This is a genomic window from Pandoraea apista, assembly GCF_001465595.2.
Lineage (GTDB): Bacteria > Pseudomonadota > Gammaproteobacteria > Burkholderiales > Burkholderiaceae > Pandoraea > Pandoraea apista.
In genome coordinates, this window is sequence record NZ_CP013481.2 from 3,270,270 (window position 1) to 3,385,612 (window position 115,343).

The window sequence follows — 115,343 nt, forward strand, 5'->3', positions numbered from 1 at the left end:
CCACGAAGAAAACGGTGTGTCGGCTTTCGAAACGATCACCGAAGCCTCGTTCCCGGGCAAGTGGAAGGTCATTTACTTCTACCCGAAGGATTTCACCTTCGTGTGCCCGACCGAAATCGTTGAGTTCGGCAAGCTGGCCAACGACTTCGCAGACCGTGACGCTGTTCTGCTTGGCGGTTCGGGCGACAACGAATTCGTGAAGCTCGCATGGCGCCGTGAGCACAAGGACCTGAACAAGCTGAACCACTACTCGTTCGGCGACACCACGGGTGCCCTGATCGACCAACTCGGCGTGCGCGACAAGGAAGCCGGCGTGGCCCTGCGTGCAACGTTCATCGTTGACCCGGACAACGTCATCCAGCACGTTTCGGTGAACAACCTGAACGTTGGCCGTAACCCGGAAGAAGTCCTGCGTATTCTGGACGGCCTGCAAACCGACGAACTCTGCCCGTGCAACCGCGCGGTCGGCGGTGCAACGCTGTAAGCGTCGTCTCGAAGCCCGCGCAAGCGGGCTTTTTCAGCCCAAAGCAATAGGAGGAATTTATGGAATTCATCACCGCGATTAAGGCGCAGATCCCTGATTACGCCAAGGACATTCGCCTGAACCTCGACGGCACGATCGCCCGCTCCTCGCTGGAAGGCAACGACGCCGTCGGTGTGGCCCTCGCAGCCGCGTTCGCGGCCAAGAGCCAGCCGCTCGTCAAGGCGATTCGCGAAGCCGGCGTGCTGTCTCCGGAAGAGCTTGAAGGCGCGTTGACCGCCGCCGCGCTCATGGGCATGAACAACACGTGGTATCCGTATCTCGAGATGGCCGATAACGCCGAGCTCAAGAACGAGAAGGCCCAACTTCGCATGAATGGTTACGCCACGCGTGGCGGCGTCGATCAGCGTCGCTTCGAGATGTATGCCCTGGCGGCATCCATCGTCGGCAAGTGCCACTTCTGCGTGAAGTCGCACTATCACCTGCTCGCTGCCGAGCACGGGATGAGCACCGCGCAACTGCGTGACGTTGGCCGTATCGCCGCTGTCATCAACGCCGCCGCGCAAGTGCTTGCCGCCGAGGCCGCGTAAGCCTTCGGACAGCGTCCAGACGCGATGTCCCAACGCCGCGCGAGCTGTCAAAAGCAAAACGGCGCTACCGGAATCGTCCGGTAGCGCCGTTGGCTTTTGGGGGCCGGCCTCCGGCCCCGGACTTTGAGCCTGCGCTGCGCTCAGCGACCGACCAGCAATGCTGCGGCCTGCGCTTCAATACCTTCCTGTCGGCCGAGATAGCCCAGTTTCTCGTTCGTCTTCGCCTTCACATTCACTTGCCCTGCCGTGATGCCCAGTGCGTCGGCAATCGATTGCGTCATTGCCGCAATATGCGGTGCGAGCTTCGGTGCCTGCGCAATCACCGTGCAGTCGACATTGACGATCTCATAGCCGTGCTCGCGCACGCGACGCATCGCCTCCTTGAGCAGCACGACACTGTTCGCGCCTTTGAAGGTGGGATCGGTGTCCGGGAAATGACGTCCGATGTCGCCCAATGCTGCCGCGCCGAGCACGGCATCGGTGATCGCGTGCAATAGCACGTCGGCGTCCGAATGGCCCAGCAGACCTCGGTCGAACGGAATCGTCACGCCCCCCATCACGAGCGGACGGCCGGGCACGAGTGCATGCACGTCGTAGCCCTGACCGATGCGTAGCTTGGGCAAGGTTGCGAGCGGAGAGTTGGAAACAGCTTGTTCAGTCATGGGGAGTCGCCAAATGCGAAAAAACAGTACGTCAGATGCGTACGACCGTACGACCAATGATCGCCCGGGGCTCAGGCCTGCCTGGCCGCACTGAGGAATGCTTCGGCGAGGGCAAAATCTTCGGGATACGTCACCTTGAAGTTGCGCAGGCTACCGCGAACGAGTTTCGGCGCGTGGCCGATGCGTTCGATAGCACTGGCCTCGTCGGTGACTTCGGCCCCCGAAGCGAGCGCGTCTTCCAGCGCCTGACGCAGCATGCCGAGCCGGAACATCTGGGGGGTCTGCGCCTGCCAGAGTCCGTCACGCGACTCGGTCGCCTGAACGACTGCCAGCCCGCCCTTGTCAGCCTGCTGAACCGGCGCCTGCTCACGCTTGAGCGTGTCGGCCACGGGCAACGCGAGAATGCCGCCCACCGGATCGTCACGCAACGCCTCGACGAGGGCTCGAATCAGCGCAGGCGTGATGCCGGGACGCGCGGCGTCATGCACGAGCACCCAGTCGCTGTCCTGCGCTCCGAACTCGGTGAGTGCCTGCAAACCGCCAAGCACCGACGCGTGGCGCGACGGGCCGCCGCAGCGACGCACCGCAAAACGCAACGTGCCGAAGCGTCGTCCGTCGAAGTGATCGTCGTCGGGCGCCAGCACCAGCACGGTCTGAGCGAACTCGGAACAGGCGTCGAACGCGGCGAGCGCATAGTGAAGCATGGCGCGTCCGCCAACGCTTCGGTATTGCTTGGGCACGTCGGCCCCGGCGCGTACGCCGGCCCCGGCACACGGGATGACGGCAAAAAGTCGGTCGCTCACGATAAAACGCAGGTAAGGGTAAAGCAGGGATTTTATAATAGACGCTGACTGTCACGGGGCCCCATGCGAATGGAGCCCCGTGCTTTGCCATTTCTGCAACGCTTTCTCTATGTCCTCCGCCAACGCTATATCCCGTAGTACCGTGCCTGTGCCGCTCGTGAAAGCGGGACAGCGTTACGCATTCGCCGGTTCGCACGCGTCCAGCGACGCCTTGCTCATTGCCCGCTATTTCGAAGAAAACCGCGAGCGCCTGCCACTGCTCGCCGTTGTGTGCGCGCAGGCCACCGATGCCCTGCGCCTTCAACAGGAGCTGAAGTGGTGCGCCCCCGAGGCGCGCGTGCGGCTGCTGCCCGACTGGGAGACGCTGCCCTACGACACGTTCTCGCCACATCAGGATCTCGTCTCCGAACGACTCGCCACCCTGCACGACCTCGGCGAGAAGCGCTGCGACATTGTGCTGGTGCCCGCGACCACGGCCCTCTACCGCATGGCGCCGGCCAACTTCATGGCGGCCTATACGTTCTTCTTCACTCAGGGAGAGCGCCTGGACGAAGCCCGACTGAAGTCGCAGCTCACGCTGGCGGGCTACGAGCATGTGAGTCAGGTCATGCGACCCGGCGAGTACTGCGTGCGCGGCGGATTGATCGATCTCTACCCGATGGGCTCGGCACTGCCCTATCGACTCGATCTGTTCGACGACACCGTCGACAGTATTCGTGCGTTTGATCCCGATACGCAGCGCAGTCTGTACCCGGTCAAGGAAGTCCGCCTGCTCCCGGGGCGCGAATTCCCGTTCGACGAACCCGCGCGCACGGCGTTTCGCGGCCGCTGGCGTGAAGTTTTCGAGGGCGACCCGAGCCGCAGCCCGGTCTACAAGGACATTGGCAGCGGTGTGCCGTCGGCCGGCATCGAGTATTACCTGCCGCTGTTCTTCGAAGAAACGGCCACCCTGTTCCACTATCTGCCCGCCGACGCCCAACTGGTGTTCGTGGGCGATCTCGACGCCGCGATTCACCGCTTCTGGAACGACACGCGCCAGCGCTACAACTTCCTGTCGCACGATCGCGAGCGTCCGGTGTTGCCGCCCGAGCAGCTGTTCCTGCTCGATCAGGACTTCTTCACGCTCGCCAAGCCGTTTGCAAGGCTAACGCTACCCACACCGGGTGACGGCAGTTGGGCTGTGCCGCTCCCCTCGTTGGCCGTCAACCGCCGAGCCGACGACCCGCTTGCCGCACTGCGCGCGTACCTGACCCGCACGCCGGCGCGTGTGCTGTTGTGCGCCGATTCCGCCGGCCGTCGCGAAACGCTGCTGCAACTGCTGCACGACAATGATCTGCGCCCGTCCACGGTCGAGTCGCTCGAAGATTTTCTGACATCCGATACGCGCTTCGCTATCGGTGTCGCCCCGCTGGCCGCCGGGTTCCTCTTGCCGACGGAAGACCTCGCGTTCGTCACCGAAAACGAGCTTTACGAAGGTCTCGCACGACGCGCAGGCAAGCGCCGTCAGGAGCAGGCAACGTCCGTCGACTCGATGGTGCGCGACCTTGCCGAACTCAAGGTCGGCGACCCGGTCGTTCACAGCCAGCATGGCATCGGCCGCTATCAGGGTCTCGTCAGCATGGACCTCGGGGAAGGCGAAACCGAGTTCCTGCATCTCGAATACTCGGGCGAGAGCAAACTGTACGTGCCGGTCTCGCAGTTGCACCTGATCTCGCGCTACAGCGGCGCCGACCCCGACACCGCGCCGCTGCACTCGCTCGGCTCGGGCCAATGGGAAAAGGCGAAACGCAAAGCGGCGCAACAGATTCGCGACACTGCGGCCGAACTGCTCAACCTCTATGCCCGTCGCGCCGCGCGCTCGGGCTATGCCTTCGAACTGTCGCCGCGCGACTACGAGAAGTTCGCCGACAGCTTCGGTTTCGAAGAAACGCCCGATCAGGCGGCCGCCATCGCTGCGGTCATGAGCGACATGACGAGCGGGCGTCCGATGGATCGTCTGGTGTGCGGCGACGTTGGCTTCGGCAAGACCGAAGTGGCCTTGCGTGCCGCGTTCATCGCTGTGCTCGACGGCAAGCAGGTCGCGCTGCTCGCGCCGACAACCCTGCTCGCCGAACAGCATGCGCAGACCTTCTCCGATCGCTTCGCCGACTGGCCGGTGCGCATTGCCGAACTGTCACGCTTCAAAACAACGAAGGAAGTGAACGCGAGCGTCAAGGCGATCAACGAAGGGCAGGTCGACATCGTGATCGGTACGCACAAGCTGCTCTCGAACGATATCCAGTTCCAACGCCTTGGCCTGGTCATCATCGACGAAGAACACCGCTTCGGCGTGCGTCAGAAGGAAGCCCTCAAGGCCCTGCGCGCCGAGGTGGACGTGCTCACGCTGACCGCTACCCCGATTCCGCGCACGCTGGGCATGGCCCTCGAAGGGTTGCGCGATTTCTCGGTCATCGCGACCGCACCGCAAAAACGTCTGGCGATCAAGACGTTCGTGCGCCGCGAGGAAGACGGCGTGATTCGCGAAGCGATGTTGCGCGAACTCAAGCGCGGCGGGCAGGTGTACTTCCTGCATAACGAAGTCGAGACCATCGAAAACCGTAAGGCGCAGTTGGAAGAACTCGTGCCCGAGGCCCGCATCGTTGTCGCCCACGGGCAAATGCACGAACGCGATCTCGAGCGCGTGATGCGCGACTTCGTCACGCAGCGTGCCAACGTGCTGCTATGTACGACCATCATCGAGACCGGCATCGACGTGCCGACCGCCAACACTATCCTGATGCATCGCGCCGATAAGTTCGGTCTCGCACAGTTGCACCAGTTGCGTGGCCGTGTGGGCCGCTCGCACCATCAGGCATACGCTTATCTGCTCGTGCACGATCCGAAGTCGCTCACCAAGCAGGCGCAACGCCGTCTCGAAGCGATTCAGCAGATGGAAGAACTCGGCGCCGGCTTCTACCTCGCGATGCACGATCTCGAGATTCGCGGCGCGGGTGAAGTGCTGGGCGACAAGCAATCGGGCGAAATCCACGAGATCGGCTTCCAGCTTTACACCGACATGCTGGCCGACGCCGTGAGCGCGCTGAAAGCCGGTCGCGAACCGGATCTCACCGCTCCGCTCGCGGCAACCACCGAAATCAATCTTCACGTTCCGGCCATTCTGCCGAGCGATTACTGCGGCGACGTTCAGGAGCGCCTGTCGCTCTACAAGCGGCTCGCCAACGGCACGAGCCCCGACGCCATCGACACGACACAGGAAGAGCTTGTCGATCGCTTCGGCAAACTGCCGCAACAGGCGCAGGCCCTTATCGAGACGCACCGTCTGCGTCTGTTGGCCAAGCCGCTGGGCATTGTGAAGATCGACGCGAGCGAGGACGCCATCGCCCTGCAATTCGAACCGACGCCCGCCGTCGACCCGATGCGCATCATCGAACTGGTGCAAAAGCATCGCCACATCAAGCTCGCAGGTCAGGACAAGCTGCGCATCGAAGTCAAACACGCGGAGCTGACCGACCGCGTGCGCGCGATCAAGGAGACGTTGCGTGCCCTCGGCTCACCGGGCGCGAAGGCGGCCTGACACCGAAGATCGCGCGACACGCTTCGCCCGATGAGCGACGAGGCATCGGGGCGTCTACAGTACAAGTGTGCAAATGACGCTCCGAAAACGGTGTGCACCGCAGCAATCGCGGCGGCGTGTTGCACCAGGACGTTCGGGCGCTCCCCTGCCCGGCCCCGAATTCCCGCGAGGCAGGAATGGTTGTTCATACAACCTTTTACCTCTAAATTATTTTTGAGTACCATTTCCCGGTACGTATGACTGGAAGATTCCCGGAGATTCGAATGACAAGCGCTTCCCCCCAGGCCATCGCGCCGCAAGCCGCCAACGAGGCCCAGCCGGCATCGCTCGACTGGATCACGAAGCTGGTCAGCATCGACACCACCAGCCGTGAATCGAACCTTGGCCTGATCGAAACGGTGCGCGACAGCCTCAAGCAATCGGGTGTCGAGCCGTGGCTGTCGTATGACGCCACCAAGCGCAAAGCCAATCTGTTCGTAACGCTGCCCGCCGCCGACGGCAACACTCAGGGCGGCATTGTGCTGTCGGGCCACACCGACGTGGTGCCGGTCGACGGCCAGCCGTGGGATACCGATCCGTTCAAGCCCGTGGTGCGCGACGGCAACCTCTATGGCCGCGGCACATGCGACATGAAGGGCTTCATCGGCTCGGTCATGACGATGCTGCCGGAAATGCGCGACGCCAAACTCAAGACGCCGTTCCACTTTGCGTTCTCATACGACGAAGAGATCGGCTGCGTGGGCGCCCCGGTAATGCTCGCCGAGCTGCGCGAGCGCGGCATTCGCCCGGACGGCTGCATCGTCGGCGAGCCGACGAGCATGCGTGTGATCGTCGCCCACAAGGGCATCAACGCCTATCAGTGCTGCGTACGCGGTCACGCCGCGCACTCCTCGCTCACGCCCAAGGGCTCGAACGCCATTGAATACGCGGCGCGACTCATTTGCTACATCCGCGATCTGGCCGATCACTTCAAGCAGAACGGCCCGTTCGACGAGCTGTTCGACGTGCCGTTCACCACGGCGCAGACCGGCACGATCTCGGGCGGTATCGCGCTGAACACGATTCCGGCACTGTGCGAGTTCGTCTTCGAATACCGCAATCTGCCGGGCGTGGACGCCGAGGGCATTTTCCAGCGCATTCAGCAGTACGCACTGGACGAACTGGTGCCGAAGATGCAGAAGGAGCATCCGAACGCCGGCATCGAATTCAAGAAGATCGCCGCAGCCCCGGCGCTGGACGCCTCGGAGCAAGACGCCATCACGCAACTCGTGCGCGCGCTGACCAAGGACACCGACAAGCGCAAGGTCGCCTATGGCACCGAAGCCGGTCAGTTCCAGTTGGCAGGTGTGCCGTCGATCGTGTGCGGCCCGGGCAATATCGAGCAGGCGCACAAGCCGAACGAGTTCGTGTCGCTCGAACAGATCGCGCAATGCGAGTCGTTCCTGCGCAAGCTGATTCGCAGCAACACCGTCGACGCCTGAGCTATCGCCTGAATCGCTTCGGGCAAAGGCATCGACCGTCGTGTTATCGGGCCGTATTCCGCTAGCGGGATGCGGCCCGTTGCCTTCGCAGCGCCGGTACGGTACCGCGAAGGGCTGTGATGCAACATGCAGTACGCAGTACGTCGTAAGCAGTGACAGACGCCTATCGCAAGGGCGCACAGGACATCCCTCCGCAAGATAACAAGCACATACGCCAGACAGGTATTGGAGAACTCGCCCATGAGCGCAAGCGCAGCCCCTAACGCGACGGCCCCGTCCGCCCGCACCACCCCGCACGCCTGGCGTGTGATCGTATCGGCATCGATCGGCAACGCCCTTGAGTGGTTCGACCTCGTGGTGTACGGCTTCTTCGCCGTGACCATTGCAAAACTGTTCTTCCCGACCGGCAACGACACGGTATCGCTGCTGCTCACGCTCGGCACGTTCGGCGTGTCGTTCTTCATGCGCCCGCTCGGCGCCATCGTGATCGGCGCTTACGCCGACCGCGCCGGGCGCAAAGCAGCGCTCACGCTATCGATTCTGATGATGATGGTCGGCACACTGCTGATCGCGCTCATGCCGACGTATGCCACCATCGGCGTGCTGGCGCCGGTGGGTATCGTTATCGCGCGTATGGTGCAGGGCTTCTCGGCGGGCGGCGAATTCGGCAGCGCTACGGCGTTTCTCGCCGAACATGCGCCGCAACGCCGTGGCTTTTTCTCGAGCTGGCAGGTTGCCTCACAAGGTCTCACCACGCTGCTCGCCGCAGGCTTCGGCGCCGTGCTCACGGGCAATCTGTCGCCTGAAGCCATGGCGTCGTGGGGCTGGCGAGTGCCGTTCTTCTTCGGGTTGTTGATTGGCCCGGTGGCGTACTACATTCGCCGCCGCCTGGACGAAACGCCCGAATTTCTCGACATCGAGCCCACGCAAAGCCCGCTGCGAGACACGTTCGCAAGCCAGAAGGAACGCCTGCTGCTCGCCATCGGCGTGGTCGTGATGGCCACTGTGGCAACGTATCTGGTGCTCTACATGCCGACGTACGCCGTCAAGCAACTGGGGCTGCCGTCCTCCGCCGCATTCTCGGCCGTGCTGCTCACGGGGGTGGTGCAACTGATCGTTGCGCCGATCGTCGGCCACTGGTCGGATACGCACGGCCGGATCAAGCCAATGCTCGCTGCCGCCGTGGCGTTGCTGGTGCTGGTCTACCCGATGTTCCGCTTCCTCGATGCGAACCCGACGTTCGGCTCGCTGATGGTGTTCCAGATCGTGCTGGGTTTGCTGATGACCACGTACTTTGGCGCCCTGCCCGCGCTGCTCACCGAACTGTTCCCGACGCAAGTGCGCACCACGGGCCTCTCGCTCGGCTATAACATCGCCGCAACCGTGTTCGGCGGCTTCGCACCGTTTATCATTACGTGGCTCATTGGCGCGACGGGCAACAAGCTCGCGCCGAGCTTCTATCTGATTTTCGCTGCCGTCATCAGCATTACCGCGCTGCTGCGCAGCCGCAAGCTCGGCCTTCGATAAACGTTCAAGCCCGGCGACCGCCCGGCCGCCACCGGCAGGGGCGCACACCCGTTCAACGGTGCGCGCCCCTGCCGGCAATTCACGACTAAGGAGACAACGCCCAAGTGACGCAACCGACCCCTGACCTGCACGCCGAGACTATCGACGGACAACCCGTTCCGACGAAAGCCACTATCGCCGGCTTGCACGAAAAGCTGCTGCCCTATGTGCGTGAGACGCCGGTATTCACGCGCAACGACTTTCCGACGCTCGGCGACACGCAGGTGACGTTCAAGTACGAACTGTTGCAGGCATCGGGCACGTTCAAGGCGCGCGGGGCGTTCTCGAACCTCCTCTCGCTCGACGAGACGCAGCGCAAGGCGGGGGTGACATGCGTGTCCGCGGGAAATCATGCCGTGGCAGTCGCGTATGCCGCACAGGCGATGGGCATTGGCGCAAAGACAGTCATGCTCAAGACCGCCAGCCCCGCGCGTTCCTCACTGTGCCGCGAATATGGCGCGGATCTGATACTCGCGGAGAACGTTCATGAGGCGTTCGACGTGGTCAAACGGGTCGAACAGGAAGAAGGCCGTTACTTCGTGCATCCGTTCAACGGCTATCGCACGGTGCTGGGCACTGCCACGCTGGGCTACGAGTGGGCGCGGCAGGCCCCTGACCTCGACGCCGTGATCGTGCCGATCGGCGGCGGCGGCCTGATCGCCGGTGTGGCCACCGCGTTCAAGCTGTTCGCGCCGCATGTGAAAGTGTACGGCGTGGAACCGGCCGGCGCCGATGCCATGGCGCAGAGCTTCGCCGCCGGCGGCACGGTGAAGATGGGCCCGATGACGGGCATTGCCGACAGTCTGATGGCGCCGCACACCGAGTTGTACAGTTACACGCTTTGCCGTCGCCACATTGACGAGTTGGTCACCGTGACCGACGACCAGATGCGCGCAGGCATGCTCACCCTGTTCCGTCAACTGAAGCTGGCAGTGGAACCGGCATGCGCGGCAGCGACCGCCGCGCTGATGGGACCGCTGCGAGACAAACTGATGGGCAAGCGCGTGGGCGTACTGTTGTGCGGCACCAATACCGACACGGCAACGTTCAACCGTCACATCGAAGCGGCGCTCGCCGCCGAGGCAAACGGCTGAGCGCCGGCGCGCATTACCGACGAAGCCTCCGGACGCGACCTGACGGTCGCGTCTTCGCTTGGCACTCCGGCACCTTGGCACCTCTGCATCTGCCTGTACGCTCACCAGGATCTCCCATGTCCGCCACTGCTTCTACGCCCCCGGTTCTGCTGCTCGACGCCGCGCAAGTCGCCGCCCTCATGCCCGTAGCTGATGCGATACCCGTCATGTCCGACATGTTCGGTGCGCTCGCGCGTGGGCAGATTCATCTGCCGCTGCGCCAGATTGTCCGTCCACCGGATGCACTCGGCGCCAAGGGCATGCTCGGCATGATGCCCGCGTTCCTCGGCAGCGCAGCGTCCGGCCTACCGGTCTACGGCGCGAAGGTCGGGACCTTCTTTCCCGGCAACAGCGCACAGGGCAAAGACCCGCATCAGGGCTGTGTACTGTTGATGAGCGGCGAGACGGGCGAACTCCTCGCCGTCATGAACGCGGCCGAGATCACCGGCATTCGCACAGCGGCCGTGACCGGACTGGCGACGCGGCTGCTCGCCCGGCACGATGCCACCCGTCTGGCGTTGATTGGAGCGGGTCATCAGGCGCACTGGCAGCTCGCCGCCCTGGCAGCAGCGCGACCCTTGCGTCATGTGCGCGTAGCCAGCCGCTCGCTCGCGACGGCACAGGCTTTCGTCGACAAGGAGCAGCCGAACTACGGCTTTCGCCTCGAAGCCGCCGGGAGTGTCGAAGCGGCCGTGCGCGACGCCGATATCGTGGTGACGGTGACCAACGCGACGGACCCCGTGCTGCAAGCCGGCTGGCTCGCACCGGGCACGCACGTCAATCTGGTGGGCAGCAGCACGCCGCGTCATCGCGAAGCCGACACGGCATTGATGGCTCGGGCACAACTGTTCGTCGACCGGCGGGAATCCACGATCAACGAGTCCGGCGACTATCTTGCTGCGGCCGCCGAGGGCCGTATCGGCCCGGAGGATCTGCTCGCCGAACTCGGGGAATTGGTGATTCGCACCCACGCCGGGCGCACCGACGCCGAAGCCGTCACAGTGTTCAAGTCGCTCGGCATGGGCGCGCAGGATGTTGCGCTCGCCGCCGCGCTGTACCAGCGGGCGCAAGCCGCCGGCGTGGGCACTCGCGCCACGATCTGAGCCCGGCACCTCCGCCGGCAAACGGGCATCCGGCGACGTTGAAGCCGCGTCAGCCAATGTCCGGATACGTCCGATTCCGGTCCGCGGGCGGTCTGTCGGGGCGACAGGCCACCTCGTAAGATGGCGTCATCGTCACCCCACCTCACGGAGTCGCACATGTCCCAGCACGCACCCTCACGCACCGCTCTGCTTGTCATCGACGCGCAGGAATCCTTCCGTCAGCGCCCGTACTGGCGCGAAGACGATCTCGCCGCCTACTTCGACCGCCAGCAAGCACTCGTCGACGGCGCGCTTGCGCGTGGCGTGCCTGTCGTGCAGGTGTTCCACATCGGCACCGGCGCATTTTCGCGGGACTCCGGCTTCGTGCGCACGCTCGAAGAATTGCGCATTACCCCGGCGTTCACGGTGGACAAGGTGAAGCACAGCGCACTGGCCGGCTCCACGCTCGGCGCATGGCTCGTCGAGCACGGTATTACGCGCCTGATCGTCTCCGGTATCCGCACCGAGCAATGCTGCGAGACGACAACCCGCGCGGCGTCGGATGCCGGTTACGAAGTGGATTTCGTCACGGAAGCCACGCTGACCTTCCCGATGCAACACCCGCGCACCGGGCGCGAGCTGTCGGTGGCGGAACTCAAGGAGCGCACGGAAACCGTACTCGTGGACCGTTTCGCCCGTGTCGTGACCGTTGAGGAAGCACTTGCGGCGGTGTAATGTCGCTAACGCCCCTACGCTGTCCGAATTTGTCCTCAACGCCTGCTGCGATGCCACGACTGCAACCCGTCTACCTGCTGGTCATGCCCAATACGCTGCTGCTCGACGTAGCCGCACCGGCCGAAGCCTTGCGTATCGCCAATCATCAGCAAGACGACGTGCGCTTCGTGTTGCGCTACGTCGGTACGCAGCAGGCCGTGGACACGTCGATCGGCTTGCGCCTCTCGCCTCTCGATGTGCTGCCCGACGATGTCCCCGACGACGCGTGGCTGGTTGTCACGGGAACTGTCGAGAAGCCGTTACCGGTGCAGGTGACGGCCGGCGGCAAGACGCCGGGTTTGAAGGAATCGCCTGCCGAAAACGCCGAAGCACGTGCCGTTGCGTGGCTCCGGCAAGTGGTCCGCCCCACGCATCAACTCGCGTGTATCTGCACGGGCGCGTTGCTGGCCGCTCGCGCGGGCCTGCTCGACACGCGCGCCTGCACCACGCACCACGGCAGTTGCGACGAATTGCGCGCACTCGCGCCGAGCGCGCGTGTGGCCGACAACCGGCTCTACGTGCACGACGGCAATGTGTGGACGAGCGCCGGCGTCACGACCGGGCTGGACCTGATGCTCACCCTCATTGCCGATGCGGCCGGGCCGCTGTGCGCGGCAGCGGTGGCGAGGCAGATGGTCGTCTATGCGCGGCGTGCCGGCGCCGACCCACAGTTATCCCCCTGGCTCGAAGGCCGCAATCACCTGCACCCGGCACTGCATCGGGTGCAGGACGCCATCGCCGCCGATCCCGCCCACGACTGGACACTCGCCACCATGGCGGAAATCGCCTGCGCCAGCGAGCGGCACGTCACGCGCCTCTTCCGCGAACACGCAGGCGTTGCACCCATCGATTATCTGCATCGGCTGCGTATTGCCCTGGCGCGCGAGATGCTTGGCAACAGCCGCCTCGATCTGGAGCGCATCGCCGAGCGCACCGGCTTCGGCTCAAGCCGTCATTTGCGCCGTGTCTGGCACAAATTCGAAGCGCTTCCGCCAAGCCGCGCACGTCGCGTCACTCACGACGGCTAAGACCGTGCCTCGCGCGGTGGGCTAACGCCCGCCATCTCGCACCTTTGCCGGGAAACCGGCTCGCCTGCGCCGCAACCCGGTAGAATGTCGGTCGCACGTAAACGCACGACTCTCGACTTCAAGATGGCCAACGACCTCGTCATTCTGGGCAGCGCTTCTTCCCTCGCCCCTGCTGCCGCCACGGCATTCCCGCCTCACCTGCAAGCGGCCACCGGCGCACTCGTGCCCGGTGCCGCCGTGACGTTCACACCGGGGGCTGCGCGCATTGCCAATGTCACCGACAGCCCGGCTTTGCGGGCCGCGATGGCTGCGTTTGCCCAGCAGCACGAAGTCGATGCCGTGCTCGTCGACAGTCAGCGCCGGCTCACGGATTTCAAACTCGTGGCCATGGACATGGACTCGACGCTCATCACCATCGAGTGCATCGACGAAATCGCGGATTATTGCGGATTGAAAGCAGAGGTTTCGGCAATCACCGAGGCCGCCATGCGCGGAGAGATCAAGGACTTCAACGAAAGCCTCACGCGCCGCGTGGCGCTGCTCAAGAGCCTCGATGCCGGCGCGCTGGAGAAGGTCTTCGACGAACGCCTGCAACTCTCGCCCGGCGCGCAAGACATGCTGCGTGGCGTGCAGTCGCTCGGCATTCGCACATTGCTGGTCTCCGGCGGCTTCACGTTCTTCACGGAGCGTCTGAAGGCCCGTCTGAATCTGGATGTCACGCGCGCGAACACGCTGGAGATCGTCGACGGCAAGCTGACCGGCCGCGTACTGGGCGAGATCGTCAACGCCGAAGTGAAGGCGCGCACCGTGGCGGAAGTGGCTGCGCAGTTTGGCGCGCGTCCCGATCAGGCCATCGTCATGGGCGATGGCTCGAACGATTTGCAGATGATGGCGATTGCCGGATTGTCCGTGGCCTTCCGTGCCAAACCCGTGGTGCGCGAGAAGGCGTCTGTCGCGTTCAACTACGCGGGGCTGGACGGGCTGCTCTCACTCTTCCGCAAGGACTGAACGCGGTTGCCGGGCGGGCGCGGCGGGTGTGGTCTGCGGCTCGCGTCCCGCCGCCCCGCCTCTCCATCCCCGTCCCGCATCCGCATCCGGATCCCACCGTCAGGCGCCGAGATGCGCCTTCAGGCTGGCTTCGATATCCGCCTGCAAATCGCGCACGTCCTCAAGCCCCACGTAGAAGCGCACGAGCGCGCCCTTGTGCGGCCAGGGTGTTGCCGTACGCATTGACGGCACACGATACGGCACAACCAGACTGTGCGCGCCGCCCCAACTGAAGCCAATCTTGAACAAGCGGAGTCCTTCGATGAACGCGTCGATCTGCGCCTGCGAGTAGCGCTCGTCGAACACCACCGAGAACAGCCCGCCCGCGCCCGTGAAGTCACGGCGGAAATGTTGATGGCCCGGGCAATCCTCGAACGCCGGATGCAATACCGCCGCAATTTCGTGACGCGTGCCCAGCCACGTAGCCAGCGTCATTGCCGCACGATCGTGGGCTTCGAAGCGCAACTGCATATTCGGCAGGCTGCGCAACACGAGGCTGCAATCGTCGACCGATACGCCTACGCCCATGCGCATGCGAGCCTGCTTCAGGCGATGATGCACATCGTCGTCGACGCTCACGACGGCGCCCATCAGCACGTCGCTGCCACCCGACTGGTATTTGGTCAGCGCCTGCACCGAGATGTCCACACCGTGATCGAACGGGCGGAACGCGAGGCCGGCCGAGTAGGTGTTGTCGATGGCGGTGAGCACACCATGCGCTCGCGCCACACGCGCAATCGCCGGCACGTCCGGCACTTCCATCGTCACCGAGCCCGGCGCTTCGAGCCAGATCACCTTCGTATTGGGTTGAATCAGCGCACCAATGCCGTCGCCGATCATCGGATCGTAATACCGCACCGTGATACCGAACGACTCGGCGAGCCAGTCGCCGTGGTCACGGTTCGGGCCGTAGGCATTGTCGGGAATGAGCACATCGTCGCCACTCTTGACGAGGCCGAAGTACACATTGGAAATGGCCGCGAGGCCCGAGGGGAATAGCAGGCAATGCTTGCCGCCTTCGAGCGCCGCCAGACGCCGCATCAACTCCATCGACGTCGGTGTCGCATGCAGACCGTAGCGCCACTGACTGTCGTTCTTCCAGTCGAGCGAACGCATGGCGGCCAGATCGGGGAAGATCACCGTTGACGCGCGCGCCACTGGCACCGGCATGGCGGCAAAACCTGCGGGCAAGCGTGTATCGGTGTGCAGAATATTGGTTTGCCAGTGCCAGCCGTTGGCTTCCGGCGAATCGAGGGGCTTACGGTTGTCTTGCGTCATCACGGCTCCGGAAATACTCGGGCCGGCAACACCGCCGACCCCCGGGGAGTAACTTACACGCGCTCGAACACGGCTGCAATGCCCTGCCCGCCGCCGATACACATGGTGACGAGCGCATAGCGGCCGCCAATGCGCTGCAACTCATGCAGCGCCTTGACCGTAATCAGCGCACCGGTTGCGCCAATCGGATGCCCCAGCGAAATGCCCGAACCGTTCGGATTGACCTTGGCCGGATCAAAACCGAGATCACGCGTGACGGCACATGCCTGAGCCGCAAAAGCCTCGTTGGCTTCGACCACATCAATGTCCCCGACCTTGAGGCCAGCACGCTCGAGCGCCTTGCGCGACGCCGGCACGGGACCAATCCCCATGTAATTCGGATCGACGCCGGCATGGGCATAGCTCACCAGTCGCGCCAGCGGCTTCGCGCCGCGCCGCTCGGCCTCTGCGCGCTCCATCAGAATGAGCGCCGCCGCGGCGTCGTTAAGACCGGAGGCGTTACCGGCGGTCACCGTGCCGTCTTTCTCGAACACCGGGCGCAGCTTCGCCATATCTTCCATGCTCAGGCCAGCGCGCACGTGCTCGTCGGTGACGAACGAAATGTCGCCCTTCTTCGACTTGATCGTGACGGGCACAATCTGGTCGGTGAAATAGCCCGACGCCATGGCGTGTGCGGCGCGTCGATGCGACTCGACCGCCAGAAGATCCTGATCTTCGCGCGTGATGCCCCACTTCTTCGCGATGTTCTCCGCCGTCACGCCCATGTGGATGTTGGCAAACGGGTCATGCAGTGCGCCGAGCATCATGTCGACAAGACGCGACTCGCCCATGCGTGTCCCCCAACGGGCGCCGGGCATAACATACGGTGCGCGGCTCATGCTCTCGGCGCCGCCCGCCATTGCGACATCCGTGTCACCCAGCAGGATCGACTGCGCGGCGGACACAACCGCCTGCAACCCCGAGCCACACAGGCGGTTCACGGTCATCGCGGGCGCGTGCTGGCTCACGCCAGCCTCAATGGACGCCACGCGTGCCAGATACATGTCCTTCGGTTCGGTGTGGATGACGTTGCCGAATACAACGTGTCCGATGTCTTCGCCGCCGACATTCGCGCGGGTCATGGCCTCGCGGGCGACTATGGCGCCAAGCTGCGTTGGCGCGAAATCCTTCAGGCTGCCCCCAAAATCGCCAATGGCGGTGCGCACACCGCTAACAATCACGACCTCTCGTTGCATGTCTCTTCTCCAGGTGGATATCAGTTTGCAACGAGTATAACGCTGTGGGGGTTACCGCGATGGCAGGCTCAGTGGAGGGAAACTTCGATGGGATAGCTTGCGCGGTGCGGGGGGGACTGTCGTGCCCCGTCGCTCCTGAAAACTGAGGGACTCAGGAGAGTCCGAGGGAGCTGAAGGGGCTGAAGGAGTTGTAGAGGACGCGGGGCGACGACGCGCCCCGTGAACTCATGCGATGCCGAGAATCGGAGGGTTCAGCCCGCCAGTTGCCGGAGCACCTGCTCCGCGCGTGGCACGGGCGCCACCGCACCGTAGCCGGTCGTCGACAATGCGGCGCACACGTTGGCGTAGTGTGCCGCCGTGAACGGATCGTCACCCAGCGCCAGACGCGCCACAAACGCCCCGCCGAAGCAGTCGCCCGCCCCGGTGGCGTCAACCGCCTGCACGGGGAACGGTGCGACGATGCGACGCGTTTCCGGCGTAGCGACATAGCACCCCTCGCGGCCCAGTTTGAGCGCCACGACCTTCACACCGTAGGAGAGCAACTCGTCGAGGATGGCGTCGCGATCTTCCAGCCCGGTAACGGCCGTGACATCGTCCCAGCTCGGCAGGCACACATCGGTTAGGCTGAACGCTTCGCGCATGGTGGCGCGGGCGCGAGCCAACGGCCAGAGCTTGAGTCGCAGATTGGTGTCGAACGACACTTTGCCGCCGGCGGCGCGGATCTTCGACATGGCGTCGAAAGCAGCGTCGCAGGCATTTACGCTGATCGCCAGGCTGATACCCGACAAATGCAGAAACGACGCGCCGGCCAGCGCTTCTTGCGGCAGATCCTGCGCACGGTAGCGGCTTGCAGCAGACCCCGCGCGCAGGTAATCGAAATGGTGCCCGCTCTCGTCGTGCGACACGAAATATACGCCGGTCGGCGCCTGCGCATCGACACGAACGTAACGCGTATCGACGTCCTCTTCACGCCACAGATCGAGCAACATCCGGCCGAAGAGGTCATCGCCGACGGCACTCACGAAACCCGTGCTCACCCCCTGACGACGCGCCGCGATGGCGAAGTTGGACGTGTCGCCGCCGAAGCCCTGCAAGTACTGACGGGCATCGCCGGGCGATTGGTTGAACTCGACCATGGCTTCGCCCATGGCGAGCACTTGCGCAACGGGCAAATTCGCTTGCGACATCAGACCACCTCACCCCACAGGTCGTGACCATCGGCACCGGTCACCGTCACGTTCACGAACTCGCCGACCTTCAGGCGCTTGGCGGCCTTCGGCGTGGGTTCGATGTACACGAGACCGTCGATTTCCGGCGCATCTGCGGCCGAACGGGCCACGCCACCGTCCTGATTGATCTCGTCGACAATCACCTGAATCGTGGTGCCGACCTTGCGCTGCTGGCGCTCGGCCGAAATCTCTTCGGCCACTTCCATGAAACGCGCGCGACGCGCTTCACGAACCTCGTCGGGCAACGCCCCCGGCAGTTCGTTGGCCTTCGCCCCCTCGACAGGCGAATAGGCGAAGCAACCCACGCGGTCGAGTTCGGCTTCGCGCAGGAAGTCCAGCAGGTACTCGAATTCGGCTTCCGTCTCGCCCGGGAAGCCCGCAATGAACGTGCTTCGAATCGTCAGATCCGGGCACAGCTTGCGCCACGTCTGAATGCGCTCAAGATTCTTCTCCCCCGAGGCCGGACGCTTCATGCGCTTGAGTACATCGGGATGCGCGTGTTGCAGCGGCACGTCGAGATACGGAAGGATATGACCTTCAGCCATCAGCGGAATGATTTCGTCGACGTGCGGATACGGATACACGTAGTGCAGACGCACCCACGCGCCATATTGCTTGGCCAGTTCGCCCAGCGCCGTGACCAGTTCGGTCATGCGGGTCTTGAGCGGGCGGCCGGCCCAGAAACCGGTGCGGTACTTCACGTCGACACCATACGCACTGGTGTCCTGCGAGATCACCAGCAACTCCTTCACGCCCGCCTTGAAGAGGTTCTCAGCCTCCAGCATCACTTCGGCAACGGGACGCGAATCGAGGTCGCCGCGCATCGACGGGATGATGCAGAACGTGCAGCGATGATTGCAGCCTTCGGAGATTTTCAGATACGCATAGTGGCGCGGCGTGAGCTTGATGCCGGCCGGCGGCACGAGATCGGAAAACGGATCGTGCGGCTTGGGCAGGTGCAGGTGCACCGCGCTCATTACCTCGCCCACGGCGTGGGGACCGGTGACAGCCAGCACCTTCGGGTGCACGGCGCTCACGATGTCCTGGCCGGCGGCGTCCTTCTTGGCGCCCAGACAACCGGTAACGATCACCTTGCCGTTTTCGGCCAGTGCTTCGCCAATGGCATCGAGGCTTTCCTGCACGGCGTCGTCGATGAAACCGCAGGTATTGACCACGACGAGGTCGGCACCGTCATAGGTACCGGAGATGGCGTAGCCTTCGGCGCGTAGCTGGGTCAGGATCTGCTCGGAGTCGACCAGAGCCTTGGGGCAGCCGAGCGAAACGAAACCGACTTTGGGGGTGCCGGCGGGCGATGGGCGGGACATGGGGCGAAATCCTGATCTAGTAAATACGGGTAACGATCGAGCGGCAAACACGGGAACAACCTCAGCCGTCCCGTGTGCGTCACCGGCTTGCCACTGCAATACCGGGAGACGAAAGACCGCTTGCCGCCGAAACCGCCGCAAGACCTGGCCTGCGGCGAAGAACCGCGTATTTTACCTTGTTCGCCAGCGGTGCGTTCCAACTATCGTTGCGATGTGCGCCCCGTGCCACATCGCAACGTCGGTAACGCGCTCAGGGCTTCTTGTTCGGGTCCTTGCCCGGCGCCCCGGGCGCCCCCGGCGTTCCGGGGAACGGGAACGTGCTGAACATGTTCTTCGCCTGGCTCTGCATCTGTTCCTGCATCTGCACGAACAGATTCTTCGACTGCTCGATGTAGTTGGTCATCATGCCCTGCATCATCGGCGCCTGCATGTTCATGAATTGCGCCCAGACGTCCGGGTTGAAGGCAGCGCCTTCATAGATGCCCTTCGACTGATCGGCCAGCTTGTTCTGAATTTCGATGAAAGTCTGGATATTCTTCTCGAGATACGTGCCCATCATTCCCTGCAGCGCATGGCCGTAGAAACGGATGATCTGGGACAGCATGGCGCTCGAGAACATCGGCACGCCGCCGGTCTCTTCTTCCAGAATGATCTGCAGCAGAATGCTGCGGGTCAGGTCCTCGCCCGTCTTGGCGTCGACAACCTTGAACTCCTCGGTTTCGAGCACCAATTGCTTCACATCGGCAAGGGTGATGTACGTACTGGTTTGGGTATCGTACAGACGCCGGTTCGGATACTTTTTGATCAGGCGTTCGTCAGTCTTCTTGCTCGCGGTCATGCGGTGGGTTTCCTGCTTTTATGAAGGACTTCCCCGACCGACGGTCGGGGTTAGTCACATATTATCGATTCTAGGACGTTTGCTGCTATGCGGCAAAGCCCTAACCCGCAACGGGGGCGCGGCGGCACATACCCAAGCCCGCACCGGCGCCTGCCCCGTTACCGCTCAGCCCATATGCAGGCCACCGTTCAGCGAGAAGTCCGCGCCCGTGGAGAAGCCCGAATCTTCCGATGCCAGCCATGCCACGATGGAGCCGATCTCGCCCGGCTCGCCGAGACGCTTGACGGGAATCGTCGCCACGATCTTGTCGAGCACGTCCTGACGGATCGAGCGCACCATGTCCGTGCCGATATAACCCGGCGACACAGTGTTGACCGTCACGCCCTTGGTCGCCACTTCCTGCGCCAGCGCCATGGTGAACCCGTGGATACCGGCCTTGGCCGTCGAGTAGTTCGTCTGACCGAACTGGCCTTTCTGCCCGTTGACCGACGAAATGTTGATGATGCGGCCCCAGCCGCGCTCGCACATTCCCTCGATCACCTGCTTGGTGACGTTGAACAGGCTGGTCAGGTTGGTGTCGATCACGGCGTCCCAATCCTCGCGAGTCATCTTGCGGAAGACGATATCGCGCGTAATGCCCGCGTTGTTCACCAACACGTCGACTTCGCCGACTTCGGCCTTCACTTTGTCAAACGCCGCCTTGGTGGAATCCCAATCGCCGACATTCCCTTCGGAGGCGATGAAATCGAAACCCAACGCCTTTTGATCTTCCAGCCACTTCACGCGGCGCGGCGAATTCGGGCCGCACCCTGCCACGACCCGGAAACCATCCTTGTACAGCCGCTGGCAAATGGACGTACCAATACCGCCCATCCCGCCTGTCACATATGCAATGCGTTGAGTCATGGAAAGCTTCCCCCTAAATAACGGCAAATCTGCCGCCTGTTGCGACTGCCAATTGACCGACGCGCAGGCCGCGCGTTCCCGCGCGCCCCTTTCGTCTCCTGACTACCCCGGCATGAACCCGTGCGCATTGCACGCACGGGCGACGCCGATTCGATTCTTTTCGACTGCGATTCGGTGACGGCGGCGCGTCAGACGCGCTCGACCGCCAGCGCCACGCCCATACCACCGCCAATACACAACGACGCCAGACCGCGACGGGCATCGCGACGCGCCATTTCATGCAGCAGCGTCACGAGAATACGGCAACCCGACGCGCCGATCGGGTGACCGATCGCAATCGCGCCACCGTTCACGTTGATCTTCGAGGTGTCCCAGCCCATCTGCTTGTTCACGGCCAGCGCCTGTGCGGCGAACGCTTCGTTGATTTCCATCAGGTCCAGATCGCTCGCCTTCCAGCCGGCACGGGCCAGACAACGTTGCGAGGCCGGCACCGGGCCAATACCCATCACCGACGGATCGACGCCCGCGTTCGCATACGCCACGATACGTGCGAGCGGCGTAAGACCCAGTTGCTCGGCACGCTTGGCGGACATGACCACCACGGCGGCCGCGCCATCATTGATGCCCGAAGCGTTGGCCGCCGTGACCGTGCCATCCTTCGCAAAGGCGGGCTTCAGACCGGCGAGCGACTCGGCCGTCACGCCGTGGCGCACGAATTCGTCGGTCTTGAAAACGACCGGGTCGCCCTTGCGCTGCGGAATCGTGACCGGCACGATTTCGGCATCGAAACGCCCGGCCTTCTGTGCGGCTTCCGCCTTGTTCTGCGATGCCGCTGCAAAGGCGTCCTGCATTTCGCGGGTAATGCCATATTCCTTGGCGACGTTCTCGGCGGTGATACCCATGTGGTACTGGTTGTACACGTCCCACAGGCCGTCCACGATCATCGTGTCGATCAGCTTGGCATCGCCCATGCGGAAACCGTCGCGCGACCCCGGCAGTACGTGCGGCGCTGCGCTCATGTTTTCCTGCCCGCCGGCCACGACGATGTCGGCATCGCCCGCAGTGATCGCGTTAGCGGCAAGCATCACGGCCTTCAGACCCGAGCCGCACACCTTGTTGATGGTCATGGCCGGCACCATGGCGGGCAACCCGGCCTTGATCGATGCCTGACGCGCCACGTTCTGCCCCGAACCGGCCGTCAGCACCTGGCCCATGATGACTTCGCTGATGTCCTCGCCCTTGAGCTTCGCGCGCTTGAGAACTTCGTCGATCACGATAGCGCCCAGATCCGGCGCTGCCACCTTGGCAATCGAGCCCCCAAATTTACCGACTGCGGTGCGCGCAGCCGACACAATCACGATATCCGTCATGTCTCTTTCCTCGTTTTCAAATGAGTCGAACCGGGGGGATGCCCCTGCGTTACCTCTCGCTCAGGCCTTGGCCTTCACATAGCGGCCGGGCGCCGGTTCGATAGGTGCATAAGCAACATTACCATACGCTTTTGGCGGTTTGACGCGTTTTCCTGCGTAGCCCGCCAGCCACTCGCTCCAGTCGCTCCACCAACTGCCGGGGTGTTCTGTCGCACCGGCGAGCCAGTCGCTCGCATCGACACCGATATCGTCGTTGCGCCAGTAGCTGCGTTTCTTCTTCACCGGCGGGTTGACCACGCCGGCAATGTGTCCGGACGCGCCGAGCACGAAGCGGCGCTCACCGCCCAACAACGGCAGCGAACGGAATGCGGACGTCCACGGCACGATGTGATCTTCGCGCGAACCGAACACGTAGGCCGGGGCATCGATTGCCCCCAGGTCCACAGGCACGCCGCACGTCTGCACCACACCGGGCTGCTTCAATTCGTTCTGCAAATAAAGGTGGCGCAGATACCAGCAGAACATCGGCCCCGGCAGGTTCGTGCCGTCGCCATTCCAGTACAGCAGGTCGAACGGCTGGGGCGCATTGCCCTTCAGATAGCTGTCGACCACGTAATTCCAGACCAGATCGTTCGGACGCAGGAACGAGAACGTATTCGCCAACTCCACGCCGCGCATCAGGCCCGGCGGCTGGCCGAGTCCCCCCCCGATCGTCTGCTCGCGGAACTGCACATGCGGCTCGTCGACAAAGACGTCGAGCACGCCGGTATCGGAAAAATCGAGCAACGTCGTGAGCAAGGTCACACTCGAGACCGGTGACTTGCGCCCCTTTTGCCCCTTCGCAGCCAACACGGCGAGCGCGGCAGCGAGCAACGTTCCGCCGACACAGAATCCGAGCGCGTTGATCTGCGGCTGCCCGCTGATCTCACGAACCACATCGATCGCTGTGATCGGTCCTTCGCCCACGTAGTCGTCCCACGTTTTGTGCGCGAGCGACACATCAGGGTTGCGCCAAGACACGACGAACACCGTGTGCCCCTGCTCCACCGCATAACGGATCAGCGAGTTCTCGGGTTGCAGATCGAGGATGTAGTACTTGTTGATGCAGGGCGGCACGATGAGCAGCGGGCGCTGGTGCACCGTCGGCGTGAGCGGCTTGTACTGAATGAGCTGGATCAGGTCGTTCTCGAAGACCACAGCGCCTTCGGTCGTGGCCACGTTGCGGCCAACTTCGAATGCCGCCTCATCGGTCTGCGACACCTTGCCCTTGCCCATGTCGACGAGCAGGTGCTGAATACCGGCGAGCAAACTGTCGCCATGCGTTTGCACGAGACGCTGCTGCGCGTCCGGATTGGTCGCAATGAAGTTGGCCGGCGAACTGGCCGCCACCCATTGTTCGACCGCAAAGCGAATTCGCTCGCGCGTCTTGGCATCGGCATCGACCAGATCGGCCATGCGCATCAAGAAGCGCCCATTGAGCAGATAGAGCGCTGCGGGCAACGCATAAAACGGGTTACGCCAACCGTCCCCGGCGAAACGCCGGTCGCCCAGCGCGGGGGCCGCGTCCAGACCCGGTTGATTGAAGCTGGCGACAAGTTCGGAAAATTCGCGTGCGTATTCCGTCTGAAGCGCATTCAGACGCGTCGGGTCGACGTTCAAGGGTGTGGGTTGCGGCAAGCTGCCCGCCTTGCCGAAAAGCTCGAAAAGTCCCGCGAACGGATTCGCGGCACTTCCGACGCCATTGGCAGTGGCAGCGGAGAACGGCGAGCCGGCAGCGCCCGGCAAAGCCCCGAACATTTGTTGGGCGGCCTTGAACCACTGCGACATGTCCTGAGCGGAGAGCGAAGCGGAGGGGAACTGCTGGGCAAACGAGGCGGCAAACGAGGCCGGATCGAAGTTGGCACTGGCGCGATTCATGATAGCCTGAGTGTCACGTCCGTTGCGTTCACGGGCCGGCGCCCGAAACGCGGCGGCGTGCTTCGCCTGATGAGCGATGCGCCCCGCCTGTGAAGCATTCTTGCGTGCGCGCGCAGGTGTGTCAATGCTTGCGGCGAACGTACTGAGCGCATTGTCCCTTCGGCCCACCCTTTTTTGAATGCGCGTTTGCCCCGATGTTTATCGTCATTCTCGGCTGGCTCTACGTCATCGCCATGGTCGCTATCACGGCACCGTCCGTCTGGCTGGGGCTCGTTATCTTTCTTGCGGGCGGGCTGGGTCCTGCGTTGCTATGGCTGTACATCGCAGGAAGCCGCATTAGACGTGTTCGCACGATGCGACCCGATGACGCAGCGGCAAGCCCCGCATTACCATCGGATTGCGGCGCCCCATCCCCCTCGCCAACCTCCGCCCCTCATCGCTCCCCCAGTCGCACAGAATGAGTCGCGCTCACGGCAGCATGAGCCGTGTCGCGTGTCAGGCAGCGAGCCAGACCAGCGCCGCCATGCGTCCGGTCGTTCGGTCGCGCCGGTAAGAATAGAAACGCGCCGGATCGCCGACCGTACACCACTGCCCGCCCGACACGCTCGTCACCCCCTCGCGGGCCAGCCGCAACCGAGCGAGCGCGCACAAATCGGCCAGGGACTTTCCAACGTCGGCATCCCCATGAGGAACGAATGCCGCATTCGTCGCGTCTCGTTCTTCCGGCGTTGCCGCAGCGAGAAACGCCTCTCGCACCTCTGGGCCGACCTCGAACGCCTGCGGACCAATGCACGGGCCGAGCCATGCAATGACCTCGGCACTCACGCCGTCGTGCGGCAAACGTGCCCGCAACGCTTGCACGGTCTGCTCGATCACGCCGGCACAAAGGCCCCGCCAGCCGGCATGCGCAGCGCCCACTGCGCGCCCCTGCGCATCGCACAGCAACACAGGCAGGCAGTCCGCAACCATGACGGTGCTCGCCAACGCTACCACGCTCGTAACGCTGGCATCGGCTTGCAGGGGATCGCCGGCCTCCACCGCGTGGAGCGCGGCTTGTGCGTCGACCACGCGCGGACCATGAACCTGCGCCACCCATGCCGACGGCACGCCCGTGCGCGCTGCGAGCAACGCACGGTTGGTACGCACTGCGACGGGATCGTCGTCTGCCTTGTAACCGAGATTGAACGTGGCTTGCGGCCCCTGACTCACGCCACCGGCACGCGTTGTGAACACGGCGCGAACGTTCTCCGGGGCCGGCCAGTCGGGAACGATCCAGTCTGCGGGTATCGGGTCTTGCTCAGGCAGGGAAGAAGTCATCTAGCGAGTCGGGGAGCGTAGAGAAATCGAATTCGAGTCCAATGGCGGCCATGAGGTCATGCATGTCACCGGGCAGCGGAGCCTGCCAGTGCATGGCGCGGCCGTCTTCGGGATGGATTAGCCCCAGCCGCCACGCGTGGAGCGCCTGGCGTGCGAAATCGCCCGGCAGCGCCGGACGTTTGTGACGAGGCTTATAGAGCGGATCACCCAGCAACGAGTGACCGAGATGCGACAGATGAACGCGAATCTGGTGGGTACGCCCGGTATCTAGCGAGCAAAGCGCCAAAGACACCGGGGAACCGTCCCATTCTGCACTGGCGACGGTCACCACCCGTGTACGTGCTGGCTTGCCCCCCTGCCCGGGCACGACCGCCATGCGAGTGCGCTCGCGCGGATCACGGCCGATGGGGGCATCCACAACGGTGCGCTGCGGCGGGCGCCCCCACACGAGCGCGGCATAGTGCCGCTTGACGGTACGCGCCTGCAACTGGCGCACCAGATCGGTCTGCGCGATCAGCGTCCGCGCCACGACCATCAGGCCCGATGTCTCCTTGTCCAGCCGATGAACGATGCCCGCGCGAGGCAAATCGGCGGCCGCTTGTCCATAGCGATGCAGCAGGCCGTTGAGCAATGTCCCCGACCAATTCCCCGCGGCCGGGTGCACGACCAGACCCGCCGGTTTATTGAAGACGGCGAGCGTAGCGTCTTCATAAATGGCGTCGAGCGGCACCGGCTCGGGCGCGAACGCCAGTTGCTCGGGCAGCGCGGCCGGGGTGATCAGGACAGCCTCCCCCCCTGCCACCTTCTGACGGACTTTGGCCGTTTCGCCATCGAGCGTGACGCGGCCGTCTTCGACCCAGGCTTGCAATCGGCTGCGGGAATATTCGGGAAAGCATTGCGCAAGCGCCTTATCGAGGCGCTCTCCGGCGAGTGCATCGGGAAGCGTGGCACTGAGCGGTGCGTTAACACCCCCAGCCCCGTCCGACAAGGCGGAGCCGCTTAAAGAAGTCCCCGAAAGCGGGGCATGTGAGGTATTCGGGAAAGCCTCCGGAAGCGATTCGAGGTCGTCATCAGACGAATCCTCCGCATTTTCCGTGGCAAATGAGGCGGTTACGCTATAATCCGGCAGAATTGAACGGGTCATCGAGAAGTGAAGCTAACGAGCATGCAAGCCCTGAAACTTGTCAAACATCTGACGCTGGCCGCCTTCGTGGTCGGCAGCGTGGCCGCCTGCGGCATTCTGCCGGAGAAAGTCGACGAAACGGCCAGCTGGTCGACGAACAAATTATACTCGGAAGCCAAGGACAGCTTCGACAGCGGCGACTACACCAAGGCCGCCAAGTATTACGAATTGCTCGAAGGGCGCGACCCGTTCGGCCCGCACGCGCAGCAAGCGCAGATCAATACCGCTTACGCCTATTACAAGGACAATGAGCCGGCACAGGCGCTCACCGCCGTCGACCGCTTCATCCGTCTGCATCCGGACAGCCCGTCGATCGATTATGCCTATTACCTCAAGGGCCTGATCAACTTCAACGACGATCTGGGTCTGTTCGGCCGCTTCTCGGGCCAGGATCTGAGCGAACGCGATCCGAAAGCACTGCGCGCCGCGTATGACAGCTTCAAGTATCTGGTCGAGCATTACCCGAGCAGCAAGTACGCGAACGACGCCGCCCTGCGCATGCGCTACGCCGTCAACGCCATGGCCGCTCACGAAGTCCATGCCGCCGAGTATTACTATCGCCGTGGCGCGTACCTCGCCGCCGTGAACCGTGCGCAAAGCGCGTTGCAAGACTACGATCAGGCACCGGCGCTGGAAGACGCACTCGGCATCATGATCAAGTCCTACGACAAACTCGGCATGACCGAACTGCGCGACGACGCTCGCCGTGTCATGGAAAAGACCTACCCGAAGAGCGGCTACCTGACGGTTGGCCGTCGCATCGATGGCGACGGCAGCGACAAGAAGTCCTGGTGGCAGATCTGGCGTTAATCCGCCGCCGCGCTGTTCGATTGCTTCACCAGAAAGCCCTCGCCTCTGCGAGGGTTTTTTGTTTCCGCCGTCATCGCAAGCGCATGAGGGTGTCTTATCTGGAGATGGTTTCGTGATGGCTTCCTCGACCTCCCGCAAAACGTTGCTTGCCCTGCGTCACGTGCATTTCGAAGATCTCGGCACGCTCGCGCCGTCCTTTGCCGCACGAGGCTTTGTCATCGAATACGTGGACGCACCGCTTGCCGATCTGCGTTCGATCGACGCCCTCGCCCCCGACCTGCTTGTCGTGTTGGGCGGCCCGATCGGGGCCTTCGACGACGCGATGTATCCGTTTGTCGCGGATGAATTGGCATTGGTGAAAGCACGTCTGGATGCGCGCGCGCCGATCCTCGGCATTTGCCTCGGCGCGCAACTCATGGCCCGCGCACTCGGTGCGAAGGTGTACCCGTTAGGCGTAAAGGAAATCGGTTATGCCCCACTGACGCTCACCGATGCCGGGCAAACCTCCCCGTTGGCTGCGCTGGGCAACGCCAGCGTCCTTCATTGGCATGGTGATCAATTCGATATTCCGGCGGGTGCCGGGCATCTGGCGCGCACTGCAACGGGAGAGAATCAGGCGTTCGCATTGGGCACGTATGCCCTGGGCCTGCAATTCCACCTGGAGGCCGATGCGGCACGCATCGAGTCCTGGTTGGTGGGACACGCTTGCGAATTGAGTGCCGCAAAGATCGATCCGGTAGCATTGCGTACCCAGGCGAGCGAACATCACGCTCGCCTGTCCAGCGTCGCCCCGGCAGTCGTTGGCCGCTGGCTCGACGCGATGCCTACCTGATACGGCAAGTGGCGAGGTCAGACATGCCGTCTGGCCGATCGCCCCGAACGTCAGCCCGTCATCCGCCTGCGTCAGCAGCAATCTCGTCAAAGAAGCCACGCACAATGGGCAGTTCCCGGGTGCGCTTGAATGGCGGCAGACTCTGCCAGATTCGTCGCCCGTAGGGCTTGTCGACCAGACGCGGGTCGCAGATCATCAGCACACCACGATCGCCTTCCGAGCGAATCAACCGACCCGCGCCCTGTTTGAGCGTAATGACCGCTTGAGGCAACTGGTGCACGGCAAACGGGCTCAGCCCCTTCTTCGTGAGCGCATCGAGCCGCGCGGCCAATACGGGATCGTCCGGCGGCGCGAACGGCAGTTTGTCGATGATGACGAGCGACAATGCCTCACCACGCACGTCGACCCCTTCCCAGAAACTCTGACTGCCGATGAGCACCGCATTGCCCAGCGCGCGGAAGCGATCGAGCAACTCGGTGCGGCTCGCCTCCCCCTGCACAAGCAGCGGATAGGGCCAGCCACGGCGCTCGAATTCCTCACGCAAACGCTCAGCCGCCCGGTTCACCGCGCGCAGCGTCGTGCACAGCACAAAGGCTCGCCCACCGCTCACTTCCAGCACAGGCAACGCGGCGTCGAGCACAGCGTCGGTGAATCCCGGCGACGACGGCTGCGGCAACCCGCGCGGAACGTACAGCAAACTCTGATTCGGGTAATCGAACGGACTGGCGAGCGTGAGCGACTTGCCTGCATCGAGGCCCAATTGCGCCGCGTAATGCATGAAATTGCCCTTCACCGACAACGTCGCCGACGTGAAGATCCACGCTCTCGGCGCTCCCGCGCGCTGCTTCGAGAAAATCGGCGCGATCGAGAGCGGGGTCTGATGCAACTGCACCGCCTGCGAAAACACTTCGATCCAGCGCACGGTCTCGGGCGGCGTGTAGGCCTTCTCGCCGTCACCCTCGCCCTTCGATGCCTCTTGCGCCGCCTTCGCCTCGGCGGCGAGTCGCGCCTCCGCCTCGCGCGCCTTGGCAGCCTTTTCACGTTTGCCGTCGGTGACACGCGGCGCATCGGGATCGAGCAGCGGCAATGGCTGCTCGCCCGGGGTGGGCGGGGCGGCCCCGGTTTGCCAACGCTCCAGTTGCTGATGCAACTCCAGCGCACGACGCAGGCAAGCGCCGAGCGCCTCAGCCCGTTCGGACTGGTGCTGAAGCGTCTCGATCATGTCCAGTAGCGCGGCGTCCACGCCGTCGAGCGCGCCAAATAACTCATGGTCGTCCGCCAATTGCGCCACGGACATCCGCGTGTTGTCCTGCCCGAACGTCAAACGCACATCGCGCGCCGCTCGCTCGAGATTCGCACCGAGCTTGACCCAATCGGCCGCATCCCGCGCGTGTATCAGCCCTTCCGCAACACAATCGCGTGCCAGTTCGAGCATTTGTCCGGTCGATACGGTTTCGCCGAAAAAGAGCGTAGCGGTTTCGGGCAACTGGTGCGCTTCATCGAAGATCACCGTATTTGCGCTCGGCAGCAACTCGGCCATACCGGTGTCGCGCAGCATCACGTCGGCAAAGAACAAGTGGTGGTTGACCACAACCAGATCCGCCTGCTGCGCCTCCTTGCGTGCCTGCATCACAAAGCAATCCTTGTAACGCGGACACTCCTGGCCAAGGCAGTTATCCCGTGTAGACGTCACTTGCGCCCAGATCGGGGCGTTCTCGGGCACAGACGCCAATTCCGCCTTGTCGCCGCTGTGGGTGACTTGGGCAAACGTCACGATCTCGCGCAATTGCGCCGCCTCGTGGCGCGAAGCGAAGCGCCCCTCCTGCTGGGCTCGCTCCAGATAGTAATGACAGAGGTAGTTCGCACGGCCTTTAAGCATGGCCACCGTCACCGGCACGGCGAGCGCCTTTCGCACCGTGGGAATGTCGCGCGCGAAAATCTGATCCTGCAAATGCTTGGTGCCGGTCGAGATGATCGTCTTGCCGCCCCACAGCATTGCGGGCACCAGATAGGCATAGGTCTTGCCGGTCCCCGTGCCCGCTTCGGCGATCAGCGTGTCGTGCGTATCCATGGCTGCGGCCACGGCGCGCGCCATCTCCGTTTGCGGCTCACGCGAGCGATAGCCATCGATGGCGCGCGCGAGCATCCCGCCGTCGCCGAAGATTTCCTGCAACTCGCGCTCGCGTTTTGCGGCAAGCGGCTTGAGTCCGTGGAAAGTGGGCGCGTCGGGGCTTTGGGAGATATCGGGGGAATCGCTGGATGCGGCGGCGGAATCGGTCAAAACGGCGGAAAACTCAAAGGCGTCGCGAATCTCACCAACAGGATTCGCGACGCCGTCAATGGAAAGAAACTACGCGATCGCTCGGTCGAATACCGTGAACGTCGCGCGGGACGCCCGCTCAGGCGGGCTGGTCCGGCATTTGCTGCACTTGCAGCAGGGTAATCGTGTCCTTGATTTTCAGACGGCGCTTCTTGAGCCGGGTTACCTGAAGTTCGTCGTACGTGGGCTCCGTCAGCAATTTGTCGATCAGGAAGTCCAGATCCCGGTGTTCGATCTGCAACTCGATGATGCGGCGTCCAATGGAGTGAAGATCGTGCTGCATCTTGGCAACTCTCCTGCGACTCTCAAATGATTCCGGTTCCTGCGCATGGGGCAATGGCGACAAACGGCAAAATTCCGGGCCACCCAGCGCATTGCGCGCCACCGGCCCGGCGACCGCTCATTGTCCCTGCAACGCCTTTTGTGCCGGCGAGCCGCCCGAATCCGAATCCTTCCGACGCTCGTCGGACTTCTTCTGGCGCTCGATAGCGTCCTGCTGCTTCTGGTTGTACTTGCGCACGTTTTCTTCACGCTCGGCCGCTTTCTGCGCCGCCGTTGCCTTCGCGTCGTCGAGCTTTTGCTGCTGCCCGGCTTGCTTGGCATTGTACTGTTCCGCGTTAGCCGCACGCTGCGGGGCCTGCCCCGTGCGCTCGGTCACACGCTGTTGATATTCGGCCTGCTTGGCCTCGTAATCGGACACATTTTGCGCGCGTTCCGCCGCACGCTGCGGCGCTTCAGCCGCCGTTTGTGCACGCTTCTCGGCCAGACGTTCGTCGCGATCCTGCGCGCGCGCCTTACGCTCCTGATCTTCGAGCACCAGCCGCTGACTGCGAACGGCCCTCAGTTCTTCGCGCTGCTCGTCGCGCGCTTTATCGATGCAGTAGTTCACGAAGAACTTCGACGCGCACTCGTACTTCGCTTCCTCGAAACGATAGTCGATCCAGGCGCGCTGGCGGTCGAGCACGGCACGACGGCCAGCGAAGTCGTCATCGGCAGGGTGCAGGTCGAGTTGATCGTCGTAGGGAACGGGCTTATCGTCCTCGGCAGCCGCAGCAGCGCTAGCCTTGCTGGCCGGCGACGGCGTGCGATCGGCCGTGGCGTCGAACGGGACATGCGGCACGCGAAGCTGGTCGGTCGTGCGGCCTGCGGCTTCGACGGCCGAGAGCCCCTGCGCAAACGATGCACCGGGCAGTACGGCAGCTGCCGCCATGACGCCAAACGCACCCACCGCGCTCAGCGACATGCGCATGGGATGACGCAAAGACAGGCGCGAAAACAATTTTTCGAAGGAAATCATGAGGTTGAGCAGAGTGATGCCAAATTTTAGCATTGCCTGCCCGGACGCGCCCGCGGTTTATGGCAAAATGCCCCGCTCCTGGCACTTGGGTAACTCGCAACACTCATGACGCAAAACGTAGCCCTTCAGATCGTTCAACGCATCGCCGACGAACTCAGCGTGCAGCCGCGTCAGGTCGCCGCCGCCGTGCAACTGCTGGACGAAGGCGCCACCGTGCCCTTCATCGCTCGCTACCGCAAGGAAGTGACCGATAACCTCGATGACACGCAACTGCGCACGCTCGAAGAGCGCCTGCTTTATCTTCGCGAGCTGGAAGAGCGCCGTGCGGCGATCCTGGCAAGCATCGAAGAGCAAGGCAAGCTGACCGACGAACTGCGCACTGCCATCGTGGCGGCCGACACGAAGCAGACACTCGAAGATCTTTATCTCCCCTATAAGCCGAAGCGCCGCACGCGTGCGCAGATCGCTCGCGAAGCCGGTCTCGACCCGCTCGCGCAGTCGCTGCTCGCCGACCCGACGCTCGACCCGCAAACCGAAGCCGCCAAGTTTGTCGACGCCGAGAAGGGCGTGGCCGACATCAAGGCGGCACTCGATGGCGCTCGCGACATCCTGTCGGAACAATTCGGCGAAACCGCCGAGTTGCTCGGCAAGCTGCGCGATTACCTGTGGAATCAGGGCGTCGTGTCGTCGAAGGTCGTCGAAGGCAAGCAAAACGAAGAAGGCGAGAAATTCCGCGATTACTACGACTACGACGAGCCGATCGCCGCCGTGCCGTCGCATCGTGCGCTTGCCCTCTTCCGTGGCCGCAACCTTGGCATTCTGATGGTCAAGCTGGGCCTGGGCGAAGAACTCGACGCCCAGATTCCGCACCCGTGCGAAGGTGTGATCGCCGGTCACTTCGGCATTCGCCAACAGAACCGCGCGGCCGACAAGTGGCTGGCGGACGTGTGCCGCTGGTGCTGGCGCGTGAAGGTCCAACCGCACCTGGAATCGGAACTGCTCACGCAGATGCGCGAGAGCGCCGAGAACGAGGCCATTCGCGTATTCGCACGCAATCTCAAGGCACTGCTGCTCGCGGCACCTGCCGGCCCGAAGGGTGTGATCGGTCTGGACCCGGGCCTGCGTACCGGCGTGAAGGTGGCTGTGGTCGACCCTACCGGCAAGCTGCTGGGCACCGACACCATTTACCCGCACGAGCCGCGCCGCGATTGGGACGGCGCGCTCTCGCGACTCTCGAAGATCGCCGCCGCGACCGGTGCGGAACTCGTGAGTATCGGCAACGGCACGGCTTCGCGCGAAACCGACAAACTCGCACTCGAGTTGATCAAGCGCCACCCCGAGCTCAAGCTTCAGAAGATCGTGGTGTCAGAAGCGGGCGCGTCGGTGTATTCGGCGTCCGAATTCGCTGCGAAGGAATTCCCCGAACTCGACGTGTCGCTGCGTGGCGCCGTCTCTATCGCTCGCCGCCTGCAAGACCCGCTGGCCGAACTCGTCAAGATCGAGCCGAAGGCTATCGGCGTGGGTCAGTATCAGCATGACGTGAATCAACGCGAACTGGCACGCATGCTCGATGCCGTGGTCGAGGATTGCGTGAACGCCGTGGGCGTCGACGTCAACACGGCGTCAGCCCCGCTGCTCGCCCGCGTTTCGGGGTTGAACAGCACGCTCGCGAAGAACATTGTCGACTTCCGCGACAGCAACGGCCCGTTCCCCAACCGCGAAGCCCTCAAGAAGGTGCCGCGCCTCGGCGACAAGACCTTCGAGCAGGCCGCGGGCTTCCTGCGCGTGAACGGCGGTGATAACCCGCTCGATCGCTCGTCGGTCCACCCCGAGGCGTATCCGGTGGTGGAACGCATTCTGGCGAAGATCAAGAAGACGATCGGCGATGTCATGGGCAACGGCTCGGTCGTGCGAAGCCTCTCGCCAACCGAATTCGTCGACGAACGTTTCGGCTTGCCGACCGTCAAGGACATCCTGACCGAACTCGAGAAGCCGGGACGCGATCCGCGACCGGAGTTCAAGACGGCGACGTTCCAGGAAGGCGTCGAGAAGCTGAGCGATCTGAAGCCGGGCATGCAGCTCGAAGGCGTGGTGACGAACGTGGCGGCCTTCGGCGCGTTCATCGACATCGGCGTGCATCAGGACGGCCTGGTGCATGTCTCGGCCATGTCGACCAAGTTCATCAAGGACCCGCACGAAGTCGTGAAAGCCGGCGACATCGTGAAGGTCAAGGTGCTCGAAGTCGATCCGCGCCGGCAGCGCATCTCCCTCACCATGCGATTGAACGACGACTTGCCGGTGGCCGGTGCGTCCGACCGTCCGGGCAGCGGCGCAGGCAGCGGCTCGCGCAGCGGTAACGGCGGCGGCCATCGCGGCGGCGGCGGTAACGGCGGTCGCCAGCGTGAACCGGAAACGGTAAGCGCCATGGCCGCAGCGTTCGCCAAGCTCAAGCGATAAGCGACACATCGCCAGCGCGGCGCGGTAGTTTCGCGCCGCGACGAAAAGCCCGCCGTCTTCGGATCGCGGGCTTTTTTGTACGGGAGACAAAAAAGCCGGTGGAGATTTCGCTCCACCGGCTTTGTCTTACCTCTCGCGCTGCGCCGCATCGGGATGCCGCGGCGCCAGCACTATCAGATCTCGATCTTCGTCCCCAGCTCAACCACGCGGTTCGCGGGAATACTGAAGAAGTCGGTCGGTTTGGCCGCATTCTGATGCATCCAGGCGAACAGGCGTTCGCGCCAGATCGACATACCCGGCAGCTTGGTCGGCACCACGGTCTCGCGCGCGAGGAAGAACGACGTATCCATCAGCTCGAAGTGCATGTCCGTCTTCTCTTCGAGCAGATGAAGCACTTCCTTCACGTCGGGCGTTTCGTTGAAACCGAAGGTGGCAACCACGCTGTACAGGCCACCCGTGTGATCCTTGACCTCGATACGATTGGCGTCTTCGACATACGGCACGTCGACCGTGCGGAAGGTCAGGAAGATAGTGCGCTCATGCAGAATGCGGTTGTGCTTGAGGTTGTGCAGCAGGCTCACCGGCACCAATGTGTTGCCCCCCGTCAGATAAATCGCAGTGCCGGCCACGCGATGCGGTGGATGGGCAAGCAGGCCCTGCAGGAACGGCCCGAGCGGAATACCGTCGGCGGCCGTACGCTCCCGCAGCAACTGACGCCCCTTGTGCCAGGTCATCAGCATGAAGAACAGGAACGCACCCAGCGCCAGCGGCAACCATCCGCCCTCTTCGACCTTGATCAGGTTCGCGCCAAAGAACGCGAAGTCGACCACGAGGAAGCCGGCAATGATCAGCGCCACCAGGAACTTGTTCCAGTTCCAGACCTTGACCATGACCACGCAGGCGAGAATCGTCGTGATGACCATCGTGGTCGTCACCGCGATACCGTACGCCGCCGCCAGATTGCTCGACGACTTGAACGCCAGCACGATCCAGATGATGACCAGCAGCAGCGCCCAGTTGATCACCGGCATGTAGATTTGTCCGATCTCGCGATCCGACGTATGCAGGATCTTCATGCGCGGCACGTAGCCCAGTTGAATGGCCTGGCTAGTCAGCGAGAATGCCCCCGAGATCACGGCCTGCGAGGCAATCACGGTGGCTGCCGTTGCCACGATCACGAGCGGCAACAGCGCCCAGTCCGGCGCCAACAGGAAGAACGGGTTCTCGATGGCCTTCGGATTCGTGAGCAGCAGTGCGCCCTGACCGAAGTAATTCAACGTCAGCGCCGGGAACACCAATGCCGTCCATGCGAATCGGATCGGACGAATCCCGAAGTGCCCCATGTCGGCATACAGCGCCTCGGCACCGGTCAGCACCAGGAACACCGAGCCCAGCACGATATAGGCTTGCAGGGCGTGCGTGCGAATGAAATGGATGCCGTAGTACGGGTTGATCGCCTTGATGATCTCAGGCGCCGCGACGATGTTGTACACACCGAGCACACCGAGAATCACGAACCACGTCACCATCACCGGCCCAAACAGGCGACCGACCTTGGCCGTACCCGACTTCTGCATCGAGAACAGGATGATGAGAATGACGATCGTGATCGGCAAGACGAAGCGCGTGAGCGAAGGCGCCGCAATCTCCAGGCCCTCGACCGCCGACATCACGGAGATGGCCGGCGTGATCACCGCATCGCCGTAGAACATGCAGGCGCCGAACATACCGAGCATCATCAGCACCGATGCCCACCTGCTGCCCGCCCGCACACTGCGCAGGCTCAGCGCCATCAGCGCGAGCACACCGCCTTCGCCACGGTTGTCCGCACGCATCACGAACAGCACGTATTTGAGAGAGACCACGATCACCAGCGCCCAGAACAGCAACGAGATGATGCCGAACACGGCCTGCGGGTTAAACGGAATGCCGTGCTGTGGATCGAAACATTCCTTGAGCGCATAGAGCGGGCTGGTGCCGATATCGCCGAAGACCACGCCGATGGCCGCCACCATGAGCGCGGGCATGGCCTGAGGGCGCTGCCCGTGTCGTATGTTTTGCGTCATAAGGTTTGGGTAATCGCTTTATTGCGCTGCACAAAATGGGCGCTATTCTAACTGGGCGCCGGTTCCCTCGCCAGTCCGGACAGGTGCTAGGTGCCAGACGTTCTACATGACATGCCCTGCTAGGATAATTCGAGCCGCGCCCCGTGACCAGCACGGCAACACAAGGGTTTAGCCTCCCTATGAGGGTGCGCCGTCGCGCACGCGGCACCGCATTTCGAGTTGCAAATGCGAGACATATGCCAGGCATGGGTCATTCGTATATCGACAGCCTTGCCAATTGCGTGTAGGTCCCCGTACACCAACCCGCTGCGCCCCGTCGGACGGGCATCTGCGGCCGTAACAGGACGCATCCGCCCATGAAAAAAGCCGCCCGAAGGCGGCTTTCTCACATCCTGAGACGTCGAGCCTCGACCAACGACCGCCGACGCACCAGGTGTTTAATGACGACGCGTCGTCTTGCGGTTGCCGGTGCCCTTGACCGAGCGCACGAGATCCGAATCGGCGCTGTTCTGCTCGGCCTCCAGCGAACGGATCTGACCTTGCAGGTCCGTCAGGCGAATACGCGCAGCGCTGCGCTCCGTTTCCAGTGCCGCGGCCTGCTCGCGCACAGCCTGCTGATTCTGGGCCAGCGCTTGCTCCTGCTGACGCTGAATCGCGAGATCGTTCTGCACGGCGTTCAGGCGCGCCTCGCTTTCAGCAAGTTGGCGTTCCATCATCGCCTTTTGGGCTTCGAGCTTGATGCGACGGATTTCAACGTCGGCGAGCACTTGCGTCTGACGGACGAAATCGCCGTATAGCGCTTCGGCCTTCTTCTCGTTGCCCACCTTCACCACGCGCCAGAACTGGCCTTCATGGAACAGGGCAACGTAGTAACCCATCGTCTGCGGATAGAACAACAGGCTTGCGCCGTAGCGACCGTTGTACGTAGTGCGAAGTTCGGTAACGTCCTTGTTCTGGATACGATCGCGCAGTTCCTGAATCGCCCCCGAGGCAGCCGCCGGAGCGGTAGCCGATTGCGCAGGCACTGCCGGAGCCGCGAGTTGAGCGGGCGTCGCGCCGGTCACATCCCTGACCGCGTCGGCAGCCCCCGCCGACGTTCCCCAGGCTGCCAGGCATGCCACCCCCACGCCCAACCATAACCGCCCCCGGCAATCACTGATTTTCATCTGATCTGTTTTCCTGTTATCGACCGGATCGTTTCACGACCCTTATTCGTCGCATTCAATCGCCACCCCGGACTCCGTCCCGAGGATCTGAGACCTGCGTATTTGTGGAATGATAACCGCATGCCCGCAACAGCCGACAATTCTATCCATTGCGACGCGCTCTTCCAAGCAGGGAATGCGTTATTGTGCCCGACCGATTTCATCTGTTGATACCGCGCAACTACGGGGTCTGCGCGAGTTCCTCTGAGCGGAACGTTCTTGTCAGACAAATCCCGTCATGCGAACGAAAATTCAGCCGTTGCCTACACGAAAAACCGTTGGGCACTCACGCTTCGTACTCGTTCGCCAGTTCCGAGTCGTTGCCGAGGATCTGATACTTGCGCATTTTTTCCCAGAGCACCTTGCGGCTGATGCCCAGTGCGTTGGCCGTATCCTGACGCCGCCAGCCATTGGCATCGAGTGCCGTGACGATACGTGCGCGCTCGGCTGCGTCCCAGCGCGCACGGTCGGTGAGCGGGCCACCGCGCGACGGATCGTCACCACGCACGACCGAGCCAATGGATAGCGCGTCGAAGATCGGGCGAATGCGCCGTTCGTCCCACCCGCCCAATTGCCGGTAGATGATACCGACGCGCTCGGCGATGTTACGCATCTCGCGCACATTACCGGGAAACACCCCGCCCTCCACCAGTTCGCGCAGCCACGGCGGCACCTGCTCGCCCACTTCGCTATTGCCCACGACCTTGCCGAGGTAGGTCGTGAAAACGGCCAGCTTATCGACCGGCCCGCGCTCTTCGAGGCTGGGGATATGCAGCTCGATGACGGCAAGCCGGTAGAACAGGTCGGCGCGAAACAACTCATCGCGCACCATCGTCTTGAGGTTCTTGTTGGTGGCCGCCACGAGCCGGAAGTCGAGCTTCACCGGCTGCGCCGAACCCAGCCGCGTTACCGCACTATCTTCCAGCACTCGCAGCAGCTTGACCTGTTGATACAACGGCAGATCGCCGATTTCGTCGAGAAAGAGCGTGCCGTCGTTGGCTTGTTCGAAATAGCCCTTGTGCGAATAAAGCGCCCCCGTGAACGCGCCTTTGGCGTGACCGAAGAAATGCGACTCGAACAGCCCGTCCGGAATCGCACCGCAGTTCACGGCAACGAAAGGTCCTTGTCCATAGTGACTATGCTTGTCGTGCAGCAGGCGGGCGATGCGCTCCTTGCCTACGCCGGTCTCGCCGTGAATAAGCACGTTCGAATCGCAATCGGCAAAGGCGTCCACCTCGGCGAGCAGCCCGAGCATGGCACTCGACTGGGCAACGAGCGGATCGGCCGGCGCCGGCGCACGGTCGGCTTCGGCAATAGCGCCCGAGAGCTTGAAGATAAGCGTGCGCAGTTCCGCGCCCGAGAAGTCGAGCGTGAGGATGTTGCTGTACTCGGGCGGATAGACACGCGGATCGTTCTCTCGCGGCGTGGTCGCCACCCAGATGACGGGCATGCCGTGGCCCAGTTGCCACTCCTGCGCGTTGGTCGACGCACCTTCGATCACCGACACGCTGACCACTGCGATGGACGGGCGCGCCTTGGTGCGCTCGCGCGACAGATCCATGCCGTCGGCGCGAATGACCTCCATATCGAAGCTCGCGAGGCAATGCGCTACCCGGTCGGCAATATCCGACTTGCCTTCCCACACGTACACATCGAGATCTTCACGTATTGGCTTGCTTTTCATGCTGGTCCGCTGGTCGACGTTCGCCCTCGGCGTTCGTCATGGTGAAGTTCAGTGTTTCGATCTTGCTACGTTTGCGCTCCGGAGGCGGCCCCGTCGAGCGGGGCCTTGCTACTGCACGAGTTGTACCAGACCGTTCTGGCAGTCGATGCTGTCCACGGTCACCGTTGTCATGCCGAGTGTGACGCCCAACGACGAGAGCAGCGTGTTGAGCAAATTGCTCAGCGGCGAGAGCAACGGATTGAGCAAGGTGTAGAGAATACTGCCGAGTACCGGAGAAATATCGGCGGTCCCGATGGACCCCGACACAGCGTTGACACGGCACTGATTCGCCCCGCTGCCCGCCAGATTGCACACCAGATCGGAGAGCCCGCCCAGCAGGCCGTTCACGATCCCGCCAAGGGTATTGACCAGCCCTGTGACGAGTCCGCCTACGCCGCCGAGGACTTGTGGCAGGTTCAACGTGAGCACGCCACCGAGCGTGGTATTCAGCGCATTCGTCGTTGCCTTCAGTCCGGAGGCGGCACTACTGAGAAACGAGTTGACCGTCGAGATGGTGAGACCCTCCGCCGACGACGGCACGTTGTTCACCAGACCAGTGCCGATCGTGCCCGATGTCGACGAGCCCGACGCACTCACATCCAGCGACAGGCCCGCGATCAGCGCGGTAACGATCTGGGTCAGGTTCACACTGGAACCGACCGGGCCGATTGCCTGTGGGAACGGACCGTTAAACGTCAAAGGCGCGGGTGAATTGGTTACGAGCGACAGGTTGACGTTGCCACCGACGTTGATCAGCCCCAGCAGCGTCGCGATGTTCGTGCGTTGCGTCATGAGGGTGGTGCAACTTGCCGGGTTCGTCGTAACATCCACTCCGCTGGACGTACCGCCTACACACACGTTCACCAGCCCCGACGTGACCTGCAGGGTCGTCGAGGGCGTCGCGCCGCATTGCAGCGCCGTGACCTTGGCTGTCGACTGGGCAACCTCGAGCACGAGCGGCAAATTCAGTTGCGTACCGAGGCCATTGAGTAGCCCGCCAAGCGTGCCTGCCGACGAGTTGACCGTCAGGAACAGTCGAACCTGTGCCGTGGTCGCAGTCGCCCCGACACCCCCCACCCCCAATTGTGGCGGCGAGATAACGCGGGCCACGACCGACACCGTGCCTCCCAGAATCGAGAGCGACGGGATCGCCACAGCATTGTTGCTATTGGCCCCGACGACGGCGGCCGAAATCAGATCGGCAATGCCGATATTGGCATTGAGTGCATTCGCCGCCGTGACACCGGCCGCGTCGATATTGGCGATAATGCCCGGCGTCGTCGCCGTCCCGAACAAGTTGATCGGCAAGTTCAACACCGGACTGCTAGCGAACACGTTGATAAATTTATTCAGTGCTGTCACAGATGCCGAAAGCGCACCGTTCTGCGTGATGAGCGCCGTATTCGTCGCACTTAGTAACGCCCCCACCGTCAGGTTCTTCACGGCGGCAACCCCCGAGAGCGACGCCACCGTGACATCTCCGGTCACCCCCACCCCAAGGGCCTGCAACAGTCCCATGGGCGTGATGTTCACACCGACGAGTTGTTGAGCCGCCGCCACGTACAACTGCGGGGAGATCCCCACCGCAGTCAGCAGCGGCGCCAGTATGGAATTATTGGCGTTTAGCGCAAGCACCCCCGAATCGACAGTGAACGTCACCACGGCGGGCGCCTTACGGGCGATGGCGGTGGCCGAAATCGTGCGCGTGCCGACGAGTTGGAAGAATGAAGGAACCGACAGCGTCAACGTGACCGACACCGCGTTACCGCTTGCCGCACTCGCCGCATTGCCCGGCGTGAAGGGAACGAACGTGCCGGGGCCTGTGGCGCTCGCTGCGGGCGATGTCCACACGCCGCACGACGAGGACACCGTCAGCGTCGGCGCGTTGATGTTCGCCGTAGCGTTCGCCGAGGCAACTGCGGCAAACGAGGTAGCGTTGGCGCACCCGGGAAGCGTCTGCGCGCCTGCGAGCGCTGCCATATCGGCGGCGCGCTGCAAGTTACGGCGCTGCATGAACGCATTGCCGGCATCGAGGGCGAACGCGAGAATCAGCACCACGATCAGAAAGATGAAGGACAGCACCGGCACAGACCCTCGCTGCCGCCCGCCGGGAGGCATGACAGCCGTGACTGGCGTTACACGAGCCGTTTGGCGCACACGCGCACGCGATGTCATGACACATCACTGGCTCGCGCCAGCTCCCGTAGCCGGAGGTGCAGCGCCACCGCCGCCTCCGCCGCCGCTTGCGCTATCGCTCTGGATCATCGTCGGATAAAACTGCGGAATCGGGTAAGCAAAACTATCCAGGTAGCGCTTGTACGCGCGCGAGGCGGTTGCCCCCAGCATTGGCAAGCCGGGCCCGGCGGCCAGATTGCTCGCTTGCAGTGCGAGCAAACCTTCAGTCTCGTCCCCAAGCATGCCGTCGCGGGCGTGCTCACCCACACGCAACGGCGTATCTCGACGAACCACGTCCCTCGGTACGCGTCTCTCTTGCGTCGCAGGTGCCGCCGCCGGGGCGGTTTGCGCCACTTGTGCCTGCCCCGCGTCGCCGGCGGCGGGCATCTGCTGAACCACAGGTGCTGTCTGCGCCGGCGCAGGAGCCGGGGCAGTCACGTAACGGGTGTCGGCACTCCCCATCGATCCGGTGATCGGCACGTTGCTCTGCGCCACGGCCACGCCGCTCCAGATTGCCAGTACAGCCACACTAAGCTGTGCCGCCCGAAGCGGCCGGGAGCCCGTTTTTCCTTGTAATTTCTGGACTGCCATCATCGTGTCTCCCTGGTATTACGCGACTCGCATGAGGTGTCTGGCGTCGTGCATGAATGGAGAAAGCCCTGTGTCATTGCGAATGGCCGAAACGATCGAGCATCGACGTTGGCATGTCGCTGCGGCTCACATCGCCTGCGCGCGCCAGCTTGGCGTCTGACGTTGCGGCCTTGACCTGCGTTTGCGCGGGCCCCGCGACCGATTCGCTCCCCGAGGTCAGACGCACGACCACCGGGCCGTCGCCGGTGCCGGCTGCGTTGGCATTCGCACCCGCACTTCCTGCCCCGCGCTGCGCTGCCGTCGCCACGCGCGGGGCCGGCGGCGCGATGGTGGCCGCCGCCTGTGCAGCCGCGCGTGCAGCCTCGGCTCGGCGCGCCTTCACCCGCGCACCGATATCCGCCGCGAGCTTGTCGATAGCGTCGCGCGTGGCTTGCGGCATCTTCGCGTGCGTCATCATGTCCTCCGCGCGCGATCGCTCACCGGCCACCACGAGATACACCGCCAGATTGCTGAGCACTTTACGGCTGTCGGGCCGCAACTCGGCCGCCTGAGCGAGCGGCACGCGCGCCGCACCGGTGTCCCCGTTGTTCAGCAACGCGAAGCCGAGATCGCTCAGATAAAACGCCTCGGTCGGTGCGCGAGACACCGCTTCGCGCAACGCCTGCGCCGCCGCCGCATAATCCTTGCGTTGCGCCGCGACCAGCCCCAGGCCGTGCCATGCCGCAGCGGATTCGTCCCCAACCAACAGTAAGCGGTAGGCTTGTTCGGCAGCATCGGGTTGACCAGTCTCGCGCAGGGCATCAGCGCGCAGAATATCGATATCCGGCGCCGTACCGTATTGAAGACGAAACTGTTCGATGTGTGCGAGCGACGCAAAATACGACCCTTGCTCCTGCATCTGACGGATCATCGACAAATACAATTCGCGCGAATCCGGCTTGGCTGCCCGGGCCTTCTCTTCGTCGTTCTGCTGGGCTTGCATCAGCGCGGCGGCCGACGGTGCGCCATAACCGCCAATGCGCGGACCACCGCATCCGGCGAGCGTTGCCGCGCACAGCATGGCGATCAATGCTCCCGCTATCGCGCGTGCGGATTGGCGTTCGTGTTGGGCAACGGCCACCGTCATGGTGTCCGGTTGGGCGTGCGTCGAGATAGGCAAGGTCACTGCATGGCCTCCATCGATTTGGTCAGCGAGAGAATCGCCGGGCCCGCGACGACCAGCATCAGCGCGGGCAGGAGGGTCAGCATCATCGCCAGCGTCATCTTCACGGTGAGCTTGCCGATGCGCTCTTTCATCGTCTGCCGACGTTGTTCGCGCAGACGGTCACTGAACTGCTGCAACGGCTCCTGCACGGCGCCGCCGTGTTGCTCGACCTGCACGATAAGGCGCACCAGCGCTCGCAGATCGTCGTTGTCGTAGACCTCGCGCAGCCGGGCCATGGACGCTTCTCGCCCACGTCCGGAGGCATGTTGGCGATTGGCGTTCTCGAACTCCCTGGACAGAATCGGTAACACCTCTCGGAAGTCAGTCACCATCACGTACAGGCTTTGATCCATCGACAGCCCCACCCCCTGCAACAAGCGCAACAAGTCGATGAGCAACGGCAACTCTTCAACCAGATCGCGACGGCGTTGACCCGCCTTGCGCTGGACGAAGAACTTCGGCGCGAGCACCCCGGCCCCGGCGGCACCGATCAGACGCAGGATCGTGCTCAACCCGCCACCGCCCGGAAACCACAGCCAGACGAGCACCGGGAGTACGACGGCCAGCGCCACCCGCGCAAACAGGAAGAGCGACTTGGCTCGCACACTGTCGTAGCCGCACTGCGCGAGCAATAGCCGATCTTCGGCGGCGATCAGATGCTGCCCGAGGCGTGTCTCCGACCACTGCTTGCCAAGGGCCGACGCGCGATCGATCAGTACGCGCCACCCCCGCCCCCCGCCTTTCGCCTCAAGCCCGTCGTCATCGCCGTTCGCACGCAGCCCGCCCGGCGCAGTCGCGGCGCGCAGCGCCGCCAGCGCCTGTTGCTGGCGGCTCGCCAGCACCTGATCGATCATGCGTTCGCTACGGCCCTGACGCACCGCGCGCAACAATATGGCCGACGCGCCCAGCAGCAATCCCGCCGCGACCATCAACAGGCCCAGCATCATCCACAAATGCGAATCGGACGACAGCGACGACAGATTCATCTCGTTAAGTCCCTCGCGCTCACAGCGACTTGGCCAGACGGTACAACACGAAGCCACCAAAGACTTCCAGCCCCAGACCTATGCCCAACAGCTTCATACCGGCAGGTTCCTGGAACATCGGTTCGAAGAATTTCGGATTCAGCAACATCAGCACCGCGCTGACAATGATCGGCAGCGCCGCCAGCACCCATGCCGACAGCCGGGTCTCGGACGACAGCGCGTAAAGCTCGGCTTGCGCTTGCTCGCGATCGCGCATGAAGCCCGCCATGCGCGACAGGATCTGGTCGGCGCGTCCGCCGAAGCGAGTCGACAGATCGACCACCGACGCGAACAGATAAATCTCCTCGACGTGATACACCCGCGCGATCTGCTTGAGCGCCACGTCCAGATCCACCCCTGCCTGCACCTGCCGCACGGCCCGCTCGAGCAGCTCGCGCAGCGGCATGTCGGCGTTCGCGGCGGCCGTCTGGAAAGCCGCCGGCAAACTGTTCCCGACCGTCAGCATGCGCACCATGCCGTCGAGAAACACCGGCAACTGACGCACGATGTCGCGGTGCCGGCGCGCCGCCTTGAACCAGTAGCGCAGTACGTTCCCGATGACATACAGCGTCAGAATGACGATGGCCGAAAGTGGCCCGTGCCAGACCCAGAATACGAGCGCCAGCGCCAGCCCCGGCGCAATGAGCAACGTATAGAACATCGGATCGGGCTTGACGCCCGCGCGCTCGAAGAAGAACTCCCACGGCAACGATTTGCGGCGCGGCGTACGTGAAACGGCCCCTTCGCCGGTGGCAAATCGTGGTGTGGTGTTCGCTAGCTGCCGCTCGAGAAACGCGCTCGTTGCCTGATCTCGTACGCGCTTTTGCGTGCGGCGCCATAGCTCCAACCCTGCCGCGATCAGCAGCAGGGCGATGCAAATGACCCACAACACGATAGGGTTCATCGCCGGCGTCCGAAAAAGCCGCCGCCGCCAGAATCCGGCGGCGTAGTGTTCTGCGATTGCGCCGATTGCGCCGATTGCGAGGCGGCCGCCGCATTGCGCGTTTGCTCCTTGTAACGCTGCAATTTCGGCGAGTGCGGCTGGATGCCAAGCGAGATCCAGCGGTCTTTCTCTTCGCCGTCCGGGCCAACAACCGATTCGTGACGGAACAGCTCTTGCGTGGAGATGACCGTATCCGACACGCCAGTGACTTCGGTAATGGAAAGAATGCGCCGGCGACCGCTCGACAAACGACCAATCTGCACGATGAAATCGAGCGCGCTGGTGATCTGCCGCCGCAGACTGCTTTCGCTGCCCTGGAACCCGGCAAAGCCCGCCAGCATCTCCAGACGGTAGAGACATTCGCGCGGCGAATTGGCGTGAATCGTCGCCATGGAGCCTTCATGTCCCGTGTTCATCGCCTGCATCATTTCCAGCACTTCGGAACCGCGCACTTCGCCCACGATGATCCGGTCGGGACGCATGCGCAAGCTGTTGCGAATCAGATCCCGGATCGTCACTTCGCCCGAACCGTCGAAGCCACCCTGCCGCGATTCGAGCCTCACCACATGCGGGTGATTGAGCGAGAGTTCGGCCGTGTCTTCGACCGTTACCACGCGCTCGGTCGCCGGAATGAAGCTGGCGAGCGCGTTGAGCAGCGATGTCTTGCCCGAACTGGTTCCGCCGGAGACGAGAATGTTGCAGCGCGAGCGCACCGCCGCTTCGAGCAGACCGTAAATCTCTTCGTTGAAGCTGCCGAGTGCGAGCAGGTCGGACGGCTTGAGCGGGTCTTTGCGGAACTTGCGAATCGAGACGACCGGTCCGTCCACGGCCAACGGCTCGATGACCACGTTGAGACGCCCGCCGTCGGGCAGACGCGCATCGACCATCGGATTCGACTCGTCCAGACGCCGCCCGATCGGCGCGAGAATGCGACGCACAATACGCAGCAGATGCTGGTTGTCCGAGAAGCGCAGCGCTTCGCGGGCCAACACGCCATTGCGCGAAACGTAGACGTCGTTGTAGCCGTTGATCAGAATGTCTTCCACCGCCGGGTCGGCAAGCAGGTCTTCGATGGGACCGAAACCGGCGAGTTCTTTCGTGAGCGCATCCGAGATCTGGCGCAATTCGGATTCGTTGATCGGAATGCGGCGCAGCCGCACGAAGCCGTCCATCTCCAGATCGACGAACTGCTGAATCGCGCTGCGGCTCCAACGCCCGAACTCGGCGCCGAGTTCCTCAATCCGCGCGAGCAGATGCTCGTGCGCGGCGGTCTTGATGTCCTGGAACTGCTGCGAATTCGCAAACGCGCGCTTGTCGTCGGCAAATTCAATGGATTCGGTCATATCAGTGCTTTCCGATGAATCTACCCAGCCAGCCCGATGACTGACGTTGTGCGGCTCCGGTGCGTTGTGCCGAGAGCAGCCGTTCGACAAGCGGTTGCAAAGCGCGCACGTACGGATCGCTGCGCGCGGTATCGAGAATCAATTTGCCCTGATTGGTCGCAGAGAGCATTGCCAGCGGGCGATCGGGCAACGTGGCGAGCAGCGGCACATCGAATCGTTTGGCGATCTGGTCGGCGGCCATGCCGTAACGCGGATCGTAGCGATTCAGTACGAGATGCAGATGATCGCGCTCGACGCTCTTCTCTTCGAGATCGCGCAGCAGCGAGGCGAGCGAGACAATCGCGCCGACGCTCTGATCGACCACGAGCCAGACCTCGTCGGCCGCCCGCACGAGACTCGCCACGAACGCCGGATTCGAGAAACCGCCCAGATCGGCCACGATCAGATCGAAGAAAGCGCGCAGACGGTCGGTCAGCGCCAGCGCGTCGGCAGCCGCCACGCTGCGCATGTCGCCGAGATCGAGCGGCAGCGGCAGCACCGCCAGACCGCTGGGCGCGTGCGAGACGGCGGTGTGCACAAGCGTTTCGTCGAACCGGCGCAGGTTCTGCACTGCCTCGGCGAAGCTGAACTGGCTCTGTGTATTGAGATACAACATGCCGTCGCCGGAGGGCAGGCCGAGATCGAGCAGCGCCACATGACCGAGTAGCGATGTATCGAACTTATCGTCCTTGCTGTTCGGTGCCTTCGGCGCCCTGGCCGCCTTTTCCGGATGACCCGCCACCGACATTTCCTGCCCGAGTTGCGAGAGATGTGCCGCGAGCGTGCTGCATCCGACACCGATTCGCGCACCGAGCAGCACCACAAACCGCCCGTGCCGCTGCGGCGAAGCCACATTGACGGTGGGGGTCTGTTCGACCACCCGGCGAATCACATCGAGCGCCTCTTCATGCGTCGAATGCATGTCGATGAAGTCGTGCACGCCGGCGCGAATGGCGGCTTTCATACCGTCGGCGCGCACCATCGAACCGACGGCCACCAGCGGCAGTTTGGGCGCCACACGCTTGAGCATATGCGCGAGTTCGGTCGCCGCCGCAATGCCGCCGTCAGGGCTATCGTCGGTGTGCCCCGTTGGCTCCCCGGAGAAGTCGAGCAGCACCACCTGCGGGTCGAGATCGCCAATGCGTTGCTGCAATTGCGCTGGACGGCCGGCTTCCTGGAGCACGACCCCCTCTTCGCGAAGCGCCGCCGAGAGCCACTGACCGTGGCCGGCATGCGCACTGCAAAAGAGGAATCGATGCAACTCTGTCATGGTGTCCAGTATTCGCGTCGGTGCGTTCATTTGTGCACTCCTTACTGCCCTGTCCCCGGCTCTCGCTGTGGCTCGCTCGATGCCGCCATCCTGCCGGCATCGGCGCTACTTCGAGAATCCCGGCAATTCGCTGTCGCTTGCCACACCCATCAGGTACGCCCCCCAGACCGGGCCCGGACGACGCTCGCGCGTATCTCCCGGCAGCGGAATATCCGCCCCGCGGGCGACCGGCTTGACCAGATGCGGTGTCACGATGATGACCAGTTCCTTTTCGGCGCTGCTGTACTTCAAATTGCGAAAAAAGGCGCCGATGAGCGGCAAATCGCCGAGCAGCGGCACCTTGTCCACGGCGGAAGTCGTGGTGCGAGAAATCAGACCGCCGATGATGAAGCTCTCGCCATCGCCCAGCTCGACAGTTGTGTCGGCACGGCGGGTGGTGATCGCGGGAATCTGTGTCGAGTCGGTCACGATGGCATTCGTATAGTCGATGTCCGACGCTTCGGGCGCCACCTTCAACGCGATGCGGTTCGGCGAGAGAATCGTCGGCGTGACCGTCAGACCCACACCAAAAGGCTTGTAGACGATTGTGGTCGTGCCGAGCCCTCCCGACTGCGGCACCGGAATCTCGCCGCCGGCGAGGAAGCTCGCGCTCTGTCCCGAAAGCGCCACCAGCGTCGGGGCGGCCAGCACCCGGCCGAGGCCGTTCGATTGCAGCAGGTCGATCTCGGCCGACATGCTGAACGCTCCCCGGGTAATCGAGCCGAAGAACGAGCCGAAGTTCGACACGCTACTTGAGCCGGAACCGCCGCCGAACGCGGAGTTGAGCGCCGAGGTCACGCCAAAGCTGCCCGAGCCCGTCTTCTTCGACGCACTAAAGCTCGCGCCCAGTTGGTTGAGGATGTTGCGGTTAATTTCGACGATCTTCACGTCGACCTGCACCACACCGGTATCGCCGACCGTCGACCGGTCGACGACCACGCCGCCCTTGCCGGTGGCATCGACTGCCGCCGATTGCAGTCCGCTATGTTCGATGATGGTATTCGCGTGGCCCTTGATGATCGCCGCGTTACCGCGGGCATCGACGGTGGCGCTGCCCGTGTCGCCCAGCACACTCTGTAGATCGCCCGTTACATGGACTTCCCAGCGCACCGGCTCGCCACCGCGAGGCCACGCCGAGACCTGCGTGGTGCCAGCCTTCTTGCCCACAATCAGCACCGAACCGCGACGCCCGCCCGTGCCCTTGAGCACAACAATGTCGGCCACTGCGGGATCTGCCACCGCGACCCGCTCAAGCGAGCCCGGCACCTGAAGTTCGCGCTGCTCGTGCACACCCAACGTCAGCGAGCGCGTTCCGGCGCTCAAGGCCGGGTCGGCCGCGTCCGCCAGACGCACCGCCACCGTGGCGCCGCACGCAACGAGCGCGGCGAAGCACAACAGCATTCCCGTAACCCGTCTGGTCTGTCGTCTGGCAGTGCGAACCTGGCTTCTGATCATGGCGTGGCTGTATCGGTCACTGTGTCGGGTGAGTGGCGTCGCGTTCTCGCTCTGACGTCACGGTATCTGCATCGGTATCTTCGTCATCAACAAATTCAGTCGCATCAGTAGGAGGCCGTGGTACGTTCCGCACCGCGTACAACCTCGATCGAGCCGCCCCCGCCCCCACCTCCCGGCGCACGAGGCGCCGCTGCCGTACGGCGTACCGGTTCGCCTGCAAGGCCCGTGGTGGCGATCCCTGCGTAGGCCTGGTTCTCGGGCGTATCGAGTGCGGCTTTGTCGTCGCCCTTCAGACTCGACCTGGCGGCGAGTACCGGCGGCGGCGACGGGAACAGCGACGTATCGGGCCTGGCGTCGTCGCTCGGATTGCGCAAGGCGAGCGTGATCTTGCCCTGCTGCGTGCCGAGCACCACACGATTGACGTCGGCCACGGGCACGGCTACGACCGCGGCGGTCGCCGGCACGGGCGGTTGATTGCTCACGACCGGCGCAGGCTGGGGCGGCGGTGGCGTAGTTGTCGCTGCCTGCACGGTAGACGCCACGCTCGGCGCGGCCGGTGGCGGTGTCACATCGTCAAGCGACGCGGCCCCATAGCTCAATACGCGTACGCGCGACGCCAGCAGACGAGCCTGAGTGTCATCGACCAGCCCGCCGGTTGCGCCCGCTGGCTGGACCGTCTTCATCGTGAAGAAAACGTCCACGTAGTCGCCCGGACGAATGCGATTGCTCACGCCGATGGTCTCGGTGACGGGAATTGCGACGGCGCGCTCGCCCGGGGCGAGTTGCAGCGCCAGGCCGCGGGCGAGCGTGTTTTGCGTGACGGGTACATCGGCCGCGAGCGCGACGAGCGGCACTCGCCCCACCACATCGGCCGGATTCGAGAAACCGCCCACCGTCTGGCTATCGAACTGAACGAGCTTCACGCCGTCTGCCCCGATGGGCTGGCCCGGTGCGAGCGGCTTGGCCGCCACCACGGCCGGGTAGCGCTGCGTCAGTGTCTGCGTCACCGGAGACGGTGTCGTGGCCGGCGCCGGTGCGTTGGTCGTTCCGAGACGCAACGCGAAGAGCGCCAGCAGCACGCCGGCGACAACCAGCACAGCAGCAAGAATCTTGGTGGCATTGTTCATGGCTTGGGGCCCGTCGGCCGTTCAGTCACAACTTGCGGGACGCCGGAGGACCGGCGGCATGACAACTGGCAAAACCTCACATCGCTTTGTTGCTTGGGCGCTGTACGCGACATCCGTTCAACGCCGGTTCAGTTCCCGCCCAATGTCGACGTATCCAACGTGACAGCGGCGGTACCGACAATGTTCTGCGGCACCAGATTGGACAGCCCCGGCCAGTTGACTACCATCGGCTGAGCCAACGTCAACGTGACGCGCATGATGCATTGCGAACTGGCGCTGGTCGCCGACGCCGGGCACGGTGCACTTGCGTCGGATGCGAAACTTGCGGTGACGACCGATGCCGACGGCCACGTCAGCGTGTTGTTGACCGCCTGCGTGGCGTACGCCGTTCGCTGCGACATCGTGCCGGCGCGCAGCATTGCCCGGCCTGCCTCTGAAGCGGCTTGCGTGAGCATCTGGCGAGCGAGAATATTGATAGAGAACGCGACGGCGACATAGAACGCGGGCAGCAGAATCATCAGGATGAGCATGAATTCCAGCGCAGCAACGCCGCGCGAACGCGTGCATTGCAACCCTGCTCTTGCCTGTGCCCCAGACCGCTTCATGACGACACTCCCCGTCGCGCACGGCGCTGTGTGGCCGTGTTTGGCGACGCATTGGTCCGACCTGCTTGCGCGGCGTCGCCCGCGCCTCCCATTTTTGTGGTGCAGCCTGAAGCAGCACTCATCACCTCATTACTTCACCGCCGCTACCTCACCACCAGCGCCGCTGCAGCCAGATACGCCCCATAAGGCAATCCGATACGCCCGGCCCGCCAATGCAAAATCCGTTGCCAGACCCGCGAGGCGCTCAGTGCGTCGCGCCCGCGCGCCATCCACTTCAATCGTCCCGTGAGCAGCACCAGCGCATGCACACCCGCAGCCACACTGGCCAGACACCACACCGGCAGCAACGCCGGGTAACCCGCCACCAGACCAATCAGCGCAAAGAGCTTGACGTCGCCGGCCCCCATCACGCCGCGCCACCAGAAAGGCAGCAGTGCGACCAACCCCAGCAGAGCCCCCAGCCCGTGAACCCACAGAACCCGGGGTTCACCGTGCCAGGCTTGCCACACGATCCAGACCAACGCCAGCGTTCCGACACACAACAGCCAGGCGTTCGGTATGCGACGCGCCATCAGGTCGGTGATCACAATGGGCACGCACAACAGCCACAACAGAGTCAGCACCGGGGTTCTCGTATCAATGTGACGCAGCCGAGGTTGCCGCCGACGTAACGGTGCTAAAAGCGCTCGACAGCACACTGCTCAGGTTCGTGAACACCGTTGCGCCGATCACCACTGCCACGATCGCGGCCAGAATGCCGTACTCAAGCGCGGTGACACCCCGCTGCCGTGACAGTCCGCGTGGCCTACCGGCCACGCACGCTTTCATGATTCGCATGATTCGCTTCCCCGCGAATACAGCCTCTCGTTCCGAACGACGCGTTCAGCCAAACGGCGTCCGTCTCCTTGATTGCCGGCGTGCCAGTCGCATGCCGGCATTTATCACGCCCGTCGAGCCTGGCACGCCGCAGGTCGCGCGTGGATTACGCGCCTGCTGCCGTGACTGCCGATGAGATCTTCGAGAAGACCTGACTGAACGTGGTATTCAAGCTACCGAAGACCGTGCCACCGATCACCACCGCGACGATTGCGGCGAGAATGCCGTACTCCAACGCCGTCACGCCCCGCTCGTCGCGAGCAAACAGTCGAAAACGATTGATGAATTTCATACTACCCTCCCTCAATAAGGCGCCTGGCGCCCGTTGGCATACACGGCGAGAGCCCTGCCCCCCTTCGGGCGTGGCTATGGCTCGCCGTATTGCTTGTCAACTCTTGATTTCGGCCTCGGGTTCGTTGCGCCGCAGGGCTTACGAACCTCTTTTACGTTGCACGCCAATATTTCTTTACCTGTCGCCACGACTACTCCCACGACAGGCTATTTTTCCCGATGCTAAGTTAATCTGAATCACAAAAACTAGAGTCTTACTTCCAATCACTCAGGAGAGTGTAAAAAAACGTTACATAGGTTGATAAGACAATACTCCAAAACTTTGCAACGCAACCCTTACGAGGGAAAACCATGACTGTTGCAGCACAACACACTGCAACGGAATATCGCCAAATACGCGCAATACTTATTTAAATAACCCGCTAATTCGCGCTCAGTTGTGACGCGACTGATTACATGGCCGATTGGACCGATTAGGCGTCTATTCACGCGGCAATGCCAACCATGCTGCCGCCCCTTACGCCCGCCCCGTCCGTCACCTTCCCGCGACACGCACCGCCGCACAGGGCTTACCCGCTCCGGCACCCTCACAAGCATCTGACGGCAGAACTGCCACCCTTTCAATTCATTACTGCCCCGATGCGCCCTCATTGGCATGCCGATTTCATTCGTATTGCAATACGAATTCGCCATTGGCTTGTACCGTCCCCGACATTTATTACCTGAAATTACAGCGCGCACTTCACGCGCTTTGCGCGAGCCTTATCCGAATCTCTCACACCGCCTCATATCCACTGAGTTCCAAAGCAATTCCGGATCGGTGCGTTACGTAACGTTACCCGTAACACCCCCCGTAACGGGAACGGCAATTCGCCTGAAATTCGCCATTTCCCGATGGCGTTAACCCTGACCTCCCCCCGCTTAACACAGCCGCCGATCTCTTGATCGGAAAGATTCTTGTTTTCTGAAACGCAAATAAATACAGGCTTTTCAGCCTATCGACAGAAAAACTAGAAGGCTTATTCAAACCCGTATTTAGAGATTGGCACAGCTCTTGCGGATATCCCTGCATCGCAACGCTAAAGATCACCGGGGGGACACCATGATCATTGGCAATACCAAACAATCGATGCAACCCAGCGCAGCCATCACGGCGGAGCGGCAACGCATCACGGCAATGCAGCGCAGCGCTGCTGCCGAAGACGGCCGTAGAGGCGCAAGCCCAGGGAGGGGCGGTGCAGAAGGCGGTGGCGTACGCGCCACCGCCACACCGAACGACGCGGCGAGCGCGCAAGGCACCCCCAGCACGAATTCGGCCCAGGCGATGACGGGCCCCGATAGCGCGGTTGTCAATGCGCTCCTGTTTGCACTCATCGCACAACGCATGAACACCCGACTGGCCGCGCAAACAGCGCTCGCCTGAAGACCGAACAGACCAGATACAGGACACCATCATGAACAACTTCCAACGCAACCTTCTCGCATCCGCCTGCCTTCTCGCCGTCGTTACGATGACCGGCTGCGCCAGTTCCGGCTCGGGTGGCACCAGTGGCTCACTCGGTGACGGTGGCGGCAGCGGCACCACCGCCGGCACCGGCAGTGGCGGCGGCTCGGGCGCCGGCACTGTCCCCGACGGCTCAGGAACGAACGGGAACGGCAACGGGAATGGAAATGGCAACGGCAATGGCAACGGCAACGGAAATGGGAACGGGAATGGCGGCACGGGAGCCGCGACCAACCCGATCGGCACCGTTGCCGGTACGGCCAGCACGGGGGTTGTGACGCAAGTCGGCAAGACGGTCAGCGACGTCGGCACGACCCTCGCCGGCACCCAACTGCCACTGCTCAGTTCGCAAACGCAAAGCGGTCTTGCCGGCGCCGTTGTCTCTACCGGCAACGCGGTGCAGACGCTCGGCAACGGCCTGACCAACGGCCTTGGCAAGCTCGGCTCGGTGAAGGATCCGCTCAATCCCACGCTCGCCAGCGTTGGCGGTGTGGTGTCTAACCTCGGCACGGCCGGTACGCAACTGGGTAGTGCTGTCGCAGGCCTCGGCCAAATCGGGCCGCTGGGCAATACGCCGGTCAACGGCGTTACCACGCTGCTGGGCGGTGTCGTGACCTCGGTCGGCAAAGCGGGCGAAGCGCTCGGCGGCGGTCTGACGCAAACCATCACCAGCGCCCCGGTACAACAACTGACCTCGTCGCTGTCGTCGGCCATCACTCCGATCACGAGCGTCGTGACCAACACTACGCAAACGGTTGGCAACACCACGGGACTCGGCGCACCGGTCGCAGGGCTGCTGGCTCAGGTCGGCGGCGGGCTGGCAGGCGTGGGCACCAAGATCGGCGGCCAGCTCAACAACCCGATCGCGGCTGACGTAGGCGGCATCGTCGCCGGTGTCGGCAACACGGTGGCCAGCCTCGGCGGTGCCGTTCACGGCACCCCAACGAGCACCAACCCGCTCGCCCCGCTCACCTCGGCCCTCGGTAGCCTCGGTAGCCTCGGTGGCGGCACGGGCACGGGCCCCCTCGCCCCCGTCACCAACCTGTTATCGGGGCTGACGGGCACGCTCGGCGGTGCTGCGGGCGGCACGTCGGGCAGCAACCCGCTCGCCCCGGTCACGAACCTTGTCTCTGGCCTGACAGGTGGCCTCGGTGGCGCCGCAGGCGGCACCTCGGGCAGCAACCCGCTTGCTCCGGTCACGAACCTTGTCTCTAGCCTGACGGGCGGCCTCGGCGGCGCCGCAGGCGGCACCTCGGGCAGCAACCCGCTTGCGCCGGTCACGAACCTTGTCTCTAGCCTGACGGGCGGCCTCGGCGGCGCCGCAGGCGGCACGCCGGGCAGCAACCCGCTCGCTCCAGTCACGAACCTGGTCGCCGGCCTGACGGGTGGCCTCGGCGGCTCGGTCTCGGTGGGAGCAGGTGCTTCGGCAGGCTCGGGCGGTGCATCGACGGGCGCTGGCGGTTCGGCCTCGGGCGGCGTGCTCGCCCCGGTCACGTCGCTGCTCGGTGCGGTAACGGGTGCAGTTGGCGGTGCAACGGGGTCGGGCAGCAGCAACAGCGGCCCGCTCGCTCCGGTGACAGGCCTGCTTGGCGGGTTGCTCGGCGCGAAGAAGTAAGCCCGCGCCCCACGCCCGATCACGTCATCCAGCGCCCCATCGATCATGACCCGCGCGATTCCGCCGCCCGCCTGCGACCGCCGCGATCCGGCCCTCGCCCCGACGCCCACACACCGAGCCGGGTGGGTGCGGGTCCGGCGAGCCCCACACGCCGCCCGGACACAACGGCATCGCAGCGAGCGGCCCAGGTTCATCAAGTGGAAGTAACGACATCACCGCGCGACACATCGCCGGCGAACATTCAGAACGATCAAGGGAGATAGCCACCATGTCCAACGTCCTTCAACGCACCCTTCTGGCTTCGGCCGCCATCGGCGTCATCGCCCTCACCGGCTGCTCCAGCGGCGGTGGCGGCAGCGGCACCACATCGACCGGCACCACGGGTACGCCGAACGCGGTCGGTACCACGGCTAGCGGCGCAGGCGGTGTCGTTAGCTCCGTCGGTAACGTCGTCAGCGCCCTCGGCGATCAGGTCTCCAGCACTCAATTGCCCCTCGTCTCAACGCAAGCCTCGCAAGGCTTCGGCGGCGCACTCTCCAATACCGGCAAAGCCGTCACCGACCTGGGCAATGGCGTGAGCAACGGCCTCGGCCAGACCGGCACGTCCGCAGACGCGGTGGGTACCACGCTCGCCAGCACCGGCAACGTAGTGACCGATCTGGGTCATGCCGGTGTGTCGCTCGGTAGCGGTGTCGCAGGCATCGGCAAGAGCGGCCCACTCGCCGGCACCCCGGTCGACACACTCACCAGTGCTCTCGGCAACGTGGTCGGCACCGTCGGCCAGGGCGGTATCGCCGGCGGCGCAATCCTGAAGCAAGCCTTCTCGGGCGGCCCGGTTACGCAAGTCACGTCCACCCTTTCGGCTGCCGTCAATCCGATCACCAATGTGGTGTCGGACACCACTCGCACCGTGGGTAACACCACTGGCCTCGGCGGCCCCGTACAGAACCTGTTGACGGTGCTCGGCGGTACGGTCGGCACGGTCGGCTCCACGATCAAGGGCACCTCGCCGAATCCTGTAGTCGGCGCGCTGGGCAACACCGTGATCGCCACTGGCAACACGGTCTCGGGTCTCGGCGGTTTCGTGAACGGTCAGACGTCGACCGGTTCGTCGAATCCTTTCGGCTCGCTGCTCGGCAATCTCGGCACGACGACGGCGGGTGGCGGCGGCAGCGCGTCGAACCCGCTTGGCTCGGTCACGGGGCTGCTCGGCGGGCTCGGCGGCTCGGGCGGCAGCAGCCCGCTGGCACCTGTCACGGGGTTGCTCGGCGGCGTGACAGGCGGCGGTTCGTCTGGTGGCAGCAGCAGCCCGCTGGCCCCCGTCACGAACCTCCTCTCCGGCGTGACGAGCGCAGCCGGTGGCAGTTCGGGTGGCGCGGCCGGCGGTCTCGGCTCGCTGCTCGCGCCGGTGACCGGCCTGCTCGGCAGTGTGGCGAGCGTCGGCAAGTAATCGCCCGCCCAGCGTTGCATCGCGCATTGTGCGCACGCATTACACGATCGATAAGGAGATGCCATGGCCCGCTTCATATCCGACACCGGCGTTCTGATGCGCGGTCATGGCGAATCCGCCACGCAAATCTCCGAACCCGCGGCAATGCGTGAGACCGGCAACGGTTTTACGAATGGCCACAGTCACAACACGTACGGCGCCGAATCGGGTGCCGCCGCCGGGGCGACCTCAACCGCCTCCCCGCTCAACGGAACGCACGGCACCATGAGCGACAGACATACGAACCGTAACGAACTCGTTGCCGGCATTGTCCGCTCGCTCGGACGCCGGCTCGCCGTGTACACCGCGCTCTATCACTCGGCGCTCGCCGAGCAACTCGGCCTGAATGTCACCGACCTGAACGCCCTCGATCTGATTCTCGAACTGGAATCGATCACTGCGGGTCAGCTCGCCGAACTCATGGGTGTTAGCTCCGGCGGCATCACGACGGTCATCGATCGGCTCGAGCGTGCGGGCTTCGTCGAGCGCGAGAAAAATCCGCACGACCGCCGCATGGTGATGATTCACCCCATTGAAGAGCGCTGTGCGCAGATCGAGCAGTTCCTGTCGTCGGTCTCGCGCGAGCTTACGGCAGTCAGCGCCGCGTACGACCACAGCGAACTCGCCGCGATTCACGATTTCCTGGTGCAGAGCATTCGCACCCTGAAGAGCGAGACCTTTCGTCTTCGCTTCGAGGCCGATCAGGACATCGCCGGTCTGGTCTCGAACAGCCGAAACGCGACGACAAAGATCTGAGCGCGCACGGCGACTTCCCTCACGAGGAGAAACGTCACATGTCGAAGCATCTGCACCCTACGTTGCTGGCCGCGATGGTGGCGGGCATCGTCGGCGTCACGGGCTGCTCCAGCTCAGGCGGCGGCAGCGGGGCCACGGCCAACACGCCGACCAATCCCACAAACCCGACGAACCCGAACACGCCAACCAATCCGACGAACCCGACCACAACCAGCAACGGCGTGGTCAGTTCGGTCGGCTCCGTGGTGAGTGCCATCGGTAATCAAGTCTCCGGCACGACCATTCCCGGGGTATCGCCTCAGGCCACACAAGGCTTCGGCGGCGCGCTCGCACAAACCGGCAATGCCGTCACGGATCTCGGGTCGGGTGTCGGCAACGGACTTGGTCAGCTTGGCAAGTCGGGCGCCGACCCGGTCGGCACCACGCTCGCAAGCACGGGCGGTGTCGTGTCGGATCTGGGCAAGGCAGGAATATCGCTGGGCAGCGGTATCGCCGGTGTCGGCAAGAGCGGCCCGCTCGCCAACACGCCGGTCGACACGCTCACCGGTGTGTTGGGTAACGCCGTCGCGACCGTCGGACAGGGGGGCGTGCAAGGCGGTGCAGCGTTGACGCAGGCACTCACGAGTGCGCCCGTCGTGCAGGCGACAACGGCGCTCTCCTCCGCCATCTCTCCGATCACGAACACGGTGGTCACAACCACTCAGACGCTTGGCAACACGGCCGGCCTCGGCGCACCGGCCGCTGGCCTGATCGGCACACTGGGCGGCGCATTGAATTCGGCAAGTGCGCAGGTCAAGGCTGCCGCGCCGAACGCCGTCGTCGCCAGTCTCGGCAATCCACTCGGCGCACTCGGCAACACGCTCGCGAGCGCGGGTGGCCTGCTCTCGGGCAGCACAAGCACTGCCAATCCGAATGCGCTTGGCAATGTACTCGCCAACGTGGGCAACACCACAGTAACGCCCACCTCCGCAAGCGGCAGCAATCCGTTAGGTGCTGTCACCGGCTTGCTCGGTGGGCTGACGGGAGCGACGGGGGCAACAGGTATGTCCGGCAGCAATCCGCTCGGCGCAGTGACTGGCCTGCTGGGCGGGGTGACGAACACCACAGGCGGCGGTAGCGGCAGTAGCGGCGGCGCAGGTAACGCGCTTGCGCCTGTCACGACCCTGCTGAGCACCGTCACCGCCCCCTTGACGACACTGGCAAGCGCCGGCACCGGTGGCACGAGCGGCGCAGGCGGCCTGCTCGCGCCGGTGACCGGCTTGCTGGGCGGCCTCGGCGGGGCGGGCAAGTAAAAGTCGGATGGGCGGGGTGAGACGTCGCGGGCCGGACGTCGAGGCCCGCACGAGAGTCGCGAGAGGGGGCGTCGGCGGGGGTGCAGGCCCCAAAGACGGCGGCAAACCCGGACAGTGAAGCGACACTGCCCGGGCTTTGTCGTGTCCGCCCGTGTCCGCCGGATGCGCGCGTACCTGAGGGTACGTGCGTGTATCTTCGTTGATAAACGACATGCAGCGACCGACCACGATGCCGATCCATGCATGACGGCACGCCGCGCTCGTAACAACTGCGCCACCGAAAGCAACAAGACCCGGACTATGTCTCGTCCGGGTCTTGTTGTTAGTTGTTTGCTGTTTTGCGCAGAGGTATGTAACGTCTACGCGGTTACGACAGACTCATTGCTCGCGAATCCATGTCTGCGTGCGACCGATCAACGAAATGCCGATGAAGCCGCGAACGTCGAGCTTCTTGCCGCCGTCAACTACGGTCATCTTGCAGTTGTATTCCTTGCCGTTTTCCGGATCGAGAATCTTGCCGCCACCGTAGGTGTCACCGTCTTTTCGCACGCCGCGAATGATCTGCATGCCGAGCATCTTCTGCCCCTTGCGAGCGTCCGTGCAGGCCGTGCACACGCGCTCCGGATCGTCGCTTTCCCCCAGACCCTTAGTGATGGTGCCGACATACTCACCATCCTTCTCGGAAATCGTTACGAGCGCCTTCGGCTTGCCGGTGTTGTCGTCGATGGTCTTCCATACCCCGACCGGCGACATGTCGTCTGCGGCCATTGCCGCTTTGGCCATACCCCCCAACAGCGCCACTGCGACGAGCGCGTGAGCACCCAGACGTCGCCACGACGTCGCGTTAGAAATCTGCTTCATGGTTGTCATCCTCCCGGATACGAAATTGATTGTCGTAGGACTCTCGATAGCCGCCGTTACCGCCCGGCCGCATGCGCGAGTCGCTTTGAAGATTACGCCAAAGGCGTGGCGCCGTGCTGAGGAAGTCCTCTAGCCGAAAAGCGCCCCGTTCCTCAGGCCGATACCGACAATTTCGCTGGGTGACGACGACTGCCGACGTGACAGTCGATGTGAGTTCCGATGCGACTGCCGACGTTTGCCAACGTCACGGTGAACGTTACTGCTCCCGTATCCAGGTTTGCGTGCGGCCTAATAGCGAGATGCCGAAATAGCCCCTCACCTCGAGCTTCCGGCCACCGTCGACCACACGCATTTTGCAGCCGTATTCGCTGCCGCTATCCGGATCAAGAATTTTCCCGCCGGTGTATTCGTCGCTGTCGGGGGCCTTGCGCAGGCCACGAATGATCTCCAGTCCCTGAAGCTTTCTGCCCTTACGCCAATCGGTGCAGTCGTTGCAGCGACGCTCGAGCGCATCGCTTCTGCCCAGACTCTTGGTCAGTGCTCCTACGTACTCGCCATCTTTCTCGCTGATGGTGATGAGCGCCTTCGGATCGCCCGTCTCATCGACGATTCTCCATACGCCGACAGGCGTTGACATGCCGTTGTCGGCCATCGCGAAAAGCGCGTTAGCCGACAACGCGATCGCCACGCACAGCCGTTGCCACAACGTCATGTTCAACATCGCTTTCAAGATGACCTACGTATCCGATACAGGAATGAGATGGACGGTTACAGGGGCGGCAAAGCAATCGCCGTCAGACGCCACTGCACAAGATTGCGCCGCGTGAGCGTGAACGTCACGACCCGCTCCGGTCGATCACTGCGCGAGACGTGCACGAGGAAGTGACTGAAATCCTGAAACTCCGTGCGCGTGATAGTACGCGGCGGTTCGTTACCCGCAGACGACTCACCCCCCCCCGCAGGTGCCGCCGGGGCTGGCTGTGCGGGGCTGCCCGCGCCTTGCGGCGATTGGGCAGACTGCGGTGCGGCATCGCTGGGGGCCGGCGCTCCCGGCGCTGGCGGCAAGCCGGTGCTGTCGCCGCGCAACATGGCGGCCACGGCTTCGGGCGTCAGGAGGGCTTCCACGACGCGATCCGACACCCAGCCCCCCAACGCAAGGGCCAGCGCGCCGAAGGCGTTGCCGCGTTGTTTGTCCATCTGGCGCGAGAGTTCGTCATGCAAGTTCGTTTTGAGGCTCTCTCGCACGGCCGGATAGTCCACATAGGCCGAGAGTGCCGTGGCGTCGCGGGCATTCGCGGCGTCGCGGGCGCGCCACAACGTGTAATACGGCGTGCCGAAGAGCAATCCCAGCACGACAACCAGCGTTCCAATGGAAATGCCGGCAACTGATAGCTTACGCATCGCAAAACTCCATCATCAAAACAGCGCATGGTAGGCGACGTATTGCAATACCCACCTGCTGGCTTACATTGCTTTACAAATCATTACAGCATGCCGCCTCGCGTCCTCTTACTCTCAAAGCGTAGCCGCAAGACCGTGACACACATGTTGGCGTACGCCGATCCGGCAAGCGAGACTTGTGTGCGGCAAGCGGCAATTCAACCGACAAGGAGGTGGCACCATGCGTCACACCCGACTTGTCCGGATGATGTGTTTCGTCATGCTGGCCGGCGCCGCGCTTGGTGCATCGGCCCGCTCGTCGTCGGACGACCGCTTTTTCCACGGCTGGTTCGCACAAGCCGCCGATCGTCCCGACGAGCGCAATGACAACCATGGTGGCGCTCGGCCCGGACCGCCGCGAGCGCCGCACCCTCAGGAAGTGCGTCCGCAGGGCGACTTGCGCGGCGATATTTACAACCATCTCCGCGAGCAACGGCAATCACCGCAGTCGGCTCCGCCGCCCCCCGCGTCCGACCCGCGACAACGTCAGCGTGATCGCGATCGTAACGGGCGATGAGCCGATGCGCCTGGCAAGGCCAGCGTCATATCCGCTGGCGATCGGCATGAATCGGACAATCGAGCGGCCAGACTCGGCGCGCCGATAGCGCAATGCGCTCAGGTGAGCGACGTATCCACCACGCGACGCGGCGCTTCGAGATATTCCAGCGACTGCATTTCCACGAGACGCGACACCGTGCGCGTGAATTCGTTGGCCAGCGTGCCTTCGGTGTACAGCGCCTCGGGCGCCACCTCTGCCGACATCAGCAGCTTGACCTTGTGATCGTAGAACACGTCGACGAGCCAGGTGAACCGACGCGCTTCCGACGCCATACGCGGGGTCATCTTCGGCACGTCCGAGAGCACGACCGTATGGAAACGATTGGCCAGTTCGAGATAGTCGTTCTGCGAACGCGGCCCGCCACACAGCGTATGGAAGTCGAACCACACCACGCCACCGGCACGACGCAGGGCTTTAAGCTCACGCTGCTCGATATGCAACAGCGGACTCTCATCGGGCACCCCGGCGATCTCGGCAAACGCCGCGCGCAGTGCCCGGTTCGCCTCGTTCCCAAGGGGATGGTGATACACCTGCACCTGCGCGAGCGTGCGGCGGCGATAGTCGACGCCGGCGTCGACATTGAGCACGTCGAGCTTCTCTTCGAGCAGGCGAATCGCAGGCAACACACGATCACGGTGCAGGCCGTCCGGGTACAGCGTGTCGGGACGGTAATTCGACGTCATCACGAACTGCACACCATTCTTGAACAACTCGGAGAGCAGGCGGTGCAGGATCATGGCGTCGGCCACATCCGAGACGTGAAACTCGTCGAAGCAGATCAGGCGATAACGCTTGGCAATGCGCTTGGCGAGTTCGTCCAGCGGATCGGGCAACCCCTTGAGCGCCTGCAACTGGTGGTGCACCTCGCGCATGAACTCGTGGAAGTGCAGACGCGTTTTGCGTTGCAACGGCACCACCGAGTAAAAGCTGTCCATCAGGAAGCTCTTGCCGCGCCCCACACCGCCCCAGAGATACACGCCTTTGGGCAGGTCGGGGTGCACGAGCCACTTCTTGAGCGTATTCGAGCGCTTGGCCTTGTAGGCCGCCCATTCGTCATAGCACTGTTGCAAACGCTCGACAGCGCGCTCCTGCGCCTCATCGGGCTGGTAGCCGCGCGCGGCCAATTCCTGTTGGTAGTATTCGCGAACGTTCATGCGGTGCGGCGACGAGCCGGGGGGCAAAGGGAATCGGGAAAAAACAAAGGCGAGTTACCTCGCCTTTGTTCATACACGTCAGCGTAAAGCGACTTACTTGTTCAGCGCGCGCTTCTCGACGTCGAGGGCGGCTTCACGCATCACTTCCGACAGCGACGGGTGCGGGTGGCAGATCCGGCCGATGTCTTCCGACGCAGCCTTGAATTCCATCGCCACCACGGCTTCGGCGATCAGGTCCGAAGCGTTCAGACCGATCACGTGCACGCCGAGGATTTCGTCGGTCTTGGCATCGGCCAGCACCTTCACGAAACCGTCCGACGAGCCCATGCCCAGCGCACGGCCGTTGGCCGCGAACGGGAACTGACCCGGCTTGAACTCACGGCCTTCGGCCTTCAACTGCTGCTCGGTCTTGCCGACCCAGGCGATTTCCGGCGAGGTGTAGATCACCCACGGAATGCAGTTGTAATCGATGTGCGGCTTCTGACCGGCGATGACTTCGGCCACCAGCACGCCTTCGTCTTCGGCCTTGTGCGCGAGCATCGGGCCACGCACCACGTCGCCGATCGCGTACACGTTCGGCAGCTTGGTACGGCAATGGTCGTCCACCGGAATAAAGCCACGCTCGTCGGTCGCCAGACCGATGTTGCCCAGGCCCAGATTGTCGGTGTTAGGCACGCGGCCGACCGACACGATCAGACGGTCGACTTCGAGCGTCTTCGCGTTGCCGTCCTTATCCGTGTAGTTCACGGTGACGTTGTCCTTGCCGGTCTTCACTTCGCCGACCTTCACGCCGACATTGATGTCCAGACCTTGCTTCTTGAACTGCTTGGCGGCTTCCTTGGCAACGCCCGCATCGGCGGCGGCCAGGAACTCCGGCATGGCTTCGAGCACGGTGACTTCGGAGCCCAGACGGCGCCACACCGAGCCCAGTTCCAGACCGATCACGCCGGCGCCGATCACGCCCAGCTTCTTCGGCACGGTGTCGAACGAGAGCGCACCTTCGTTATCCGAGATGAGCTTGTTGTCGACGGGCATGCCCGGCAGGTGACGCGCCTTCGAACCCGTGGCAATGACGATGTTCTTGGCGGTCACCGATTCGGCCGCCTCGCCCGACACATCGATCTGATAGCCGCCGTCGTTCTTGGCAACGATCGTGCCGTGGCCCTTGAGCCACGTGATCTTGTTCTTCTTGAACAGGTATTCGATACCGCCCGTCATCTTGTCGACGATACCCTGCTTGCGCGTGAGCATCTTCTCGATGTCGATCTTGACACCCGACGTGGTGATACCGTGATCGGCCAGATGATGACCGACCTTTTCGAACTCTTCCGACGACGCCAGCAATGCCTTCGACGGAATGCAACCGACGTTCAGGCAGGTACCGCCCAGCACCATCTTGCCGGCCGGATTGGTCCACTTTTCGACGCAAGCGACCGAGAAACCGAGTTGTGCGGCGCGAATCGCGGCGATATAACCGCCGGGGCCGGCGCCGATAACGACTACATCAAATTCTTTATTTGCCATTTTGAGACTCAGTGAAGGTTGACGGCAGGGGGAGGCGCGGTGCGCCGGCCACTGACATGGCCGGGCAACACCGCGCAGTGCGCGCTAACGCTTACAGGTCGAGCAGCAGGCGCGCCGGATCTTCCAGCGCTTCCTTCATGGCGACGAGGCTCAGCACGGCTTCGCGACCGTCGATGATACGGTGGTCGTAGCTCATGGCCAGGTAGTTCATCGGGCGGATGACGATCTCGCCGTTCTCCACCACAGCGCGGTCCTTCGTGGCGTGCACGCCCAGAATGGCCGATTGCGGCGGGTTGATGATCGGGGTCGACAGCATCGAGCCGAACACACCGCCGTTCGAGATCGAGAACGTGCCGCCGGTCATTTCTTCGATCGACAGCTTGCCGTCGGCAGCCTTCTTGCCGTACTCGGCGATCTTCTTCTCGATGTCGGCCAGGCTCATCTGGTCGGCATTGCGCAGAATCGGCACCACCAGACCACGCGGCGAGCCGACAGCGATACCGATGTCGAAGTAGCCGTGGTAGACGATGTCGTTACCGTCGATCGAGGCGTTCACGGCCGGGTACTTCTTGAGCGCGTGGACAGCGGCCTTGACGAAGAACGACATGAAACCCAGCTTCACGCCGTGTTCCTTCTCGAACTTGTCCTTGTACTTGTTGCGCAGATCCATCACCGGCTTCATGTTGACCTCGTTGAACGTGGTCAGAATGGCGTTGGTCTGTTGCGATTGCAGCAGGCGCTCGGCAATACGTGCGCGCAGGCGCGACATCGGCACGCGCTGCTCCGGACGACCTTCCAGCGACGTGTCGCGGCCCACCGAAGCGGCCACCGACGGCAGCGCAGCACGTTGTGCCGGTGCGGGAATCGACGAAGCGGCGGCAGCCGGCTTGGCGCCAGCAGCCAGGGCGTCGCCCTTGGTCACACGGCCGTCGCGGCCCGAGCCGGCAACGTCGGTCGCCGACAGGTTCTTCTCGGCCAGCACCTTGGCTGCGGCCGGGCTGGCAACGCCACCCGAAGCACCACCTGCTGCCGGCGCAGCGGCCGGGGCAGCCGCCGCCGGCGCAGCGGCTTCCGCCGGCTTGGCGGCGACCGGCGCAGCAGCGCCTGCCTTGGCTTCGGTGTCGATCTTGGCGATGATTTGTTCCGACGTCACGGTGTCGCCGGCGCCGGCGGTCACTTCGACGATCACGCCGGCGGCGGGCGCCGGCACTTCGAGCACGACCTTGTCGGTCTCGACTTCGATCACGGTTTCATCTTGGGCGATGGCTTCGCCGACTTTCTTCTTCCAGTCGAGCAGCGTGCCTTCGGAAACCGACTCGGAAAACTGGGGGACTTTGACTTCAACAATGGCCATTTCTGGATCCTGGATTCGATAAACGTTCAATTCGGAAATACGGCAGCGGCCGTCCCTGGGGGAGGACGACCGCTGTAAGACCTAACCGGTTACTGCACCACGGTCGCGCCCTTGAGGCGACCGAAAGCCGTATCGAGCAACTGCTTGAGCTGTTCGTAATGCTTGGCGTAGTAGCCCACGGCAGGCGAGGCCGAAGCCGCGCGACCCGCGTAAGCCAGCTTCTGACCGGCGCTCATGCTTTCGATCAGGTGGTGTTCGATGTAGAACCACGGACCCTGGTTTTGCGGTTCGTCCTGGGCCCACACCACTTCGGCGAGGTTTTCGTACTTCTTCAGCTCGTTCTCGAACGCCTTGTGCGGGAACGGATAGAGTTGTTCCACGCGGATGATCGCGACGTCGTTCAACTTCTCTTCGCGACGGCGAGCGATCAGGTCGTAGTACAGGCGGCCCGAGCAGGCGACGACGCGCTTGACCTTCTTGGCGTCGATCGATGCATCGGTTTCGCCGATGATCGTCTGGAAGCCGCCCTTGGCGAGTTCCGACAGATCGCTCACAGCTTCCTTGTGGCGCAGCAGCGACTTCGGCGTGAACACGATCAGCGGCTTGCGCAGCTGGCGGATCATCTGACGACGCAGCAGGTGGAAGATCTGTGCCGGCGTGGTCGGCTGGACCACTTGCATGTTCGTGTCGGCGCACAGTTGCAGGTAGCGTTCGATACGTGCCGACGAGTGCTCCGGACCCTGGCCTTCATAACCATGGGGCAGCAGCATCGTCAGGCCCGAGACGCGGCCCCACTTCACTTCACCGCTCGAGATGAACTGGTCGATCACGACCTGTGCACCGTTGGCGAAGTCACCGAACTGACCTTCCCACAACACCATGGTGTTCGGCTCGGCCGTCGAGTAACCATATTCGAAGCCCAGCACAGCCTCTTCGGACAGCACCGAGTCGATCACCGTAAAGTTGGCCTGACCGTCGGCCACGTGTTGCAGCGGCACGTACGTACCGTCGTTCCAACGTTCGCGGTTCTGGTCGTGCAGCACCGCGTGGCGGTGCGTGAACGTGCCGCGGCCCGAATCCTGACCGGTCAGGCGCACAGCGAAGCCCGACGAGACCAGCGATGCGAACGCCAGATGCTCGCCCATACCCCAGTCGAGCGGCTGTTCGCCCTGCCCCATCTTGCGACGGTCGTTGATGACCTTCTCGACGAGCGGGTGAACCTTGAAGTTCGCCGGGATCGTGGTGATGCGCTCAGCCAGACGCTTGAGTTCGTTCAGCGGCACAGCCGTGTCACCGGCATCGGTCCACTTCTTGTTCAGGAACGGCACCCAGTCGACCGCGTACTTGCTCTTGTAGTTCGAGAGCACCGGATCGACGGTGTGATGGCCGTCGTCCATGGCCTTGCGGTAGGCAGCGACGAAGCTGTTGCCTTCTTCGGCCGTGATCACGCCCTGCGTGACCAGCTTTTCGACGTACAAAGCACGCGTGCCCGGGTGTTGGGCGATCTTCTTGTACATCAGCGGCTGCGTGACAGCCGGGGTGTCTTGCTCGTTGTGGCCCAGTTTGCGGTAGCAAACGATGTCCACGACGGCATCCTTCTTGAATTCCTGACGGAATTCGAGCGCCAGTTGCATGGCCAGCACGACCGCTTCCGGATCGTCGCCGTTCACGTGCAGCACCGGCGCTTCGATCATCTTGACCACGTCCGAGCAGTACGTCGTCGAACGAGCGTCACGCGGATCCGACGTGGTGAAGCCGATCTGGTTGTTGATGACGATATGCACCGTGCCGTGCGTGCCGTAACCACGCGTTTGCGCGAGGTTCAGCGTTTCCATCACGACACCCTGACCCGCGAAAGCGGCGTCGCCGTGAACTTGCACCGGCAGCACGCTGGCCGCGTCGGCTTCGCCGCGACGATCCATACGCGCCTTGGCCGAGCCTTCGACCACCGGGTTCACGATTTCAAGGTGCGACGGGTTGAACGCCAGCGACAGGTGAACCGGACCACCGCTCGTCGAGACGTCGCTCGAGAAGCCCTTGTGGTACTTCACGTCACCGGCCGGCAGGTCGTCGACGTGCTTGCCTTCGAATTCGGCAAACAGGTCGGCCGGCATCTTGCCGAGGGTATTGACCAGCACATTCAGACGGCCGCGGTGGGCCATGCCGATCACGATTTCCTGCACGCCCTTGGCGCCGGCGTGGTGGACGAGTTCGTCCATCGCCACGATGAAGGATTCGCCGCCTTCGAGCGAGAAGCGCTTCTGGCCGACGAACTTGGTGTGCAGGTAACGCTCAAGGCCTTCCGCAGCCGTGAGGCGTTCGAGGATGTGCTTCTTCTTCTCGGCGGTGAAGTTGGGCGTTGCACGCACCTTCTCCAGACGCTCTTGCCACCAGCGCTTTTGCACCGGATCGCTGATATACATGTACTCGGCACCGATCGAGCCGCAGTACGTGTCGCGAAGGGCCTTGAGCAGGTCGCGCAAGCTGGCCTGTTCGAAACCGAAGTACGTGTTCTCGGCCGAGTACACGCTATCCATGTCGGCTTCGGTCAGGTCGTAGAACGCGGGTTCCAGTTCCGGAATTGCCGGACGTTCCTGACGCTTGAGCGGGTCCAGATTGGCCCAGCGTGCGCCGAGGAAGCGGTAAGCGGCAACGAGCGACTGCACGTGAACCTGCTTGCGGGCCACGGCCAGGTCAGACGCCCCTGCACGCGACACGAAGGCATTAGCCTTGGCGCGCTGGGCGAACGACTCCACGATCGGGGCGTGAGCCACGTCGTTGGCGTTGGAACCATCAACAGCGGGAACGTTTTGCAGCGCGTCGAAATACTGGCGCCAGTTGTCCGGCACGGAAGCCGGATTATCAAGATACGATTCGTACAGCTCTTCGACGTAGGGGGCATTGCCACCGAAGAGGTACGAGTTCGCTTGGAATTGTTCCATCAAACTCATTTTGCGCTCACCTTTTCTACGAGTGTCTCGAGAAATAGCGGGTTACGAAACCTTCCGCGACACGGCCTGACCGATTAGCGGATTGCGAGAATCAAGTGGTGCTTGGAAGGACCTGATCAATCACGGCGAGGAGCATAGCACGTTTTCCCAGCACCCACCGAGCGGGAAAGCCGTCACACGGGGACTTGCGGCGTGCCCGCCGCATGCGTTGCAAATGACGCCGGGCGGACTACCGAACGCGCGTTCGACACACAGGCATCGTGCGTGCATCCGACCCCGATTACACATCACCTACCCTCGAATTGACCTCGAACATGCCGTCATCACGCGTAACGCCATGCCTTCGCGCTACCTGTGCGAGGGCCGGCATTTCCGTTGCGCCTTATTCCCATATGGAAATTGGATATATAAAAATTAATTTTTATTATTTTAATTTCTAAAGGCTAGCCGATATGGTGTTGAGTATCCCCTTGCCGGTCCATCGGGGGGTGGCTTGACGGGTATGACCCGCCGGGGCTTCCACGGGGCCGGCCCCTGGAGTCAGGAACGACATGCAAGAGACGACGCCCCTCAATGCCCAGCAGGCCCAGTTGCTAAGCCAATTGGTCGACGGCCTTTCCACAGAACAGCTTGCCTGGGTGCGAGGATTCCTCGCCGGCATCAATCACTCGGTGCGGCATGCCGGTGCGCAGACACCTGCGGGCACGGCCCCCGGCCCCGCCGCGCCGCATCTGACCATTCTTTATGGCTCGCAAACCGGCCATGCTCAGGAAGTCGCCGAGCATGCGAAGGCGCGTGCGGCAGATGCAGGCTTCAAGGTCGATCTGTTTGCGATGGGGGATTACAAGGCGTCGCGCCTGAAGAGCGACAAACTGCTGCTCGTTGCCGTGTCAACGCAAGGCGAAGGCGAGCCGCCCGACGACGCCCGCGATTTCTACGAATTCCTGCACGGCGCGAAGGCTCCCAGGCTCGAAGGCACGCGCTATGCGGTGTTGGGGCTGGGCGATTCGAGCTATGAGAAGTTCTGCCAGGCAGCCAAAGACTTCGATGCGCGGCTTGCGGCCCTCGGTGCCGAGCGCCTTGTGAGCCGCGTCGACAGCGACGTCGACTACGATGCGCCGGCCGAGCGCTGGATCGAAGACACCGTCGAGGCCCTCAAGCGCGTGGCCAGCCCCGCCGCCACGCCCACCACGCCCACCACGCCCACCACGCTCGCCAGGGGCATCGGTTCGGCCGAGAGTCTGACCCTCGCCGCGTTTGCAGGCGGCACCCCGGCGATGGCGGCATCGACACGGTACAGCCGCAAGCGTCCGTTCGACGCCACTGTGATCGAGAACATCACGCTCTCCGGGCGGGGATCGTCGAAGGAAGTGCATCACATCGAACTCTCGCTCGAAGGCGCCGGCCTGACTTACGAGCCGGGCGACGCGGTAGGTGTGGTCGTGAAAAACGACGACGCGCTGGTCGACGAACTGATCGACACGCTCGCGCTGGATCCGCAAGCGACCACAACCACGCAGGACAGCACGCTTTCCCTGCGCGACGCTTTCCTGCGCGCCTACGACATCACCACCCTGTCTCGCGCGTTTCTGGAGAAATACGCGGCACTCTCGGCGTCCGCCGACCTCAAGGCGCTGCTCGCTGCGGGCAACGAAACGGCGTTGCGCGACTATCTCTACGGACGCGACGTGCTAGACGTCGTGCGTCAGTTCCCGGCCCGCAAGGTGAAAGCGGCCGAGTTCGTCGGCACCCTTCGCGCGTTGCAGCCGCGCCTGTACTCCATTGCGTCGAGTCTGGCGGCCAATCCGGACGCCGTGCACATCACCGTTGGCGCCGTGCGCTACGAAAGCCACGGGCGTACACGTCGTGGCGTAGCGTCGACCTATTTGGCGGACTTCGCCCGCGAAGGCGAGACAGTGCCGATCTATATCGAAGCGAATCGCAACTTCAAGTTGCCGTCGGACACCCATGCGCCGGTCATCATGATTGGCCCGGGCACCGGCATTGCGCCGTTCCGGGCGTTTGTCGAGGAGCGTCAGGCACTGGACTCGCCGGGCAAGAACTGGCTCTTCTTCGGCGATCGGAACTTCCGCACCGATTTCCTCTATCAGCGCGAATGGCAGCGTTACGTGAAAGACGGTGTGCTCACCCGCATCGACCTGGCGTTCTCGCGCGACACGCAAGACAAGGTCTATGTGCAGCACCGCATGCGAGCGCAGGGCAAAGCGCTGTATGAATGGTTGCAGGAAGGCGCACACTTATACGTGTGCGGCGACGCCGACGCGATGGCGCGCGACGTGAACACCGCGCTCGTCGACATCGTTGTGGAGCATGGCGGTCTGTCGCAGGACGCCGCGACCGAATACGTGAAGACGCTACAGCGCGAGAAACGTTATCAGCGCGACGTTTACTGATACCGATCGCAACTGACGACGCCCAACAAGCCCTGCGCGCCGCAAACGCGCTCACCGACACAGCAGCCCACATGACGCAAACTACGCAAGCCAGCGCCGCCCCGCCGGCGGCACGTTCCGAGGTCGAGAAGATCAAGGACGTCAGCAATTACCTGCGCGGTACGATTGCCGAGGGTCTGGCCGATCCGCTCACAGGCGCCATCTTCGAGAAAGACGCCCAGCTGCTCAAATTTCACGGCTCCTACATGCAGGACGACCGCGATCTGCGCAGCGAGCGTCAGAGGCAAAAACTCGAACCGGCCTACCAGTTCATGATTCGTCTGCGTATGCCCGGCGGCGTATGCACGCCGACGCAATGGCTCAAACTGGACGATCTTGCGCAAAAGTACGGTGGCAACACAATTCGCCTGACCACGCGTCAGACGGTGCAGTACCACAACGTGCTCAAGCATCAGTTGCGCCCGCTCATCAAGGGCATCGACGAGGTGGCCATGACGAGCATTGCCGCGTGCGGCGACGTGAATCGCAACACGCTCGTCTCCAACAACCCGCATCTCTCGCCGGCGCATGCCGAGGCGCTCGACTGGTGCCTGAAGATCGATCGGCACCTGCTGCCGCAGACTACGGCGTATCGCGAGATCTGGCTTGGCGACAAGCGTTTGGGCGAGGGCAAGGAAGATCACGAACCCATTTACGGCAAGCATTATCTGCCGCGCAAATTCAAGATCGCGATCGCCATTCCGCCAAACAATGACGTCGACCTCTACGCCAACGATCTGGGCTTCATCGCCATTGTGGGCGACGACGGCAAGCTAGAAGGCTTCAACGTGAGCGTGGGCGGCGGCATGGGCATGACACACGGCGACGCGGCGACGTACCCGCGCACGGCCACCGTCATCGGCTACATCCCGGCGGATCGTATCGTCGAAGTCTCCGAGAAGGTGCTGCTCGTGCAACGCGACTTCGGCGACCGCACTAATCGCAAACATGCGCGCCTGAAATACACGATCGACGATCGTGGCGTGGCGTGGTTCAAGGAAGAGCTCAACCGCTATCTCGGGTGGCAACTGGCACCGGCTCGTTCGTTCCGGTTCACGACCAATGGCGATCAATACGGCTGGCTCAAGGGCGCGGACGATCTGTGGCATCTGACGCTCTTCATCCAGAATGGCCGCGTGAAGGATTGGGACGACTATCGGCTGATGACAGGTCTGCGTGAAATTGCAAAAGTGCACGACGGCGACATCCGCATTACGGGTAATCAAAACCTGATCGTTGCCCGGGTGAGCGACGCGAAGAAGCCGCAGATAGAGGCACTGGTTAAGGAGTTCGGCCTGCTCGACGGCAAGCATCAAAGCGCGCTGCGAATCAATTCGATGGCGTGCGTTGGCTTCCCCACCTGCGGTCTGGCGCTGGCCGAAAGCGAGCGTGCCCTGCCCGGGCTCGTCACACGGCTGGAGCGTGTGCTTGACGAGGCAGGACTTGCCGGAGCGCCGATCACCATCCGCACCACGGGTTGCCCGAACGGCTGTGCACGGCCCTACATTGCCGAAATCGGTCTGGTTGGCAAATCGGCGGGCAAGTACAACCTGTACCTTGGCGCGGGCTTTCACGGCCAGCGGCTAAACAAGTTGTACAAGGAGTCGGTCAGCGAGGACCAGATCGTTGCCGAACTCACGCCGCTCTTTCAGCGCTACGCAAAGGAGCGCGATACCGGCGAGAAATTCGGGGATTTCCTCGTGCGTCAGGGTGTGGTGAAGGAAGTCGTCGAAGCCCGCGAGGACTTTCACGGCTGAAGGGTTTGGGTTTCCCGGCAAAAAGAAAAGCCCCGGCAAGACCTGCCGGGGCTTTCACATTTCTGAACCGGATTGCCGCCACACCGTGGCGTCGGCAGGCGTCAAACGTCAGTCGTTGCTGCCCGAGTACGGCACCATACAGCGCCTGACCGTCTTCTCATAATCGCGGGGCAGGTTGCTGCCCGGCAATTCGAAGTACTGCAAACGCGAGCCGAAGCCGCCTTGCATGATGTCGACATACGGGTTGTAAATCGCCTTGCCCTCGGCGTCCTGACCGCGATAGACACGCACGCGATCGGCCCCCTTGCGGGCATACGACGTCGAGTCGACATTCTGCGACAACTCGCTCCAGCCGTGATAGATGCAGTTGAGCACCATGAAGCGGTCGGCCTCGGTGCCCTGATCGAGCAGTCGCCCCGTCGCCGGATCGGGCCGGCTCATCTGGTTGATCGGGCCACATCCAGCCATGCCAGCCACCACGCCGACCAGAATCGTCACCGCCGCCATCTGCGCCACTCGCTTCATACTTCGACACCCTCAACTGAGCAAAAGATGGGCAATGGTACCCGGTTCGGCCCGCCGCCGCCATGAACCCGCCCCGCCGAGCCCCCTGCCGCGCCCTTTCACGGTGTCTTTGCCATGCTCGCCTCTCGTACGTCACGCCGCCAGCGAAAGCGGCGTGGCGCCTACGGCGTGCAAGGCCTGACGTCGCGCCCCGCCAGCCGTCAACGCTTCGTCACCCAAGCGGAATCGCGCCATTTCCTCGCGCAACGCGTTCGTCTGATCCTCCAGCGATGCTGCCGCCGCAGCGGCTTGCTCCACGAGCGCGGCGTTCTGTTGCGTCACGGTATCCATTTGCGTGACGGCCTGATTCACCTGCTCGATGCCGCCGCTCTGCTCGTCCGACGCCGCCGAAATTTCGCCCATGATGTCGGTCACGCGATGGACCGCCCGGACAATGTCGTCCATCGTACGGCCGGCTTCGGCCACCAATGTCGAGCCGTCGGCCACCTTCTGCGCCGACGCCTCGATGAGCGCCTTGATCTCGCGCGCGGCCGTGGCACTGCGCTGCGCGAGCGTGCGGACCTCGCCCGCCACCACGGCGAAACCACGTCCCTGCTCGCCTGCGCGAGCGGCCTCCACCGCAGCGTTGAGCGCGAGAATATTGGTCTGAAACGCAATACCGTCGATCACGCTGATGATGTCCACCACTTGCGACGAACTCGTTGAGATGCCCTGCATGGTGTCGACGACCCGCGCAACCACCTGACCGCCGCGCGCTGCGATATCCGACGCATTGACGGCCAGCTGGCTTGCCTGACGTGCGTTGTCGGCGTTCTGTTTCACGGTGGCGGTCAATTGTTCCATCGACGAGGCGGTTTCCTCCAGCGACGCCGCCTGTTGCTCAGTGCGTGCCGACAGATCGGTATTGCCCGCCGAAATTTCCGCCGTAGCCGTCGCCATGGCGTCGCAACTGCGGCGCACACCGCGGATGGTGCCGGCCAGGCGTGACTGCATCGTATCGAGTCCGCGCATGAGCATCGACATTTCGTCTTTGCCTCGCACCTGCACCACGTTGTCGAGTTGACCGGCCGCGATGTTCTCGAACGCATTCAACGCTTCGGCCAACGGACGCATGATCGCGCCGCGCAGCGAGAAGTAGCAGGCGATGGCCATGAGCACACCGAGCGCCGTTGCGCCGATGCTCAACCAGCGAAACGCGGCGAGTTCCGACATGGACGCCTCGTACGTCTCCTGCCCGAGCTTCATCTTGTAGGCGGCCAACGCGTCGCTGGCTGTGGTGAGTGCGGCGTAGTACTTGGGCAACACGTTCATCGTGAGGTCGTCCATTGCCGTGCGATCGCGCGAGTCGATGGCCACGAGCATCGGATCCATTCCCTTTTCAAAGAACGTGGCGCGACGCGTCGCAACATCGTCGGCCAGCCGCTGCTCCTCGGCGCCGTGTGGCAACGCCTGATAGGCCGCCCATGCGGCGTTCGCATCTTTGATCATGCCGCGCGCACGCGCGGCGACCTTGTCGGCATCGGGCGATTCGGGATGAAGCACCACGCGATCGAGAATGGCGCGCGTGCGCGCCAGCGTGGCGTTGTCCTTGCCGAGTGCTACGGTGGCGGCAAGGTGATTGGCGTACGTTTCGCGAAGCGCATCTCCGGTGCGTGTCATACCGGCAATGCCGAGCGCGCCCAACAGAATCAATAATGCAGCCAACAGCGCCATCGTGATGCCCAGGCGCGCCTTGATCGAAAAGCTACGCAACATGCTGTCGTCTCCGTCGTTCATGGTGGGTTTCTCACCCCGTTCCGGCCTCTTTCGGACCGGTGGTACTTGTCACATCGGCGTTTCGCGCCCCAGACTTGAGCATCCTGCGGGTTTACGTGCCCACGCGCCAAGCCATCGGTCAACGTCCGATTGATGCAAATCAAGGGGGCGACGCACAGCGATGCCTTACCCCGCCTGTCTCACGGGCCGAAACGGCAAACGTCGGCGAAAAATGGATCGACACCGTAGGCGACTGGGGAAGCGCGCCTGATCTTATGCCATTTTTTATATATACATACGATATATTCGAAACATGATCGAAGGACTTGAGAAACTGTTGGCTGCCGGCAAGGACAACGCGCTGCTGCGCTTTGGACTCGGCAAAGCCTATCTGGACGCCCAGAACTTCACGGTTGCAGCGCAGCATCTGACGCAATGCGTGGCGTTCGATCCCGCCTACACCGCGGCCTGGAAGCTGCTGGGCAAGGCGCGGCAGGGCGCCGGCGACATCGACGGCGCCCGCGACGCCTGGGCGCGCGGTATTGCCGCGGCACAGGCCCACGGCGACCGGCAGGCCGAGAAGGAGATGACCGTCTTTCTCAAACGGCTGGGCTGAATTCGCGGCGCACGGGCACCCGATTTCACCGAACCGGCGTGCACTTCACGAGCGTGGTATCGTGCAGCTTGCCTTTTTCAGACACAATCCAAATGCCCGCAATCTCCACTTGGCTAGCCTTCGCGCTGGTCGCTATCGGCATGGCCCTCACGCCGGGACCGAACATGATGTATCTGGTCTCGCGCTCGCTGTGCCAGGGTCCGGCCGCCGGTCTGGTCTCGCTGGGCGGGGTAGCGTTGGGCTTCGTGTTCTACATGCTAAGCGCGGCGTTCGGGATTACCGCCCTGCTCTTCGCCGTGCCGTTCGCATACGACATGTTGCGCTTCGGCGGCGCGATCTATCTGCTCTGGCTCGCCTGGCAGGCGCTCAAACCGGGCGGCCGGTCGCCATTCGAAGTGCGCCCGCTCGAGCGTGACGGCAATCGTCGTCTGTTCCTGATGGGCCTGCTCACATCGGTACTCAATCCGAAGATTGCGATGCTGTATCTCGCCCTGCTGCCACAGTTCGTGCATCCCGAGCGCGGCAGTGTGCTGATGCAGTCGTTGGCGCTGGGCGCCACGCAAATCGTCGCCAGCGTGGCCGTCAACGCCTGTGTGGCGCTATCCGCCGGCAGCATCGCCAGGTTTCTTGGACAACGCCCGGCCTGGCTGCGCATTCAACGCTGGCTGATGGGTGGCGTGCTGGGCGCGCTGGCCGTGCGCATGGCCACCGAAGCGCGTCGCTGAGCCCAGTGTCCGGCACTGACGGCGCGTGTCCCGTTTTTTGACTTCGTCACGCCGGGGCCAACGGGAAACGTTCCCGTGCCCTCGCGCTCCAACTTCTCGCGGTTTGCCATACAGGCGTCACCCCCCATTTTTTTGGGGGGTGGTGCGCCGGCCGTGGCATACTGCTCCGATTTCGCCGCGCGGCGGGGATCCACGCAGCGCTAGGCCGGCTGGCCTGTTCCCATCCTGCAATTTTCGTTGGGTATGTCCTTGAAGCATTGTTTGCCGCCTCGTGCGCCGTCTGATCCGGTGCACCGCACCGCCCCCGTCATTACACCTCGGGCGCCGTCTGCCCTTGGTACCCCGCAATCCGCTCCCGGCCGGCAACGCGGCTTCGGTACCGTCGCCGCCATTCTGGTCACGCTGGCAGGTCTGGCCGTCGTCGGCGCACTGATCGTCGGATACGCGCTGATCGTCATGCGCCCGAATCTGCCGCCGCTGGACGTCATCACCGACTACCGGCCAAAGGTGCCGCTGCGCATCTACACGTCGGATAACGTGCTGATCGGAGAATTCGGCGAAGAGCGTCGCAGTCTGGTCACCATCGACCAGATTCCGGATGTCATGAAGAAAGCGGTGCTCGCGATCGAGGACTACCGCTTCTACGACCACGGCGGTGTCGATTTCATCGGCATTCTGCGCGCGGGTGTGTCCGACGTTCTGCACGGCGGCGCGGCGCAAGGCGCCAGCACGATCACCATGCAGGTCGCGCGCAACTTCTTCCTCTCGCGAGAAAAGACAGCCACGCGCAAGATCTACGAAATGCTGCTCGCCTACAAGATCGAGTCGGCGCTGTCCAAGGACAAGATTCTCGAGCTGTACATGAACCAGATCTATCTGGGACAACGTGCGTACGGCTTCGCGAGTGCGGCACGCATTTACTTCGGCAAAGACCTGAAGGACATTACCCTCGGCGAAGCGGCGATGCTTGCCGGGCTGCCCAAGGCGCCATCGGCCTACAACCCGATCGTCAATCCGAAACGCGCGAAGATCCGGCAGGAATACATCCTCAAGCGCATGCTCGATCTCGGCTACATCTCGCGCAATCAATATGAAGACGCCCTCCACGAGCCGATTCGCACGCGCACGTCCGGCAACGAGTACAACGTGCACGCCGAGTACGTCGCAGAAATGGTGCGTCAGGCCGTGTATGACGAATACAAGGACGACACCTACACGCGCGGCCTGACCGTGATCACGACGCTCGACTCGAAGAAGCAGCAAGCCGCGTACGAAGCCGTGCGCATGGGCGTGCTCGACTACGAGCGCCGTCATGCTTACCGTGGCCCGGAAGGCTTCGTGGATCTGCCCGCCGCAATGCCCGATCGTCAGCAACTGATCGAAGACACACTGCTCGAGCATCCTGACAATGGCGACCTCATCGCCGCTGTCGTGGTGGCCGCCAGTTCGTCGCAGGTCACAGCAATTCCGCTCTCGGGAGACGCCGTGACCGTCAACGGCGACGGCATCGGCTTTGCGGCATCGGCGCTCTCGGCGAAGGCCAGCGAAAAGGTGCGCATCCGTCCGGGTTCGATCATTCGTGTGATGAAGGACCCGCGCGGCAAGTGGCGCATTGTTCAGTTGCCTGAAGTTCAGGGCTCGCTCGTCTCGCTGTCGCCCGACGACGGCGCCATTCGCGCGCTGGTCGGGGGCTTCGACTTCAACCAGAGCAAGTTCAATCGCGCAACGCAGGCGTGGCGTCAGCCGGGCTCGACCTTCAAGCCCGTGGTCTACTCGGCCGCGATCGAGAAAGGTGTGAGCCCCGCGACAATGGTGCTCGACGGCCCGCTCAATCTGCCGCCCGCCCAGACCGGCGGACAAGCGTGGGATCCGCACGACGACGACGCCTTCAGCGGCCCGATGACCGTGCGCGAAGGTCTGCAACGCTCGAAGAACCTCGTGGCAATCCGTCTGCTGCAATTTGCGGGCACACAGTACACCCAGGACTACGCCACCCGCTTCGGTTTCGATGCCGACAAAGTACCGCCGTACTTGCCGATGGCGCTGGGTGCCGGGCAGACCACACCGCTGCAACTGGCTGGCGCTTACGCGGTGTTCGCCAACGGTGGGTATCGCGTGGCGCCGTATCTGATCAGCGAAATTCGCGACGCACGCGGCAATGTGTTGAACAAAGCCACGCCAGTGGTCGCAGGCGTGAACGCTGCCCGCGCCATCTCTGCGCCGAACGCGTTCATCATGAACAGCCTGTTGCAGACGGTGGCGCAACGCGGCACCGGCTCGGGCACGAACGTACTCAAGCGCACCGATCTGGCGGGCAAGACTGGCACGACCAACGACGCGCTCGACGGCTGGTTCGCGGGTTACCAGCACTCGCTGGTCGCCGTGGCGTGGCTCGGCTTTGACCAGCCGAAGACGCTGGGCAGCCGTGAATTCGGCGCACAACTGGCGTTGCCGGTATGGACGAAGTACATGGGCGTGGCGCTCAATGGCGTGCCGCAGCAGCAAATGGCGATGCCTGAGGGCGTCAGCGTCGTGAACGGCGAGCTTTACGAGACCGACAAGCTGCCGGGCAACGGGTTTGTCGCGAGCATTGGTATCGACGACAACAGCGGCGGCTTCTCGCTGCCGTTCTTAGGTAACAATTCGCCCTCGCCCGCCGCCCCGCCGCCGGCGGCCGGTCAGCCCCCGTCGCCGGGCGGTGTCGACGCCAGCGAGAAAGCACGCATTCTCGATATGTTCAAGCACCCCTGAGCGCCGGTTCGACGTCTGCAAGCGCAAGTTGACAGACGTTCGCCGAATCGCCCCGCCCCGGCGCCTCATACGCGCGGCCACCCGACCGGTGGCCGTTTTTTTGCATCGGCCCACTCACAAGCGCGCCCTATCCGTTAGCCGGCGAGTGGGCCAGCAAGCGCAAGAATGTACAAGCGCGCGGCCCGGTGCAAACGCTATCCTTCCAGCCATCATCTTCCACCACTCACTCTCAGGAAAACCTTCACCATGCCGGTTTCGTCCCGAGCGACCAGTTTTGTCGCAGGTGCCCGCGATACCTTGCCGATGATCGTCGGCGCGGCCCCGTTCGGCCTGATCTTCGGCGCGCTGGTCGCCACCACACCGCTGGCCACGTGGCATGGCCAGCTCATGTCGCTCACGGTTTTCGCCGGGTCCAGTCAGTTCATTGCAGCGGGGCTCTTTGCAACCGGCGTGGGTTACATCGTACTGTGGGCCACGACGTTGATCGTCAACCTGCGTCACATGTTGTATGCCGCGAACCTTCTGCCTCACGTGCGGCACCTGAATCTTCGCTGGCGCACAGTGCTGGGGTTCCTGTTGACGGACGAGACCTTTGCGGTAACCAGCAGCCATTTCCACCGGCAGCCGAACGATCCCATGGGTCATTGGTATTTCCTTGGCTCGGGTCTGTCGATGTACCTCAACTGGCAGGTGTGGACGCTTGCCGGTCTGTTATTCGGCGCCGCCTTCCCGCGCTTGCAGACGCTCGGTCTCGACTTCGCGATGGTCGCCACGTTCATCGCGATCATCGTGCCGCAGATGGCACGCATGCCCTGGGCCATTGCAACGGTCGTCGCGGGGGCAAGCGCGTATCTGTGTCAGGGCTTGCCGTACAAGCTCGGCTTGCTCGTGGCCGTCTCGCTCGGCATTGCCGCCGGCATGCTGGCGTTGCACGCGAAGCGTCGCAATGGCGGGCAGGCGTCGCGCGCCGGCACGCGCGACGACGGCCATGGCGCCAGCACACCGGACGACCGGACGGCTCTGCGCTCGCAGGAAACGTCTGCCGGAGGTGCACAATGAACTACGTGCTGGCGATTCTCGGTATGGCGACGGTGACGTTCGCCGTCAAAGCGGGCATTTTCGTGCTCGGCGACCGCGTGCGTTTTCCCGAATGGCTGCGCGAAGCGCTCTCGTTCGTCCCCGTCACCGTGCTCACGGCGATCATCGTGCCGATGACGCTGGCGCCGCACGGCAATGGGCTCGAACTCACGTGGCGCAACCCGCAACTCGTGGCGGCACTGGTGGCGATTGCGGTGTGTGCGGCGACGCGTCACCAGTTGCTGACCATTGGCGCGGGGCTCGCTGTGTTCTTTACATGGCAGTTGGGCGTGTTGGGATGACACCACGGGGTGCGCCTCGCTCGCATCGCCCCCATGAAAAAAGCGCCCCGAGAGGCGCTTTTTTCATGGCGAGGCAAAACCGTGCGTCAGACGGACACGGTACCTAGCGTGCCTGCACGGTAGGCCGCAACGAATGCATCGAAGTCTCCGACCTGCGTGCGCTCAAGTTCAGCCTGCGTCTCGAGCGACTTGCGGGCCAGCGTCTCGAAGTGCTCGATCACGCTGGCGTCGAGCGGTGTGTCGCGCAGCGTCTGTGCATGACGCTTGCTTTGCGCGAGCGCGAACGCCTGGAACGCACCGCCCTTTGTGCCGCGCAGCGGCTCAAGCGCGGCCATGACACGGGCAGACGGTGTGAGCGACACGTCTTGCACCTTCGCGCGTTGCAGCGACATCGTGTGCGCGTAGTGCGCCCCGCCTCGCTGTGCGTCGAACGCGGCGGCCGTGCGATCAATGAGATCGAGAAGTTCTTCGGCCCAGTCGAACAGCGTGATCGCTTCACCGCCACGATGCAGTACAAGACCCGGCTTGCGGCCTTCCTTGACGACGTGAGCGAAGTTGTCGCGGTTCTCCATGTTCTCGGCGTTCGAGCACGACGGACTGTCTTCGAACGCGCAGAACAGCAGAAAGGCGTCGATGAAGCGAGCCGTATCGACGTCGATACCCGCCGGCTGAAACGGGTCGATATCGATGCAGCGAACTTCGACGTACTGCACGCCGCGGCGCGCGAGCGCCTGTACCGGGCGTTCGCCACTGTAAGTCACGCGCTTGGGACGAATGGTGGCGTAGAACTCGTTCTCGATTTGCAGCAGATTGGTCGAGAGTTGAATCCACTCGCCGTCGCGCTTGGTACCAAGCGCTTCGTAAGCAGGATGCGGCTGGCTTACAGCTTGCGTGAGTGCATCGATATAGCTGGGCAGGCAGTCGTAGCACGGCGAGACTTCGGACTGCGCACTGTTCTGATAACCCAGATCGCTCATGCGCAGGCTGGTCGCATACGGCAGGCCGAGCGTGCCTTCGTCGAACGATTCGAGACCATGCTGGCGGCCGCGCAGGAACTCGGCGTGCAGCACCGGCGACGCACCGAACAGGTACATCAGCAGCCAGCTATAGCGGCGGAAATTGCGGATGAGCGCAACGTAGCGAGCCGATTGATAGTCGCGCGCGGAGTCCTTGGCGCCTTCGCTTTCCCGCAACAGTTCCCACACCCGCTCGGCCAGCGAGAAGTTGTAGTGAATACCGGCAATGCACTGCATTGGCTTGCCGTAACGCAGCGCGAGGCCCCGGCGATAGACATGCTTGAGCATGCCAATGTGCGACTTGCCGTAGTCGGCGATCGGAATCACCTCCTCCGGGGGCAATGCCGGCGGCATCGAGTCGCTCCACAGCAACTCGGTGCCGAGCTTGCGATAGGCGAACCGATGGATTTCGTCCAGCCGTGCGATCACGTCGGCGGCGTCGCGCTGCGGCGGCGTGATGAACTCGAGCAGCGCTTCGGAGTAATCCGTCGTGATCTCTTCGTTGGTCAGGGCTGAGCCGAGCGCACGCGGATGCGGTGTCAGGGCAAGTGCCCCGTTGTCTTCGACGCGCAGGGTTTCACGTTCAATGCCGGACAGGCCCTCACCGAGCAGGGCACGGTGTGCCGGCTGCATGATGAGTGCCAGACGCCGGTCAAGCAACGAGTGCGCATCGTGCTGCCCGGTGCGAGCGGTGTGTTCGTGTTGACGATTCTGGTTTTCCAACTTCCATCCCTCTGGACTGGCGCAATGCTATGGCATGGCTTTCGTCGCCGATCCCCGCCACGGCGCAAGGTCGTGGCCGATGCGGATTCGGCGGCGTACGGGGGTCTACGGAGTGCCGACGGCAAGCGGCATGCCCCCGGAGCCGGAACTCCGGAGGCCACGCTCGATGCGCGGCACGGCGCGAATTTGGCCTGAGCATAACTGAAAACGCCAAAGCGCGTCGGACGCCACTTCAATCCATTGCATCGCCCGATATGGCGGATGACTGTCATCAATTGAGCGAGGAACGGGCCCGAATGGCCGATGAATGGCGATCATCGACACACCGGCGCATCGAGCCCCCGCCGCCGCCTGACCGGTGCCGGCGCGAGGCGCTACCGGACGCGTCGCCGCATACCGCCAGCACAGCCTCAGCGTCTGCCTGAGTCCGCCTGCGTAAAAGCCGCATTGGCGGCCCGGCATCGCGCGTCGATACTGGCGCCATGATGAATACTCAACACCTGAACGATCTCATTCCCCTGCTATCGCTGGGGCTCGCGACCTTCCTGCTCGCCGGATTCGTCAAGGGCGTGATTGGGCTGGGCCTGCCGACGGTGGCCGTGGGACTGCTGGGTCTGGCCATGCCAACCGCAGAAGCCGCGGCGTTGCTTATCGTACCGTCGCTCGTCACCAATGTCTGGCAGCTCCTGGCGGGCCCGCGTTTTGCCGAACTCGCGAAGCGTTTGTGGCCGATGCTGATCGGTATCGGCATCGGGACATGGGCGGGTGGCGGATGGCTGGCCAACGGTGGCGATTTCGCCGGCATGGCGCTGGGTGTGGCGCTGCTCGCCTATGCGGCGCTGGGACTTGCGGCAGTGCGCCTGCATGTGCCGAAAAGCTGGCCCCGTGCCTGGGTGAGTGCACTGGGCGGTGCCATCGGTGTCGTTACCGGGCTGGTGACGGCGGCAACCGGTGTATTCGTCATTCCGGCGGTACCGTTTTTGCAAGCGCTCGATCTCGACAAGGACGATCTGGTGCAAGCGCTCGGTCTGTCGTTCACCGTCTCCACCATTGCGCTTGCCGCCGGTCTGGCGCGCGACGGTATTTTCCACGGCCATGCGATCGGTGTGTCACTGCTGGCGCTCGCGCCGGCGCTTGGCGGCATGTTCTTCGGGCAGTGGGTGCGAGGACGTGTCAGTGCGGTGGTGTTCCGTCGCTGCTTCTTTGTGGGGCTGGCAATGCTCGGCGCCGAGTTGGTAATTCAGCACATGCGGTGAATGCGCACGCGCGACGATGCCGGGACGGGCAGCCAGAGGGTCAGACGATGAGTCGGTGAGGCGGGCGCGCAATGGATGCCTCTCGCGCCTCTCGCGGGTCACCGCCGGATAGCTGTCACTTGAGATCAGCGAAATCGACGTCCCAGAACTCCATCTCACGACGGCCTTGCAGATCACGTCCCTCTTCCGTTCGACGTAGTTCGACGCGACGGATCTTGCCGGAGATCGTTTTCGGCAGATCGCAAAATTCGATGCGCCGGATACGTTTGTAGGGTGCGAGGTGATCACGGCAGAAGCGCAGGATATCGAGTGCGAGGGCGGCGTCGGCGTGGAAGCCTGCGCGCAGGGTGATGAATGCCTTCGGCACGGCGAGCCGCACCGGATCGGGGCTCGGCACCACGCCGGCTTCGGCCACGGCCGGGTGTTTGATCAGTTCGCTTTCCAGCTCGAACGGACTGATGCGATAGTCGGACGCCTTGAAGACATCGTCCGCGCGGCCGACATAGGTGAAGTAGCCGCGCTCGTCGCGCATGGCGACGTCCCCCGTGTGGTAGTAACCGTCGCGCATCGCCTCGGCGGTCTTCTCGCGGTCGTCTTCATAGCCCTGCATCAAACCGGTCGGCCGCGACGACAGAACCAGCGCGATCTCGCCTTCGTCTGCTTCATTGCCGTTGTGATCGAGCAGCACCACGCGATACCCCGGCATGGGACGCCCCATCGCGCCCGGCTTCACCGGTTGTCCCGGGGAGTTGCCGATCTGGCAGCACGTTTCGGTCTGGCCGTAGCCATCGCGGATTGTGATCTTCCAGGCGCGTTTGACCTGATCGATCACTTCCGGGTTGAGCGGCTCGCCTGCACCGATCAGTTCACGGAATTTTACGGGGTGGCTTGCCAGATCTTCCTGAATCATCATGCGCCAGACGGTAGGCGGCGCACACAGCGTGGTGACACCGCAGCGCGCAGCCGTCTCTAGTGCGGCACGGGCGTCGAAGCGCGAAAAGTTGTAGATGAAGATGGTCGCACCCGCGTTCCACGGCGCGAAGAAGCAGCTCCAGGCGTGCTTCGCCCATCCCGGCGAACTGATGTTCCAGTGAATGTCGCCCGGTTGGAGGCCGAGCCAGTACATGGTGGCGAGATGGCCGACGGGATAGCTTTGATGTGAGTGCAGCACGAGCTTTGGGCGCGACGTGGTGCCGGAGGTGAAGTACAGCAGCAGCGGATCGGTCGCGAGCGTGGTGCCGTCAGGCGTGAATTGATCCGAGGCGCGATAGGCCGAAGCGAGCGACGTCCAGCCGCCGGGCGGGTTGTCGCCGACGGCGATGCGGCCGTAGTCGCCGGCCAGGTTGGCGAACTTGAGAGCATCGCGCGCGGTAGTAACCACATGGCGTACTCGCCCGCGTTCGAGCCGGTCGACGAGGTCGTTTGCAGCGAGCAGGGTCGTTGCCGGAATCATGACGGCGCCGAGCTTCATGCAGGCGAGCATGAGATCCCAGAGTTCAACCTGATTGGGCAGCATGAGCAACACGCGGTCACCGCGCGACACGCCTTGTTCGCGCAGGAAATTGGCGACGCGATTCGAGCGGGCGGACATGTCGGCAAAGGACAGACGTATCTCGCGCCCGTCTTCCTCGACTACCCAGAGGGCGGGGTGATCGTTGCCTTGCGCCTGGGGGTCGAAAAAATCCAGCGCCCAGTTGAAGTGAGAGAGAACTGGCCAGCGAAAATCACGATACGCCACGTCGTAATGGGCGCGCTGCGCGAGAAGAAGATCGCGAGCGGCCTCGAACCCCAGGATTTGCGGCATCGCTTGTCTCCGAGCCCCAACGGGCACCGATTTAGGCAGAATTCCATTATCGTGAGCGCCCTTGAATTCAACATCAGGAATAACCATCATGGGGTTTCGCGCGCCGCAGGCGCTGTACCGTCTGCGCATGATGCAAAAAAATATGCGTGCAACGCGCGCCGCCTCTTCCTTTTTCGCGCGAAGCTCTGCTATAATCGCCTGCTTTCGAGCGATGCATCTAAATGACGCATTTCTCACGGGGCGTAGCGCAGCCTGGTAGCGTACCTGCATGGGGTGCAGGTGGTCGGAGGTTCAAATCCTCTCGCCCCGACCAGAATTGAAAAACCCGCACAGTCTTTGGCTGTGCGGGTTTTTTCGTTGGCGTCAATCTGTTGATTCGTATAGCTTAATGTTAGGCGTTTGCCTAACATCGCTCGCGCGGACATGCACTCACTCTGCCGTCTTTGGCGCCGGTCCAGCCGCCATTGTTTGAGCATCGGGCAGCGTCACGAACGACCTCGCCTCGTCAATCGACCGAGCACCAAGCCAGTCGTCATAGTCGGCAGGCTTGATGATCACCACCAACCTCTTCTCACTCCCCGGCTTGTGGAAGCGCTTCATAAGCGGGTGGTGATCTGCGTTGAGCGTGAGCATCGTAAAAGAGAAACGCGGGCCGCCCGCGCCCTCCCACTCGCGCCATAGACCGGCAATCGCGAACGGCTCATCTGATGCCATGCCGATCGCCCAACGCACCGCCTTCCCCGTCTCGTAATCCGGCTCGAAGAAAATCTGTGTCGGGAAGTGATGGGCCGTCTATCTCGAGCGTCTTATCCATTGTCGCTGCGTCCACGCTGATCGTTTTGGGCACAATCGACTGCGAATCTTGCCATCCTCTGGCTCGGCCCGTTCGCAAACCTGCAGGGCTCCTTCATCACGATATCGGACGCACTGATTGGCACCTGCCTTGGCTACCTGTCCATAGGGATCCTGCACGTAGCCTACCGGCGATTGACTTGGCGAGAGGGCCTTGGTTCAGGAGATATAAATTGCTTGCCGCCGCCGGCGCATGGATCGGCTGGCGCCGGGGGGACAGTCTTTACTTCGACAGCGCCATGGGACACGTGTATCTGAGCGAACATGTGTCCGTGGGCGACGCGATCATCTGCGGCATTGACCGAAATGTCCCGCACCCTGTGTTGTGAGTACCCTAGCGCAAACGCCATCCTGCCAGGGCTTAGCATCGCTACCTGCGTTCGGTGCTGGCGAGACCCGTCCCCAACGCGCCGACACTACACCGATCTCGATCAGAACCGGTAGCTCACCTTCAGGCTGCCCGTCTGCGCGGATGCGCGAGCAGTGTTGATGAGTGCATCGTAGGCGAGGGAGACGTCCAGATGCTTAGCGAGCGTGACGCCGAAGCTCGCGCCAAGCGTCAGATAGCCGCGCGCCAAGCGCGTGCCCGGCGCCACGAAAATCGTGCCGTCCTGCGAGGCCACGGTGATTGCCCGGCCGGTATCGAGCAATTCGTGGGCATAGGCTGCGCGAAATTGCGCATGCATCGGACGCCACGCATCTCCGAACGCCCTGTCGAACGTTACGCCCACGAACGGCTGAAGGCTGCGCGTATTGTCCGCCCCAACGCGCAGATTCTGTCCGCCCGCCCCGCTTTCGTCGAAACCGTTGGCATGGAAGTAGGCGTAGCGCAAGCCGACACGCGGCGTGACCACCACCCCGGCGATCGACAACGGCGCGCTCGCCTGTGCCGCTGCCGTGAACTCCTGCCCTATATGATCACCTTGCGCCGTCCCAATGCCAGCGAACGGGCGCTTCTGCGACATGAAATCAAGGCCGTAACCTACAGATGCCGCAACGTCGACCGGACCGATCTCGCGGCTCGCGTAGGCGGCCAGCCGCAGAGTATCGATCATGCCCGAGTTCGCCGTGCCCATCTCCGAGAGATCGGCATGGGAATAGCCGCCTGCCAACCCGAAGGTGTTGCCCGCCATGCGCTTGTGCGCGCCTGCGAGGAAGCCGTAGCGGTTTTCCTGAAACCCCGGCTGGCCGTCGGCGCCGGACAAACGCCCGTGAAGCCCCGTCGCGTTCGCCCAGACCGTGGGGCCGTCAGAGGTCGCATCGCCGGTCGCCAGCCCCGTCCCGACGGATCGCCTCGTGGCCTGGTCGAGCAGCGCTGACGTCGCCGACTGGGCGTTCATCAGCGCCGCCGTCCCCAGGGCGGTGAAAACGCTCGTGTTCTTCGGCGCAATGACCACGCCCCCCAACGGATCGGAAGCGCCCGGGCCGCCGGATGCCGGATCGTTGAGCGCGAGCGTCACGTCGTTTGCGCCGTAGCTCAGCGCGGAGCGCAGATTGCCAAGATCGGCACCGGCCGACACCGCCTCGGTCACCGAGGAAAATCTCCCGATCACACCGTTCGCCGCGCTCAACAGGGTATATCGCGTCGCCCGATACGTGCCCGGGTCGTAAGTAATCGCGAGCACGCCGTTCAATGTCGCGCTGCCCGACACCTTGAGCAGCGACGCCGTCGTCGGACTTACCTCGATCGCCAGCGCTGCGTTCGACGCTTGTGTGTAATTTCCGGCGACGCTCAACGTACCGATGGACCCGCCCGGCGCCACGATGCCGCCATTGGTCACGTTGCCGAGAATCGTGCCGTGCCCGCGCAATGTGCCCTGCGAACCGACCGCGACGTTGCCGCCCTGCACTGCGCTCTCGTGCGCGGCGTCGCCGATCTCAAGCGTGCCTGCCCCGACGTTGGTCGTACCGGTGAAAGCGGAGCTTGTCCCATTGAGCACCAGCATGCCCGTACCCTGTTTGACGAAAACCCCGCTGCCGGCGAGGTCACCGGCATAGGTGGCGTCGGTCGCAGCATCGACCGTCAGCGTGCTCGCGCCAATGGCGAAGCGTGTCCCCGCCGCACCGGACAGACCGGAGAGGGTTAGCGCGCCCGCGGCGGAGACATCAAACGTAGCGCCGCTGCCGGCCAGCGTCACTGTCGTCGCCGATGACAACTGCCCGCCTGCGACAAGCGCGAGCGTGCCCGCATTGATTGTGGTTGCCCCGGTATAGGTATTCGCGCCCGCGAGCGTCTGCGTGCCGCCGTTCAACGTCAGGCCACCTGTGCCGGCGATCGTGCCTGAGAAGACGCCTGCTGCCTGCGTCAGCGTTAGCGTGCGCGCCCCGAGCGAGACCGTTCCCAGCCCTGTCAGGCCCGTCAGCGAGGCGCCATTCGTTGTCGCGGAAATATCGAGCGTGCCGTTATTCGTCACACCGCTCGACAACGCAACACTTCCGGTGCCAGCCAGGGCCAGCACGGCGCCGTTATCGACGGTCGTCGCGCCGGAATAGGTATTCACGCCGGTCAGCGTCTGCGTGCCGCCGACCAGATGTACACCACCGGTGCCGTCGATGACGCCATCGAATGTCCCGGCCGCGTTGGTGAGCGACAGCGTCTGGCCGCCGAGCCGCACAGCGCCGCCGCCGGAAAGCGCTTTGATCGATGTGCCGGCCGTCACGCCCGAAATATCGAACACGCCGGCTACCGTCACCCCGGATGACGCTGCTATGCTTCCGTTGCCGGATAGCGCCAGCGTGCCGCTGCCGATCGTTGTAGCCCCGGTGTATGTATTGGCCGACGTCATCGTCAGGACATTCGAGTCGATGCCGCCGAGCGTCAGTGTGCCAGCGCCCGACACCGCGCCCGACATCGTCAAGCCTGATCTCGCGGTCGAGAAAATCACGTTCGAGGCGGCGTCGCTCAGAACTACGGCATTGTTCAGCGTCAGCCCGGAATTGAGGGCGGCGATGGTGGCACTTGCACCGGCGTCGAATAGCAGATCGCCGAGAATCACCGAGCCGGACAGCAGATTCAATGCGTTGTCCAGCCCCCCGAACTCGACGGCCGCGGCCCGCGTCATGCCACCATTGTTCATCCCGCCCATGATGAGGCCGGCATTGGTGATCGAGTCATTCCCGCGCGTACGTACGCCGACACCACCGGTCAAACCGGCGCCGCCCGAGATAGTTCCAATGTTGGCAAGCGAGTTGGTCGTTCCCGCGAGATTAACGCCAATACCGCCTCCGCCCCCCGTGCCGCCGGCGATGGTCGCGGCGCCGGCAGCCCCACCGACACCGCCGGTAATCGCGCCGATATTGGTAATGGTGGCGTGCCCGCCGAGCGCGAGCAACCCGTCGCCGCCCCCACCCCCGCCACCGCCGAAGGGCCCTGAACCGCCGACGCCGCCAGCCCCTCCCGTAATCGTCCCCGAATTGACGATCGACGCCATTCCCGCGACAGACATCATTCCGGCCCCGCCGCCACCTCCACCGCCGCCGTTGCCCACACCACCGAGGGCGCTGCCGCCCTGGCCACCTGCACCGCCGATGATCGCCGCCGCCACGTAGATGTCGAGGCCAGAATAATAGATCCCGGTGTTTCCGCCGTTGCCACCGGTGGCAAAGTTGGTGCCATTGGTGCCGACGCTGCCGTCGAGGCCGTTCATCGGTAAATTGATCGTTATGCCGTCGGAGACGACGACGTCCGCCGACGGCCCGCTCGACGCCGGAACACCATCGCCGGACGCGCCAGTGCCACCTGTCCCCTGGGTTCCCCAGGCTCCGGGAACCGGCACCGTCACACTGTTTGTATCCACCGTGCTCGAACCGCCGCCCTGCCCGTTGCCGACGCCGCCTGCGCCGCCTCGCCCCGAGGCACCATCGCCTCCCGGCGCGCCGCAGCCGCTTATGTCACCCGTGCCGCATGTCCCGGCAGCCCATAGCGCGGGCGCGGTCCCCGCGAGCGCCAATGCGACTGCCGTACTGCCAGCAGTTCGAACGATTCGCATACCGAACTGACATCTAGCCAACAACGGAAGCGGTCCGCGAACACCGGGCGTTGCCAGCGATATGGGCAATGTGGACTGATTTTGTTGGGCACGGCGGGTTGCGCGCCTGAGTTTGCATGGGACCACGGATATCCTCTGGTATTGGGCCGTGCATGGCGACCGGCGACCGAGAAGATTCGGCCTTTCCCCCGCAGTACGGCAGTTCTCGAACACCAGCGCTCCGAGATGCCGTTCTTGAATATATTGAGCGCCGGGAAGATGCGACCTATTCTCCTGGCGCATCGGAGACCGAATGTAATACAAAGAAAGGCAATTTGCCACCCGGATGCGCCCGATGGCGAGGTCACGCCTGCAGGGATCACGCGCTTCGGTCCGACATCAATCCGGAGGAATCCGACGCAGTTCATTCCGTGGCGAACGACCGCCCCCACCCCGGTGAAGTGCAAGCGACACCTGACTAAACTCTCGAAATCGAGTAGCAAGGAGGGAGACGCAGGCGAAATGCGCAGCGTGATACGTCCTCCGGGCCAGGCGGCATTTACTGGATTTGCCGTGTGGCAATGCGCGAAAGGCGCCTATGTCATCAACCCATCGGATAGCCCAAAGGGCAAATTGATGTTTGGTAATCCAAAGCGACAAATTCGCATTGCTCGCTACTCGGATTTCGCCTCGGCCTGGGCGGGCGCACTGAAGGTTGGCCCAAACGGTGGGGTGGTTTACGCGTAACCTCGTGGCACGGTGTTCGTAGCGGAATAGCGGACGATTGGCGAGCGCCAGGAGAGGAAGTCAGGAAATAGTGAAGCGAGAGTGCGGCGGGGGATGCGACCGGAGGAATCCGGTCGCGAAACCGTCAGACAGAACGGGGCAGGCAGTGAGAAGGGAGAATTCAGGCCGTCAGACGTTCAAGCAACGTGCGGGGTCGCGTAGCGCGCGCTTGCGCGGCCAGCGCTGCCTCGTGCCAGCGTGCCGTGGGCACGTCCGGGGGCGAGAGCAAGCTGTCGAACCCGCAGGCCCACAGCATCGCCAGTTGATCCGGCAGCAACGGCCCCGCCGCACGAATCCCGCCTTCGAAATGCCACTTCTCGCGCAGAAATTTCGCCAGCGTAAAACCCCGGCCATCGCGCGACTTCGGAAACTCGATCACGACGAGTTCGAGTTGCGGCAGAAGCGCCGCAATGCGCTCCGGATCGTCATGCCCCTGAACGCGAATACCGGCGGGTGCAACGCCCTGCCCGTTCGCAGCCAGCCACGCGTCGAGCGGCAGCACATCCTTGCTGCCCGTGCTCGTCGTCCCCGGTTCGTGCGTACCCCGATAAGTCCAGACGTCTGCGGCAGGCAGCCCGTTTCGATCAATCAACATGCAAAGCTCCCTTGAATTCCTCTGCCCCGACACGTCCGAGCGTATCGATAAAGCGCTCTCCCTCGTGACGCAACGCGCGATAACGATTGAGAATGTTCTCGATCACCTGCGGCACGGCTTCGTAAGTGACGCCCGGGCCAAGAATCTTGCCGACGGCAGCGTTCTCGTCGGCCGAACCGCCCAGCGTGATCTGATAGTTCTCCTTACCCGCCTTGTCGACACCGAGAATGCCGATATGGGCAACGTGGTGATGCGCGCAAGCGTTAATGCAACCGGACACGTTAAGCGTTACCGGCCCGATATCGCGTTGCTGCTCCTCCGTGAAGCGCAGCGCAATGCGTTGCGCCACCGGCACCGAGCGCGCATTGGCCAGCGCGCAATAATCCAGCCCCGGGCAGGCAATGGCGTCTGAGATCAGGCCAATGTTGGGCGTGGCCAGACCGCCCTCCTTCAGGCGCGTCCACAAGGCATGCAGTTCGTCGCGCTTGACATGCGGCAGCACCAGATTCTGTTCGTGAGTCACTCGCAACTCGTTGAACGAGTAGCGCTCTGCGAGATCCGCCAGCAGCAGCATTTCTGTCGAACTGGCGTCGCCCGGAATACCGCTCGCCGGCTTGAGCGAAACGACCGCACTGATGTAGCCGGGCACCTTGTGCTCGTGCGTGCAGGTGTCGACCCAGCGGCGGAATTCGATGTCGCTCTCGTAGGCTTGCGCAAACGCGCTCGACGTATCCGGCAACGTTTCGAACTCGGGCACGACGAAACGATCGCGAATCGCCGCGATGACGTCTTCTCCCAGCGGACGATGCGAAAGGGCAATGCGTGCGAATTCTTCCTCGATCATCTCGATGAACTTCGCAGGCTGCATTTCCTTGATGAGGATCTTGATGCGCGCCTTGTAGATGTTGTCGCGACGCCCCAGCGCGTTGTACACGCGCAAAATGGCTTCGACGAAGCGCAACAGATCGGCCTCGGGCAGCCACTCGCGCACGAGCGTACCCACGATGGGCGTGCGTCCCAGCCCACCGCCCGCGTATATCTGAAAACCGACCTCGCCGCGCTCGTTCGTCCGCGCGAGAATGCCGATGTCGTGAAAGCGCACAGCAGCCCGATCGGTCTGACCGCCGGTGATCGCGATCTTGAACTTGCGCGGCAAATAGGTGAATTCGGGATGGTCTGTCGACCATTGACGCAAAATCTCGGCGTACACGCGCGGATCGACCACTTCGTCCTTCGCCGCGCCGGCGAATTGATCGGTCGTCACGTTGCGAATGCAATTGCCGCTCGTCTGAATTGCATGCAGATCGACATCGGCAAGCTTCGACAGGATCTCAGGTGAGTCCGTGAGCGTCGGCCAATTGAACTGAAGATTCTGACGCGTGGTGAAGTGACCGTAACCCTTGTCGAAACGGTTCGCCACATAGGCAAGCTGACGCAACTGGATCGCGCTCAGCGTGCCGTACGGAATGGCAACGCGCAGCATATAGCCGTGCAATTGCAGGTACAGACCGTTCATCAGGCGATAGACCTTGAACGCGTCTTCGCTGAGTTCGCCACTGAGCCGACGGGCGACCTGCTGGCCGAACTCCTTCGCACGGTCCTTGAGGAACTCGCGCTCGGACGGGTCATAGCAGTAGATACCGGCATGCTCCGGCGCCACGGTCAACGCAGGTGCATGCGCCAGCGCCGCCTGCACCGTGGCTTCAGCGGCCTGCTTGCCGAGGTCTTCACGAACCGACGGACCGCGCGAGCGCAGTTGTTCACGAAAATCCACCGGAACGGGGCCGGCTTCGCCCACTTGCGCAGGGCGCGGCACCGGGTCGACGATCAGATTGGCTGCCTGGGCCGCCTGCGCTGCCGCTTGCGCCTGGTCGAGATCCTGCGCGTCGAACACATGCGCCTGCGCAAGATCGTCCACCCAGTTGTGTTGCTTGTCCAGCCACACGACCAAGCCGTCGTGTAGCCGGTTTGCCGAAATCAGGTTGCCTGCATTCATTCCACGCTCTCAGTGCTTTTAGTTTTGGTCGCAAGTCGCGAGTCGACCGGCAGGCTATCAAGCGGGGCAGGAATATACGACCATTTAGTAGTTATTTACTCATTACGCGATGTTGTTTGGGCTCGGCAGCCCCGCCAGACGCGGCATTGCCGTTACCTTGCCGTTACCCTGGCCGGTGGAGAGAATTTCCCCGGTACGTGCAAAAAAGGCCGCACGGTGTCTGCCGCGCGGCCCATTTCATAGGGGCGATGTCCTTTGCACGCGTGCGAAAACTCGCTGCGATGAGGGAGACGACAACCGGGAGACGACAACTCACCGGAATCGCAGGCCGGCTCATACGCAGCCCCCCCCCCAACGTGACAATACCGGCTTACACGTCCGCCTCACGCCAACCGTGTATCGACGCGATCTTGCGACATGCCGGCCGCCACAAAAATACCTGTATTTTTATACAGTACCCATGCTACATTCCCGATCATCTCAACTTCACCGTGAGTGACACCATGAGCGACGCCAAATCCACCAAGTTCATCGTCGTGCCGTATCGCAAGAACAAAGACGGTGTATTGCAACCCGGCGAGTTGCGTCAGGCAAGCACCGAGTTCGGTGCCGTGCGCATTGCACAATCGATGGCGTCCGGTTTTGCCGGTATCGCCGCCTACGAAGTGCTGGTCGATGAAGAAGACGGCACCATGGATGCGCCGCGCATTCTGTTCCAGGAAGGCGCTATTCCCGCCATGGCGGAGTAAGCCCCCTTCGCTGCAACGCGGGCGATGGATTACTCCGGCCGCGACAACCGGGGAAGACTATCGAACGACCGGGTCTGACGCGGGTGCTGAAGATCTCGCGTATCGAGCGCACGGGTCGTTGCCGCCATTTCTTGTTGGCTCGGGCCCGTGGACGGGCCGTTACGCTCGCTTGCCGTGCGATTGATGCTCGCGCTGGCACTCTGAGCATCGGTCACGCTGTCTGCCCGCCCAGCCACCGCCGACTCTGCCCGGCTAAGTGCCGGTGTCTGGTTCGACTGCCGGATACTGCCGAGATCTCCCGCCCCCAGATACGACTGTGCGTTCGCGTGACCGAACATCAGCGCCCCCGTCAGGCACAGGCAGGCTGCAATGAATTGGCGATGGCGCATGGTGACCCCCGTTCGACGTATTGGATGCTTTGAATCGGCTTTGGGAGAGGTGTCCGTCGACGCTGATCGATCGTTTGACGCTTTCCCGACATGGCTGCATTGTCGCAGCGCCGCGACACCTTGTCGCCTGCATAAATCACAGTTGACGCCCCTCTCAATTCCGACAGTTTGTTCTGCTACACTGCGCGAAAATCGAGCCTCTGGCTCAGCAGAATAAATGTAGGGGAAACCGGGGGAATTCCATGTCGAACGACGTCAGTTTTCGACGGGCATCGGAAGCGGTCCGGGCGGTCGGTGCCGGAGATGCGGACTGGCTCGATGTGGTGCAGACGGCGCGCGAGTTTCTTGGCGCGGACGCCGCGACGCTCCTTTGCCACGACAAACAAAGCCACACGGTTCGCTTCGTCGAACAGTCCGGGCACGAAGGCCGGGTGATCGACGAGTACTCGCGGTTCTACTACCAGTACGACGATTCGACCCGCCGCTTCTGGGACGCCCCTGCCGGCACCTGGTACGACTCGTCCGTTGCACTCAAACACGAATCGCCAAATGATCGCGTGTTCTGGAACGAGTTCATGCGGCCGCACCAACTTCAGCAGTTGGTGGGTGTCGTGATCTGCAACGACGACGACGCCCTCACCGCCCTGAGCGTTCAGCGCATGCATATCGTTGAACCCACCTTCGCTCATGCGGCCAACATCGCGAAGTACGAACGCCAGCTTGCCGTCGCCTTCGCAGCCCGCCGTGCGGCCAGCCGGGCGAGCCTGAACGCGCTCAGCCAGATGCTCGACCCGGCGCGCGAAGGCTTTCTCATCGCATCGCCCGACGGTTGGGTGCTGGAGTTTGCCCCGGGGCTCGACGTGCTGCTGGGCAGTAACGACAGCCAGCTCATGCTCAGGCAGCGCCGGATAATGCACCGCCAGCCTGAATGGCAAACCCGATTGACGAATGCGCTCCGGCAGGTCGGCGTCAGCCGCGAACCGGTGTCGCTGGTACTGCCCGATTCGTGGGGACATGCCTACCGGTTGACGTTACGCGCGCTGGGCAGCCAGATGAATCACGGGCTGCGCGCGGCAGTCGGCGTGCGAATCGAGCGGCGCAGCATTTTCAATATCCCTGGCGAAACCGCCCTGCGCCAGCACTTTTCGCTGACGCAGGCCGAAGCCCGCCTCTTCCATCATCTGGTTGCCGGACTGACCATTGGCGAATGCAGCGAAGTGCTGGGCCTTGGCACCAGCACACTGCGCACCCAGCTATCGGCCATTCTGCGCAAGACCGGCTGCCATCGTCAGGGCGAATTACTTCGCCTGGCGGCCATGCTCGTCCCCTAGCCGCCCGACGCCGCGCACGCCTCGGGGTGCGCGCTTACGAAACGTTGCCCGCTTCGTGGCCCGCTTCGTGGCCCGCGGCATCCGCAGCGTTCGGCTTGCTCAGCACAACGGTGCTGATACGATTTCGACCACCCTGCTTCGCGATGAAAAGCTGCTCCTCGGCCGCCTTCAATACGGCTTCTGCACCGTCGCATTCGCCCGCAACCCCTGTGGCTGCCCCAACGCTCACCGTCACCAGTCCAGTCGCACTGCCCGCGTGGGCAATACGCAGACGCTCGACGTCGCGGCGGATCTGCTCAGCCATCGCGGCCGCGCTCGCCGCGTCGGTATCGGGCAGGACTACCGCGAATTCCTCGCCTCCGTATCGCGCGACCATATCGGCGTCACGCCGTATATGACCCCCGATGTTCTTCGCAACGACGCGCAAGACATCGTCGCCAATCGAGTGTCCGCAATTATCGTTGAAGTGCTTGAAGTGATCGATGTCAACGAACAGCACCGAGAACGGACTCCCCGAGCGTTTTGCCCGCCGCCATTCGCTCGCAAGTTTCGCCTCGAGGGAGCGTCGGTTACTCAACCCCGTCAGGCCGTCGCTCACGGACAGGCTCGCGACACGTGCCGCCGTGGTGGCGCGCATTCGAATCGCCGCCACCAGCAACCAGGCGCCGACAATGAGCGTTGCCGCGCAAACAGCCGCTATCGAGCCGAACATCACGGCGTGACGGTACCAATGACTCATGAGCGCCTGTGTCGACGGCGTAACGACCACATACATCGATGCGCCCGGCACGCGCACCGAACGGTACGCCGTAGCGCGCGCCGCTTCGGGAAAGGAAAGCGCCGCCGTCAGATTCTGGTCCCGTGTCGCTTCCCCCGGCAACTTGACCAGCGTTCCGGGCCTGGCGCCCGCGCACGGGCTGCACGCCAGCACTGTCCCCTTCTCCTCGACCACGTCGATGGATTTCAGATCGGTCGAATCGACCGCGCTCACCTGAGCCCCTAAACCGTCGAGGCGCAACGCGATGACGGCCACGCCGGCAAACGAATGGTCGTTCGCCGCGATGCGACGCGTAAGTGCCACCGACAGCATCCCGCCGTGCGTTCGCGACGCGTAAGGCTGCGAGATATAAAGGCCCAACGACGGATTCGCCTCGTGAGAGCGGAAATAATCGCGGTCTGCCACATTCACAAACGTGTCATGGGCAGGATCGAGCGGCGCGGCAATTTGCCCCGCCTTGTTCACCACGTAAGCGTCGTCGAGAAAATCGCTGCTCAGCGTTTGCCCAAAGCGCACCCGGTCGCGTACGCGCTCGGGGAACAGCGGTGTTTGCGAGTTCTCGGCCTCGCGCACCATCTCCTTGAGCAGCGCATCGTAGATCGCGATATTGCTGCCAAGACTGACCGCCACCACCGAGGCTACGCTCTCGGCTCGCTCGAGCGCGTGGTCGTAGTGTGCCTGCCGGTCGGCGCGCAGCAACATGCCGACACTGGCCGGTATCGCAAGCGCAATGACCGTCCCCACAATACCAACCATCGACGGATAATCGTCGAACTTGTCGAATAAGGCGCGTACCCGGTTTCCTGCCCACGTTCGAAAAGTTCGAAAACGCGGTACTCCCGTGCGTGTGGTCATATTCGATGGCCCGATGGAATGCCTGCACTGAGATCAGTGAGGATGTCGTGCGATATCGTCGAGCAACGGCACAATCGCCAGCATGATGAGTACCAGCGCAAGCGGAATCGTCGCCGAGAAACCCAGATACTTGAAACCGAGCGCACCTGCCAGCCCGCCCAGGAAGAACATGCCCAGCAACGCGCAGAGCAATCGCAACTTCTGCCTGTCCCCCATCACGCGCGGCAACTCGTGCGCCACGCCGGGCCGGTTCCAGTAGCCCAGCTTCCCCAACTCGATGCCGATGTCGGTCACCAGCCCCGTGACGTGCGTCGTTCTGATCTCGGCCCGGGAAATCTTGGTGATGATGGCATTTTGCAATCCCATGACATAACACAGCAAGCCCACCGTCGCCGGTACATACAGCACGCGCTGGTGCTCGAGATTGGCGCCCATCGCACCGAACGTCAGTAGCAGCAGTGCTTCGAACATCAGCGGTGCGGCGTATTCGCTATGCGTATGGTGGCGTCGTCCCCAATGAACCAGCACGGTCGATGTCACTGCCCCCAACAGAAAAGACAGCAAAGCGCTCAGGCCGGCAAGCACGAGCACGAGTTGCCCGAGCGCGAGGTTGTCGGAGAGCGCCGCGACGATGCCCGACATATGCGATGTGTACATTCCGACGGCCAGAAAACCGCCCGCATTGGCGGCTCCGGCCACAAACGCGAGCGAGCAGCCCAGGCGCCGGTTCGCCGCGTCTGTACGCACCGGCTGGGTGAATCCACGTAGGTAGTTGATCGGCATGGCTGATGAGCTAATGAACGTCGCACATGAGGTATTCTAATGCGCGTTGACGCGCGATCGCCGCCAATATCGTGCCCGCGGACATGACCTAAAAATGAGGAGACGAAACGGATGATTGAGTGCTATGCCTACCGGAGCCACGCCGTGAGCGATCTCGATCTGCGGGAACTCTCGAAGATCATCGTCAACTCGCGGGGATTTAACGCCGCCGAGGACATCACCGGCGTGCTGCTGTTCGATGGTGCAAGGTTCTATCAGTACATCGAAGGGCCGGGTGTGGCGCTTGCCGACGCCCGGCAACGTATCGAGGCATCGCGCAACCATACCGGTATTCAGGTGTTGCTCGATGGCGCGCCGGACACCCCGGGGGCATTTCCCACGTGGAGTCTGGGCTATCTGATGCTCGACGAGCCGCCCCGCTCGCTTCACGCCTTCGCCACCCCCGCCGATCATGCCGAACTCGTGGGCGCTTTCGCGGCGATCGCCGCCACATCCGACGCAATGTGACCTCGCGCCGCAAGGTCGATCCCCCGAACACCAGGCCGCACAAACGACAACGCCGGGCCACCCTGAGGGGCCCGGCGTCGATCGCTCACGCCACACGTCAAGCGCTCGCGTGACGCGAGCGCTTCGAGGTCACTGCTCGATCTGACGGTTCCAGCGTTGATCCCACTGCGCGCGACGCTGATTGATGGCGTCCCAATCCACAGTCTTCAGGTTCTTGGCCAGTTCGTCGATCTTGCCCAGACGCTTTTGCATGGCAGGCGGCACGGTGGCCTGCGTGTTGGTCGGGATGTAAGCGCCGGCAGCAGCAGCCAACGTCTGGCCCTTCGCCGACAGCAGGTACTGCGCGAGCTTCTGCGCCATGGCATTGTCCGGGCTGTTCTTCACCACGCACAGATCGACAAGCAACTGCACCGCCCCTTCCTTGGGGGCAACGTAGCCCACCTGAATGCCCTTGTCCTGCAGATCGCTCACAGCCGTCGGGGTCAGCGGGAAGATCGCCGCTTCGCCGGTCTGGATCATTTCCGAGAGCTTGGCGGAGTTCGGGATGTACTCGACGACGTTCGGCCCCACGGTCGTGGCCCACTTGGTGAAGCCCGGCTCGACGTTTGTCTCGCTGCCGCCCCAGATGCGATTCAGCGCGAGGAAGCCATGCAGACCGAACGTGCTGCTCGACGCCGACTGGAACACCACCTTGCCCTTGTACTTCGGATCGGCGAAGTCGCTCCACGATGTCGGTGCGGCCCAGCCCTTCTCCTTGAACAGCTTGGTGTTGTAGCCGATACCGGTCATGCCCAGTTGCACCCCGGCGCCCATGTCGTCTTTCACGCGGGCAGACGGCATCAGTTCTTTGAGCACGGGCGAATCGTCGAGCTTCTGGCACACCCCCATGCTAATGGCGCGCGCCATCACGCCGTCGTCCAGAAACACAACATGCATCTGCGGGCTGTTGCGGTTGGCGAGCAGCTTGGCCAGCACGTCGGACGACGTACCCGGCACGACCACGACCTTCACGTTGTTGGCCTTCTCGAACTCCGGGAAAACCTGGCTCGTGTAAGCCTTTTCCATCGGGCCGCCGTTCATGCCGATGTAGAGCGTTTTGGACTGCGACCAGGCCGCGCTGCTCGCGCCCAATGCCAGCGCCGCAGCGCACATGACGACCTTTCGGGATAGCTTCATCGTGGTTCTCCTTGCGTTTTCAGAGAGTAAGGAATGTAGTTTCGGGACGGACGCTGAACGTACAGGATTCATTTGCCGATCATGCCTGCGCCGTAACGGGCACGAAGCGGTCGACGGCAAACGCGTCGATCGGTGTCGCCGTCTCGCCATCGGCGACCAGATCGGCGAGCACTTCTCCAACCCCGGGCGCCAGCAAAAAGCCGCCGCCCGAGAAGCCGAAAGCATGCACGAGACGCGGTGTCGTGCGGCTCATGCCAATGATCGGATTGTTATCGGGGGTCTCCCCCTCCACGCCGCTCCATGTCCGAATCAGCAGCGCATTACGCAGGGCCGGCAACAGCGCACAGGCCTCACGCATTACGGCGCGCGTGGTGTCGGCGCTCGGCTGGGCATACTCGCCATTGCCGGTACCGCGTCCGCCACCGATCACGCAATTGCCGCGCTCGACCTGACGCGCATACACGCCGCCGCCGTACACACCAAGGTTGTGGCCGATGAACTTCGGCAGCGGCTCCGTAACCCACATATTCGGATAGATGGCATGCATCGGCACCCGCTCGCCAAACGTGCCCGCGATGTGATTCGCCCAGGCCCCGGCGGTGTTGAGCAGCCAGTCGGCGCTCACATGCAGCGCCTCGCCTTGCGCAGGTTGCGCCGTCAATTGGAAACGCACGCCGTCGTGGACCACGGAGGTGATGGGGGTGCACTCCCGAACATCGGCGCCCAGCGCACGGGCCGCGCGCGCGAAGGCAGGCGACACCAATCGCGGATTTGCATGCCCATCGCTCATGCACAGCGAGCCGCCGACAGCGCCCTCACCCAGCCACGGAAAGCGCCGACGGAATTCGGCGCCGCGCAGCACCGTGGTTGCCAGACCGTAGCGGCTCGCCATCTCCGACCACGCGTCGAGCGGCGCCAGATCGCTCTCGCGACGCGCCAGTCTCAAATGGCCCGAGCGCACGAACTCGCCGTCGATGCCGATCAACTCGGGCAAACGATCCCAAATCTTGCGCGCACGCATGGCGAGCGGCAGTTGCTCTTCCGGGCGGCCCTGGCAGCGCACGCCGCCGTAATTCACGCCGCTGGCCTGTGCGCCGCAATAGCGTCGCTCGAACAGCACCACGCGCAAACCGCGCCCGGCCAGCGCACGCGCGGCCGAAGCGCCCACCAGACCACCACCCGCGACGACAACGTCGTAATGCAGGGTCTCACTCATCGCGCGCCTCCTCGGGGATGGCCGCAACGTTCTCGTCGAACAGCATCGGTGCAATCGGAATCGGTTTGATCGGCGCCTGTGCGCGCAGACGCCCCACTTGGACGAGTGTCTGCCCGCTCGCTTCTGCCAACAGATGGCATGCCGCTTCACCGCACATGCGGCCCTGACAGCGCCCCATGCCCACGCGGGTGAGCGCCTTGAGCCGGTTGATTTCGGTCACGCCGTCATGGCGCACACAATCGCGCAGCGTGCGGGCATCGACTTCTTCGCAACGGCACACCAGCATGTCGTCGGGCCAATGCGCCGACGGATCTTTCGGCAACGCGAATGCCTGCTCGATCCCCTCGCGAAAGCGGCGAATGCTGGCGAGCTTGCCTTCGATGACGGCGGCGTCAGGCACGCCGGGCATCGTTGGCGCTGCGATTTCGAGATCTTCGAGCAGGGCCAATGCAGCGCGGCGGCCCGCGAGTTCGGCGGCGTCGGCACCGGCAATGCCCGCGCCGTCTCCCGCCAGATAGATGCCGGGCTGCGAGCTGCGGCCCGCAGCGTCTCGCTCCGGCAGCCAGCAGCGATTGAGGTCGTCGAAGACGAAACGGCAACCCGCCAGATCGGCCAGTTGCGTCTCCGGACGCAAGCCGAAGCCCAGTCCCACGGCGCTGCATTCGAGCGTGTGCTCATGGCCGTCGCGCTGCCACCGAATCGCCCGCACGCCTGCCGTGCCGTCAATACCTTCGAGGCTCACGCCATGCTCGATGCGCACACCGTGCGCCCGCAGCCATCCCACGTAATACAGCCCCTTGGCGAGCGTAGCCGGTTGATTCAGCAAGCGCGGCGTTGCCCTGGCCTGACTGACGAACCGATTCGTGTCGAGCACCGCCGCTACGTTCGCGCCAGCTTTCGCGTATTGATATGCCACGAGATAGAGCAACGGCCCGGTGCCCGCGAACACCACACGCTCGCCGATGGCACAGCCCTGCGCCTTGAGCGCCACTTGTGCACCGCCCAGCGTGTACACCCCCGGCAAAGTCCAGCCCGGCAGCGGCAGCACACGATCGGTCGCGCCGCTCGCAATGATCAGATGCGTGAACGGCACCGGTTTTTCGCGGCCGCCATGCATCGTGTGGAGCCGCTGCGGATCGCAAGCCCACACCAGCGTCTCGGGTCGATAGTCGACCTGCGGCAACAGCGCCGCCATCGTGCTGTGGATGGCATCGGCCTTGGCGGCTTCGAAGCCGTAGAGCGTTTGCTTAGTTCGCGTGAACCCGGCACTCGCCGGTGGCTGCCGGTAGATCTGACCGCCCCAGCGTGGGTTCTCATCGAGCACGATGGGATGCAGACCGGCCGCCACGAGCGTCTGCGCGGCGCGAATGCCGGCGGGACCCGCCCCAACGATGACGATTTCGGAGCGCTCAGGCATGCGAGCCTCCGTGCACGTCACTGGCTTCGGTCGCACGGGTCAGAATGCGCATACCTTCCTGTACCGGCGTCGAGCACGCGCGCAGGCGCGACAACTGCGCCTCGCCCCCTGTGGCAGAGGTGGATTCGCAGCGCACCCAACAATCCTGGCACGCGCCGATCAGACAAAAGCCCGCGCGCGGCGTGCCGCTGAATTCGCTGATGCGCACATGACGCTGATGCGTGAGGATCGCCGTGAGCAGCGTGTCGCCCGCCAGCGCCTGCACCGGCTTGCCGTCGAGGTAGAACGTGAGCGGCGAGCGCGACGTTTCGGCAAGACGCGTCAGTTGCGGGCGACCCGGCGCGCGCGAGCCTTGCGATGAATGGGAAGAACGGGACATGAGAATCTTCTTTGCGCGTGCGCTCAGTGCTGGCCGATCAGAATGCGGTTCAGGCCGTAGACACGGTCGAGCAGCAGCATCGCGCCCAGCGTGATCGCAATGACCAGCGCCGAGACGGACGCCATCATCGGATCGATCGACTCGGTCGCGTACATGTACATGCGCACGGGCAGCGTGACGGTCTGCGGCGCCGTGAGAAAGACCGACATCGTCAGTTCGTCGAAGCTGTTGATGAACGCGAGCAGCCAGCCGCCGGTAATGCCCGGCAGGATCATCGGCATGGTCACGCGCCGGAAGGTCGTCCAAGAGCCAGCGCCCAGCGACGCCGCCGCATGCTCGACGCTGCGATCGAGCCCGCTGATCGACGCCAGCACGAGACGCATGATGAACGGCGTCACGATGATCATGTGCGCGAAGGTAAGCGCCGCGAACGAGCCGGTCACACCGAGCATGGCGAAGAAACGCAGCAGTGCGATGCCGAGCACCAGGCCCGGAATCACCAGCGGCGAGAGCAGCAGACCGTTGAGGAAGTTACGCCCCGGAAAGCGCGAGCGGCCGATGGCGAGTGCCGCAGGCAACGCGATCACGAGCGAGATCGTGGCCGACAGGAACGCCAGCTTCAGGCTGGTGAAGAACGACGCGATGAAATCGGGATAGTCGAGAATCGCCCGGAACCAGCGCAGCGACACGCCGCGTGTCGGCAGCGAGAGCGTTTGTTCCGGTGTGAACGCGACCAGCACGACGATGACCATCGGCGCGAGGACGAAGAGAATGACGAGCGTATGGAACGCAAGCGCCAGAGGACTGTTTTTACGCATGATGGCGGATAGGTTCTGTTCTGCGGGAGACGTGCCCTGGCCTTAACCCATGCTGCGCGAATAGCGGCGCTCGAGCAGGCGGTAGTACGTGAGCATCACAATCAGATTTGCCGCGAGCAGCAGCACGGCGATGGTGGCGCCCAGCGGCCAGTTCAGCGAACTCAGGAACTGGTCGTACACGGCAGTGGCTGCGACCTTGAGGCGGCGTCCGCCCAGCAGACTCGGAATCGCAAACGCGCTGGCCGACAGACCGAACACCATCAGGCTGCCCGAGAGAATGCCCGGCACCAGTTGGGGCAGCACAATGCGGCGCAGCGTGGTCGCCGGCGAGGCCATGAGCGAGAGCGCAGCGTTTTCCGTCTGCGGATCGAGGCGTTGCAGCGACGTCCACACCGGAATGACCATGAACGGCAGCATCACGTGCACCAGCGCGACGATGATCGCGAAGTTGGTGTACTCCATCTTGTACGGCCCCATGCCGAGCAGACCGAACGCCTGATTGATCAGGCCGCCGGAACTGAGCAGCATGCTCCAGCCGAATGCGCGCACCACGATGGAGACGAGCAGCGGCGAGAGAATCACCAGCAAAAAAAGCGAGCGCCACGGGTCGCCCATGCGCGACAGTACATAGGCTTCGAACGTACCCACCACCGCGCACACGGCGGTAACGGTGAGTGAAATGCCGAACGTGCGCAGGAAGATCGTGTGGAAGTACGAATCGAACAGCACCTCTTTGTAGTTCTCGAACTGGAACGCCGCAATCGGGCCGCTCGCCGGATCGAACTGATAGAACGTGAGCGCCAGCGTCATGAGCAACGGGATGAGCACCAACGCCACGAACAGCAGCATGGCCGGTGCGCTCATGACCCACATCGGGAGATACGCATGCCAGGGAGCACGCGTCACAGGGGCGGCGCCGGTGCGCGCCACTTGCAGCGTCTCAGCCATTCGTGCGCACTCCTGCCGAGACGAAGCGAACCGCTTCCGCCTGCCAGTCCAGCCCCACGGGCATACCTTCGTTCAGCGGCTCGCCGCCTTCGTTCTGGCAACACACGAGCACTTCGCCCAACGGGCTGTCGACACGGTACAGCCACTGGCTGCCGAGGAAGAAGCGGCTCGTCACCGTGGCCGACAGACGGCCCGCCGACGGCGCGCACAGACGCACCTTCTCGGGACGCAGGCACAGCGTGATGGCGTCGCCCACGGCCATGCCGCGATCCCGAGGCGAGAGTTCCGACAGCGCGGCGCGCTGTACGAGTTGTGCACCCAGTTCGATATGCAGGTGCTCGTCGTCACGCGCGCTTACGCGCCCGGCCAGCATGTTGGCCTTGCCGATGAACTGCGAGACGAACGGTGTTTCCGGTCGCTCGTAGGCGCGGTACGGCGTATCGACCTGCGTGATGCGTCCGGCTTCCATGACCACCACGCGGTCGCTGATCGACAGTGCTTCCGACTGGTCGTGCGTGACCATAATGGTGGTGGTGCCGATCTTGCGCTGGATCGCGCGCAACTCGAACTGCATGTCTTCGCGCAGCTTCGCGTCGAGGTTGGACATGGGTTCGTCGAGCAGCAGCACGGGCGGTGCAATCACGACCGCACGCGCGATCGCCACACGCTGACGCTGACCACCGGAGAGTTCGCGTGGATAGCGATGACCGAGGGCGTCCAGACGCACGAGCGCCAGCGCCTCGCGTATCCGTTCCTGACGCGCCGCCTTGTCGACACCGCGCATCTCCAGACCGAAGCCCACGTTTTCCGCCACGGTCATGTGAGGGAAGAGCGCGTAGCTCTGGAACACGATACCCAGCCCGCGCTTGTTCGGGCGCATATGCGTAATGTCGCGCCCGTCGAGCGTGATGCGCCCGGTCGTGGCTTCCACAAAGCCCGCAATCATCTGCAACGTGGTGGTCTTGCCGCAGCCCGAAGGGCCGAGCAGCGAGACGAACTCGCCCTTTTCCACCGAGAGATTGACGTTCGAGACGGCGTTCAACTCGCCAAACGTCTTGGAAACATCCGTCAAAGTCAGGAAAGACATGGTCACTACCTTCGGGCGCATGCACGCCGCAAGAAATGCAATTGCATCGAACAGTAGCGAGCCAAATTGCTTGTCGCAAGATAACGATTCCGCGAAATGAGATAAATTTTGTGATTATTTCGTTTGGCGGAACATTCAACGAATGGGCACGCGGTTTCGTTTCGCGTCACCACCTTGGGATAATCCCTAACTTACGGCAAATATTGGTGTTTTTTTCGTATTTCGATGAGGCATGCCAGTTTCCAAGCGTCCCGTGCTTACGCTAGTATTTCGTTTGACGGAATACTTGAGACACTAATGAACACCTCCGATTCATCCCGCGCGCTGAAACCGTCGACGACGGAGCCTGCCGGCGCGGGCATTTTGCAACGCACCTTTGCCGTCATTCGTGCGCTGGGCGACGCCAAGCCCGAAGGCGAGCGCGTTACCCATATCGCCAAAGCCGTTGGTCTCAGTCAGGCGACGGTGCATCGGATTCTGCATGCGCTCATTGCCGAGCAAGTGGTGGAGCAGGACGAGACGTCCAAGCTCTACCGGCTGAGCATCGACTTCTTCGCGATGGCCGCGCAGGCAGGCAATCCGAGCGGCATGCGCACCCTGTGTCGTCCGTCGTTGCTGCGTCTTTGCGCGAGCCTTGGCGACACCATTTTTCTGCTGGTGCGCAGCAGCTTCGACGCGGTCTGCCTCGACATGTGCGAAGGCCCCTTCCCGATCCGCTCGTTTACCGGCGACATCGGCGGACGTGTAGCGCTGGGGGTCGGCCAGGGCAGTCTGGCGATTCTCGCTTTCCTGCCGGAAGCCGAGCGCGAAGAGATCATTCGCTTCAACGTGCCGCGACTGCGCGGTTATGGAGTACTCGACGAGGTCTATCTGCGCACCGAGATCGAACGCGTGCGTCAGTTGGGCTATGCCGGCAGCAATAGCGGCGTGCTCGACGGCATGGCGGGGGTGGCGGTGCCGGTGTTCGACCGCACCGGTCATGCGGTCGCCGCGCTGAGCGTGGGCACGCTGGCTGCGCGCCTGTCGCAGGATCGTCTGCCGATGGTCGTGGAGTTGCTGCGGCGTCAGGCCGAATTGATCGGCCCGCAAACCAATCCGTTCGACGTGGCGATGCGCCGTCCGATGCACGGTCTCACGCGCGCGCTGACCACCGAGCCGCTGGCCTGAGGTATTCAAGTGTGACGTGAGGTATGCCGGGCATGCCGGACTGAGCCGCGAGATCCGGGCCCGATGACAGGACCGAATCGGACCTATTGATGGCCGAAAATGGCCAGCCGGCAACACAGGTAACTGCGAGAATCACGGCCGGGCCCGACAGCACCCTCGTTCCCGGTAATCCCCCAACCTTCTTGGCTGCCGGCCCTTTGCGGAGACATGACATGGCTTCAGGCGAACATCAGTACCGGATCGGCGTCGAGTGGATTGGCAATCAGGGAAGCGGCACGTCGGGCTATCGCGACTACGGACGCAATCACGAGATTCGCGCCAACGGCAAGCCAACAATTCCCGGCTCGGCTGATCCCGCCTTTCGCGGCGACGCGGCCCGCTGGAATCCGGAAGACCTGCTGGTCGCCGCGGCCAGTGCCTGCCACAAGCTCTGGTACCTGCATCTTTGTGCCGAAGCCGGAGTGGTGGTCGAGCGGTATGCCGACGACGCCATCGGCACCATGATCGATACGGCGCAGGAAGGGCGCTTCACGCGCATTTTGCTGCGCCCGCACGTTACGATCCGCGCGGGCGGCAATGCCGGGCTGGCGGCCGAACTGCACCACGAAGCGCACGCCCGGTGTTATGTCGCCAACTCGGTCAACTTCCCCATCGACTGCGAGCCGCATATCGACGTACTGCCGGGTTGAGCCGGACCGGCTCAACCCCAGTCAGTCCCGCTCAGGACGAACGGACACCCTTACGCGGCGAGCTGCTTTGCCAGCGCCGCATCGCGCTGCTGCGCCCGCGCAAACGATTCACGGGCGCGAAAACGCTCCACGTATGCCTTCACCGAAGGTGTCTCGGGCACGAGTTTGAACTGCGTGAGGAAGTGCATGGCGTTGCCCCACAGCGCATCCGCTGCCGTGAACGACTCGCCCAGCCACCACGGCCCTGCGTCCAGCGACAGGTGCCGCTCCAGTGTCCACATGACCGAATCGTAGTCGCCATACGGCGAACGCGAGCGCTCGGCGCCTTCGCGACCCAGCGATTTGTCGACCACCGCCGGTTCGAGGCAAGAGCCGTAGAACACCATCCAGCGCAGATAAGGCCCGCGACGCGGATCGCCGGGCATCGGCGCCAACCCCTTCTCCGGATACAGCTCGGCCAGATACATATAAACGGCCGCCTGCTCGGTGATCATGGCATCGCCGTGGCGGATGGCCGGCACCTTGCCCATCGGATTGAGTTCCAGATACTCCGAACCGCGCTGCTCGCCGGTCGCGAAACGCAGCAGGTGAAGGTCGTGCTCGGCCTGCAATTCGTCGAGCAGTACAAGCACCCCGGAGGAACGGGTGTTCGGAGCGTGAAAGAACGTAATGCGCCGATCTGTCGTCATGTTGTGTCTCCAGTCCATCGCCGGTTATGTGCGGGCGGCCTGCGTTCGTGCGCACACAACCGCGGTCGCCGCCATCACGTCACCGAAAATGTTACTGCATCGCCTCGGGCACGGGGCAGATTGTTCCCGGGATGCGCGGCACCTGGCGCCGCCTCTCGGTCTTCGTAGTCGAAACGAGCCGATGCCGACGCCGTCGCGCGCGCCTGTTCCTCGAGAGGTCTGCACGGCGCCAGGCAGACTCACGCGAGTTCGTCCCATGCGGTTACCGTCGGCGCAATAGGGCGCGTTTCGCCGCAGTCTCGAAAGCACTTCCTTGCCCGGCATGGGGACTGGACTAGGACGAACGCATGAAATACTGCTTGCACATCTGATCCGGCACGCGCTCCCCGCACCGTGCCGTTTGTACGGCCCGCAGCTCACCCTGCGGGCCGCTTTTTCAGATACTGGCCTTCGTCATGGGCACCATCGATTTTTTCCGGCCGCGCTATCATGGGCCGCCTGACATCACATCACGCCTGCCGAGTGCCCGCCATGACCGAACGCCTGCCTGTCGAGCTTCCCAAAGCCTACCGACTACTCAACCACGGACCAACCGTACTTGTGGGAAGTGCCCACGAGTCGCGCCGCAATGTCATGGCCGCCGCCTGGTCGATGCCGCTGGACTTCTCTCCCCCAAAGGTCGCCGTCGTCATCGACCGCAATACGCTCACGCGCGAGTTGGTCGAAGCCTCCGGCGAGTTTTCGCTGAACGTGCCCGCGCGTGCCATCGCCCGTGAAACGCTGGCCGTCGGCTCGATCTCCGGACGCGATACCGACAAGTTCGCCGACGGTACCGGTATGCAGGCTTTCGCAGGCTCGCATATTGCCGCACCGCTCATCGGCGGATGCCTCGCGTGGCTGGAATGCCGCGTGATTCCCGAGCCGCACAATCAGGATCGCTACGATCTGTTTCTCGGCGAAGTCGTCGCGGCCTGGGCCGATCCGCGCGCCTTTCGCGACGGGCATTGGCAGTTCGAGCCCGGCGTGTCGCGCAGCCTTCATTACATTGCCGGCGGTAACTTCTTCGAAACCGGCGAAGCATTCGAAGTCAAATCATGAACCCTTCTTCGCCCGCCACGGGCAGTGTCGACCCCGTGCGCGACAGTGCTCACGACATTACGCAAGCCGCTCGCGCCCTCTGGCGTGCGAACGACGTGCCTCGCGTGAGCGGTACGACGCCGTCGCATTTGCCAAGTGACGACAGGCGCGGCAGAATTGGCGGCATTGCCTGCCCCATCGATAACGTTGATGTTTTCGACGCGACCGGCCTGAACGGCGACAGGCATCGACGCTCGCCGCTGCCGCCTGCCCAATCGAGCGCATCACCCGCGCACGCGGCGAAGCCGGCATCGCCTTCCGTGCAGTCGCCGAACGCGTGGCCCGACGCCGCGTCAACGGCACTGCTGTCGTCCAACCGCCGGGCCCTGCCCGCCCGCCACGACATGACCGCATCCGGAACCGATTCACACGAACTGCTTACCCCCTCGACGATTGCGCGGCTTACGCCGGCGGGAGGCGACAGTCCGAACGAGGCCGAGCGCCTCGCGGCGCTGCGCCGTTACGAGATTCTCGATACGCCGCCCGAGCCGGCGTTCGATCGCATTGTGCGACTGGCCTCCTACGTACTCGGCGCGCCGATCTCGCTTGTCTCGCTGATTGACGAAACGCGCCAATGGTTCAAGGCACGCCAAGGCCTTGATGTCTCGCAGACACCGCGCTCGATGGCCTTCTGCGCGCATGCGATTCTCGGCGACGACGTGTTCGTTGTGCCCGACGCCCGTGCCGACCGGCGCTTCTCCGACAATCCGCTGGTCACGGGAGAGCCGAACATCCGCTTCTACGCAGGCGCCCCGCTGCTCACGCCGGAAGGCCATCGCCTGGGCACGCTCTGCGTGATCGACCGCCGCCCCCGCACGCTCGACGACGAGAAGCGCGGGCTGCTCGCCGATCTGTCCGCACTCGTGGTGGATGCCCTCGAACTGCGTCGCGTCAATCAGGTGCTCGGCGACATGGCCATGCGCGACGGCCTGACCGGTGCGCTCAACCGCCGCGCCTTTCTCATGCAAGCCGATCGCCTGTTTGCCGCCGCCCTCGCGCAAAAACGGCGTCTGTCGGTACTCATGCTCGACATCGATCACTTCAAGGCGGTCAACGATACGTGGGGGCATGCCATTGGCGACCGCGTGATCGTGGAGTTGACACTGGTGTTGCGGGCAACGCTGCGCAAAGGGACTGTGATCGGCCGTCTCGGCGGCGAGGAATTCGCCGTCTTGCTGCCCGAGGCCGACGCACAGCGTGCGCTGCAAGCGTCCGAGCGTCTGCTGACTGCCATTGGCGGCGCCAGCGTGCCCGGCCCCAATGGCCCGGTGCGGTTTTCCGCCAGCATCGGTGTCGGCAGCCTCGCGTTGGACGATGCCGATTTCAGCGCTCTGCTGCAACGTGCCGACCGGGCGTTATATGCCGCCAAGCAGGCCGGCCGCAACCGCGTGGCGGTACTGTGAACCCAACCCGCGACTGATAAGAAAGCGAAGAACTCTATGGGCAAAGGTCGACTGGAAGCCTTCAGCGATGGTGTGATCGCCATCATCATCACGATCATGGTGCTGGAGATGAAGGCACCGCACGGCAGCGAACTGGCCGACCTCCTGCCAGTCGCGCCGACATTCCTTACGTACATTCTGAGCTACGTCTACGTTGGTCTGTACTGGAACAATCATCACCATCTTTTCCATGTCGTGCAGCGGGTCTCGGGCGGCGTGCTCTGGGCCAACCTGCACCTGCTCTTCTGGCTGTCGCTGATTCCGTTCGTCACGCACTGGCTGGGCGAGAACCACTTCACCGCGTGGCCGACGGCGCTCTACGGCGTGGTGCTGTTCATGGCGGCCGTGGCGTATTACATCCTCACGCGAACCCTGCTTGCCGTGCACGAGGAAGGCGGCAACGCAAAGCTCGCTGCGGCGCTGGGGCGCGACACCAAGGGCAAGCTCTCGGTGGTGGCCTATGCGCTGGCCATTGGCCTGGCTTTCATGGTTCCGGCCATCTCCCTTGCGCTGTACGCGCTGGTCGCCGCAGTATGGCTTATTCCCGATCGACGGATCGAGCAAGTGCTCAGGTCGTGAGACAACTGAGCGCCTTTCGCCCGAGGCGCGGCAACAGTCGACGGGCACCGGGTTTTTACGTAGTATCCGCACCATCATGCAAAACGTAACTTTTGAACTCACGGGCGAATTCGTCGCCCTGAACGACTTGCTCAAGCTCACCGGCCTCGTGGACTCCGGCGGTGCAGGCAAAGTCATGGTGGCCAACGGTGCGGTCAGCGTCGACGGTCAGGTCGAAACCCGCAAAACCTGCAAGATCCGCGCCGGACAAACCGTTTCGGTCGACGGCGTGCGAATCCGCGTCAAGGCAGCCTGAAGTCGGCGCTCGTTCGAGATCCGCCGCCCGCGCCCGCCCGCACCCCTGTTGTCTGCCCGGCATGGCGTCACCGTCTGACGCCCTCCCGATTTCCCCCATGTGAGCCTGCCGCCGCAGCTCGCTATACTTGAAAGCGTTTTGGCGTGTCAGCTCAAGTCATACCCGACAATGACCGAAGGACGTCCGAGGAGGCCCTTGCGATGGTCGTGCCCGGTTCACCGTCCGGCACCGGCACCACACCGGCCCCCGGGCCCGAGGCGCTGCTAGCGGCGCTCGACCGCTCGCTGGGCACACTCACGCTCACGCCGGACGGCACCATCGTCGACGTCAACGACAAGCTGCTCGGGGTGTTCGGCTACACACGCGCCGACCTGATCGGCAAACCGCACGCCCTGCTGTGCGAACCGGGCGACGCCACCTGCGGCGACGCCCTCGAACAGGTCCTCAGCACACAACGCTCGCACACCGGACAGGTTCGCCGCCGCCGTCGCGACGGCAGCGCCCTTTGGCTCGAAGCGACCTACAACCCGGTATTCGACGACGCCGGCAAGCTCGTTTTCGTGATCAAATTCGCCGTCGACGTGACCGCCCGCGTGGAGCGTCAGGCGGCTGACGACGCCCGCCTTCATCTGCTCTCGCTCGGGGTCGACGAGACCGACAACGCTGTACTCATTACCGACGCACACGGCAGCGTGAGCTATATCAATGCGGGCTTCACGCGCATGCTGGGCTACGCGGCGAGCGAGGTGATCGGCCAGTCCGTGCACGTCCCGTTTGGTGAGACGCCCGCCGGCGAACTTGCCGACGGCGCGTCGGCCGTGGACGTCAAGCAAGCGCTCGCCGGCTGCCTCGTTGCCGCCCGCGACGCCCGAAGCTGTCACTGCGAAATACTCGTGCGCACGGCGCAACGTCAGCCGCTGTGGGTCTCGGTGGTGACGAATCCGATTCTCGACGCGAACGGCAAGCTGCTCAACGCCGTGGTGCTTTTCACCGACATCACGCAATCGAAGATTCAGGAAGTGCTGCAACACAAGGCGCTCGCCGCGATGGTGCGCGATGCGCCGCTCGTGGAAGTGCTCGCGCTCGTGTGCCGGGAACTGGAACAGATCGCGCCCGAAGTCATGGCCTCGGTCGTACGGGTCGATGCCGAGGGCCGGCTGCGCCCGCAGGCCGGCCCGAGCCTGCCTGCGAAATATCATCAGACCGTTGACGGCGTGGCGATCGGCCCGAATGTCGGCACCTGCGGCACGGCTGCCTTTCAGGCGCGGCCGGTAATCGTGACCGATATTGCGAACGACCCGCGTTGGGCCGACTTCCGCAGCATGGCGGCCGAATTCGGGCTGGCCGCGTCGTGGGCCATGCCGATCATCGCGAACGACGGCCGCGTGCTCGGCGTGCTGGCGTTCTATTACCGTACGGTGCGCGGCCCGGACGCCCTGCATGAACGGCTCGTCGACGTGTGCGTGCATCTGTGCAAACTCGCCTTCGAGCGGGATGAATCGCGCACACGCATCCGTCAACTGGCGTTCTCCGACAGCCTCACCGGCCTGCCCAACCGCAGCATGCTCGGCGTGCTCGCCGCACAGGCCATTGCCAGCGCAGACGAGTTGAACACGCGCATGGCCATCATCTTCATCGATCTGGATCGTTTCAAACAGGTCAACGACTCGCTCGGCCATCAGGCGGGCGACGTGCTGCTGCGCACGATCGCCCAGCGCCTGCGACGCTCGCTGCGCGGTGCGGATATCGTCGCGCGCCTGTCGGGCGACGAGTTCGTGGCCGTACTCACCGAATGCGACCCCGAACGCCTCGACATCGCCATTGAACGCATGCGCAGCGCGCTGAGCGCGCCGTGTCAGGTCGATGGCGTGACGCTCGTGCCCTCGGGCAGCTTCGGCATCAGTCTGTATCCGAATCACGGCAAGGCGTTCGACCTGCTGCTCCAGCGTGCCGACATGGCCATGTATCAGGCCAAGATGACCAGCCCGGGCAGCGTGCGTTTTTATAACGAAGACATGAACATCCACGCGCAGGAGCGGCTCGAGCTGGAGACTGCCATGCGCGACGCCCTGCGGTGCGAAACGCTCCAGCTCTTCTATCAGCCGCAGATCAATCTGCTCGACGATTCGGTGTACGGCGCCGAGGCGCTGACCCGCTGGACACATCCGCTGCACGGCGAGGTGCCGCCCTCGCGCTTCATCGCGTTGGCGGAAGAATGCGGCCTGATCCGCGAACTGGGGATCTGGACGCTGCGCGAATCATGCCGTCAGTTGGCGGACTGGCGGCGGCGCGGGGTGAGTATCCAGAATGTGTCGGTCAATCTTTCGCCGACCAACTTCCACGATCACGACCTGCCGCGCATGATTGCCGAAGCCCTCGCCGATCATGGATAGCCACCAAGTTGTCTGGCCATCGAGATCACGGAAAGCGTGCTCATGGATCACAATCCGAGCACGCTGCGCATTATCGATGAGGTCCACAGCATGGGCGTGCGACTCTCGCTGGACGACTTCGGTACCGGCTACTCCAGTCTGGGCTATCTGCGCCGGCTACCGGTCTCCGAACTGAAACTCGACCGCAGCTTCGTGCACGACATCACGCGCGACGAAACGGTGCGTGCGCTGACCAACGCCATCATCAGCATCGGCCGCAATCTGCATCTGACGGTCGTCGCGGAAGGGGTGGAAGACGAAGCGCAGCGCGATCTGCTTGTGGCGCAGGGCTATCGCGTGGCGCAAGGGTTTCTGTTCTCGCCAGCGCTGTCGGCAGGCGATCTCGAACGCTGGCTGGAACAGTGGTCGGCGCGACAATGCTCGCCAAACCCGGTTCCCTCCTGAATCACGGCGCGAGGCCAAGCTCCATCTGGTGCAGCGCCGTCTCGATCGCCTGACTTTGTTCGGTGTTGAGCGCGTCGGCCGCGATATTCGTTTCGCGGCGATAAATC

The 115,343-nt window shown here is 63.4% G+C and carries 94 protein-coding genes, 1 tRNA gene and 3 pseudogenes (2 of these 98 cut by a window edge); 39 read left to right on the forward strand and 59 right to left on the reverse strand.

What is annotated here, in order from left to right; genetic code table 11:
* Together AT395_RS14940 and AT395_RS14945 are read left to right on the forward strand one after the other, a co-directional pair.
* Window positions 1-484, forward strand: partial view of a peroxiredoxin gene (locus AT395_RS14940; protein WP_042116372.1) — the 3' portion only. Its footprint begins 65 nt before the window's first position; 484 of the gene's 549 nt are visible here — the last part of the coding sequence; its start codon lies beyond the left edge, outside the window; it ends in the stop codon at window positions 482-484.
* A 59-nt stretch (window positions 485-543) separates the two neighbouring features.
* Window positions 544-1,071: a carboxymuconolactone decarboxylase family protein gene (locus AT395_RS14945; protein WP_042116373.1), complete on the forward strand. Its 528-nt coding sequence runs from the start codon at window positions 544-546 to the stop codon at window positions 1,069-1,071.
* A 140-nt stretch (window positions 1,072-1,211) separates the two neighbouring features.
* On the opposite strand, the gene ispF is transcribed toward AT395_RS14945, so the two are convergent.
* Both ispF and ispD read right to left on the reverse strand, forming a co-directional pair.
* Complete coding sequence (ispF, locus tag AT395_RS14950; RefSeq protein ID WP_042116375.1) at window positions 1,212-1,733, reverse strand: 2-C-methyl-D-erythritol 2,4-cyclodiphosphate synthase; 522 nt, start codon at window positions 1,731-1,733, stop codon at window positions 1,212-1,214.
* A gap of 71 nt (window positions 1,734-1,804) precedes the next feature.
* Window positions 1,805-2,536 (reverse strand): 2-C-methyl-D-erythritol 4-phosphate cytidylyltransferase, encoded by a 732-nt coding sequence (ispD, locus tag AT395_RS14955; RefSeq protein ID WP_048629605.1) that lies wholly within the window; start codon window positions 2,534-2,536, stop codon window positions 1,805-1,807.
* A 109-nt stretch (window positions 2,537-2,645) separates the two neighbouring features.
* Here ispD and mfd point away from each other — a divergent pair, with 109 nt between their 5' ends.
* The 8 genes from mfd to serB all read left to right on the forward strand — a co-directional run bounded on the left by mfd (window position 2,646) and on the right by serB (window position 14,182).
* Window positions 2,646-6,110 (forward strand): transcription-repair coupling factor, encoded by a 3,465-nt coding sequence (gene mfd / locus AT395_RS14960; RefSeq protein ID WP_042116378.1) that lies wholly within the window; start codon window positions 2,646-2,648, stop codon window positions 6,108-6,110.
* 263 nt (window positions 6,111-6,373) lie between these two features.
* Window positions 6,374-7,591: an acetylornithine deacetylase gene (argE, locus tag AT395_RS14965; protein WP_042116379.1), complete on the forward strand. Its 1,218-nt coding sequence runs from the start codon at window positions 6,374-6,376 to the stop codon at window positions 7,589-7,591.
* Window positions 7,592-7,831: 240 nt separating this feature from the next.
* On the forward strand, window positions 7,832-9,118 hold the full coding sequence (locus AT395_RS14970; protein WP_042116380.1) for an MFS transporter: 1,287 nt from the start codon (window positions 7,832-7,834) through the stop codon (window positions 9,116-9,118).
* Window positions 9,119-9,222: 104 nt separating this feature from the next.
* Entirely contained in the window at window positions 9,223-10,251 is a 1,029-nt protein-coding gene (locus tag AT395_RS14975; protein ID WP_042116381.1) for a threonine/serine dehydratase, read from the forward strand.
* Window positions 10,252-10,367: 116 nt separating this feature from the next.
* A complete protein-coding gene (locus tag AT395_RS14980; RefSeq protein WP_048629606.1) occupies window positions 10,368-11,393 on the forward strand; it encodes an ornithine cyclodeaminase family protein in 1,026 nt (341 codons plus the stop codon).
* 156 nt (window positions 11,394-11,549) lie between these two features.
* A complete protein-coding gene (locus AT395_RS14985; RefSeq protein ID WP_048629607.1) occupies window positions 11,550-12,107 on the forward strand; it encodes a cysteine hydrolase family protein in 558 nt (185 codons plus the stop codon).
* Between the two features lie 50 nt (window positions 12,108-12,157).
* Complete coding sequence (locus tag AT395_RS14990) at window positions 12,158-13,174, forward strand: GlxA family transcriptional regulator (protein WP_042116383.1); 1,017 nt, start codon at window positions 12,158-12,160, stop codon at window positions 13,172-13,174.
* Window positions 13,175-13,297: 123 nt separating this feature from the next.
* Complete coding sequence (serB, locus tag AT395_RS14995; protein ID WP_048629654.1) at window positions 13,298-14,182, forward strand: phosphoserine phosphatase SerB; 885 nt, start codon at window positions 13,298-13,300, stop codon at window positions 14,180-14,182.
* Window positions 14,183-14,281: 99 nt separating this feature from the next.
* Here serB and AT395_RS15000 read toward each other — a convergent pair whose 3' ends face one another.
* The 10 genes from AT395_RS15000 to AT395_RS15045 form a co-directional block, all read right to left on the reverse strand.
* A complete protein-coding gene (locus AT395_RS15000; RefSeq protein WP_048629655.1) occupies window positions 14,282-15,499 on the reverse strand; it encodes a cystathionine beta-lyase in 1,218 nt (405 codons plus the stop codon).
* Between the two features lie 53 nt (window positions 15,500-15,552).
* A complete protein-coding gene (gene bktB, locus AT395_RS15005; protein ID WP_042116385.1) occupies window positions 15,553-16,734 on the reverse strand; it encodes a beta-ketothiolase BktB in 1,182 nt (393 codons plus the stop codon).
* A 251-nt stretch (window positions 16,735-16,985) separates the two neighbouring features.
* A complete protein-coding gene (locus AT395_RS15010; RefSeq protein ID WP_048629656.1) occupies window positions 16,986-17,921 on the reverse strand; it encodes a sugar kinase in 936 nt (311 codons plus the stop codon).
* Window positions 17,921-19,288, reverse strand: a complete 1,368-nt coding sequence (gene rimO / locus AT395_RS15015; protein WP_042116388.1) for a 30S ribosomal protein S12 methylthiotransferase RimO — start codon at window positions 19,286-19,288, stop codon at window positions 17,921-17,923. The genes AT395_RS15010 and rimO overlap by 1 nt, the downstream gene beginning before the upstream one ends.
* Before the next feature lie 250 nt (window positions 19,289-19,538).
* Window positions 19,539-20,126, reverse strand: a complete 588-nt coding sequence (gene phaR / locus AT395_RS15020; protein ID WP_010808847.1) for a polyhydroxyalkanoate synthesis repressor PhaR — start codon at window positions 20,124-20,126, stop codon at window positions 19,539-19,541.
* Between the two features lie 165 nt (window positions 20,127-20,291).
* Window positions 20,292-21,032, reverse strand: a complete 741-nt coding sequence (locus AT395_RS15025) for a 3-ketoacyl-ACP reductase (protein ID WP_042116389.1) — start codon at window positions 21,030-21,032, stop codon at window positions 20,292-20,294.
* A gap of 188 nt (window positions 21,033-21,220) precedes the next feature.
* A complete protein-coding gene (locus AT395_RS15030; RefSeq protein WP_048629657.1) occupies window positions 21,221-22,402 on the reverse strand; it encodes an acetyl-CoA C-acetyltransferase in 1,182 nt (393 codons plus the stop codon).
* Window positions 22,403-22,462: 60 nt separating this feature from the next.
* Window positions 22,463-24,319 (reverse strand): class I poly(R)-hydroxyalkanoic acid synthase, encoded by a 1,857-nt coding sequence (gene phaC / locus AT395_RS15035; RefSeq protein ID WP_231606161.1) that lies wholly within the window; start codon window positions 24,317-24,319, stop codon window positions 22,463-22,465.
* Between the two features lie 495 nt (window positions 24,320-24,814).
* Entirely contained in the window at window positions 24,815-25,636 is an 822-nt protein-coding gene (gene pgeF / locus AT395_RS15040) for a peptidoglycan editing factor PgeF (RefSeq protein WP_042116392.1), read from the reverse strand.
* Window positions 25,617-26,780: an RluA family pseudouridine synthase gene (locus AT395_RS15045; protein WP_174554643.1), complete on the reverse strand. Its 1,164-nt coding sequence runs from the start codon at window positions 26,778-26,780 to the stop codon at window positions 25,617-25,619. Before AT395_RS15045 ends, pgeF begins: the two co-directional genes overlap by 20 nt.
* A gap of 21 nt (window positions 26,781-26,801) precedes the next feature.
* On the opposite strand from AT395_RS15045, the gene AT395_RS15050 reads away from it, so the two are divergent.
* Window positions 26,802-27,629: an outer membrane protein assembly factor BamD gene (locus tag AT395_RS15050; RefSeq protein WP_042116394.1), complete on the forward strand. Its 828-nt coding sequence runs from the start codon at window positions 26,802-26,804 to the stop codon at window positions 27,627-27,629.
* A 115-nt stretch (window positions 27,630-27,744) separates the two neighbouring features.
* Window positions 27,745-28,461: a glutamine amidotransferase gene (locus tag AT395_RS15055; RefSeq protein WP_042116395.1), complete on the forward strand. Its 717-nt coding sequence runs from the start codon at window positions 27,745-27,747 to the stop codon at window positions 28,459-28,461.
* A 58-nt stretch (window positions 28,462-28,519) separates the two neighbouring features.
* Here AT395_RS15055 and AT395_RS15060 read toward each other — a convergent pair whose 3' ends face one another.
* The 3 genes from AT395_RS15060 to AT395_RS15070 all read right to left on the reverse strand — a co-directional run bounded on the left by AT395_RS15060 (window position 28,520) and on the right by AT395_RS15070 (window position 32,078).
* A complete protein-coding gene (locus tag AT395_RS15060; protein ID WP_042118719.1) occupies window positions 28,520-30,703 on the reverse strand; it encodes an ATP-dependent DNA helicase in 2,184 nt (727 codons plus the stop codon).
* A 157-nt stretch (window positions 30,704-30,860) separates the two neighbouring features.
* Window positions 30,861-31,064 (reverse strand): YdcH family protein, encoded by a 204-nt coding sequence (locus tag AT395_RS15065; protein ID WP_039374035.1) that lies wholly within the window; start codon window positions 31,062-31,064, stop codon window positions 30,861-30,863.
* Window positions 31,065-31,181: 117 nt separating this feature from the next.
* Complete coding sequence (locus AT395_RS15070) at window positions 31,182-32,078, reverse strand: hypothetical protein (RefSeq protein WP_052765662.1); 897 nt, start codon at window positions 32,076-32,078, stop codon at window positions 31,182-31,184.
* 105 nt (window positions 32,079-32,183) lie between these two features.
* Here AT395_RS15070 and AT395_RS15075 point away from each other — a divergent pair, with 105 nt between their 5' ends.
* A complete protein-coding gene (locus AT395_RS15075) occupies window positions 32,184-34,535 on the forward strand; it encodes a Tex family protein (RefSeq protein ID WP_042116396.1) in 2,352 nt (783 codons plus the stop codon).
* 173 nt (window positions 34,536-34,708) lie between these two features.
* Here AT395_RS15075 and AT395_RS15080 read toward each other — a convergent pair whose 3' ends face one another.
* From AT395_RS15080 to AT395_RS15155, 16 genes are all read right to left on the reverse strand, one after another.
* Window positions 34,709-36,601, reverse strand: coding sequence for a potassium transporter Kup (locus AT395_RS15080; protein ID WP_042116397.1), 1,893 nt, complete (start codon window positions 36,599-36,601; stop codon window positions 34,709-34,711).
* A gap of 437 nt (window positions 36,602-37,038) precedes the next feature.
* Window positions 37,039-37,767, reverse strand: coding sequence for a DUF2968 domain-containing protein (locus tag AT395_RS15085; RefSeq protein WP_082117935.1), 729 nt, complete (start codon window positions 37,765-37,767; stop codon window positions 37,039-37,041).
* A 325-nt stretch (window positions 37,768-38,092) separates the two neighbouring features.
* Entirely contained in the window at window positions 38,093-39,490 is a 1,398-nt protein-coding gene (locus tag AT395_RS15090; protein ID WP_048629661.1) for a sigma 54-interacting transcriptional regulator, read from the reverse strand.
* A gap of 108 nt (window positions 39,491-39,598) precedes the next feature.
* A complete protein-coding gene (locus AT395_RS15095; protein ID WP_167370735.1) occupies window positions 39,599-41,611 on the reverse strand; it encodes a TadG family pilus assembly protein in 2,013 nt (670 codons plus the stop codon).
* A gap of 99 nt (window positions 41,612-41,710) precedes the next feature.
* On the reverse strand, window positions 41,711-42,232 hold the full coding sequence (locus AT395_RS15100) for a DUF3613 domain-containing protein (protein ID WP_042116402.1): 522 nt from the start codon (window positions 42,230-42,232) through the stop codon (window positions 41,711-41,713).
* A 136-nt stretch (window positions 42,233-42,368) separates the two neighbouring features.
* Window positions 42,369-43,460, reverse strand: a complete 1,092-nt coding sequence (locus AT395_RS15105; protein WP_053086406.1) for a tetratricopeptide repeat protein — start codon at window positions 43,458-43,460, stop codon at window positions 42,369-42,371.
* Entirely contained in the window at window positions 43,457-44,485 is a 1,029-nt protein-coding gene (locus tag AT395_RS15110; RefSeq protein ID WP_058375212.1) for a type II secretion system F family protein, read from the reverse strand. Before AT395_RS15110 ends, AT395_RS15105 begins: the two co-directional genes overlap by 4 nt.
* A gap of 19 nt (window positions 44,486-44,504) precedes the next feature.
* Window positions 44,505-45,428, reverse strand: coding sequence for a type II secretion system F family protein (locus AT395_RS15115; protein ID WP_048629665.1), 924 nt, complete (start codon window positions 45,426-45,428; stop codon window positions 44,505-44,507).
* Window positions 45,425-46,810: a CpaF family protein gene (locus AT395_RS15120; protein WP_042116405.1), complete on the reverse strand. Its 1,386-nt coding sequence runs from the start codon at window positions 46,808-46,810 to the stop codon at window positions 45,425-45,427. Before AT395_RS15120 ends, AT395_RS15115 begins: the two co-directional genes overlap by 4 nt.
* A 1-nt stretch (window position 46,811) precedes the next feature.
* Window positions 46,812-48,149 carry a CpaE/TadZ family protein gene (locus AT395_RS15125; RefSeq protein WP_042116406.1) on the reverse strand — a complete coding sequence of 446 codons (1,338 nt, stop codon included), beginning with the start codon at window positions 48,147-48,149 and terminating at the stop codon, window positions 46,812-46,814.
* Between the two features lie 75 nt (window positions 48,150-48,224).
* Entirely contained in the window at window positions 48,225-49,559 is a 1,335-nt protein-coding gene (locus AT395_RS15130) for a type II and III secretion system protein family protein (protein WP_048629666.1), read from the reverse strand.
* A gap of 158 nt (window positions 49,560-49,717) precedes the next feature.
* A complete protein-coding gene (gene cpaB / locus AT395_RS15135) occupies window positions 49,718-50,740 on the reverse strand; it encodes a Flp pilus assembly protein CpaB (protein WP_042116409.1) in 1,023 nt (340 codons plus the stop codon).
* A 128-nt stretch (window positions 50,741-50,868) separates the two neighbouring features.
* Window positions 50,869-51,345, reverse strand: coding sequence for a TadE/TadG family type IV pilus assembly protein (locus AT395_RS15140; RefSeq protein ID WP_107337862.1), 477 nt, complete (start codon window positions 51,343-51,345; stop codon window positions 50,869-50,871).
* Window positions 51,346-51,488: 143 nt separating this feature from the next.
* Window positions 51,489-51,968 (reverse strand): A24 family peptidase, encoded by a 480-nt coding sequence (locus AT395_RS15145; RefSeq protein ID WP_052765664.1) that lies wholly within the window; start codon window positions 51,966-51,968, stop codon window positions 51,489-51,491.
* Window positions 51,969-51,981: 13 nt separating this feature from the next.
* On the reverse strand, window positions 51,982-52,182 hold the full coding sequence (locus AT395_RS15150; protein WP_312023905.1) for a Flp family type IVb pilin: 201 nt from the start codon (window positions 52,180-52,182) through the stop codon (window positions 51,982-51,984).
* 145 nt (window positions 52,183-52,327) lie between these two features.
* Window positions 52,328-52,513, reverse strand: coding sequence for a Flp family type IVb pilin (locus AT395_RS15155; protein ID WP_042116412.1), 186 nt, complete (start codon window positions 52,511-52,513; stop codon window positions 52,328-52,330).
* A 1,101-nt stretch (window positions 52,514-53,614) separates the two neighbouring features.
* Here AT395_RS15155 and AT395_RS15160 point away from each other — a divergent pair.
* From AT395_RS15160 to AT395_RS15180, 5 genes are all read left to right on the forward strand, one after another.
* Complete coding sequence (locus tag AT395_RS15160; RefSeq protein ID WP_048629667.1) at window positions 53,615-53,935, forward strand: hypothetical protein; 321 nt, start codon at window positions 53,615-53,617, stop codon at window positions 53,933-53,935.
* Window positions 53,936-53,966: 31 nt separating this feature from the next.
* Window positions 53,967-55,631: a collagen-like triple helix repeat-containing protein gene (locus tag AT395_RS15165; RefSeq protein WP_048629668.1), complete on the forward strand. Its 1,665-nt coding sequence runs from the start codon at window positions 53,967-53,969 to the stop codon at window positions 55,629-55,631.
* 268 nt (window positions 55,632-55,899) lie between these two features.
* Window positions 55,900-57,081 (forward strand): collagen-like triple helix repeat-containing protein, encoded by a 1,182-nt coding sequence (locus AT395_RS15170; protein ID WP_072632844.1) that lies wholly within the window; start codon window positions 55,900-55,902, stop codon window positions 57,079-57,081.
* Window positions 57,082-57,144: 63 nt separating this feature from the next.
* On the forward strand, window positions 57,145-57,876 hold the full coding sequence (locus tag AT395_RS15175; protein WP_048629670.1) for a MarR family winged helix-turn-helix transcriptional regulator: 732 nt from the start codon (window positions 57,145-57,147) through the stop codon (window positions 57,874-57,876).
* A gap of 38 nt (window positions 57,877-57,914) precedes the next feature.
* Window positions 57,915-59,168, forward strand: a complete 1,254-nt coding sequence (locus AT395_RS15180; RefSeq protein WP_048629671.1) for a collagen-like triple helix repeat-containing protein — start codon at window positions 57,915-57,917, stop codon at window positions 59,166-59,168.
* A 378-nt stretch (window positions 59,169-59,546) separates the two neighbouring features.
* On the opposite strand, the gene AT395_RS15185 is transcribed toward AT395_RS15180, so the two are convergent.
* From AT395_RS15185 to AT395_RS15195, 3 genes are all read right to left on the reverse strand, one after another.
* Window positions 59,547-60,029, reverse strand: coding sequence for a DUF2147 domain-containing protein (locus AT395_RS15185; protein WP_042118740.1), 483 nt, complete (start codon window positions 60,027-60,029; stop codon window positions 59,547-59,549).
* A 256-nt stretch (window positions 60,030-60,285) separates the two neighbouring features.
* A complete protein-coding gene (locus tag AT395_RS15190) occupies window positions 60,286-60,750 on the reverse strand; it encodes a DUF2147 domain-containing protein (protein WP_042116416.1) in 465 nt (154 codons plus the stop codon).
* Window positions 60,751-60,797: 47 nt separating this feature from the next.
* Window positions 60,798-61,430 carry a DUF2939 domain-containing protein gene (locus AT395_RS15195; protein ID WP_048629672.1) on the reverse strand — a complete coding sequence of 211 codons (633 nt, stop codon included), beginning with the start codon at window positions 61,428-61,430 and terminating at the stop codon, window positions 60,798-60,800.
* A 220-nt stretch (window positions 61,431-61,650) separates the two neighbouring features.
* Between AT395_RS15195 and AT395_RS15200 the strand changes: the two genes are divergently transcribed.
* Window positions 61,651-61,986, forward strand: a complete 336-nt coding sequence (locus AT395_RS15200) for a hypothetical protein (RefSeq protein WP_124988728.1) — start codon at window positions 61,651-61,653, stop codon at window positions 61,984-61,986.
* 98 nt (window positions 61,987-62,084) lie between these two features.
* Here AT395_RS15200 and zapE read toward each other — a convergent pair whose 3' ends face one another.
* The 4 genes from zapE to AT395_RS15220 all read right to left on the reverse strand — a co-directional run bounded on the left by zapE (window position 62,085) and on the right by AT395_RS15220 (window position 69,011).
* Window positions 62,085-63,182 (reverse strand): cell division protein ZapE, encoded by a 1,098-nt coding sequence (gene zapE / locus AT395_RS15205; RefSeq protein WP_042116418.1) that lies wholly within the window; start codon window positions 63,180-63,182, stop codon window positions 62,085-62,087.
* Between the two features lie 93 nt (window positions 63,183-63,275).
* Window positions 63,276-64,706 (reverse strand): dihydrolipoyl dehydrogenase, encoded by a 1,431-nt coding sequence (lpdA, locus tag AT395_RS15210; RefSeq protein ID WP_042116419.1) that lies wholly within the window; start codon window positions 64,704-64,706, stop codon window positions 63,276-63,278.
* Window positions 64,707-64,797: 91 nt separating this feature from the next.
* Entirely contained in the window at window positions 64,798-66,060 is a 1,263-nt protein-coding gene (gene odhB, locus AT395_RS15215; protein ID WP_048629673.1) for a 2-oxoglutarate dehydrogenase complex dihydrolipoyllysine-residue succinyltransferase, read from the reverse strand.
* Window positions 66,061-66,149: 89 nt separating this feature from the next.
* Window positions 66,150-69,011: a 2-oxoglutarate dehydrogenase E1 component gene (locus tag AT395_RS15220; protein WP_094069100.1), complete on the reverse strand. Its 2,862-nt coding sequence runs from the start codon at window positions 69,009-69,011 to the stop codon at window positions 66,150-66,152.
* A gap of 551 nt (window positions 69,012-69,562) precedes the next feature.
* On the opposite strand from AT395_RS15220, the gene AT395_RS15225 reads away from it, so the two are divergent.
* Together AT395_RS15225 and AT395_RS15230 are read left to right on the forward strand one after the other, a co-directional pair.
* A complete protein-coding gene (locus tag AT395_RS15225; RefSeq protein WP_048629674.1) occupies window positions 69,563-71,425 on the forward strand; it encodes an assimilatory sulfite reductase (NADPH) flavoprotein subunit in 1,863 nt (620 codons plus the stop codon).
* Window positions 71,426-71,496: 71 nt separating this feature from the next.
* Window positions 71,497-73,221: an NADPH-dependent assimilatory sulfite reductase hemoprotein subunit gene (locus AT395_RS15230; RefSeq protein ID WP_048629675.1), complete on the forward strand. Its 1,725-nt coding sequence runs from the start codon at window positions 71,497-71,499 to the stop codon at window positions 73,219-73,221.
* Window positions 73,222-73,329: 108 nt separating this feature from the next.
* On the opposite strand, the gene AT395_RS15235 is transcribed toward AT395_RS15230, so the two are convergent.
* Complete coding sequence (locus tag AT395_RS15235) at window positions 73,330-73,746, reverse strand: hypothetical protein (protein WP_042116424.1); 417 nt, start codon at window positions 73,744-73,746, stop codon at window positions 73,330-73,332.
* 132 nt (window positions 73,747-73,878) lie between these two features.
* On the reverse strand, window positions 73,879-75,522 hold the full coding sequence (locus AT395_RS26270) for a methyl-accepting chemotaxis protein (RefSeq protein ID WP_269432154.1): 1,644 nt from the start codon (window positions 75,520-75,522) through the stop codon (window positions 73,879-73,881).
* Between the two features lie 292 nt (window positions 75,523-75,814).
* Between AT395_RS26270 and AT395_RS15245 the strand changes: the two genes are divergently transcribed.
* The 5 genes from AT395_RS15245 (at window position 75,815) to AT395_RS15265 (ending at window position 80,972) form a co-directional block, all read left to right on the forward strand.
* Window positions 75,815-76,117 (forward strand): tetratricopeptide repeat protein, encoded by a 303-nt coding sequence (locus AT395_RS15245; protein WP_048629676.1) that lies wholly within the window; start codon window positions 75,815-75,817, stop codon window positions 76,115-76,117.
* Window positions 76,118-76,209: 92 nt separating this feature from the next.
* A complete protein-coding gene (locus AT395_RS15250; protein ID WP_042116426.1) occupies window positions 76,210-76,842 on the forward strand; it encodes a LysE family translocator in 633 nt (210 codons plus the stop codon).
* Between the two features lie 243 nt (window positions 76,843-77,085).
* On the forward strand, window positions 77,086-79,593 hold the full coding sequence (locus AT395_RS15255; protein WP_376738429.1) for a penicillin-binding protein 1A: 2,508 nt from the start codon (window positions 77,086-77,088) through the stop codon (window positions 79,591-79,593).
* 246 nt (window positions 79,594-79,839) lie between these two features.
* Window positions 79,840-80,652 carry an AzlC family ABC transporter permease gene (locus AT395_RS15260; protein ID WP_231606162.1) on the forward strand — a complete coding sequence of 271 codons (813 nt, stop codon included), beginning with the start codon at window positions 79,840-79,842 and terminating at the stop codon, window positions 80,650-80,652.
* Window positions 80,649-80,972, forward strand: coding sequence for an AzlD domain-containing protein (locus AT395_RS15265; protein ID WP_042116427.1), 324 nt, complete (start codon window positions 80,649-80,651; stop codon window positions 80,970-80,972). The genes AT395_RS15260 and AT395_RS15265 overlap by 4 nt, the downstream gene beginning before the upstream one ends.
* Window positions 80,973-81,058: 86 nt before the next feature.
* On the opposite strand, the gene gshA is transcribed toward AT395_RS15265, so the two are convergent.
* On the reverse strand, window positions 81,059-82,621 hold the full coding sequence (gene gshA / locus AT395_RS15270) for a glutamate--cysteine ligase (protein WP_048629686.1): 1,563 nt from the start codon (window positions 82,619-82,621) through the stop codon (window positions 81,059-81,061).
* 572 nt (window positions 82,622-83,193) lie between these two features.
* Between gshA and AT395_RS15275 the strand changes: the two genes are divergently transcribed.
* Entirely contained in the window at window positions 83,194-83,967 is a 774-nt protein-coding gene (locus AT395_RS15275) for a sulfite exporter TauE/SafE family protein (RefSeq protein WP_082117938.1), read from the forward strand.
* A gap of 115 nt (window positions 83,968-84,082) precedes the next feature.
* Here the strand turns inward: AT395_RS15275 and AT395_RS15280 are convergent, their stop codons facing one another.
* Entirely contained in the window at window positions 84,083-85,771 is a 1,689-nt protein-coding gene (locus AT395_RS15280) for an AMP-binding protein (protein ID WP_048629677.1), read from the reverse strand.
* A 236-nt stretch (window positions 85,772-86,007) separates the two neighbouring features.
* Here AT395_RS15280 and AT395_RS15285 point away from each other — a divergent pair.
* Window positions 86,008-86,084 (forward strand) — tRNA-Pro (locus AT395_RS15285).
* Window positions 86,085-86,200: 116 nt separating this feature from the next.
* Here AT395_RS15285 and AT395_RS15290 read toward each other — a convergent pair.
* Window positions 86,201-86,503 (reverse strand): SOS response-associated peptidase family protein, encoded by a 303-nt coding sequence (locus tag AT395_RS15290; protein ID WP_072632846.1) that lies wholly within the window; start codon window positions 86,501-86,503, stop codon window positions 86,201-86,203.
* Window positions 86,504-86,796: 293 nt separating this feature from the next.
* Between AT395_RS15290 and AT395_RS25615 the strand changes: the two genes are divergently transcribed.
* Entirely contained in the window at window positions 86,797-86,952 is a 156-nt protein-coding gene (locus AT395_RS25615) for a hypothetical protein (RefSeq protein ID WP_156219772.1), read from the forward strand.
* A gap of 102 nt (window positions 86,953-87,054) precedes the next feature.
* On the opposite strand, the gene AT395_RS15295 is transcribed toward AT395_RS25615, so the two are convergent.
* From AT395_RS15295 to AT395_RS15305, 3 genes are all read right to left on the reverse strand, one after another.
* On the reverse strand, window positions 87,055-90,612 hold the full coding sequence (locus AT395_RS15295) for an autotransporter outer membrane beta-barrel domain-containing protein (protein ID WP_083577661.1): 3,558 nt from the start codon (window positions 90,610-90,612) through the stop codon (window positions 87,055-87,057).
* 886 nt (window positions 90,613-91,498) lie between these two features.
* Window positions 91,499-91,972 (reverse strand): DUF934 domain-containing protein, encoded by a 474-nt coding sequence (locus tag AT395_RS15300; RefSeq protein WP_042116430.1) that lies wholly within the window; start codon window positions 91,970-91,972, stop codon window positions 91,499-91,501.
* Complete coding sequence (locus tag AT395_RS15305) at window positions 91,962-93,968, reverse strand: DUF2849 domain-containing protein (RefSeq protein ID WP_048629690.1); 2,007 nt, start codon at window positions 93,966-93,968, stop codon at window positions 91,962-91,964. Before AT395_RS15305 ends, AT395_RS15300 begins: the two co-directional genes overlap by 11 nt.
* Window positions 93,969-94,471: 503 nt before the next feature.
* Between AT395_RS15305 and AT395_RS15310 the strand changes: the two genes are divergently transcribed.
* Complete coding sequence (locus tag AT395_RS15310) at window positions 94,472-94,717, forward strand: hypothetical protein (RefSeq protein WP_042116434.1); 246 nt, start codon at window positions 94,472-94,474, stop codon at window positions 94,715-94,717.
* 29 nt (window positions 94,718-94,746) lie between these two features.
* Here the strand turns inward: AT395_RS15310 and AT395_RS15315 are convergent, their stop codons facing one another.
* Window positions 94,747-95,106, reverse strand: coding sequence for a hypothetical protein (locus tag AT395_RS15315; protein ID WP_042116435.1), 360 nt, complete (start codon window positions 95,104-95,106; stop codon window positions 94,747-94,749).
* Between the two features lie 242 nt (window positions 95,107-95,348).
* Here AT395_RS15315 and AT395_RS15320 point away from each other — a divergent pair, with 242 nt between their 5' ends.
* Complete coding sequence (locus AT395_RS15320) at window positions 95,349-96,437, forward strand: helix-turn-helix transcriptional regulator (RefSeq protein ID WP_048629691.1); 1,089 nt, start codon at window positions 95,349-95,351, stop codon at window positions 96,435-96,437.
* 34 nt (window positions 96,438-96,471) lie between these two features.
* Here AT395_RS15320 and AT395_RS15325 read toward each other — a convergent pair whose 3' ends face one another.
* The gene (locus AT395_RS15325; RefSeq protein ID WP_048629692.1) at window positions 96,472-97,971 is read right to left on the reverse strand and encodes a GGDEF domain-containing protein; all 1,500 of its coding nucleotides are present in this window, start codon (window positions 97,969-97,971) and stop codon (window positions 96,472-96,474) included.
* A gap of 132 nt (window positions 97,972-98,103) precedes the next feature.
* Window positions 98,104-98,853 carry a YoaK family protein gene (locus tag AT395_RS15330; RefSeq protein ID WP_042116438.1) on the reverse strand — a complete coding sequence of 250 codons (750 nt, stop codon included), beginning with the start codon at window positions 98,851-98,853 and terminating at the stop codon, window positions 98,104-98,106.
* 111 nt (window positions 98,854-98,964) lie between these two features.
* Here AT395_RS15330 and AT395_RS15335 point away from each other — a divergent pair, with 111 nt between their 5' ends.
* Entirely contained in the window at window positions 98,965-99,360 is a 396-nt protein-coding gene (locus AT395_RS15335) for a BLUF domain-containing protein (protein WP_048629693.1), read from the forward strand.
* A 129-nt stretch (window positions 99,361-99,489) separates the two neighbouring features.
* Here the strand turns inward: AT395_RS15335 and AT395_RS15340 are convergent, their stop codons facing one another.
* From AT395_RS15340 to AT395_RS15370, 8 genes and pseudogenes are all read right to left on the reverse strand, one after another.
* Entirely contained in the window at window positions 99,490-100,536 is a 1,047-nt protein-coding gene (locus AT395_RS15340) for an ABC transporter substrate-binding protein (protein ID WP_048629694.1), read from the reverse strand.
* Between the two features lie 79 nt (window positions 100,537-100,615).
* Window positions 100,616-101,752 (reverse strand): NAD(P)/FAD-dependent oxidoreductase, encoded by a 1,137-nt coding sequence (locus AT395_RS15345; RefSeq protein WP_048629695.1) that lies wholly within the window; start codon window positions 101,750-101,752, stop codon window positions 100,616-100,618.
* Window positions 101,745-103,169 (reverse strand): FAD/NAD(P)-dependent oxidoreductase, encoded by a 1,425-nt coding sequence (locus tag AT395_RS15350; RefSeq protein WP_048629696.1) that lies wholly within the window; start codon window positions 103,167-103,169, stop codon window positions 101,745-101,747. Before AT395_RS15350 ends, AT395_RS15345 begins: the two co-directional genes overlap by 8 nt.
* The gene (locus tag AT395_RS15355) at window positions 103,162-103,548 is read right to left on the reverse strand and encodes a (2Fe-2S)-binding protein (protein ID WP_048629697.1); all 387 of its coding nucleotides are present in this window, start codon (window positions 103,546-103,548) and stop codon (window positions 103,162-103,164) included. Before AT395_RS15355 ends, AT395_RS15350 begins: the two co-directional genes overlap by 8 nt.
* A gap of 23 nt (window positions 103,549-103,571) precedes the next feature.
* The gene (locus AT395_RS15360) at window positions 103,572-104,366 is read right to left on the reverse strand and encodes an ABC transporter permease (protein WP_042116449.1); all 795 of its coding nucleotides are present in this window, start codon (window positions 104,364-104,366) and stop codon (window positions 103,572-103,574) included.
* A 42-nt stretch (window positions 104,367-104,408) separates the two neighbouring features.
* A complete protein-coding gene (locus AT395_RS15365; RefSeq protein WP_042116450.1) occupies window positions 104,409-105,314 on the reverse strand; it encodes an ABC transporter permease in 906 nt (301 codons plus the stop codon).
* Window positions 105,307-105,582, reverse strand: a pseudogene (locus AT395_RS26385) (TOBE domain-containing protein); the annotation flags it as partial. The pseudogene AT395_RS26385 and the gene AT395_RS15365, both read right to left, overlap by 8 nt.
* A gap of 92 nt (window positions 105,583-105,674) precedes the next feature.
* A pseudogene (locus AT395_RS15370) lies at window positions 105,675-106,401 on the reverse strand (ABC transporter ATP-binding protein); the annotation flags it as partial.
* A 297-nt stretch (window positions 106,402-106,698) separates the two neighbouring features.
* Between AT395_RS15370 and AT395_RS15375 the strand changes: the two are divergent.
* Both AT395_RS15375 and AT395_RS15380 read left to right on the forward strand, forming a co-directional pair.
* Complete coding sequence (locus AT395_RS15375; RefSeq protein ID WP_048629699.1) at window positions 106,699-107,568, forward strand: IclR family transcriptional regulator; 870 nt, start codon at window positions 106,699-106,701, stop codon at window positions 107,566-107,568.
* Window positions 107,569-107,780: 212 nt separating this feature from the next.
* Window positions 107,781-108,257 carry an OsmC family protein gene (locus AT395_RS15380; RefSeq protein WP_042116452.1) on the forward strand — a complete coding sequence of 159 codons (477 nt, stop codon included), beginning with the start codon at window positions 107,781-107,783 and terminating at the stop codon, window positions 108,255-108,257.
* 50 nt (window positions 108,258-108,307) lie between these two features.
* Here AT395_RS15380 and AT395_RS15385 read toward each other — a convergent pair whose 3' ends face one another.
* Entirely contained in the window at window positions 108,308-108,946 is a 639-nt protein-coding gene (locus AT395_RS15385) for a glutathione S-transferase family protein (RefSeq protein ID WP_042116454.1), read from the reverse strand.
* 531 nt (window positions 108,947-109,477) lie between these two features.
* On the opposite strand from AT395_RS15385, the gene AT395_RS15390 reads away from it, so the two are divergent.
* The 5 genes and pseudogenes from AT395_RS15390 (at window position 109,478) to AT395_RS15410 (ending at window position 115,236) form a co-directional block, all read left to right on the forward strand.
* Window positions 109,478-110,044 (forward strand): flavin reductase family protein, encoded by a 567-nt coding sequence (locus AT395_RS15390; RefSeq protein WP_042116456.1) that lies wholly within the window; start codon window positions 109,478-109,480, stop codon window positions 110,042-110,044.
* Entirely contained in the window at window positions 110,041-111,486 is a 1,446-nt protein-coding gene (locus tag AT395_RS15395) for a GGDEF domain-containing protein (protein ID WP_231606164.1), read from the forward strand. Before AT395_RS15390 ends, AT395_RS15395 begins: the two co-directional genes overlap by 4 nt.
* 36 nt (window positions 111,487-111,522) lie before the next feature.
* Window positions 111,523-112,104, forward strand: coding sequence for a TMEM175 family protein (locus AT395_RS15400; protein WP_042116457.1), 582 nt, complete (start codon window positions 111,523-111,525; stop codon window positions 112,102-112,104).
* A gap of 76 nt (window positions 112,105-112,180) precedes the next feature.
* Window positions 112,181-112,399 (forward strand): RNA-binding S4 domain-containing protein, encoded by a 219-nt coding sequence (locus AT395_RS15405; RefSeq protein ID WP_042116459.1) that lies wholly within the window; start codon window positions 112,181-112,183, stop codon window positions 112,397-112,399.
* A gap of 200 nt (window positions 112,400-112,599) precedes the next feature.
* Window positions 112,600-115,236 (forward strand): annotated as a pseudogene (locus tag AT395_RS15410) (sensor domain-containing protein).
* A gap of 1 nt (window position 115,237) precedes the next feature.
* On the opposite strand, the gene AT395_RS26155 reads toward AT395_RS15410, so the two are convergent.
* Window positions 115,238-115,343 carry the end of a DUF3717 domain-containing protein gene (locus AT395_RS26155; RefSeq protein WP_231606165.1) on the reverse strand. 470 nt of this gene lie beyond the right edge of the window, so only the last 106 of its 576 coding nucleotides appear in the window; its start codon lies beyond the right edge, outside the window; its stop codon occupies window positions 115,238-115,240.

Excerpts from the sequence above, each read along its gene's own strand:
- AT395_RS15265 (WP_042116427.1), top strand. The coding sequence starts at position 80,649 with ATGAACTACGTGCTGGCGATTCTCGGTATGGCGACGGTGACGTTCGCC.
- AT395_RS26270 (WP_269432154.1), bottom strand. The coding sequence starts at position 75,522 with ATGAACGACGGAGACGACAGCATGTTGCGTAGCTTTTCGATCAAGGCG.
- phaC (WP_231606161.1), bottom strand. The coding sequence starts at position 24,319 with ATGAATCGCGCCAGTGCCAACTTCGATCCGGCCTCGTTTGCCGCCTCG.
- AT395_RS15140 (WP_107337862.1), bottom strand. The coding sequence starts at position 51,345 with ATGAAGCGGTCTGGGGCACAGGCAAGAGCAGGGTTGCAATGCACGCGT.
- AT395_RS15380 (WP_042116452.1), top strand. The coding sequence starts at position 107,781 with ATGGCTTCAGGCGAACATCAGTACCGGATCGGCGTCGAGTGGATTGGC.
- phaR (WP_010808847.1), bottom strand. The coding sequence starts at position 20,126 with ATGACCGCGAGCAAGAAGACTGACGAACGCCTGATCAAAAAGTATCCG.
- AT395_RS15185 (WP_042118740.1), bottom strand. The coding sequence starts at position 60,029 with ATGAAGCAGATTTCTAACGCGACGTCGTGGCGACGTCTGGGTGCTCAC.
- AT395_RS15195 (WP_048629672.1), bottom strand. The coding sequence starts at position 61,430 with ATGCGTAAGCTATCAGTTGCCGGCATTTCCATTGGAACGCTGGTTGTC.
- AT395_RS15130 (WP_048629666.1), bottom strand. The coding sequence starts at position 49,559 with ATGCTGTTGTGCTTCGCCGCGCTCGTTGCGTGCGGCGCCACGGTGGCG.
- AT395_RS15025 (WP_042116389.1), bottom strand. The coding sequence starts at position 21,032 with ATGACTCAACGCATTGCATATGTGACAGGCGGGATGGGCGGTATTGGT.
- AT395_RS15350 (WP_048629696.1), bottom strand. The coding sequence starts at position 103,169 with ATGCCTGAGCGCTCCGAAATCGTCATCGTTGGGGCGGGTCCCGCCGGC.
- AT395_RS15255 (WP_376738429.1), top strand. The coding sequence starts at position 77,086 with ATGTCCTTGAAGCATTGTTTGCCGCCTCGTGCGCCGTCTGATCCGGTG.
- AT395_RS15310 (WP_042116434.1), top strand. The coding sequence starts at position 94,472 with ATGAGCGACGCCAAATCCACCAAGTTCATCGTCGTGCCGTATCGCAAG.
- AT395_RS15250 (WP_042116426.1), top strand. The coding sequence starts at position 76,210 with ATGCCCGCAATCTCCACTTGGCTAGCCTTCGCGCTGGTCGCTATCGGC.
- mfd (WP_042116378.1), top strand. The coding sequence starts at position 2,646 with ATGTCCTCCGCCAACGCTATATCCCGTAGTACCGTGCCTGTGCCGCTC.
- AT395_RS14970 (WP_042116380.1), top strand. The coding sequence starts at position 7,832 with ATGAGCGCAAGCGCAGCCCCTAACGCGACGGCCCCGTCCGCCCGCACC.
- AT395_RS15305 (WP_048629690.1), bottom strand. The coding sequence starts at position 93,968 with ATGAATGCAGGCAACCTGATTTCGGCAAACCGGCTACACGACGGCTTG.
- bktB (WP_042116385.1), bottom strand. The coding sequence starts at position 16,734 with ATGCAACGAGAGGTCGTGATTGTTAGCGGTGTGCGCACCGCCATTGGC.
- ispF (WP_042116375.1), bottom strand. The coding sequence starts at position 1,733 with ATGACTGAACAAGCTGTTTCCAACTCTCCGCTCGCAACCTTGCCCAAG.
- AT395_RS14990 (WP_042116383.1), top strand. The coding sequence starts at position 12,158 with ATGCCACGACTGCAACCCGTCTACCTGCTGGTCATGCCCAATACGCTG.
- AT395_RS15360 (WP_042116449.1), bottom strand. The coding sequence starts at position 104,366 with ATGCGTAAAAACAGTCCTCTGGCGCTTGCGTTCCATACGCTCGTCATT.
- zapE (WP_042116418.1), bottom strand. The coding sequence starts at position 63,182 with ATGAACGTTCGCGAATACTACCAACAGGAATTGGCCGCGCGCGGCTAC.
- AT395_RS15070 (WP_052765662.1), bottom strand. The coding sequence starts at position 32,078 with ATGATTTCCTTCGAAAAATTGTTTTCGCGCCTGTCTTTGCGTCATCCC.
- AT395_RS15365 (WP_042116450.1), bottom strand. The coding sequence starts at position 105,314 with ATGGCTGAGACGCTGCAAGTGGCGCGCACCGGCGCCGCCCCTGTGACG.
- rimO (WP_042116388.1), bottom strand. The coding sequence starts at position 19,288 with ATGTCCCGCCCATCGCCCGCCGGCACCCCCAAAGTCGGTTTCGTTTCG.
- lpdA (WP_042116419.1), bottom strand. The coding sequence starts at position 64,706 with ATGGCAAATAAAGAATTTGATGTAGTCGTTATCGGCGCCGGCCCCGGC.
- AT395_RS15320 (WP_048629691.1), top strand. The coding sequence starts at position 95,349 with ATGTCGAACGACGTCAGTTTTCGACGGGCATCGGAAGCGGTCCGGGCG.
- AT395_RS15390 (WP_042116456.1), top strand. The coding sequence starts at position 109,478 with ATGACCGAACGCCTGCCTGTCGAGCTTCCCAAAGCCTACCGACTACTC.
- AT395_RS15190 (WP_042116416.1), bottom strand. The coding sequence starts at position 60,750 with ATGTTGAACATGACGTTGTGGCAACGGCTGTGCGTGGCGATCGCGTTG.
- AT395_RS15045 (WP_174554643.1), bottom strand. The coding sequence starts at position 26,780 with ATGACCCGTTCAATTCTGCCGGATTATAGCGTAACCGCCTCATTTGCC.
- AT395_RS15150 (WP_312023905.1), bottom strand. The coding sequence starts at position 52,182 with ATGCGAATCATGAAAGCGTGCGTGGCCGGTAGGCCACGCGGACTGTCA.
- AT395_RS15115 (WP_048629665.1), bottom strand. The coding sequence starts at position 45,428 with ATGAACCCTATCGTGTTGTGGGTCATTTGCATCGCCCTGCTGCTGATC.
- AT395_RS15030 (WP_048629657.1), bottom strand. The coding sequence starts at position 22,402 with ATGACGGATATCGTGATTGTGTCGGCTGCGCGCACCGCAGTCGGTAAA.
- AT395_RS15295 (WP_083577661.1), bottom strand. The coding sequence starts at position 90,612 with ATGCGAATCGTTCGAACTGCTGGCAGTACGGCAGTCGCATTGGCGCTC.
- AT395_RS15125 (WP_042116406.1), bottom strand. The coding sequence starts at position 48,149 with ATGAACGCACCGACGCGAATACTGGACACCATGACAGAGTTGCATCGA.
- AT395_RS15235 (WP_042116424.1), bottom strand. The coding sequence starts at position 73,746 with ATGAAGCGAGTGGCGCAGATGGCGGCGGTGACGATTCTGGTCGGCGTG.
- AT395_RS15335 (WP_048629693.1), top strand. The coding sequence starts at position 98,965 with ATGATTGAGTGCTATGCCTACCGGAGCCACGCCGTGAGCGATCTCGAT.
- AT395_RS15280 (WP_048629677.1), bottom strand. The coding sequence starts at position 85,771 with ATGCCGCAAATCCTGGGGTTCGAGGCCGCTCGCGATCTTCTTCTCGCG.
- AT395_RS15225 (WP_048629674.1), top strand. The coding sequence starts at position 69,563 with ATGCAAGAGACGACGCCCCTCAATGCCCAGCAGGCCCAGTTGCTAAGC.
- AT395_RS15120 (WP_042116405.1), bottom strand. The coding sequence starts at position 46,810 with ATGACCGAATCCATTGAATTTGCCGACGACAAGCGCGCGTTTGCGAAT.
- AT395_RS15300 (WP_042116430.1), bottom strand. The coding sequence starts at position 91,972 with ATGTTGATTGATCGAAACGGGCTGCCTGCCGCAGACGTCTGGACTTAT.
- AT395_RS15075 (WP_042116396.1), top strand. The coding sequence starts at position 32,184 with ATGACGCAAAACGTAGCCCTTCAGATCGTTCAACGCATCGCCGACGAA.
- AT395_RS15090 (WP_048629661.1), bottom strand. The coding sequence starts at position 39,490 with ATGAAAAGCAAGCCAATACGTGAAGATCTCGATGTGTACGTGTGGGAA.
- AT395_RS15085 (WP_082117935.1), bottom strand. The coding sequence starts at position 37,767 with ATGAAAATCAGTGATTGCCGGGGGCGGTTATGGTTGGGCGTGGGGGTG.
- AT395_RS15340 (WP_048629694.1), bottom strand. The coding sequence starts at position 100,536 with ATGAAGCTATCCCGAAAGGTCGTCATGTGCGCTGCGGCGCTGGCATTG.
- AT395_RS15405 (WP_042116459.1), top strand. The coding sequence starts at position 112,181 with ATGCAAAACGTAACTTTTGAACTCACGGGCGAATTCGTCGCCCTGAAC.
- AT395_RS15315 (WP_042116435.1), bottom strand. The coding sequence starts at position 95,106 with ATGCGCCATCGCCAATTCATTGCAGCCTGCCTGTGCCTGACGGGGGCG.
- AT395_RS15330 (WP_042116438.1), bottom strand. The coding sequence starts at position 98,853 with ATGCCGATCAACTACCTACGTGGATTCACCCAGCCGGTGCGTACAGAC.
- AT395_RS15395 (WP_231606164.1), top strand. The coding sequence starts at position 110,041 with ATGAACCCTTCTTCGCCCGCCACGGGCAGTGTCGACCCCGTGCGCGAC.
- argE (WP_042116379.1), top strand. The coding sequence starts at position 6,374 with ATGACAAGCGCTTCCCCCCAGGCCATCGCGCCGCAAGCCGCCAACGAG.
- AT395_RS15055 (WP_042116395.1), top strand. The coding sequence starts at position 27,745 with ATGGCTTCCTCGACCTCCCGCAAAACGTTGCTTGCCCTGCGTCACGTG.
- AT395_RS15080 (WP_042116397.1), bottom strand. The coding sequence starts at position 36,601 with ATGACGCAAAACATACGACACGGGCAGCGCCCTCAGGCCATGCCCGCG.
- AT395_RS15065 (WP_039374035.1), bottom strand. The coding sequence starts at position 31,064 with ATGCAGCACGATCTTCACTCCATTGGACGCCGCATCATCGAGTTGCAG.
- AT395_RS15345 (WP_048629695.1), bottom strand. The coding sequence starts at position 101,752 with ATGAGTGAGACCCTGCATTACGACGTTGTCGTCGCGGGTGGTGGTCTG.
- gshA (WP_048629686.1), bottom strand. The coding sequence starts at position 82,621 with ATGCAGCCGGCACACCGTGCCCTGCTCGGTGAGGGCCTGTCCGGCATT.
- AT395_RS15200 (WP_124988728.1), top strand. The coding sequence starts at position 61,651 with ATGCGTCACACCCGACTTGTCCGGATGATGTGTTTCGTCATGCTGGCC.
- AT395_RS14945 (WP_042116373.1), top strand. The coding sequence starts at position 544 with ATGGAATTCATCACCGCGATTAAGGCGCAGATCCCTGATTACGCCAAG.
- AT395_RS15220 (WP_094069100.1), bottom strand. The coding sequence starts at position 69,011 with ATGAGTTTGATGGAACAATTCCAAGCGAACTCGTACCTCTTCGGTGGC.
- AT395_RS15355 (WP_048629697.1), bottom strand. The coding sequence starts at position 103,548 with ATGTCCCGTTCTTCCCATTCATCGCAAGGCTCGCGCGCGCCGGGTCGC.
- odhB (WP_048629673.1), bottom strand. The coding sequence starts at position 66,060 with ATGGCCATTGTTGAAGTCAAAGTCCCCCAGTTTTCCGAGTCGGTTTCC.
- AT395_RS15000 (WP_048629655.1), bottom strand. The coding sequence starts at position 15,499 with ATGACGCAAGACAACCGTAAGCCCCTCGATTCGCCGGAAGCCAACGGC.
- AT395_RS15400 (WP_042116457.1), top strand. The coding sequence starts at position 111,523 with ATGGGCAAAGGTCGACTGGAAGCCTTCAGCGATGGTGTGATCGCCATC.
- AT395_RS15245 (WP_048629676.1), top strand. The coding sequence starts at position 75,815 with ATGATCGAAGGACTTGAGAAACTGTTGGCTGCCGGCAAGGACAACGCG.
- AT395_RS15160 (WP_048629667.1), top strand. The coding sequence starts at position 53,615 with ATGATCATTGGCAATACCAAACAATCGATGCAACCCAGCGCAGCCATC.
- AT395_RS15155 (WP_042116412.1), bottom strand. The coding sequence starts at position 52,513 with ATGAAATTCATCAATCGTTTTCGACTGTTTGCTCGCGACGAGCGGGGC.
- AT395_RS15180 (WP_048629671.1), top strand. The coding sequence starts at position 57,915 with ATGTCGAAGCATCTGCACCCTACGTTGCTGGCCGCGATGGTGGCGGGC.
- AT395_RS14980 (WP_048629606.1), top strand. The coding sequence starts at position 10,368 with ATGTCCGCCACTGCTTCTACGCCCCCGGTTCTGCTGCTCGACGCCGCG.
- AT395_RS15385 (WP_042116454.1), bottom strand. The coding sequence starts at position 108,946 with ATGACGACAGATCGGCGCATTACGTTCTTTCACGCTCCGAACACCCGT.
- AT395_RS15375 (WP_048629699.1), top strand. The coding sequence starts at position 106,699 with ATGAACACCTCCGATTCATCCCGCGCGCTGAAACCGTCGACGACGGAG.
- AT395_RS15010 (WP_048629656.1), bottom strand. The coding sequence starts at position 17,921 with ATGTCGCAAGCGAATTTGCCCGTTGCGCAAGTGCTCGCCATGGGCGAA.
- AT395_RS14985 (WP_048629607.1), top strand. The coding sequence starts at position 11,550 with ATGTCCCAGCACGCACCCTCACGCACCGCTCTGCTTGTCATCGACGCG.
- AT395_RS15175 (WP_048629670.1), top strand. The coding sequence starts at position 57,145 with ATGGCCCGCTTCATATCCGACACCGGCGTTCTGATGCGCGGTCATGGC.
- AT395_RS15110 (WP_058375212.1), bottom strand. The coding sequence starts at position 44,485 with ATGAATCTGTCGTCGCTGTCGTCCGATTCGCATTTGTGGATGATGCTG.
- AT395_RS15170 (WP_072632844.1), top strand. The coding sequence starts at position 55,900 with ATGTCCAACGTCCTTCAACGCACCCTTCTGGCTTCGGCCGCCATCGGC.
- AT395_RS15275 (WP_082117938.1), top strand. The coding sequence starts at position 83,194 with ATGATGAATACTCAACACCTGAACGATCTCATTCCCCTGCTATCGCTG.
- AT395_RS15325 (WP_048629692.1), bottom strand. The coding sequence starts at position 97,971 with ATGGTTGGTATTGTGGGGACGGTCATTGCGCTTGCGATACCGGCCAGT.
- pgeF (WP_042116392.1), bottom strand. The coding sequence starts at position 25,636 with ATGACTTCTTCCCTGCCTGAGCAAGACCCGATACCCGCAGACTGGATC.
- serB (WP_048629654.1), top strand. The coding sequence starts at position 13,298 with ATGGCCAACGACCTCGTCATTCTGGGCAGCGCTTCTTCCCTCGCCCCT.
- AT395_RS15230 (WP_048629675.1), top strand. The coding sequence starts at position 71,497 with ATGACGCAAACTACGCAAGCCAGCGCCGCCCCGCCGGCGGCACGTTCC.
- cpaB (WP_042116409.1), bottom strand. The coding sequence starts at position 50,740 with ATGAACAATGCCACCAAGATTCTTGCTGCTGTGCTGGTTGTCGCCGGC.
- AT395_RS15050 (WP_042116394.1), top strand. The coding sequence starts at position 26,802 with ATGCAAGCCCTGAAACTTGTCAAACATCTGACGCTGGCCGCCTTCGTG.
- AT395_RS15260 (WP_231606162.1), top strand. The coding sequence starts at position 79,840 with ATGCCGGTTTCGTCCCGAGCGACCAGTTTTGTCGCAGGTGCCCGCGAT.
- AT395_RS15165 (WP_048629668.1), top strand. The coding sequence starts at position 53,967 with ATGAACAACTTCCAACGCAACCTTCTCGCATCCGCCTGCCTTCTCGCC.